This is a genomic window from Vibrio bivalvicida, from assembly GCF_001399455.2.
In the GTDB taxonomy this organism is placed as follows: Bacteria; Pseudomonadota; Gammaproteobacteria; order Enterobacterales; family Vibrionaceae; genus Vibrio; species Vibrio bivalvicida.
The window spans coordinates 518,727-634,069 of sequence record NZ_LLEI02000021.1; the positions used below are offsets into that span (position 1 = coordinate 518,727).

Below are 115,343 nucleotides of genomic sequence, written 5' to 3' on the forward strand. Positions count from 1 at the left end.
CATGGGCATTCTGACCATGTTGGGGGCGCTCAGTTACTTCAGAAGATGTATGGATCTTCTAAAGTTGTGATGACTAAAAGCGCTCATGAGCTATCCATACAGCAATCAAACAAAAGCAAAGGTGAGAATAAGTTTCTTCCACCAACCCTAGACATAGAGATAAAAAGCGATACCTCTATGGTTATTGGTGGTCATGAGTTTAAGTTCTATCTCACACCGGGTCACACCGAAGGTGATTTTTCCCTAGATTTTACAGTCAAAGATAAAGGCGCTGAACATCGTGCTTTTATCGTTGGTGGCCATAGCGTAAGTGGCAACGACCCAAAAATGATTGAACAGTTCTTAAGTAGTATGGAGAAAATTAGAAAGATTTCACTCCAGCCGCCTGTAGTGAGCGTTAACCTTTCGAACCATCCACATAAAAATTACCTATTTGAGAACAGGGAGAAGCTAGGTGCAAATGGGAACCCATTTATTAGTGAGACAAACTTCTTCATGTTCCTTAAGCAACAAGAAAATTTAGCTAAGAATAAAATAAAAGGGTTATAACAATTCTTCAGATAATGTGTAGCCTTCGCTGCTGGGTTAAAAGTTTAGCGGTACCCAAGATAATCCGTTAAATGCTAAATTAGCAAAGTCACTGAAAAGCTTCTGTCCAATTGTGAGCTACAGCAGGATACAAAATCTCCCGCAGGAAGTTGCTATCTGATGCCACTACTAGCTAAATACCGCGACACTTTGTCGACTGATCGCGATGAGTTCTCCTGAATTGTCCCAAATGTCCGCTTCTAAGTGAGCGTACCCGTTAGCCGCTTGGCGTGTCGTCGCTTTATACGCGAGAAACTCGTCAGGCCTCATGGGTTGATGAGGGTGAATGAACTCTAGATTCCACATCATGGTACTTGCTGGCGCAGGCTGACTCATCATCTGTAATACCGCTGGTGGCCACGCATCAATCAAGCAGATCAAGTGCGCGTCGGTGATTTCTTGGGGTGCATGTTTAAAGCGCATCCAACCTGATAGGTCTGAAACCATCTTACCGCTGTAGGGCATCTCACCTTGTGCTATGGCTAAGTCTATGTTGCCTATAAAGCTGGGAGTGACCCCCTGAATCACTGGTACTCTTGGCAGAGACAGTGGCGATGGCATTTCATGAATGTCGAGACTCGGTACTTCAATCTCAGAAAAGCGCTCGATACCAAAACAAGCTTGTTGAATAACCGCGACCTGATCGTTTTGAATGATACGTGCGGCTAACTGCGACGCACTTTTACCTTCACGGAGTAGCTCAATCTCAAATGTGAAAGGGGTCTCGGCAAGTAAAGGCCCAACAAAGTTCGTTGTTAATGATCGTAATGGTCTATTGCCTTCGACATGCTGTCTCATAGCGGCATAGAGTATAGCTGCAGACAATCCACCAAATGCAGTTCTACCTTGCCCCCAACTTTCTGGAAAGGTCATGGATTCTTGATTGATGATGCAATGCTTGGCTTGTTGTAACAATTGGTCAATATGCATGGTCTGGAATTTGTTGCTAAATTGTTATTTAAATCTATTCTGGTCAGACCTGTTTTGTCAATGATATGGCAAGAGTAGTGGCGATAAATGTCGGATAGGGTCGATTAAGGTGATTACTATGACACAAGACAATTTATGCAGTGGAGATGAGATAAATCGCAGTGTGAAAAGTGGTGTCGTGGTGTTGCTAAGGGAATCTTGTGAAGCTGCTATCAGATTTAGACGAAAGTCTGCGTATTGTGATAAATCTTAGCTGAGTATGTATGCACTTTTAACGCAAGACTAAGTCTTTAAATTAAATAATCTTCTAATTAAGCTGCACAAATTAGGATATTTAATCTCGTAATGACTAAATATCCTGATTGAGAGGGCTTTCTAGTGAAATTAGATCTTGATTGCCATCACAAATAGCCGTGAATATTTCACTTACTATCATGTCACTTTAATTCCAATAACGAAAACCTACCCAAGATAAATTATATCTAGCGTGAAATAGAAGGATAAAAATCGACATGAGTGGCGCAATTATTAAAGTTTCAAGAAACACCGAAAATGCACCCGTTTCAGAGCTTTCTACGCAAAGCGTAGCATTCTCTCACTACAACAATATTTCTGCGCAATTACCTCTAGACCCTACAACGGGTGAGATTGTCGTCGGTGATGTTAAAGACCAAGCGAAACAATGTTTAAGCAATATTAAGGCGATTGTTGAAAGTATTGACCACGTCATGGACGACGTTGTTCGCATCAATGTTCACCTGAAGAACATTTCAGATCTGGCAGCTGTGGATGAGGTATATTCGACCTTCTTCCCTAACTTGCTACCAACGCGCACGACCGTAGCTGTCAACGCACTACCACATGGCGACGCTCTGGTTCAAATGGACGCACTTATCTCAAACGGTGAAGGCACAGCACCTCAAGAGCCTTGCGCACTGATCAAGCTATCTACAGACAGCAAAAAAGCCCCATTCAGCCCTGTATCGACTCAGACCGTCGCATTTTCTCACTACAATAATATTTCTGCGCAACTACCTATCGATGCTGAAACAGGCAAGTTAGTCGAAGGTAGTGTGCAAGAGCAAACCGCGCAGTGTCTGAAAAACATCAAAGCGATTATGGAAAGCATTGATGTACCATTCGACGACATTGTTAAGGTTAATGTTTACCTTAAAGATCTCGCTGACATGGCAGCTGTTGATGAGGCATACAGCACTTTCTTCCCAGATTCGTCAATCGCGCGTACTTTAGGCTACGTACCAGCGCGCACCTTTGTTTCAGTGGCTGATCTACCAATGGGCGCTCGCGTTCAGATTGATGCGGTTGTTTCGCACGGTGACGGTACACCACCGCAAGAGGTTGAAGACAGACACGGTATTGTTATCAGAGCTCACAACACTGAAAACGCACCAATCAACCCGCTACACACTCAGACAGTCGCCTTCTCGCACTACAATCATATTGCAGCGCAGTTACCTATGAAAGCTAACGTGAGCCAACTTGTTTCCGGTGGTGCAAAAGATCAGGCTGCGCAATGTCTCAACAATATCAAAGCGATCGTTGAAAGTATTGATCATGTGATGGACGATATCGTCAAGGTCAACATCCAACTACGTGATATGGCAGATTTAGAAGCAGTGAATGAAGTGTATAAGACATACTTTGAGCGTGAGCTTCCTGCGCGTACTGTTGTCGGTGTATCAGAAATTGCTATGGGTGCACTAGTACAAATTGATGCAGTGGTGTCTAACGGTGAAGGCACACCGCCAAACGCATAAGAATAGATTCTAAATATAATTAAATAAGAGACTGGTTAATTATAATTGGTCTCTTTTTATTTATAATAACTGGATGTTTATCCGAAATATTGGATAGTGTTTGTTTTTTGTTATTATCGGTGAGAGTTTAAAGTTAGTTTTAGTTAAAATTAAGCCCGCATAAATGCAGGCTTATTATCTGTTTATTTTGATTAGTGGGGGCGTTTAGGTCCATTTCGAACCAAATCTTGGCCTGTCTGGAATACCTCTTCTGTTACCCAACGACCTAACACCAGTTGATGCTTATCGTCTAATACTGCTACAAATCGACGTCCGTCACTGTTATTGGTTGCTAATACTACGCCCGCAGCATTGCTTAGTCCTAGAACGCCACTTTCTACCGCAACGAGGAACGCTTCAAGTTCGGTTAGGTCAGCAATAATTCTATCGTCATTAATCATTGGATTTGTCTCTGTCTACTTCTGTTTTTACGACCACATTGAATCAACGGGTGGTTTAATCTTGCCGCTACTTTAACGATCATAGTGCTTAAATGCTACCGCCGCACCTTCATCAATGGCTTATACCTTAACCATTTAATCCTCTTTTCGACCATTCACTCCCGATTTTTTCCATTTGTCACATAGTGCTGCAGTCTTTTTGTTGTCTAGTTAGTCTTTCACTATCAAAACAGGCAAGGGAATAGGCAAATGAATTCAGCAAAATTAGCAGGTATCTTGGGTGTGGGCTTACTTATGGCGGCACATGTTATGGCTGCCCCAAGCGAAGAGTTGATCGCGCAATATAATCTCGCCGCAGAAGGCGATGAAGACAAAGTTGAACAGGTGTATCAGCAACTCGAACAACAGATTTCACAGCAAGGTGTTGATCCATTGAGCTTAGTTTATTTGGGCAGTACCCAAACCCTAATGGGGCGAGACGCGTTTATGCCTTGGAACAAGATGAAGTACACCGAGCAAGGGCTTGCGACCATCAGCAAAGGGTTGGACTTATTGCACGCTCAAGCCACACCTATTGAACAGCAAGACTATCGTCAGGGGTTACCTGAGTCGTTGCTTGCGAGATCGATAGCGGGCTCAACCTTTACTTCTTTACCCGATATGTTTAATCACTTTGAACGTGGTTATGACATCTTCCTTGATTTGTTAGCCGATAACTCATTCACCACGCAGCACTACGACGCGATCTCTTGGGTTTATATTTACGCCATTCAAGCAGCACTAAGAGCGGAAGATAAGCCTCAAGCTAAAAAATGGGTAGCGGAGATGCAAGCTCGTAACCCTAACCACCCGATGACATTACAAGCAACAGCCATTTTAGATTCGGCTGCTTAAGGAGGCGTTATGATTCGTTTCGAGCAACTCAGTAAGACATATCGAATAGGGCAACAGCAAGTTGAAGCCTTGAGCCAGGTCAGTGGTGAGATCAATAAAGGTGAGATGGTCGCCTTGTGTGGTCCTTCAGGTTCAGGAAAAAGTACTCTGTTAAATATACTAGGGCTACTGGATATGGACTATCAAGGCTCAATAGAGTTATCTGGTACAGCATACCCAAAAGATAACCTAAAAGCCGCTCAAATGCGTCGAAATCAACTGGGGTTTGTATTTCAGAAGTTCAATCTAATACCTGTGATGACGGCGTGGGAAAATGTTGCGTATCCACTGATGTTGAATGGTTACTCTCTTCAAGATCAGAAACGAAAATCCATCGAAATTTTGGACAAAGTTGGTTTGAAAGAATTTGCCAACCATCGCCCAGATAACCTCTCTGGTGGGCAACAACAGCGAGTTGCAATTGCCAGAGCATTGATACACAAGCCACAAATGGTGATCGCCGATGAACCAACCGCAAGTTTAGACAGCCACACCGCCTCGGTCGTTATTGATCTGATGAAAAGCCTTGGGCACGAGTTTGACACAACTTTCATTGTTGCCACACACGACCCACGTATGGCGGTGCAGTGTGACCGAAGCATCGACCTACTAGACGGTACGATTAATAAGGAGCCAATGAAATGGGCAAGCTAATTCCACAATCATTGCGTATTGCGTATCTTAACCTACAGCGAAATAAACGTCGTAGCGTTTTGTCGTTATTGATCATTGCGATCGCTATTTTTGCTTTAACATCGGCTGGTGGATTCGGGCTTTATACCTATGACTCTCTGCAAGAGTCGACGGCAAGAGATACTGGCCATTTAACTATCAGCCAGCCCGGATTTTTTGAGAAAGATGAAGAGATGCCACTCGCAAATGGTTTAGCTGACGGGACTCAACTTACTCAACGCATTTTAGCTAATAACAAAGTTCGTGGGGTTCAGCCGAGAATTGAGTTTACAGGGCTTGTGTCTAACGGCAGTAAATCAACCATTTTTGTTGGCACAGGAGTCAATGAGCGTGAATTTGATATGAAGGGGCCATTTTTGGATGTGCGCCAAGGCAAAACGTTGTCGAGCATTCAATCATCACGTTACGACCCAAGTGAGCCAGAAGTGATGCTAGGTGTGGATTTGGCTCGCAACTTAAGTGTTGAACCCGGAGACTGGGTGACGTTATTGGCAACAACAAGCGATGGTGCGCTCAACGCCTATGACTATAAGGTAAGAGGCATTTACTCAACGGGTGTTCCTGAACTCGACAAGCGTCAGCTTTATATTCACATTAAATCTGCCCAAGAGCTTTTGAGTAGCGACAGGGTAAGTACATTGTCGGTATTCTTGTTCGACACAGAGCAAACACTGCCAATGAAACAATGGGTAGAAGCGCAACTTGCAGCGATGGATCTTAAACAACCTGTAGAAATCACGCCTTGGCAAGATCGCGCGTTTTTCTATACCAAGGTGAAAGATCTTTATGACCGTATCTTTGGCATCATGGGCGCGGTAATGGCTTTGGTCGTGTTTGTTGCGTTGTTTAATACCATGACAATGTCGGTCACTGAACGCACAAGAGAGATTGGAACACTTTCGGCTCTAGGTACTTACCCAGGTGAGATTGTATCTGGGTTTGTTAGAGAATCTGCTCTGCTTGCCATGATTGGAGCCTCGATTGGTGGGGTGTTGAGTTTTGTCGTTAGCCTATTGCTTATGGTGGTTGATGTGCAAATGCCACCTCCTCCTGGTCGAAGCGAGGGTTATCCGCTTAATATCTATTTTTCACCAGAGCTACTTATCACAACGGCAATAGGTGTGTTGATCATTTGTGTTGTCGCAGCATGGTTATCGGCATCGAAAGGAGTTAAGAAACCAATCACGGAGGCACTGATTTATGTTTAGTTCGATTAAAAAGATAGCTATTGGTATGTTGCTTGCCGCAGCGGCATCAACGGTGATGGCCAAAGATGTGGTGACTATGGTTAAAAATGCTGACCAATATCGCCTTGATACCGATGCAGCGAAAGTAGTCTCGTTGGTCAGTTTGTTTGAAAATGGCGAGCTAGATAAAACGCGTGAATACAATGTTTACACTCGCCCTAACCGAGAGTCTTTAGTCTTGTTTAAGTCACAGGTTGAAGCGGGGCAAAAGATGTTGATGTTGGGAGACAACTACTGGCTAGTGATGCCGAAAAGCCGCCGCCCGATTCGAATTACACCGATGCAAAAGTTGCTGGGTGAAGCCTCTGTAGGAGATATTTCAACGCTAACCTGGAGTGAAGATTACCACGCTACTTTTGTAAAACCTGAGCAGTTGGATGTAGATGGTGAATCGTTGCAAGTGAATCACTTACGCCTAAGAGCAACAACTAAGGGCGCCAGTTATTCCAAAATCGAATTGTGGCTAGATGAAAGTAATGATTTTCCGATCAAAGCTGACCTTTACCTGCGTTCAGGAAAATTGGCCAAACGAGCTTGGTTTACCCCAGGAGAGCGTGACGGTCAGCAGCGTGTTGTCGCTATGATCTTACTCGACCAAATTCAGCCTGCGAAAAAGACGGTGATTGAGTATCAAGAAATCGTGCCTTTTGAGCTTGAAGACAAGTACTACAATCCTGCCTATCTTACTCGTAATGCAGTATCGGAGTTGTAGATGAAACTGTGCTTTGCGTTAATCAGTTCAATGGTGCTTGCCACATCGGTAATCGCTGATGAAATCCGCTTTGATTGGGACTATACGCTAAGTGCCAACACAGCTGAACATCGTGATTCGGCGTTGCTAGGTTCTCCGGACGAAAAAAGCACCCAAATCGTCGATGCGCTTCTAGATTTACAACTAGAAGGGTATGGTTTTACTGGCCTGATTGCTGCTAAAGCAAACCAAATCTATAGCTCGGATTCATCTCAATCTTATGATGGTGAGCTGATAATCCAAGAACTATTTTGGCAAGGTGGTGTGGATTTGTTTAACACCCCAATAGATTTGACCTTAGGCAAAGTACGACTCGATTGGGGGGTAGGTTACGGCTATCGCCCACTTGATGTCTTTAAACCTTATCGAAGAAACCCAGTTGGGATTCAGGTGGAAGAAGGCACCGGTGTTGCGATGGCTTCGTACTTTGACATGTCAGGGGAATGGAGCCTTGTATACAGCGACTCTTCATGGACGCAGCAAAAGGGCAGCGAGCTAGAAGACGCGTCGGAGCAACAAGGTTTAGGCTTCCGGCGTTATGCTCTTTGGGGTAATAGTGAGTGGCAAATGCTTGCTTACTATGATGATGTTAGACAAGGTTTGCTCGGTGGTTCATTTGTTACGGTGCTCAATGATGCCTGGTCTGTTCACAGCTCCGTACTCTATCAGCGTAAGTACCATAGTTATGCACAAGGTGAAAGTAATATCCCTGTCAATTTGGTTGAGGAAAAGGATGGCTTTCAAGCGTTAGTTGGACTCAACTGGGCAAACGCAGTGGGTAATAACATCATCTTAGAGTATTGGTATGACAGTCGAAGTTGGAGTAAAGGGGAGTGGAATAATGCGTATGATCGCGCTGCTTCACTTTCTAACCATAATGAACTTAAGCCGCTGGCATCTTCTTATGCTCAGGGTTTAAACAATGCTAACCTCGTACAACACAACGTGATGTTCCACTGGTCTCTAGATTCTACAAGCTGGAGTCAGTGGGTATGGACGAACGAGATTCTATGGCTTGATAACCTGACCCCAACCTTTGATCTTTTATATTCGCCACAGGATCAGGGTATGATTGCTACCCAATGGTTAAATTATCGAGTCTACGATTCTGGCTCTGCGTCATTTTCTGTGGAACTTGCAGCCCGTTTTATGACAGGTGACAGTGAGTCTCTATATGCAAATTTATCTGATAAGCGTATGATTTTTCTTAATCTAAGAGGGAAATTCTAATGACCCAATCGACGACTGACACAGTAGGTGCTTTAAAAAGTTTTGGTTACACGAGCATCTTCTGTGCAGTGATTGCTGTGGTTACGAAAACAATCTGGCCGAGCGCGTATCTTGAACACCTCGTGATCAGTTTAGGTTTTGGTTATAGCTCGGTGGTAAGTTCTTTAGTTGTATACAGGTTTTGGCCGCAGCTATCAAAGCTAATCGTTACGGGGATAGCGATTACTTGTGCAATGGTAATTGGTACAGCCAATGCGTATTGGTGGTTAAACGACTATGAGACTTTCTCTGATCTCAGTCAGATGAAATCTGTTGTGATTCTTGGCTTTATATTTTCCGCGATCTGCTTTTTCTATTTTTATAATCACGAGCAGAAACTGATTGCTCAAAAGGAGTTAGAGACCGCTAAGCGTATTCAATCTGAGCAAGAGAAGGCCTTGGTGATGAGCCAACTACGCCACTTGCAAAGTCAGATCGAACCACACTTTTTGTTCAATACACTCGCCAATGTTAGTGCCTTGATTAGCCAAGATCCCAAGGCCGCTCAGCATATGTTAGAAAAACTAACGGATTTGCTTAGAGGGACGTTACAAAACAGCCGTCAAGAGACATCGACCCTAGGCGCAGAATTAGAATTAGTCGACGCCTACTTAGCCATTCAGACGATACGCTTGGGTGAGCGTTTGAGCTACACCATAAATAACTCGGTCAATGAAGAGGTCACTTTTGCCCCTTTGTTACTCCAGCCTTTAGTCGAAAATGCCATTCAGCATGGAATCGAACCCAAAGTTGATGGAGGTGAGATCTCTGTCGAAGTCTCGCACAAAGAACAACTTATGGTGATTGAAGTGGAAGATTCTGGTGTAGGGTTTGCGAATGCACCGAACAGTACTGGTCATGGGATTGGATTAGAAAATACCAAAGAGCGACTGAAAGCACTTTATGGCCCTCAAGCTAGTCTTACCATTAAGCAGTCGACATCGGGTGGTGTTCAGGCGGTGATCCAAGTGCCATTTGCTAGAGTCAGTTCTTAACAGGAAGGTTTCATGACGAATAAGGGATACAGCGCAGTAATTGCAGATGACGAGCCGCTATTGAGACATCATCTAAACAAAATGCTCGCCGACGTTTGGCCGCAACTTGAGATTGTTGGTCAAGCGAAAAACGGTCAAGAAGCTTTAGAGATGATCGAGCAATCAAAGCCCGATGTTGTTTTTCTAGATATAAAAATGCCTCAATTAGATGGTATGTCTGCTGCGAAAGCGTTAGGTAAAATGGGCAGCCTCACTCAAGTTGTGTTTATCACTGCGTATGATGAGTATGCACTGCAAGCATTTGAGGCTAACGCACTTGACTATCTATTAAAGCCTTTATCCGAGCAGAGACTAGAGCAGTGTATATCAAAGATAAAGCAGCGCCTTGAGAGTGCATCTGCACCTCACCAGCCAGATATGGCGACATTGCTTACTCAAATTCAGCAACTTGGAGATCAATCGATACCGAGTTATTTGAGCTGGCTACGAGCCAGTAAAGGGGAGGATATCCATCTTATCTCTATCTCGGATGTGCTCTACTTTAAGGCGGAAGATAAGTATGTTTCAGTATTTACCAAAGAAGAAGATAAAACTGTTGAATACCTATTGAGAACGTCATTAAAAGAGTTATTGCAACAACTTGATCCAAACAATTTTTGGCAGATACACAGATCAACCATTATCAATGTTTCGGCCGTCGAGAAAGTTAAAAAAGTCATTACCGGCAAAATGGTGGTTGTAATTGGTAACGCCAAACTGCCTGTCAGTCGAGCGATGCAAAGCCAGTTTACAAACCTTTGGTGATCTTGCTGTAAATTTGCTCACTGGAATTTAGTGCAATTTGATGGCAAGCGATTATGCTTAAAGCTATCAACAACACTCCGGAGCAAAGTGGATGGCCGAAAATAAACTCTACTACATTTATGATCCTATGTGTTCTTGGTGCTGGGGTTATAAGCCTGTGTGGCAGCAGATTTGCCAAATTTTAGAGGGCAAGATCGAAATTCAGTACGTAGTGGGCGGTCTAGCCCCAGACTCTGATCTGCCAATGCCAGCTGAAATGCAGCGACAAATAGTCTCGCATTGGCGAAAAATTGAAGACTTCCTTGGAACTCAGTTTAACTATGAGTTTTGGAACACTAACCTTCCTAGGCGTTCCACTTACCCTGCATGTCGAGCGGTATTGGCTGCGCGCAAACAGGGTGCGGAGAAACAGATGCTCAGTGCCATTCAATCGGCATATTATCTAGAAGCGCGAAACCCAAGTGACAGTGATGTACTGATAGATCTTGCCGACAGCATAGGTTTGGATATCGAGCGGTTTGAATCCGATTTCGGCTCGGTCACCTTAAATGAAGAGTTTATGCGCGAGTTAGATTTCGCACGCAGCATAGGTGGTAATAGCTTCCCCTCGCTGTTTGTCCAAACGGCTGAAGGCATCGTAGAACTTCAAGTTAATTATCAGTCAGCACAAACCACTATTAGCCAGATCGAACAGTTAATCTAAGTGATAAAGCAAAACAGTAACACCGGCGTATTGCTAGGTGTCACTGCTTGTAGACTCTTCACTAGAGCATTACAGCGAAAGACTCATAGGGCATCAGGACTAAGTCATGGCCAAATGAAGAAATTGACTGCCCGTTGCTGATAAGTGTAATAACGGATCGGTCTGCTAAATGCTCGGGTAGATCGAAGCTTTGCGGCTCAGCGCTGAAATTGTTGATTACAACTAAGTGTTCAGTGTCATTCTTACGTTCGTAGGCAAAGACTTGCGGGTGTTGTTCGAGCAATGGAATAAAATCGCCATACACGATCACTGGGTGAACTTTGCGCAGCGTAATCAGTTTCTTGTAGTGATAGAAGATGGACTCTTTATCAGCAAGAGCGGCAGCAACGTTTATCTCTGGGTAGTTAGGGTTAACCTCTATCCATGGGGCGCTGTTAGTGAAACCAGCATGGTTGTCATTATTCCATTGCATTGGGGTACGCGCGTTGTCACGTCCATTTTCATGGATGGCTGTCATCATATGTTCATGACTGACACCGGATTCGGTTTTCACTTTGTAGAAGTTGAGTGTTTCAATATCTTTATATTGTTCAATGGTTTCAAATGCAACGTTGGTCATGCCAATCTCTTCACCTTGATAGATGTAGGGCGTCCCTTTCATAAAGTGTAGGGTTGTTGCGAGCATTTTGGCTGATCGGACGCGGTAGTGTTTATCACAGCCATATTTTGATACGACACGTGGCAAATCATGGTTGTTCCAAAATAGCGAGTTCCACCCTTGGTTTTTCAACTCAACTTGCCACTTGGTCAGCACTTGCTTAAACGTATTTAAGTCGAGTGGAATAGGTTGCCATTTGTCGCCGTTTTGCCATGTGAGGGTGATGTGTTCAAATTGGAACACCATGGACAATTCTTGCCTTTCTGGATCACTATACAGTTTGGCAATGTCTGGTGTCGCTCCCCAGGTTTCGCCAACGGTAAGTAAGTCTTTGTTACCAAAGGTTGCTTGATTCATTTGTTTCAGCAGTGGGTGTAAACGTTCGCCATTGCCGGTGATCCCTTTATCGATTTCTTTTCCGATTAGGTCGATTACATCTAAACGAAATCCCCCGATGCCTTGGTCAATCCACCAGTTCATCATCTCGAACACTTTATTGTGCAGATTGGGATTTTCCCAGTTAAGATCGGGTTGGCGTTTTGAAAATAAGTGGAAAAAGTACTGCTGATTTTCTTCGTCCCATTGCCAAGCGCTGCCACCAAAGATCGAGTCAATAGTACTTGGAGGTGTACCATCTTCATTGGCATCGCGCCAGATGTAGAAATCACGATACTCACTGTTTGGATTGCGTTTGGCTTCTATAAACCAAGGATGCTCGTCGGAGGTGTGGTTCACCACTAAATCCATGACAATACGGATACCGCGCAGTTTGGCTTGTTCAATAAGCTGTCGCATATCATCCATGGTGCCGAATTCAGGTGCGATGTCCTGATAGTCGGAGATGTCATAACCGTTATCATCCATTGGTGATTGATAAACCGGAGAGAGCCAAATGACGTCTATACCTAGATTCTTTAGATAGTCGAGCTTACAGATGATGCCTTGTAGGTCACCAATCCCATCGTTGTTTGAATCACAAAAGCTGCGTGGGTAAATCTGATATACCACACTGTCATGCCACCAACGCTTTTCCATCTTATACGCCCTAATTGAAATGGTTAACGATCCAAACTATAGCGAATGAACGTGAGTAATAATAATTGATTGTTTGAATTGGGCTATAGAAAAAATCAATATCACGCGTTACGCTTCTAGCTAACGAAAACTTCCGCGTAATATTATGGACAAGCAGTATCGCTATTTTTACGAAGTGGCTCGTCAGGGCAGCATTAAAGCCGCATCTGATAAGCTATTTATCAGCCAGCCATCGCTCACTACCGCAATAAAAAAGCTTGAAGAACAACTTGGTACTGACTTGTTTGTTCGAAAGTCGAAGGGTGTGGAGCTTACCGAATATGGCTGGGTTTACTTTCGCTATGTTCAAGAAGTGCAAGAAAAGCACACCCAGATGATACACCAGCTCTCTGATATGAAGCTTAGAAGTGGTGGCAAGGTCAAGTTGGGTATCGGTGAGGCGTGGTGGGAGTGCTTTGGGGCAGATGCCGTACAGCAATTCACCAGACAGTTTCCGAATAGTTCGATGCACATTGAGTTCGGCAATGGTTTATCAATGCTACATCATTTGATTCACGATGAAATAGATTTGTTTGTTGGCCATGAAGTGATAGGGATTAACTCACGTCACCGTGTGCGATTTATTCCGCTCTTTCAAGAAAGTGAAGCTTGGTATGTGAGACCACAGCACCCTCTAAGGGCAAAAGCCAACATTGTCGAAAAAGCCACCGACTATCCATTAGTCAAGGTGACACCGGATCACGCTCGTCATGGTGATGTGCTGACAGAAGAAGGTGCAGAATTGTTTACGGTGGCTGCGCAAAACACCCAAGTTACCTACGAATTAGACTCACTTTCGGCCAGTATTGATGTGGTTAAAATGAGCAATGCCATTATGCCTTATACATCAAAGCTGGAAGAGTACTTTGTAAACCAAGGTCTAGCCTTACTGTGGCTAAATGAAGAGCAACTTGGCCAGGTAGGAATTTACACCAAAGTTGGGGATTTTACTCAGCCGACTCAAGCTTTGATCGATTTAATTGTAAAAAAAGCCGAGAGTTAAACTCTCGGCAAAAGGACTGAACAAGTCAAAATTAAAAAGTAGGTTGTTAAGATTCGCTATTTGACGATTTGCTTCGCCGCCGTATCAAGCGCTTGTTTAACGGTTTGTTTGCCTTGCATCGCATTGTCAATCGCTGCGCCTTCAGCGAACCAGTAAGCAGTCATTTGTGGAATGTTTGGCATGATCTCGCCATTTTCTGCGTTGGTCATGGTTGCTTTTATTCGCTCATCACTTTCAAGGATCTTTTGGAAGCTTTTCAGCGTTACAGCGCCAAGCGGTTTATCATCGTTCATTACTTTTAGAGCCTCATCGACAAACAAGTAGTTTTCCAAGAACTCTATAGCCAAGTCTTCATTTGGGCTGGCGGCATTAATGCCTGCACTCAGTACACCAACGAATGGATTCCCTTTACCTCCATTCAGGGTTGGCAGCTTAGCGACACCATAGTTGAGCCCCATTTTATCGAGGTTTCCCCAAGACCAAGGGCCGTTAATGGTCATGGCGACTTCCCCTTTACTAAATGCAGCCTCAGATACCGAGTAATCCATGTCCGGATTCACGACACCCTGATTGACCATGTCAACCAGAAACTGAAGCCCTTTAACGCCAGCTTGGTTATTAACGCCGGTTTTTTGTCCGTTATAGCCGCCTTCAATTTTCTCAAATGCGTAGGCACCTCCGGCTGAAATCATTGGCCAGGTAAAGTAGGCATTTTTCACATCCCACATGATTGCTTGCTTGCCTTGCGCTGCCATTTGTTTGTGAATACCTGCTAGCTCTTCCCATGTTCTTGGTGGTTCTGGCAATAAATCTTTGTTGTAAATGAGTGACGGTGTTTCTACCGCCATGGGATAACCCATGATCTTGCCATTGACAGTGACGGCATCCCAACTAAAGTCGACAAGCTTATCTTTAAATTCTTGGCTTGGGTTGAGTTCTTTTAATAGCCCAGCCTCTGCATAGCCGCCGAATCGGTCGTGCGCCCAGAAGATAACGTCTGGCCCCATACCTTTTGCAGCGACTTTTTCGAAACGTTCTTCTAATGACTCTGGATGTTGAACAATGACTTTCACCCCAGTATCTTGTTCAAACTGTTTACCGATCTTCGCTAAGCCTTCATAGCTCTTATCACCGTTTATCCAAATCGTAATTTCGCCTTCGGTCATCGCTGCAACAGGGCTAGATGCGAGTATAGCCAGAGTTAGAATAGAAAGAGGTTTTAGGTACTTGTTCATCACTATCAATCCATGTCATTAACTTTAGTGCCAAGTTATCCCTATTCTATCCAACGGGAAAATAGATAATCGAGAGTGGGCTATAGAAAAAAGCTATATCACAGATTAAAGGTGTGCTTGTGGTCAAATAAAGCGGCCCATTGTTTCCAATGTGCCGCTTGTGTGATTGTTAATAGTGTGAACTTAACTGGCTACCTATCCGCTGTTAGCAGTAGGCTAGAGCGAGGTGGGATAGACAGGTCTAACAATCCATTTGCAGCGTATGTCCTTTCTCCGCATAGCTCACCATGAAACTCGCAAGTGTGAATATCTGCCCGCCAGACAGGAAGCTTACGATGGACAGTTTTGTCGCTCAGGTTGAAAGCGCACAATAGGATGTCTTGGTCAAATGTTCGCGCAAAGACAAAGCACTCATCATCATGATGAATGGGGATGTAGTCACCCTTTTGTAGTGCAGGGTGAGCCTTTCGAATTGCAATCAACTGTTGAAACCAATCGAAGTACTGTGAGCTTTCCACTTGTTCCCATGGCATAGTGCGTCGATTGTCTGGGTCATGGCTGCCCATCATGCCAAGTTCGGTACCGTAATAGATACAAGGCGTACCTACGTAGCTAAACAACAAAACACAGGCGAGCTTAAACAAGCGAGGATCGTGTTTCACCAGTTCAAGAAAGCGTGCAGTGTCGTGGCTGTCTAGTTGATTAAGTTGGGCCAACTGGTTTTGCCACGGCAGCTTGGCGCGTGCTTCCGCCTGCCAATCAATAAACTCGTTAATGCTGATATCGATAGGGTCAAAAGCAATATCGAGTTTGGCTAATAGTGCTCTTAGCGGATGAGCAAAACCGTAATAGTTCATCGCGCCATCTTCCTGATCACCTTGTAGCCACTGGGTAGCTTCAAAGAAGTGTTCACCTAACACATAGCAATCTGGGTTAACTTGCTTGGCCGAATCTCGAAACGCTTTTACATAATGGGCGTTGTTTGCTGCACCTTCACCTTCACCAAGCATATGGATCACATCAAAGCGCCAAGCATCAATTTGGTAGGGTGGTTTCAGCCAGTGCTTGATAACAGCATCGTTGGTGGCATATATATAATCTTTCACTTGTTGGTTTTCAAAGTTGAGTACGGGTAATGAACGTATTCCCTTCCAGCCGACGTACTCTTGGCTATCACCGTTGAAGAAATAGTAATCACGGTATGGAGATAGAGGGGATTGATAGGCACCAAGAGAATCTTGTCGCCCTTGCAAGTTAAACCACGGGTGTTCGGTTGAGGTGTGGTTGAACACTGCATCAAGCATGATCTTCATTTCTCGTTTATGCAGTTGTTGGCAAAGGTGAGCAAAGTGCTCATTGCTGCCTAAATGAGGGTCAACCTCTAGGTAATTGGAAGTGTCGTATTTGTGATTACTTGGCGCAGTAAAAATCGGGTTAAGGTACAGTGCCGTTACTCCCAACTGTTGCAGATAGTCTAGTTTACTTTCTACGCCATACAAATCTCCGCCATAGAATTCACAGCCGCCGTTACCACCGCTTGTATCTACAGGCTCTCCCCATTGTTTGGTAACGACAGGTTTTCTCCCACCAGATACCAAATACTCGCTATCTTTAACGCTGATTTCTGGTCGTCCATTACAGAAACGGTCAGGGAATATTTGGTAGAAAACTTGTTCTTGCACCCAACTTGGAGGTTGATGCTCGGCGTTGTATTTAAAGTGTGTTTCTTTAGGTGCAACTCGCTTTGAAATGCCTTTGGCATCAAGCCAATATTGTCCATTTTCAGTTAACAGTTTAAACACATAGTGAGTGACATCTCGATCTCTGTTGAGTTGAAAGCTAGCTTGCCAGTAGTTTAAATGGGCACTGCTTTTGCTTAACGTCAGCTCAACCAGATACTCTTCATTGTCCGGCTCATGTCGCAGCATAACTTTGGTAAAGTTAACCGCTTTCTCTGTTGCTAAGGTGACGGTAAGTTTTTTGTCTTCTAACGTTAGCCAATCAGAAGACTGTCCGTGATAGATAAATGGAAGTGACTTCATCTTAATCCCTCAACTGATTGAGATTATCTAAACATAGAAAATGGGTCGCGAGTGGGGCAAGGTCGATTTCAAGCAGTGACTGTTCATTACTCACCTTTAATGAGTAGGTTTGATCATTAAGTTTATCAACCAATGGGTAAACCCCTATTTTCAATTGCCACAAGTCCACTAATTCTGTAGGAATAACTAGCTCGACCTGTTTAGACTGTTGGTCGCTAAAGTTAGTCACAATGATGATAGCTTGGTCGTCATTGGAGCGGGCAAAGGCATATAGCTTATCTTGCATTTCAGCAAAGTTAGCGAAATTGGCGGCATACAAGTCATGATAGTCACCACATAACGCAGGGGTGTTCAACGTTAGGTTAAGCAGCTTGCTGTAGAAGGTTCTCAGCTCAAGTTCTGATCTTGAAAGTTGCCCACCGTCAAAAAGACCATTGTTCATCCAGCGCTGGTGGGCAGGGACACCAATATAATCAAAAATTGAGGTTCGCGAAGGTTGGCCAAATCCTGCCATTTCTGCCCCCTCTTCTCCGACTTCTTGGCCAAAATAAATCATAGTTGGTGAGCTTGATAAACAAGCAGAGACGAGCATGGCAGGCTTGCCTTTTTCGCCGCTTCCAGCAAATTCTGGAGAAGCAACACGCTGTTCATCGTGGTTGTCGAGAAAGTGCAGCATTTGGTGCTCAATATCGCGTAGCTGATGCTGAATTCGGCCAATCTCTTTGGTTGAGCCTTTATCTTGGATGATGTCTTTCAAAGCATCATAAAGGTCGACTTTATCGTATAAGTAATCCATCTTGCCCAATTGTATGTAATCACGATACAGGTGCGGTTGGTAAACCTCCGCCATAATAAAGGCCTCTGGGTTAACGTGTTTAATTGAGGCGTTCATAAAGCTCCAGAACTCAACGGGAACCATTTCTGCCATATCGTAGCGGAAACCATCGACGCCTTGTTCCAACCAATAAATAGCGATATCGCGGAACTTAACCCAAGAGTCTGGGACCTCTTTATCTAACCAGAACTGGTAGTGCTCATTGGCGGACTTAAATCGATAATTTTCAGGTAGCGCTGCAAAGTCTTTGCTGCCATCGGGTCTTACCCCATAGTTGACTTTAACGGTTTCATACCAATCATCGTGATTGGGTTTGGCAAGACGCGAACCATTGCCTGTCCATTTTGCTGGGTATTCATCAAATGGGTTGAGTAAGTTAGGGTGTCGCTCTCCACCTAGTGGTGGTTGTTCAATTAAAGTATCTGGAAGTTCAAACGCTTGGTCTGGGATATAGTAAAAGTTGTTATCTTTAGCGTAGGTAAGGCTAGTGTCATCATTTGCACCGAAGTCACTCACACCATCTGGATTGTTCAGCCCTGTGTAAACGCGCGCAACATGGTTGGGTACAATATCAATGATTACCTTCATACCCGCGTCATGTGTTCGGGCAATTAGGTCGGCAAACTCTTGGTTACGATGGCTAGGATCATCGGCCAGGTCAGGGTTGACCGAGTAGTAATCTTTTACGGCGTAAGGTGAACCAGCTCGACCTTTTACAACGCTAGGGTGATCATTGCTAATGCCAAAATCACTGTAGTCACCAATCACAGCATGGTGAGGAACGCCAGTATACCAAATATGGGTGATGCCGAGCTTTCGGATCTCTTGCAATGCCTTTTCGGTGAAGTCGCTGAATTTCCCCACGCCGTTTTGCTCTATGGTTCCCCAAGGAGCATTGGTTTGATTAGTGTTGCCAAACAGTCGGGTGAAGACTTGGTAGATGTTTTGTTTATTCATTATGTAGGGTAGCCAATTGTTGTTTTGTCAAAGGCTAAAACAAGCTAAGAGGAGCGAACTCATCCCTTGTTAAACTATAGGGGGCGTAGAAAAGGAAAGTGTGATTTTAGTTAAACAATTTCTCCTGACCTACAAGATATTCATATTGATATCATGCATTGCATTGGCTGCGTTTATTGTATTGGCACTCGCATATACGAGTGGTAAATAACTTTAATAACAAATAGTTAATTACAATGGGGCATTCGCACACATCGGGAGTCAGAATGATGGTTACATTCAAACGAAATCGGTTTCTCAAGGTATTATCAATAGCAACTGGCGCTGCTCTGCTTTCCTCAAATTCCAGTGCAGAGTTGCTTACGGCGCACCACGGAATGTATGAAGCAGAAAATGCTGACGCACAGAATATGTTCTTCTACGAGCAAGAGGGCAAGCAGTATCTGTATAGCTCATGGGGAGTTGTGCCGATTGAGGTCAATGAAAAGGGTGAGTTCAAAGCTGTCGACCCGAATATTCCGCTCACTGGCTCCTTTTATCACAAAGATGATCAGCAGTATCAGTCGGGGCGCTTTCAATACAGCCAGTTTACTAGTTCGTTTGGCCGAGCAGACAAGAGTAGCATTGAGCCTGACGTAGCTCTGCTGTTTGATGATTATTGGTGGAATTCGTTGGCCGACGTCAACAACTGCGACTACAAAGAGTGGCAAGCAGACACACATACTCGCTACAATCGTGAAGTTATTGAGTCACTAATTGCTACGAGCAAAGACCCGAATTCTAAGTATGCGAATACCGACAGTTTGTTGATCGCTAAAGACGGCAAATTGGTGATCGAAGAGTATTTCGGTGGCTGGCGGGCTGAGTTTCCCCATACTATTCAATCGATCAGTAAAAGCTTAACTTCTTTAGCAACAGGTACAGCTATCAAGCAAAAGTTTATTGGCGGTTACCAAGCGAAAATTGCCGATCTAATACCGTCCTACAGCAAGCTTCTTCAAAACGAAAAATCACAGTTAACTTTACATCACTTCCTATCGATGGGAGCAGGACTGAATTGGGATGAATGGTCGATACCTTACGAAAACCCAAATAATGTGAGAGCCATCGAAATGGCAAGTCTTGATCCAGTTGAGTTTATCCTTGATCGCGATGTTGCCGTACAACCTGGTACTCAGTTTCAGTACAACGGTGGTTTAGTTACTGTGGTGGGCGACATTATTGCGAAGAAGAGTAGTACAAAGAACTTAGCGGACTACTGGCAATCTAGCCCAATTAATGCGCTTTGTTTCCAAAATGCCTATATGTCGATGCAAGCAGGTGGTGTAAGCAATGCAGCAGGTGGGGCTTATATGCGCCCTAGAGATATGTTAAAAGTTGGCCAGTTTGTTGCTCAAGATGGTGTCTGGCAACAAGAACGGATATTACCTGAAGGATGGATCGAGCGATCGACTGAGAAGTATCTAGATACCAACGATACAGATGTAAGTTATGGATATTACTGGTGGCTAAGTGATGCAGAGGTCAATGGGAAAACATATAGTGTCACTTATGGTTTGGGATATGGCGGTCAGATCGTCGCTGTGGTGAATGAACTAAACTTGGTTGTTGCGCGAACTGCTTGGCAAATGGCGGGGCCAACACCTTACCAAGAAATGATGCAAGACTATATTATTCCCGCATTCACTTCAGTTAAATAAGTCAGTAATGGTGGTGTAAAGTTGGGAAAAGCTCACAAAAACGCGAATTTTGTGGGCTTTAGTTTTTCACAAACTATTCTCGCTTCGTCTTTAATATCAGGGTTTAACGTTTTCTTAAGTTGTATTTTTTGGTACGAAAGTTAACTTTGACACTTGAGCTGTGTTTCCTAAGCTTAACTTGAGTAAAACGTCACAGGAAAGGAGAACACAATGGCGAAGATTCAACAGGACATCCCTAATCGCGTCACCGTATATCATGATGATATCGACCAGGAAAAAGCATTAAAGAATGCGATGCTGCCCGAAAAACCAAGATACTTTAATGGCTCCCCGACTTATGAAGCTTCAAGTATCGACGAATTCAAAACCAAGCTGAGCCAAATCGGCATGTCACTAGACGTATAACGAAAATCAGCACAATCTAGGCAGCCTGTAGCTGGCTGTCTTTGGTGTTTTTGAGAAAGGCTAAACCAAACACAACTTTCCATCGTTATAACGTAATCCATTCTTGACATCTTGGCCGAGTAGAACTGGACCATCTAAGTCGACAATTTCAGCTCGAGTGGCGATCGGTAATGCCGCTTTCATAGCCAGTGATGTGCCTAACATGCATCCGACCATGATGCCAAAGCCTAAATCTCGAGCCTGGTCTTCTAGGGTGAAGGCTTGAGTGAGACCACCAGTTTTATCTAGTTTGATATTGACCATTTCATAGCAGCCTTTCAACATAGGCAGATCATCGATAGTGTGGCAACTCTCGTCGGCGCAAAGCGGGATTGGGTGTTCAATACCATGCAGTAATTCATCGCAGCCAGCAGGAACAGGCTGTTCGATCATAGCAATATTGTATTGCGCAAGGCGGTAAAACAGCGGCTCTAGATCCACATTTTGCCACGCTTCATTAGCGTCGAGAACGATTTTACAGTGAGGTGCTGCTTGTCTTACCGCCGCAACTCTTTTCTCTATGTCTATATCGTCGAGTTTGACTTTGAGTAAGGTGGCACCTTGCTGAGCATATTCCACTGCTTGCCTGCTCATAGCCTCTGCATTACCCACCGAAACTGTCATCGCAGTTTCTATCTCTGACTTAACGTCAAAGTAAGGTGCAGGGAATGTTTGATTTTCCATATCACTGATTAGCGCCCACAAGGCGCAATCTAGAGCATTACGTGCCGCACCTGCGGGGAAGAGCTGTAAGCGCTGCTTAGCTTGTATGGGGGTGAAGTTTTTAAGTGCGACTTGCCATATTTTAATTTGCTCTAGCACAGATGCTACGCTTTCGTGGTAGCGAGAATAAGGAGTGCATTCGCCTAGACCTTGCCATTGGCCCAAACGGATCGTCACTCTAACAACGTCGCAGTGAGTCCGAGTACCTCTTGAAATAATAAAGGGAGTCGCCAATTTTAGAGAATGGGGTTGCGCTTCAATGTGCATGTTTATCACCTCTAAAGCGCTGTAATATGTAATGCAATCGACTCTATACCAAAGCGTACTGGATCGGTCACAGGGACATTGTATTGTTCTTGCCAGTCAGCGCACAGTGCTTGTGCATCTTCTTCGCTAATTGCTGACGTATTTAAACTGATGCCAGCAAGTTGCACTTTTGGGTTGGTCAATTTGGCTGCTGATAAATTGGCGGACAGCGTGTCTTCGATTGAAGGAACTGGGCAATGAGGCAAGTGGCGAATATGTGGCCGTCCGATTTCATGACACAGTACAAGCGCATCTGCCTGAGCGCCGTGAAGCAACCCCAAACTGACTCCGGCAAAAGAGGGATTAAATAGCGACCCTTGGCCTTCAATAATGTCCCACTTATGGTCGGTAAACTCAGGGCTAATTTCTTCAACTGCTCCAGAGATAAAATCTGCAACTACCGCATCGACTGAAATGCCTGAGCCTTCAATAAAAATTCCGGTTTGCCCCGTAGCTTTAAAGCGAGCATCGACAGATTGTTTCTTGAGGGCGCTTTCAAGTGCGAGAGCAGTGAACATTTTGCCTACAGAGCAATCGGTACCGACGGTTAAGACGCGTTTGCCTTGGCGCTTTCTGCCATTACCAACGCTGAGTGTACCATCGAAGTGGCGTACATCGTGAAGTGTGCATATACCTTGCTTTTGAAATGAGTTTAGCTGTGGAATTTCGCTTAGTCGGCTGTGCATCCCTGACGCAATTTCAAACCCCATCTCTGCAGCTTGAATCAAAGTGGGCTTCCAATTTTCTGGAATAACTCCTCCAGCGTTTGCAGTACCAATGACTAAGGTTTTTACGCCATGCGCCTTTGCCTGCTTCAGTGTTAAGTTGGGTAATTCTAGTGAAACCGTGTCTTCTGTGAGCCTCAATTGTCCTTTGCATGTTTCTGGCCGCCACAAAGCAATGCCACGTGCTGTTTTGGCCGAAACCGGGTCTGTCACATCGCCGAGAAATAGCAGGTAAGGTTGAGCAATAGACATACGTATCCTTGTTATGAGTTATTTATAGTAACAAGAATCTACCTGCCGCTTATCTTGGGTGCGAATGCTTATCTGTTTAGGTGGTATAACGTTAAGTTATAGCTTTGAGTGAAGTTGTTCAACAAACCATTTAGCGGCAATGGAAAGTGGATAATGTTCCGCATGGAGTAAAGAGACAGAGACTTCGATTGAGGGGGCTAATCTCGCGCTTTGCACTCGATTTAAGTAGTGCTGCTGTGTCCAAGGGTCGACAATAGCGTAGCAGTTGCCTTGTGCAACAAGTTCCGCTGCGGCGCTGTAGCTCCTTACTGTTATCCTAGGATGATAGTTTGGTTCGACGGAGTGAATGGCCTGATGGAGCTGCAGACCGAGTGGGTCTCTTGGATCTAGGCCGATTAATGGCTGGTCGCCATTTAATAGTTCGCAAAGGCTATAGACCTCTTTGTCAGAAGAACCTTGTGGCGCTAAGACGGCCATTTCTTTGCTTAGCAATTTACTTTGTACAATCGTAGGTGGTGCTTCATCACCAAAACTTATAGCTAAGTCGAGTTCATTTTTGAGCAAGGCCTCGCACAACTCATTGCGATTACCCGTAGAAATCTCGACGGTGTAGTCTGTTTCTCTGCTGATTCTATCAATGATAGGGGCGAGCAGTATTGTCGCAAGAATTGGGGGGGCACCGATCGTGAGATGCTTCTCGCCCGCTTTGATTTTATTGGTCAAGTTTCTAAACTGACCGAGCTGCTGATAAACCTTTTCTGCTTCAGGAAGGAGTAAGTTAGCTTCGCGTGTAGGTCGTAATCGCCCCTTAATACGTTCAAATAATGCAAAGCCTAATTGTTGTTCGGTGTGAGCCAGTACTCGCGTCACGTTGGGTTGAGATACGTAAAGGTGTTTTGCCGCACCAGAGACGGTGCCTGTCTTCATTACAGCGTAAAATACTTCAAGTTGCCTTAAGTTCACCAATGAGGACCTCACGTTCAAACGATTCTCTAATCACTTTAAAATAAATTGCGGATTTAAAAAAGAATTCTTGTACGCTATTGACCTACCAACCTGTGTACGTTTTACTACGCGGCTCGCCAAATTTGGGCAAAAGATTTCGAAACAGTGAAAAGGTGCAGCCACTATGTCTATTGGATTTGATTACGGAACCGCGAACTGCTCAGTTGCCACGCTAGTTGATGGACAAGTAAAACTGATCCCCTTGGTGGAAGAAGACTTCTATATTCCTTCAACCCTGTGTGCTCCGACATCAGAGGTGGTGTCCGAATATCTGTATAGAAGTTTAGGTATCAAGCCATCGGACGTTGTGGGCGAAAACATGTTAAGGCGTGCGATTAAGCTCAACGCAGAAGAAGGGTTAGATGTACGCAGTGATGACGTAAAGTTTGGTCACGAGGCATTAAGTCTTTATCTAGAAGATCCGCAAGATGTCTACTACGTTAAATCGCCCAAGTCATTTCTTGGAGCGATGGGGCTGCGAGATATGCAGTTGTCGTTCTTTGAAGACCTTGTTTGTGCCATGATGGCAAATATTAGGCAACGTACAGAGCGAGCACTAGAACAAGATGTGACGCAAACTGTGATTGGTCGTCCGGTTAATTTTCTTGGTCGAGGCGGTGAAGAGTCCAACATTCAAGCCGAAGGGATATTACGCCGAGCAGCGAAACGTGCAGGATTTAAAGATGTTGAGTTTCAATTCGAACCCGTTGCTGCGGGGTTAGATTACGAAGCGTCTTTAGAAGAGGATAAAAATGTACTCGTAGTCGATATTGGTGGTGGTACGACGGACTGTTCATTTTTGCGAATGGGACCTACATGGGCGGGTAAGCAAGACCGTCGCGAATCCTTGTTGGCACACTCTGGGCAAATGGTCGGTGGCAACGATCTCGATATTTTTACCGCGTTTAAGCAGTTCATGACTCAATTTGGTATGGGTACCCAAAACCTATCCGGTTTAGAAGTTCCGACGACTCAGTTTTGGAATCCGATTGCGATTAATGATGTCCAAGCTCAGCGCAAATTTTATGGCCACGAAAATAGAAAGCAGCTTCAACTTTTGATGAAAGACGCCAAACAACCAGAAAAATTACGTCGATTGTTTGAAATATATCAGGGTACGCTTGGTTATGCGGTTATTAGAGAGGCGGAGCAGACTAAAATTGCTCTAGGAAAGGATGACAGCTATCAAGCGCAAATCCAACTGATAAGCGAGCGAGTCTCTATTCCGGTGTTAAAATCAGATATGGGAGAGGCAATTGCAGTTCCGACTGAAAAAATCAAAGCCTTGGTGAAAGAAGCAATAAACCAAAGTGGTATTGAGCCAGATGTTGTGTATATGACGGGAGGCTCTGCGCGTTCCCCAATATTAAGGGGGGTGGTGAGCTCTCTATTACCGAGCACAGCAATTGTCAGCGGTAATTTCTTTGGCTCCGTCACCGCGGGTCTAGCTCGTTGGTCAGACACGATTTATTCGTAAACTATCTATTCGCAATTTCCCCTGTCCCACTTTTGGGACGCTTTAAAGCTAAATCACATTTTACTGATTGATATCAATCACATTAATGATGCGTATATCATTAATGTGATTATTACCTTTCAAATCTGGATTTTTATCATATAACAGCCACAATTTAATTATAATTTTAATAATTGGTTAACGTTGGTGTGTTGTAAGTCGCCTTATAAATTATTGACAAAAAAAGGATTGTTTGTGATGAGGAATTTAGGGTTTAGAAAATTACTTCTTATCTCCATCATTGCTTTGGTTGTTTTTTCTGTCTCTGTTTCTAGCTATGTTGCCTACATTGAACAGAAAGAGACGTTGGTAGAATTGATCACCACTAGTAATCAAGAGTATGTAGAAGGCCAAGCAGAGCAGATTGCGAACAAACTCAATGAGAAGGTCGCCGGTCTAGATAAGCTTGGTAAACAGTTTGACAGTGAACCTATTACAGGTACGGAACAAGATTTTATTAAATTGACCCACCTGATCGCAGGAGGGATGAATCTGAATAGTTCGGTTGTTGGGTTTACCAATGGCGATGCCTATTGGAATCAAACCGCCAAGACTTGGCCAAATCATAAATATGATGGTGATGTTACAACGCGAAGTTGGTATCAGCTTGGTAGGCAAAGTTCGTCGGCGGGTATGACTGAACCATACTTAGACAGTGACGGTGACACCTATTGGGTATCTATTGTTCGTAAAACATATAGCGGCATGATTTCTGCCGATATGCAGCTCGGTTTCCTCAATGAAATAGTGAAGAACGCCAATGAGATACCTGGCGCAATTGCGATGATCATTAACCATGATAAAACTATTCTTGCCTCATCATTTGAGCAAGTAAAAGCAGGTGAGAAATCGGATAAGTATCCTTGGCTAAGTGATGTATCTAAGCAAGCGATGGGCAGCAAAGATATCGTGTTTGATGGAATGATGGGGGATAAAACTAAGCTGTATTTTTCTCATCAAATCACTATTGCTGGTAAGAACTGGTACTTCGTTGTTGGTTTAGAAAAAGACGTAGTATTTGCAGATTTAGCCTCAGCGAAACAAACCTCGATTGTGACCGCATTAGTAGCCACAGTGATAAGTGTTATTCTTGCGCTTGTTATTATGAACGTGCTGTATCGGCCGATTCTGGCTTTAAAAGAAACTATTGCTGGACTGAGTCAGGGGAATGGCGACTTAACCCAACGCATCGAAGTGACAACGAATGATGATTTAGGCCAAATCTCGCAAGGCGTGAACGACTTCATAGCAAGTCTACAAGCGATGCTGTTAGAGATACGAGAGGTTACAGACCACTTGAACGAAAATGTTGATCGAATGAAAGATCAGAGTCAGCGGAACAGTGAGATTCTACAAAACCATGTTCAAGAGACAGAACAAGTTGTAACGGCCATCGAAGAGATGAACTCAACGGCTGAATCTATGGCAACAGATGCGGCAAATACGGCTCAGCTAACCCACAAAGCGAATGAAGCAAGCTCAGAGTCGAAGAAGACCATTAGCCATGCGCAGAACAATGTTCAAGAGCTTGTCGATGACGTAAGTAGTGCTTCTGAGAATGTAAATAGCATGGCGTCGGCCACTGATGGTATCAATACAATCCTAGGTGTCATTGGCGATATTGCTGAACAAACCAACCTGTTGGCTTTGAATGCGGCGATTGAGGCGGCGCGCGCGGGAGAACAAGGGCGTGGTTTTGCCGTGGTTGCAGACGAAGTGCGTAACTTGGCAAGTCGAACCAAGACAAGTACAGAAGAAATTGAAGCAGCCCTTGCGAGCTTATTGCGTGGCAGCCAGTCCGTGGTTAGTTCAATGGACTCGACCAAGCAGAAATGTGCGCAGACAGCAGATGGTGCGGGAGAGGTTGCAGAAAGTTTGGATGTTATGACTCAATTTGTCACGGATATTAATGATCTGAGTACACAGATTGCGACTGCGGCTGAAGAGCAAAGTAGTGTGACACAAGAGCTCAGCCGTAATATGTCCGCTATCAACGAAATAGTAGGGGAGTTGGATACGAATGCGCAGCAAGCCCTTGAAGAAGCAGTAAATATCTCGGATATGAATCAATCGCTTACCGGAATTGTGGGGCGCTTTAAGCTGGATTAGTGAGAGAACAAAAAAGAGGCACAAAAAAGTGCCTCTTTTTATTTATCTGAAAGCGTTATTTAACGTCTTGCCCATACACCCCAGCGTACAATACCAATCACTTCGATTTCATCTTCATCAATGGTATTGATCGGGTTGCGATCTGTGTCTTCACCGTACCAAACATGGACTTTGTCGGCGATTTTCACCAAAGTGAAAAAATCTGGGGTTGGGTTTTTACCAATGCGAGCGAGAACAATATCATCATTAGCCCATTCTTTATCTTTGGTGATTAGTGCGTAGCAGCTCCACGTTCTTGAGACGGCCCCCGTTACTGGGTAAACCACACCAAAGCAATCTGCGTACTCTTTCTCTACAGGCATAGTATCGACGGGAACTGCATCACCTGATGTTAGGTGTTGATGCACGTCTGTACGCTTGTAGATATTAATGGTTGCAGCTTCTGAATCAGATAACAGATTAATGGTCTCTTTGTCCGTTGATTTATCGCCAATACCAAAGCACAACCAGTGTGGTTCTACGCCAAGGAAGCGAGCGATATCAGAAAGCTCTTCTAAGCTTGGGTAGGTCCGATTGCTTGATTTAGAGAGGTAACGGCCTATGGTTGCTTTACCTTTGCCGATACCTTGAGCCAGTGACGCGTTGTTTTCTCCACGCTCTTTCAGTAAAGCAATGATTCTGTCTTGATAATTATCTTGCATTGATGGAAACCTTAACGGGTAAGTGTTCTACTCAAATATGAAACTAAAAGAAAATATATGCTCTTTTTGAAAGCCACGCAAGTCGCAAGTTCTCAAAACTAATTGGGATGTTTCTGATTTGACTGAGAACTCATAAGTGTTCTGTATTTATTTCAAAAATGATTATCGGTGCAGCTAACATACTTTAGAGATGTTGATGCGAGCTTGGTCAAACGACATCGCATTGTATGGCTAGTGATGTCGAGGTTGCCTGCTTTTTCAATCGATTGCTTAGAGCCTTACACCACTTTACAATGTTCTCCCTAAATCTTGTCGATTGGCAGGGAAATATAGGAAAAGCGGATGAAAGATAAAATTGCGGTGACAGAAAAGCGTGCTTTAGTGTTGGGGATTATCGCTAACTTAATAATGGCATTTTCTGGTTGGGCGGCATATAACTTGTCTGGTTCTGAAGCCTTACTCCTTGACGGTAATATGTCGTTCATTCTGTTTATTACTGCGATTGTTGCGCTTAAGATCACCCAAATTAAATCACTACGCAATGAGACATACCCATTCGGTCTTTATGTCACCGAAGCTTTATATAGCTTCATGAAAGGTTTGTTACTCTTGGGGGTTGTGATATCTGCCATAGTCAGCAACGGTTCGAAGATTATTGGCTATATCAACGGGGCTACATTGCCAATCATTAAAACGGGTGTGATCGTTTACTATGCCATAGCTATGGTTACTATTTGTTGGGGACTATCCGCGTTTTATTATTTCCAAAACAAGAAGATCGCCAATAGCAGCTCTATGCTAAAAGTGGATCAAAAGTCGTCGTTGATAGACGGTGTACTTTCTGCTTCAACAGGCGCTGTTTTGGTTGTTATTGGCTATGTGGAGGCTGGCAGCAAATTTGATTTCCTGCTTTATATTGGTGATGCCTTATTAGTATTGACTCTTGCGCTGCTGATGATTGGTCAACCGATAGGCATTATACGCGAGGCCTTTGTAGAGCTAGCTGGAGGCAAACTGCAAAATGAACAACAGCATCAAGATATCTCTGATTTGGTTACGGAACACTTTGCTAAGCAGGAAATAGAAAGACTCAATATTAGTAAAACCGGATCGAGTTATTTGGTCGTAATTGGTGTGTCGTTGCAGCAGCTTCAACAACAAGACAAAGCTGTCTGGCATGAACAAAAAGCCCTACTGACCAAAGTGCTAGTCAGCAAATATCCCTTTGTCGATGTTGAGGTGGTCGTTGTTTAACGACCACTCGACCAAGGGAAAGCTTAAGAAGCCAGCAATGGCTTTAATTCGTTTCTTTGGCTTAGTCTAATCATCACGCCGACGGCGACAAACATAACGGCAGCAGCTAGCATAAACCCAAATTGAGTGGCGTTATTGTGAGCCAAGGCCGCGATGACAACATAGCTGATGCTTTGCACCGATGTTGAGAACATTGCCAGCCCTCCATCCACTCGACCACGTTGATTGACCTCAACGGTATGATGCATCCAATTGGTACGTGCGATGCGATTTAATGCGTTAAAGAAGCCAAAAAACAGAGTAAATAGTAATATATAGCTTGGGTGCTGAGAGAAACTCATTCCAATTAGGCTGAATGCTACCACCGCCATAGAGTACTGCATTGTTGTTTGGTGTGAGGTCAATGACAGCAATTTGCTAAGTAGCACGCCTGTGAGCAGTGAGCCTAAGCCAAAGGTGATGTTGTATCCTGCATACCAATCACCTGAAACCCCGTTCTCCGCAAACCAAATCGGAACCAACTTGCCTAAAAAGGTCAGTATCGGATAGGAAAGGCAAGAAAGCATAATGAAGGCGTAAAAGTGAGGTTCTCTTGCGAAAATGCTTTTGCTCTCTTTCATCTGTTCAATAAAGGGCACGTTGTGAGTACTACGTAACTTTCTTCGGTAGGGTGTCACCATATAGCTAAGCGCGGCGATGCCAGAGGCGCTAGCCGCAAAAGCAGCAAACTCCAACATTCCCCACTCTTGAAGTAATATGACTCCCAATGCGCCTGCACCGAGCGTCGTGCCTTGCATCACGATCTCTTGCTTGCCTGAGATAGAGGCGTATTCGTGCAGATCGTAGTTTTCTTGAGTAAACGCATTATTGGTTGTCCAAGCTAAATTGCTCGTTACCCAGAAGACAAGTTGTGCTGCGGCAAGTAACCAATGTGACCCATCATGCAACCAGTACGCAACGAAAACAGTTATAGCCGTAGTTGACTGAATTAATTGGACCAAAACCAAGAGTGACTTGCGCGAATGTCTGTCGATCAAAGTAGAGAAAAAAGGGGTTAAGACAAACGAGGTTGCGGTGCAGGCGAGTGCGATAAGGGCGACGAAGGTGCCCATGTTGTCCGACTCAAGCATGATCCAAGGCAGAGCCATCATAAACAAGCCTGACGAAATGCCATCAAAAAATCGCCCGGAAAGATAAGGCAAGGTTCTGCTATTTGCGAGTAGGTTCATTGAATTTTCCTTATGTATATTCACCAACTTGGGTTACTCTAAAACCTCAAGCTAACTTGAGGTAAAGAACTTTATTCAATTAATTTGGAGGCTTATATGGAAATGAGCGTAGGGGAAGTAGCAAAGCGTGCCGGAGTTAAAGTCTCGGCACTTCACTTCTATGAGCAAAAAGGTTTGATCCACAGTTGGCGAAATCAAGGCAATCAACGGCGTTATCACCGGAGTGTTCTGAGAAGAATTGCGGTGATTAAAGCTGCGCAGGAAGTTGGTTTAACGCTAGAGGAAATTGTCCAATCTCTTGATCAGTTGCCTAAGCATCAAGCGCCAAATAGGGAGCAATGGGATCGCATGGCTTCGGGGTGGAAAGAGATGCTTGAACACAGAATTTTGCAGTTAAAAGCACTTCAAGACGATCTCGGTGGCTGTATCGGTTGTGGCTGCCTTTCTATGGAATCTTGCGCCATCTACAATCCTCAAGACATTCGTGCTGAAACATTTAAAGGCAAAACCTTGCTGACCAACCCTGAAGCGTGGTCACAAGGAGAGAGCGAACCCGAGTAACAAGGGCAGAGTTAAAATACTAAAGAAATTGCCAAATAAAACCATTGAAGCCACCTTGGTGGGCTCTATATGAAAGCGCTCAGCGAACAAGTAGTTCATTACGGCAGGTGGCAGCATGGTGAAAAGTACCATCATTTGTAACTGCATCGTTGGTAGTGGAATAAAGAAGTAAATAACCGCGAAAGCAATCGCGCCAGTAAACAGTGATTGTAGTGTGCATAGAATACCAACTTTCAGACCACTGAGTCTCATATTGCACATTTGAGCCCCTAAGGAGAGCAGCATAACTGGAACAGCAGCTTGACCGAGTAATGAAGTTGCTTCATACAGTGGAGACCAAACTCCAATGCCAGCTAAGTTGAGGATCAGTGCTGCGCTTGCCGCAAGAAAGATCGGCATCTTGATGATCTGTTTGAACGGATTCCCTTCACTGAGTAAAGCCAAGCCAAGGCTAATGTGGATACAGGCTGAAACCACAAACAGTAATACAGCGGAAGCGAGAGCAGTGTCGCCAAAGGTGTAAGTAAAAAGTGGAATCGCCAAGTTACCGCTATTGCGAAACATATGCGGTGGAGCCCAAGCTTTATATTTAAGTTTAGACAATTTGCACACTGGAATCATCACCAACCCCGGGAGCAATACCGCGACGAGGGATGCCGTTAGCAAAGGCACTTGCTGTGTATCCAGCGGCATTGCAACTAGCGAAGAAAAGACTAGGGCAGGGGTAAATGCATCCATGTTAATGCGGTTGATCGGCTTGAAGTCGGGTTTTAACCAACGCCCCACCGAGTAACCCACAGCCACCAATGCAAAAACTGGAAAAAGTATGCCTACGACTTGCTGAAACATGTCCTGCCCTGAACTGTCTAAATTCTAGTCGTCAAAGTAACGGATTTTATTACAACAAAACAGAGCAAGAGAGGAAATAAGTGACCTGTCTACTTTGCGTTACTCTTGGCGGTACTTGTGCAGCAAACTGATTGGGATATGACAGTAGTCATTGGGAAAGCGCGTTAACCTATCTTGGTGTTCATCGTCACTTTGGACGTAGTTACTTAGTGATTTCACTTCGACGACGATTTTATCGCTATCTGAACGGTTTGATATATACCCACGTGCCGCAACTAAGTGTGCCTTATTCCGGCTGTACACACCCGTGCGATATTTGTCTCCAACATCTTGCCCTTGTTGATTGACACTGTATGGATCAATAATCTCAAACAAATAGTCCATCAGTTGCTCAACCGTGATTTTTTCGGGATCGAATTGGGTACGAACACACTCGGCATAGCCATCATAGTCGCTGGCGGTTGTATCGGTTGTACCATTGGCTCGCCCAGCTTCAGTCTTAATTACACCTGGTAGGTGCTTCATGAACTCTTGCACCCCCCAAAGGCAGCCCCCGGCGATAAAAATTTCTTCTAACACACTCACTTCCCGCTGTGGTATTGAGCTGCTATTAGAACAGATCGAGGTGCGAATAAACAGGCAGGAATGTGCAAATGCCAAAGTGCTCCACAGCTACGCGTAGGCGAGTAAAACTATTTTCTGGATAAGTGCATAAGAACAAAATGAAATGCATGCCTTAAACTGCCAATTTAACGCCTTAAATTGGCGATTTAGAGGGGTTTTAAGTTGATGATTTTTAAGGTTTTGTTTTTGTGGAAAAACAGCAGCTTACAGTGATAGTCTTGCGCCCAACAAGGAGACACTATGATTACAAGCGATGCGATTTTTGAATTTGAAGACTTCTCTCACCAAGACCTGCAAAACAGTGTTTTTGAACGTTGTCAGTTTATCAAATGTACTTTTGACCGAGCTGATTTAAGAGAAGCTAAGTTTGTCGACTGCCGTTTCATTGAACCCCAAGCTCTTGAAGCATGCAGCTTTCAACATGCCAACTTAAAAGATGCGAGTTTTTCCGACTGTATGCTCGCCATGTGCCAGTTCACGGGAGCGGATTGCTTTGGAATTGAACTACGTAAATGCGATCTGAAAGGCGCTAATTTTCAACGTGCTAACTTTGCGAACCATATTAGCCATAAAGCCTATTTCTGTTCTGCTTTCATTACTGGGTGTAATCTGATTTACGCCAATTTCGAAAGGGCTTTGCTAGAGAAATGTGAACTGTTTGAGAATCGTTGGAATGGTGCCAACCTATTTGGTGCCAGTTTCTTAGGATCAGATTTATCGAGTGGCGAGTTTAGCTCAGAGCAGTGGGGGACTTTCAACATGGAACAATGTGACTTAACCCATGTGGATCTAGAGGGGCTTAACTTACGCAGAGTTTCTATGACTGGGGTAAAAATCTGCGACTGGCAACAGGCACAACTGCTAGAACCATTCGGTTTGATATTGGTTTAATGGTTTCTCAAGCCGTTATGGCGTGAGCAACGGCTGGCTCCGATTGACCTGTCATTGGAGCCATTCGCTGATGTCATGTGTTCCTTGCTCAGCGGATAGCTGAAGTTTACGTGCCAGCACCACAGTTACACTCCGCTTAGCTCGATAAGTAGCTGTTCGAGTTCGGAAAGGCTCATTAATGAACCTAGATTTATGCGCTTATTGCCATTAACGACAATCGTTGGGGTCGCGTTGATGTAGTATTGCTTGGTCAGCTGATCGAAATTTTCGACATCTTCACGTACATCTTCACAGCCGCTGCGAAAGTCAGACGCATCACCGCCGCAGCGCTCTATAAGATCTACGAGATCTTCACGGTTTCTTGGCGCTTCGCTTGGGCGAACGTGAATACGCGAAATTAGCTCGTTGACATAGTCATGGCCGATCTCTTGGCGGTTGGCCGTTGCGATACTCGCCTGAATATCTTTACCTAGTGGGCCAAAATCGACCGGAACATCGACAAAGGTAATACCTGCACGCTCTGCCATTGTAAGCAAGGGTGTGTGAACAATCGCACATGGGCGACAGAATGGAGTGTAAAAGACCTTAACTTGCGGTTCTATGGTCGCTTCTTTATCAAGAGTGACATAATGAACATTCTCTTCAAAAGTATCGGCATAAGCTTTCGAGGAATGTTTCGCTACAACTGACATAACTAAAACGATACTAATTAGGTAAAAACAGGCGGTGTTTTTGACTTGCTTACTGAATTTCATAAATGACCTTTAAGGTAACAAAAAAGGCCCGCAGGCCAGAGTTTGATAATCAGTGCCATCCTTGACACCTTAGCTGCTGCTCATTTTTTGGTTCGATAGCTATGTAACTATCGAACCAGAGTGAGTTTAAGTAGTTGTGTCGCCGCGATTAGAAGCTGTACTGCACGCCGACTTTGAATACGTTGTCGTTCTTGAACTTATCGTCAAAAGAGATATGCTTGTTGTCATTTGACGCACCACTACCTTCGATATGTGTTTGACCTTTATAGGTGTACTGAGCGTAGGGTTTTAAGTCGCCAAACGAAGTAAGAACTGCTTTTAGTTCAATCTCTTGAGATTTAGCGGTTGCATCACCGTTTCCGTTTAAACCAGCACTTTTAACCGTCAAATTTCCGTCTATATCAGCGCGCTTAACGATGTAGTTTGCTGAAAGGTCGACGGTATCCATCACGTTGTAGCCTAAAGTTAGGTCGACACGGTGAAGCTTAGATTTGTGGTTGCCGTTACCATTTGCTTTGCCTGAGTTGTCGTAAGCAGAAAACTCACCTTTGCCATCAGAAATTTCGTAGCGGTAGCGAGCGGCTGTGTATAGGCCATTGTCGAATGTGTAGCCACCCTTTAAACCGAACTTAGCAACGTTGCTGTCTTTGTATGTTGCTTCACCGTTTACACCATCTATTTCTGGAGTAGCGGTGTACTTGTACTCTTTTGAGTAACCAGACGGTACGGTTAGGTCGAAAGAAGGCATGATAAACGCCTGACCCATCTCGATTTTGTAATCCAAAGAGAAGGTCGTCTCTTTGTGGCGCTTAAGGTTTTCTGCGCCAACAATCTCGATACCACCAGCTAGTCCGCCAATCACTTGATCGTGAAATTTGAGTGTCGTTTCTTTGTTGTTGCCGTGCGAAGCTTCAAGATCGAAAGCTGCGCTTGAGAAAGAAGTTAGTGTTGCTAGAACTGCTGTTGCGACTGCTAGTTTTTTCATGTTTATACCTATGTAAAATTGATAATGAAAAAACCTTCCCTGGATAAATCAATACTGGAATAAATCCACTTTCCTGTATTAGTTTTGATTTCGAAAAAAATAATACAGTGTTAGTGTTCGTTTGTGAGCCTGTTAATTGCATAAATGATCCTTTAGGGTTTTGCTTATAGCCACTTTTTACATTTTCATGACATTTCTCACTTTTTGGGTTTCATAAATGATTTTGCTGGGTGGGTAGTTGTTCGAAATCTGTCATTTGCCTGTTGTCGATAAAGAGGCTGTGCGTATCTTCATTGAGGTGGAGTTGGGCTTTGATTGTTAAATTCGAGTCTGGGTGCAAATTAGATGAGTACTAGTGAGCATAGCTAGATTAAGCTTTAGGTTGTTCTAGGTTCTCTTCTCCAACAACTACAACTTCGCCAGTTTCTTCATTTAGGTAAGCGCCAATTGGTTGTGGCTCAGTGATGGCAAAGTCGTAACAGATTTTCGCATCGACAATACCTGCAAGCTTATGTGATTCATCTGCTACTTAGCTAGGTAGGTTTTCTGCTAACCAGCCGCAGTGACACCACATTTAAGATTGTGACGTCTATCTGTTTCACGTTTAGATTGCGATATATGAATGTGATCTATCCCATGCTTTGATGGTATTTCGGGCAGATATTTAGACTAAGTTGAGCTGTCAGTGCCATTTTTCTAAATTATGGACTAAGTTTATATGTGCTAGGTTTCTTATGGGGCGGGTGTATCTAGAATGCCGGTTTTCAAAAGTAAAAAATTGGCGCTTGTTGTATCTGTGTTGCTGTTGTGCACAACGGTTGTGAGCGTGATTATTGGGACTAAGTCAAAAGCAAGGCCATCGTCCTCACAAATTAAGATTGGGGTGTCATTAACACCTCTTTCTTCACCTTTCCTAATTGCGGAACAACTTGGTCTATTTAAACACTTTGATCTCGATGTCACTCTTTACCCTTGCTCAAGTGGCGTCGCATGCACGCAGTTAATGCTTGATCGTAGTGTGGATTATGCAACCGCATCAGAATCTGTTGTTATGTTTCAAAGTTTCGCAAGAGATGATGTCTCTTTACTTGTCAGTTTTGTCGAGTCAGATAATGACCTAAAACTCCTTACTCTAAACCCAGTCAATATTCAGAATGTTTCTGATTTAGATGGCAAACGAGTTGGAATAGTAAAAGGGACCGCTAGCGAGTTTTATTTTGACTCGGTGTTAATTAGCAATAGTGCTCAGCAGATAGAAATCGAAAAGATTTACTTACAGCCTCATGAGCTAGTACCAGCGCTTTTATCTTATCGTGTCGAGGCGATATCTGCTTGGGAGCCCATGGGGTTTGAGGCGGACTTATTATCAGTGGCGGAAGTATCAAACTTGGGTAATAAGGGCGTTTATCAACTTTCATATAACCTAATTACCCGAGCTCCTTACTTAGAGTTTGTGGGGGATGAGCCAGTTCGATTACTACGTGCACTTGACATGGCAATCGAATGGATAAATAACAATCCTGATAGAGCACTGAGTATCATTGCACAAAGGTTAGATATTCCTCTTAGTCAAGTTGAATGGTCTTGGGATGATTACTTGTTTCGACTGTCTCTTGGTAATTCACTGCTTTCTAACCTTCAACTACAATCTCGCTGGGCGATAGAAAATGGACTTGTCGCCAACTCCCCCCCAGATTTTCGCGAGGTATTTTATACCTATCCGTATCAACAAGCCGTGTCATTAAGGGATTGAGTGATGTTGGATTCGCTATTTAAGAAGATGTTTGTCTTATCAACAACGACCATGATTTTGACGTTGTTTATTGTAGTCTCCTTTTTCAAGATAAATGAGCAACAAAAGGTGACTAAAATTGAGCTTGATCAGATCATTGATTTGCAATTATGTGTCGATTTACTACGGAGTCAGTTGTGGGTGTTTAAGCAGTTTGGTGATGCTTCGAGCCTTGATCAAGTGGAAGTCGCTCAAGCAGAATTATCGACAAAGCTGACTGTTTATAAGGCTAGCAATATTCAGCTCGATAATATTCAGCGCATGAATCACAGCTTGCACACGTTACTGATGCAGGAAAAAGAGTTTTTTCCTGTATCTCACAGCGAAATCAATAATGAAACGGTCTTCAGTCTCAATGGACAAAGCCTTCTTCATTCTCGTTATAACATGATTATACAAAATATGACCGAAGAACTGGCTTACGTGCATCAGCGAGTGCTCAATAGAAATGCTTCCTCATTAGAAAATGTTATGTCAACCACTGCAGCGTGGCTTATCCTGTGTTCGATTTTAGTTAGCGTGACGGCGTGGTTAATTCTGTTTCGTTTTAAATCTGGAGCAGAAGCAATGAAAGCCGCCATTCTCAACTTGGCGAAAGGTCAATTAGATACCAAAGTTGAGGCGGTACAAATGGACAGTGAGTTTCGAGTTATCGCCAGTTTTTTCAACCAAATGACCGTCTCTCTATGTCGCACTACGGTGACGAAACAAGAACTAGAAGAAGAGATAATCCGCCAGACTAAACAACTGAAACATAAGCAAGAGCAATTACTGTTTTTATCTGAACATGATCCTTTAACCAATTTAATGAACAGACGTGCATTCGACAAGCAGGTTGAGTTGTCGATTGTTAAGGCGAATCGAACTGGTCATAAATTTGCGATTTTGTTTATTGACCTCGACGATTTTAAAAACGTGAATGACAGGTACGGTCATGAGGCAGGGGATTACGTTTTAGTACAAATTGCTGAGCGATTATCTGATTGCGTCCGAGAATCAGACGTTGTTGGTAGGTTAGGTGGCGACGAGTTTGTGGTGTGCTTAGATTTACTTAAAGATTTAGAAGGGGTGCCAAGTAAAATCGAGCAGATTAGTCAGGTCATCAAATCTCCGATAAAGTTTGGTGGAAACACGCTGAGTGTTGGCTCCAGTATAGGCATTGCTTGTTTCCCTGAGCAAGGGACAACAAAAGATGAGCTAATTTGTATCGCCGACAAAGCGATGTATGTGCAGAAAGAGTGTAAAGACCAAGTTCTTGTCGATGGTGACAATAATCAAATCTCAGACCATTTGAAGAATGTGGTTGAATTGTTTGCACAAGGTGATAAGCAGTAGGATAGTGTAAAAATTGATTAACACTATTAAAGTATGTGATTTATCACTAGTTCTAGACTTCTTTGTCAATAATCGACATTTTATGCAGGTTTGATTCACCCTATTTGGTGAATCGCTAAGGGATAGGAAGTCTAAAATGGATAAAGAACATAGCTTGCGCGAAAATCTGCTTGCGCTCATTCTCGGTAGTGCCTTGGTATCTTTGGGTGTTATCTTTTTCAGTAAAGTGGGGCTTCTCACTGGAGGGACTGCGGGTTTAGCGATATTTCTGACCAAAGTGAGCGACTTTAGTTTTGGGCAGATTTTTTTCGCCCTCAATTTGCCGTTTTATGTTCTGTCGGTCACTCGTATGGGGTGGCGTTTTACTCTCAATACGTTTATTGCGGTCACACTCGTATCTTTTGCGGTGGACTATTTGCATCATGTGATTGAGATTGCGCGTATTGACCCTTTTTATGCCGCTCTGCTAGGAGGGGGAATGATTGGTATCGGGATGCTGGTTATTTTCCGTCATAAGATGAGTCTTGGTGGTTTTAATATTTTGGCACTATTTCTACAAGAGCGATTTGGTATTCGTGCCGGCAAGGTTCAAATGGTACTCGATTGCACCATTGTTGTTATGTCACTATTTATTGTTGATATTTCCTTGATTCTGCTTTCAGTAATGGGCGCGGTTGCTACTAACTTGATATTGGCGATGAACCACAAGCCAGGGCGTTATCAACCCCAAGCGAAGACCGCCTAGACGATAAGAATCTATTTAGGCTTAGCTGCTGCTAAGCCTTTTGTTTACACCAAGTTTAATGCTTTGTTAAACAGCACTAATTCATCTTGGTTAATGGCGTAGCCGTTGTTGCATGCAGCGTGTAAGTTTGCGGTATACTCGATGTTGAAATAGCGAAATAGACCCGTAAAAAAACTATCGAAGATTGGACAGATCTCAGATTTTCCAGAGCTGGTAATAACAAACCCGCGTTTAGATTCTAAGGCCCTCGCTTTGGGCTTTAATTCTGCTACATCTAAGAGTTCAGTCATTCGGTCGACCAAAGCTTTCATAGGAGCGGTAACCGAGTACCAATAGATAGGTGAGGCAAAAACAAGGTTGTCTGAAGCGAGCATTTTGTCAACTAAGGGGTAGAAGTCATCTGCTGGATAGTCGTTTTCGTAGCAATAAGGCGTGATGGCCAGTGAATCAATGTCAACCACTTCTACATTGTGATCGGCTTGTACATATTCGATAGTTTTCGCCGTATTGCCTTGCTTGTTCGCACTAGAGAATAATATTAATGTCTTCATTTAACAGTCCTTTTCGATAGATCATTGGGCTTGGAGAAAGGACTATAAAACCTCAACCTTACTTTAGGTAAAGGGCTTTTATTGTTCAATTGCTAACAATTGCGAAAGACGTTCAATACTAATGATATCTACAGGTAATGGTGATTGTTTTGGGTTGTAGTAAATGGCGTTCAATCCTGCTTCGAGCGCAGGAAAAATGTCTTTATCTAAGCTATCGCCAACCATAGTGATTTCAGAGGCTTTATCTCCCAATGAATCGAGTATTGCTCGATAAAACTCTGCACTGTTTTTCTCTAGACCTAAATTTGCCTTGCAGAAGTAGCCATTGATGTACGGATCAAGACCTACTCGTTCAAAGGCCTGCTGAATCTCAGCTTCAGTAGAGTCTTGGGCACTGGTGGCAACGTAAATCGTATGGTGTTGGCTTAACTGCTTCAGGGTTTGCTCAGCTTCAGCAACAGATTCGACATAAGGCCAGAGGTACATTTTTCCATTTTGTTCAGGGAAGTCAATCATGAGCGTATCGCCCCAGTCGAAGAGATATACGTGGCTCATCCTAAGCCTCCTGCCTTAATATCCGATGGTTAATTCTCATTCTATATCTACTATGGCAAATTTCACCAACTATTGCATATATTTACCATGTGAATGGGCTAGGTTGATTGTTGGATTTCATAACTAATTGTAATTAAAGGGAATTTTATTTGGCATCTGATTTGCTATTACATATAGCATTATAAAAGCGAATGCATTGCAAGTTTGAGATAATTTATTTATATAAATTTCATCGGGCAACTGGATAGTTTCGCTCAAATTGATGTCGAAGCATCATCTGTGTGTAATGATAACGATATTAGGGTCATCAGACCCTATAACAACAAGGAATTCTCATGACGACTAAGCCGTTACGTTGGTTGATACCTATTATTGTTTTGGGTGGTGCGTATGCTGGCTACTCAGCTATTGCATCTAGCGCCCCTGAACCTTTAGAGAACAAGCCCCCCAAAGCAGCACCAATTGTAAAAGTCTCTAAGGCGGTGTCTAGTGATCACAAAGTCGTGATTACGAGTCATGGGGAACTACAACCAGTTGAGGTGACGCAGCTCTCGGCGCAAGTATCTGGAGAGGTGGTGAGCTGGCACCCAAATTTTGTCGTTGGAGGGATTGTTAAAAGAGGAGAGGTGCTATTTCGCATTGAAAGTGATAACTATCAAGCCGCAGTCCTCCAAGCCGAGGCTCAATTAGCGAGTGCAGAAGCTGCTTTAATTGAAGAAAAAGCGAAAGCGGAAGTAGCAAAGCGACAGGCCAAGAATCTGCCACACAAACAGGTTACGGATCTTTACCTGCGCAAACCCCAGTTACTTAGCGTTCATGCACAGGTTAAATCAGCACTTGCCGCGCTCAAACGTGCTAAACGTGATTTAGCCAACTGCAAAGTGATCGCGCCTTACGACGCATTGGTGGTATCGAAAGAGATTGGGGTTGGTCAATTTATTTCAGCAGGTGCCCAAGTTGCGACGCTAAATAATGTTGAAGCGGGTGAGATTCATATTCCCATCGCTGGCTTTGACAGTGCCTTTCTTCCTCAAGACTATGCAGGGCTCCCTGCGAAAATCATTCAGCGAGGGATCGAGAATACTTTGCGAGTAGGGGTTATTGACCGGGATCTAGGTATTATCGACAGTAGTACTCGAATGATCAACATGGTGGTGCGAGTGGACAACCCTTATGCAATTGAGAGCGATAAAGCACCGATGAAGTTTGGATCTTATGTTGAGGTGCAGTTTGCTGGTAAAGAACTCAAGCATATCTATCGCCTGCCACAAGAGTTGGTCAACAACCGCCAGGTGTGGATTGTAAATGGTGAAAACCAACTAGAGCCACGTACGGTCAACGTCTTGCGCGCAGAGAAAGAGTTTATGCTGATCAATCAAGGGCTAAGCGACGAAGATAAGATTGTTTTAACTGTACCTGAGTATCCGCAAAAAGGGTTGCAGGTCGAAGTAGCACTTCAAGACAACCCATCAAGTATGTAGAGACAAATCATGGAAGAGACTAAACAGAAAGGGTTAATCGCCTATTTCGCTAACAACTCTGTTGCAGCTAATTTGCTGATGGCATTTATCTTGATTATCGGTACAGTCAGCTTCTTTTTTATCCAACGGCAGATGTTCCCCAATATTGAGGTGAACTACATCAATGTCAGCGCTCAGTATCCGGGGGCATCCCCCCAAGAGATTGAAGAAAGTATACTGATTAAATTGGAAGAATCGTTAAAAGATGTCACTGGCATCAAAAAATCGGTGTCAACAGCTTATCGAGGTAGCGGTAACATTGAGCTTGAAATCAATGTTGATGAGGATATTGATGCGGTGCTTGATAAGGTAAAGCAGAAGGTCGATTCAACGTCTAACTTTCCCGATGCTATGGAGCCAATTCAAGTCTATCAATATGAGTGGCGCCAAGATGTCATTGAAATGGCTTTGGTGGGGGACCGTTCTCTGCTTGAGCTTAAGCCCATTGCAAAACAGATAGAAGATGAACTGCTTCAACTTAATAACGTTGCATTGGTCGAACTGGGTGCTCCACAGTACGAAATTGCGGTAGAAATCGAACCGCGAGTGTTGCAAAAATACAGTTTGACCTTGAATGATGTCAGCAACGCGATTAAGCGTTACTCTGCGAACTACTCGGCCGGTGAAGTAAGAACGAATGCAGGGATGATCTCGGTTCGAATAGAGAACCAGTACTACAAAGGTGAAGAGTTCAGAGATATCCCGGTAAAAATTGGTGCTAATGGCGGTAAGGTACTGCTGCAAGATATTGCGACCATTAAAGATGGCTTCACTGAAGATGATCGCTACTTCCGTTACTCCGGGCAAAATGCGATGTATCTATCGGTGAAAGCCACCAAAGATCAAAACATGGTCACCGTTGCTGAATCGGTAAAAGCTTACATCGAACAAAAAAATCTAACTTTGCCTTCTGATCTTCAAATCAAGACCTTAGTTGATATGACGTACTACCTCAATGCACGTCTTGATATGATGCTCAAAAACTTGTTGCAAGGTGCGGTTCTGGTCGCTCTTATGCTCAGTCTGTTTTTGCGCGTTAAGCTTGCAATGTGGGTGATGATAGGGCTTCCGGTTTGCTTCTTGGGGGCGGTAATGTTGATGCCAGCGATTGGTGTGAGCATTAATATCATTTCGTTATTCGCCTTTATTATGGTGCTCGGTATCGTCGTTGATGATGCGATCGTCATTGGTGAAAGCGCTTATAGTGAAATCGAGAAAAATGGGGGTGGCGTTGAGAACGTGGTTCGCGGTGTAAAACGTGTCGCGACACCCGCAACATTTGGTGTCTTGACCACGATGGCGGTGTTTGCCCCATTCTTAATGTCAAAAGGTATCGAGCGTGCGTTTTTCTTCGGTATCGCTTCTATCGTGATTCTGTGTTTATTTTTTAGTTTAATTGAGTCCAAGCTGATTTTGCCTTCGCATCTAGCCCACTCGAATTTTAAACCAGTCAAAAAAGGCAGTTGGCGAGATCGATTCAACACCCGGTTCTTTGGCTTTATCAATGGTCCTTACAAAAGCTTCATCAAGTGGTGTACCTATTGGCGCTGGAGCGTATTTGCTGGGTTTGCTGCTGTGCTTGCGATCAGTGTAGCTATGGTGATGGCGAGCTATGTCAGGATTGTACCTTCGCCAAAAGTCCCGCATGACTTTCCGAGTATCAAGCTAGTCATGAATGACAATGTATCGAGTGAACAAACTATCGAGGCGTTAAAGCTTATAGAGGCGACTGTGCTGACGATTGACGCTGAGGTCGAGCAAGAAACAGGTCAGAAAATGGTGCGTGATATTCTCACTTTTAGTAAAGGGAGAAAAGAAGGGCGACTTGTCATACCGCTCGTTGATGAAGAACTCAGACCGTTTAATACATTTGAGTTAGCAAGGCGTTGGCGTGAACGTATTCCAAGTATCCCCGGCCTAAAAATGCTTAATGTCTCTGATAATGTCAACGATGATGAAAAAGGTGACGAGTTTGGGTTCTTACTATACGGCTCTGATATGGAGAAGCTAAATGCAGCTGGTCGCGAGTTGATCGCCAAATTACAGCAGCAGAAAGGTTTATTTGATATCTCGTCGTCGATTGACTCTGGTAGCCAAGAAGTGCTCTTGTCTTTAGCGCCAGTGGCCTATGACCTAGGCTTGGATCTGTTCGATATTGCGACACAAGTTGGCGGCAGTTTCTACGGTGGTGAAGCACAGCGCGTATTGCGTAACGGAGAAGAAATCAAAGTCATGGTGCGCTACCCGCAGCTAACACGAGAGGCATTCTCTTCACTGCGTTATGCCATTATCACTACTCGAGAAGGCAAGAAAGTCATGCTTGGAGATGTGGTTGAAATCAACCAAAAACCAGGTGTAAGTAGTATTCGTCGCGAAGGGGGTTATCGAAGTGTTTATGTTTATGGTTCTATTGATGAAGAGTTAGTTCAGCCAAACCAAGTCGTAGAGAAAATAAACAACGAGATCATCCCTGACATTCTAGCTGGTTACACTGGCGTTAAAAGCGAATTGGGCGGATCAATTGAAGAACAGCAAGCGCAGCAAGATGAGCAAATCATCTTCTTTATTGCAGGAATGATCATTGTGTACATCCTGCTTGCCGTTCCGCTAAAAAGTTACACTCAGCCATTAATCATCATGTCGGTGATTCCATTTAGCTTAACCGGGGCAATATGGGGCCACTATTGGTTTGGGTTAGACCTAAGCATGATGTCGACGTTTGGTCTTATTGCGGCGGCAGGTGTTGTGGTAAATGACTCCTTGGTAATGACAGATTATGTCAACCAAGTGAGAGCACAAGGCGTAGCAATCAAAGAAGCGGTCATTGAAGCTGGGTGCGCGCGATTTCGAGCGATTACGTTAACATCAATCACTACCTTTGTTGGTGTACTGCCGATTATGTTCGAAACAAGCCTACAAGCTAAATTTGTTATTCCGATGGCTGTTGCGCTTGGTTTTGCCGTACTGTTTGCCACATTACTAACACTGATACTGGTGCCGTGTTTGTATCTAATGTTAGAGGATATTAAAGGGATATTTATTAAGGTAAAGGGTTTCGCAGTGCGGAAGGGATCCGATTCAGAAATGTTAAGCTAACGAGAAAGCGGGTCGAATTGACCCGCTTTACTCGCTAAATTTCCTCGTGTTTATGTACTAATCCAAAATCTGCAAGCACTGCGTAAGCGGCGGGGATCATAAACAGCACTAGTAAGGTTGAGGCGAAGATACCAAATACAATTGAGATGACTAAAGGTTGAATAACTTGAGCCTGCAAGCTAGTTTCCGTCAATAGAGGGAGTAAGCCAGCAGCGGTAGTCATTGAGGTTAGGAAAACCGCTCTAAATCGTTCTCTGCTTGCTTTCACTACTGAGTCGTGGACGCTTTCGCCTTCGTCTACGTGGTGGCGAATGTACTGAACGAGCAAGATGGAATCGTTCACCACGATGCCAGCAAGCGATACAAAGCCCATCATACTAGGCATACTCAGTGAATGACCGAGCAGAATGTGTCCCCACACAACACCAATGAACGCTAGTGGAATGGCGAGCATGACAACAAATGGTTCAAGATAGCTACGGAATTGATAACTTAGTATCGCGAATACGCCAAATAGGCCAAGTAAGAAACCTTTCCCCATTGAGGCCCCCGTTTCTGCGGTATCTTTTGCCTCTCCTTCAAAATCAAAACGAAGTCCCGGGTATTTGGCCAATAACTTAGGTGCTTCATCGCGCTGAAATTGAGCGATAATCGCGGTTGAGTTGGCTTTAGTATTGTCGACATCTCCAAATACACTAATGGTTCTCAGGCCGTCAATACGTTGGATTCGTACGTAATTACGTTGAAAGTCTAATGTTGCTATAGTCGCAAGAGGAATCTGACTACCATCAGACATAATGATCGGGAAATTGGCCAACTGTTGTAGATCGCCAGCTTGTACTTTATCTAAACGTACTTCAATGGAGATGTTTTCTACACCGACTTGGATTTCATCAGCGGTCTGGCCAAAGAATGCGGCGCGAAGCTGATTGGCAATAAGCTGACCATTGATGCCATAAGTTTCGGCGCCAGGGCGAAGTTTGACCAGAACTTCTTCTTTGCCCATGCGCATGTCATCAAGCACACCGTGAACTCCGTCGAACTCGTTAAGGTACTGTTGAATATCAATCGAGGCTGATTTTAGTGCTGCAAGGTCGTCATGTTTGGCACGAATTTCAATTGCTCGTCCACCTGGCCCCATTGTTGGTTGTTTAAATACCAGCGAAATGGGATCGGCCAGTTCACCAATATCTGTTCGCCAGGCCGCAATAAAATCGTCGATAACAGTATTACGGCTCTCGGCACCAAGTAAGTCGAGTCTGACAGTTGCAATGTGAGGGCCAGATTCATTGGCATCAGCATTGGCATTAAACTGGCTGGTAATGTGCTGGACAAGAGGAACACCATTTTCGACACTTGCGGTCCACTCTTTATCGAGTTTTTGCGCCGACGCTACAATTTTATCGACCACCGCTTCCGTTTGAGACAAAGATGACCCAGGTGGCAAAATGATTCGAGCTTCGGCAATATCACCATCGAGATCGGGAAAAGGTTGAAACTTGAGTAGTCCACCTGCAATCGTTGCGACCGAGATAAGCAGCAGAGCTACAACACCCCCCAAGAAGGCATAACGAAACTCTACGACTTTCTCTACAGCTCTAATCAACGTTGTGTTTCTAAAGTTCTCGAAACGATCAAGCAGCTTCTTCTTGAACTTCGCGGGTGGTTTTTCCTTTTTCTCTTTATGCAGTGAGTGAGATAAGTGATTTGGCAGAATCAAGAAGGCTTCGACTAAGCTAAGCGTTAGAACCAAAATTAATACTTGAGGTACAGCTCTGAGCACAGCCCCCATCTCACCTTGTAAGAAGAGTAAACTACCAAAGATACAGATGGTGGTTAGGAAGGAAGAAATAACCCCGGGTAAGACTTTCTTAACGCCTTTGATTACTGCGTCATCGACGTTTTCTCCTCGATCTAGGTGAGCGGCGATTGACTCGGCGATGACGATGGCATCATCCATCATAATACCGATCGCCATAAGCAAACCAACCAGAGACATGATGTTAATCGAGAGCCCCAACTGCGCCATCAGGAACAGGCCGCCAAGAAATGCGACAGGCAAGCCCGCCGCAACCCAGAACGAGTATCGCAAACTAAAGAATAGCCACATGGTCGCAAATACAAGTACGATACCTTGCCAACCGTTGCTTACCATCATGGTTAAGCGATCCCACAAAACTGACGATAGGTCGTTGGTCAGTTCTAGTTTCACGCCGTCAGGTGCAATGGCTTGTTGCTCTTCGACAAATTGAGCCACACGTTCTTTAATACGTAGCGCATCATCTTCTTTGTTTTTGCTCACTTTAAGCAGAGCGGAAGGGTGCCCATCAAACAGTACTTTCTGTTCGTCAAGCTCAAAGCGATCGGTAATTGTCGCAATATCTTTGAGCCTGATCAGGGAGCCATTGGGGCCAGAACCAACAACAATACTTTCAAGCTGCTGTGGTGTTATCCGCCTTTCATCAAAGCGGATCAGAAAGTTCTTGTCTGGTGTCTCGACATTACCACTTGGCAGTTTAATATTCTGACGGCCTATCTGAGTCGCAATATCACCGACACTTAGTCCTAGCTGACGCAAGGCCCGAGAGTCCAATTCAACGCGAAACTGGTGATCGGAAAACCCCGCCACATCAACCAGTGAAACATCATAATCAAGTTTTAACGTTCGTTTAAGCTGCTCTGCATAGGCTTTTAGTTCTGGCCAAGTTGTATCGGCTGTAATGGCGACATCGACAACAGGTTCATTCCAGTCTAGTTCTTGAACAATGGGAGACTCTATCTCTTGCGGGAAGTCATTAATGGCGTTGATTTGAGTCTGGACATCGACCAGCATTCGGCTAATGTCTGCTTTCTCGTTGAGTTTGAGAATGAGTCTTGCAGAGCCTTCAATTGCTTCACATTGTGTTTCTTCGATATTAGCTAGTCCGTCGACCGAGTCTTCCATGCGAACACAAATGCTCTCTTCGACTTCTTGTGGTGAGGCGCCAGGGTATACGACACCCGCCATAATGTATGGAGGATCAAACTCCGGAAAGGTTTCTCGCTTGATATTTGGTAGCGATGTTATCCCTAATACCAGCAATCCAAGCATCAGCAGGTTGGCCGCGGTCGGGTGTTTGGCGAAGAATCGAATCATAGCGACGACTCCTCATCAGACCCATTTGCATGTTTCAATAGCATTCCATTAATTGCGGGTAACAGATCGTTAAGAATAAGCTTGTCACCTTGGTTTAATTCCCCATCAATAATGACTTGATTGTCGCGGCGATATAGCACTGAAACTGGCTTGATGACGAGCTTATTGGATTCATCCATTAAGTAAATTTTGTTGCCGTGAAGCGCCCGTTCAGGGATGACCCAGCTAGGGTTTGCTTGACCTTCGATAAATGCACGTACAAACATGCCATTAACGAGCGGAGGCACAGAGGTTGGGTTTAGATTTCGATAGTCTTGTTGGATCTCTAGGATAACCCCTGCGGTTGCTTGGTTTGGGTCGACGGTCTCGCTGATTCTACTCACTTTAGCAGGCCAACTTGCAGTCATATTACCGCTACTAAGCTCAATACTAGCGTTTATAAATGTCATATCCGGTTGTGGGATACCTGACTCATCGCGATTGAACTCTCCAATACTAGAGGCGAGGGTACGCATATCGTGAATTGATAGCTGTGCCTCTACCTCCATCACTTTCATTCCATGAGCCGTGACCATGGTTTGCTGCAAGTTAACCACCTGATTTTGTTCTATATCAACGGCAGCAATGCGTAAGTCGTAAGGGAGAACGACGATGGTTTTCTCGAGTGAGCGCTGTGCTTCTTCTACCTTGGAAGTGTTCACTTTGACCAAAGCTTCAGCAACGCGCTTTTCGTCCGGCATTAAGCCGATTTGGTTTTCTATATCGAGAACAAGCTTTCGCTGCGACAAGGTGCTTTGCTCTTGCTGATCAACATCAGACTGAGAGGTTAATCCTTTCTTACGCAGATTCTGTTTACGCTCAAGCTCTTTGTTGGCAATGGTCAGGCGATTATTTTCGATCTTTAGCGTTTGTTTTAGATTCTGTTCTTCTTGGTACAGCTTGGCTAGAGAGGTTTGGGCAGATTTGAGGTCAGCCTGAGCCTGTACCAACTTTAATTCATAGTCGAGTGGATCGATACGAAGTATTTCCGTTCCTGCTTGAAGGACTTGCCCTTTTTCCAACCGTGGGTGGCGATAAACGACTTTGCCGGTAACTTCCGCAATGGCTTTCCACTCGATTTTTGGTGCCACTTTACCAAAACCAATCGCTTGTGGAGCCATGGCTCTTAGCTCTAAAGGTATGGTTTCTACCAAGCGGGCACGGTCTCCTGCAGGTTTGATGGGAAGGTCTGGCTTCATTTTTATAGCGATCACCAATGCAACCACGCCAACCGCGAGCACTGGGAAAAATAATAGCGTTTTACTGATTTTCATGTCTATTGCTCCTGCGGTTCGTTGGTGGTTAGAAACCCATGTGTCATTAACTTGATGTTGTGCTCAATCAATTGATCCAAAAACTCTTCATTGAGTTGAATACCGTGTACGGCAAGAAGTGCTGGTGGAGCAATAAAAGGGAAGACCATTAAACTGATGTAAGAGACTTTGCAGAGTTTTGGGTTGGCATCTGGTCGTAATATATTGCCATCGTTCAACTTTTCGAACATGACCGTTTGCATCGGTTGGCTAATATCAAAGAAGACTTTTTCCAATAGTTTGCGTTGCGTATCTGACGGGTTCATATGCATGACTTGGGCGACCAAACGTGGGAAAAGTGGTACTTTGATCATTTCACGATAGTAGGTTCTCATAATATCGAGAAAGTTCTTTTGCGAACTATCTTTTAGCAAAATATCCATTTGCTTTTTCATTGGTGCAAGGGTTTCGCGCAGCATGGTTTCGAACAACCCTTCTTTGTTACCGAAGTAGTAACGAATCATGGCGACATTGACGCCAGCACGACTGGCCACAAGACGCGTTGACACTTTGTCGTAAGCCATAACAGTAAATAGTTCCCGAGCGTGTTGGATGAGCTTTTGACGAGCGTCGATGCTGTCATTGGGGCGACCCACTTTCCTTGATGTTACTGCCACGCATTTCACCTTTATAATTAAACATTTGATTAATTATAGGGTGGTTACCAACTGTTCGATATGACATAAATTAATCAATATTTAAACAAGTGATTAATTAAGGGTGAAAGCCCCCATGTTTCGGGAAAAAGAAGACCAAGAAAGAAAAATGCCCGCATAGTGGGCAACTATGCGGGCTAAAAAGGGCAACAATTTTTGTTGTTTATTTGGAGATTGTTGGTTCAATATCCATATCCAAGCTGTTATCAAGAATCTGTGGTCTTTATCAGTTCTTTATATCAGTGTAACCAATAGCGTTTAAAGTAACACTTTTGTCACGAACGGGTAATTAATAAAACTGCAAAGATAAATTTCAGATATGGAAGGGCCGGGCTACAGACTCTGCGCCTGATGTCACTTAAAAACGTGATATAGTGGCCGCTTCTATGCTGTAAGGGTGAATAAACATATGCCAGTTTTCAGAACGTTTTTTAAGCGTCGTGCGTTAAGAAAAATGATGACACTGATGGTTCCCGCTTTAGTGAAAGGTTATGGTTCACGAGAGTTTTATACAGTTGGTCAAGTGCATCAGGCTGCTATGCTTGTTGGAACATCGAAGCGCTACTTTCATTACAATCTTGCTTTGTTCTGCAATAAAATCGATTTAGAGCAAAGTGGTAAATTCGAGTTAAGCCAGAATAAGCTCAACGGTTTGCGTAACGAGTTAAGTGACAAAATCTTCTCCGGTGAGGATTATACAGCCTTAGACGTTATAAAATTGAATGCTCCCACAAAATGGAAAGGCGGAAGCATTCAAGATCATTTATCTAATCACCACGGTATGAACAGTCGATTCTAGGAATAGCCTTTAGTGACCTCGATAGTGGTTGTTTAGTGGTTGCCATGAGATGGGATCTGAATCTTTTAGCAGCGCCAATATCGATTGTTTAGCGATTTGGTGTTGCTTTGTTTTAAACGGCTTGCCAGAGAAGTTGGCGATGATTTTACTTCCGTCACTAAACTGTGTTTGCTGTACTTCTCCTTTGTCATCTAACCACTCGAAACTGACTAGTTGTTTGTCCCATAGTTGTTTATGAAGTGGTTTGTACCCCTGTTGATAATTTCGCAATTCGATTAAACGTGGGCTACTAGGTGACGTCACTTCATCTCGGCTTAAATGAACCATTGCTGGCACGTTATAGAGCATTGCCGTTAGGTCGCGCTCAATTTTTACATCGCTGAATTTTAGACTATCTGAATGCCAATGATGGCTGTTTATGACCTCGTCGTGAAATACGGCTTGATATAGAGGGATTCGATATTTAGGTGAAAACAGCAAAGTTTTATATGGCTCTTTTACCCGTGCTGGCTTAAAGAAGAATTCGGGTTTGTAGTCAGGGTACCAACGGCCAAGGAAATAGGGAGAGTTACGGTCTTTCTTCATTTCTTTGTCGCGCCAGCCAAATCCAACCGTTTCTAAGCCGTGCGCAAAGGCAATGCCAGATGTGGTCAGTGAGTTGCCATCTTCCGAGCCTAATACGACATCATTACCACTTACTATAGTTTGCATTCGAGTGTTGAAGCCTTCGAGCATGTTCGATTCACTAGTTGATAAATGATAGTCTTCTCTTACCATTGAAGTTGCATCAGCATCGATAAACAAGCTATCAAAGTGACCAAAGCGCAAGATATCAGCGATACGCTTTTTTACGTATTTCATTTCACAGCTTGGATTGAGGTAGTACCCGTTTCCACGAAACCCTTTCTTTTTACTGCCATCCGCTTGCTCTATCGCGCATTGGTTGCGCATTTGTTTTGGGAGTTGAGCGGTTAGCCAACCATTATTAAGTCCGCGTGGAATAGCGGTATTGTAGGAGTCATAGGTGCCAACCAGATAGCCAGCTTTTTTTGCCTGATTGACCACATTGGGTTGGTAGAATGCAGGCATCCAATTGTCAAAACCAAGCCACAGTCGGGTTAAACCAGCATCTTGCAACTGATTGACCATATCCGTTGAAATAGCTTGTCCCCATGTTGCTGGTACCGCTAAATACTGCCTAGCGTTTTTTGCGAGCCACTGCCTTTTGTTTTGTGCCGCTTTGAACTGATCTTCGATGGTATTGTTTGCCATGGTTGGTGCAGGGGCTTGAAACATTTCGTTCAGAGCTAGGTTGATAGAGTCGACCATTAACTGTTTATGGTAGCGACTAAGCCAATCTTTACCTTTAGCTAAATCTTTTAACTCTTTTCTTACAGACTTTTCGATACTAAGCTGAGATTGCTTAAATAGCCATGTGTGTAAGCCCCACCAATCGCTGACGTCTTGTACACTAATTCCATCAGAACCGAAAAGGTAAACTTGGCTCGCTCCAATGAGTTTTTCGATGTTTGGGTTTGCTTTCTTTTTTTCGGCTAAAGTTGACGTTAAGTCATTGTCTATGCGCCATTGTCGGTATTGTTTGGCGCCACTTAGCCAGTTATTTCCAATACTGACTGAAACAGTGAAGGGTTGGTTGAAGTTGAGAGTGGTAAACTGATGTGAGGCCGCCATATCTAGCTTGTTAGCCTGCTCAGAGAAGGACAGTTCGTTATTTGTCGCGGTTAAAAGGTGCCAACTGATGTAGCGTGTACCTTGTTTAGCAGTCCAAAACGGCATTTTTAGATCTTGGGTCGTATTAACACCATTCCAGCTTTCTGATAAGTATTTTATCCATGTGGAATCAGCCGTAGGAACACGCATCCCTTCACTAAAAGGCAGGTAGAGCTCATTTGTTTTGTCTTCTGGTAGGTTGAGCCAGTTCACTGTAACAGGTTGACCTCTTGTAATTGGCTGACTTTTATCATAAGTGAAAGACAAAGTAAGCGTATCAGTAAGTTTAGCGTCAACGACGATATTGCTCGGCTTTAAAACCCAACGGGAACGAGAACCTGATAAATGCTCTATTTGCTCTGCTCTCTGAGGTGACCCGTCAACAGCTAACCCGGATTGATTGACAAGCGTGTCGTTCCATTTAATAGCTAATGAGTTCGGGTTGATGGAGATCGCATCTTTGTGCTCTTTGAGGGTCACCGTATCAGCTCCCCCAATAGCGTTGGTAGAAAGAATACTACTCGTAAGCGCGGCTAACAAAGGGAAGGTTTTTGTTGGTTTGAAAAGCATATTTTACTCCTTGCTGGTTTCAATATGCTCATTAAACACCGTCGCCGTTGTTTATTTGTCACCTATTTGTCTCTATTGGGGAACGGCAAGGAAACTCGGTGAATATACTCGACCTTCACCCTAGGTTGGTATTCGTAGATTAAAACTGATGCACTGAGGTATTGAGCTTCGGGTGGAGGATTTAGTTGACCTAATTCTACTCGTTGATCTATTTCCTTAAGTGGTTTTTTTGACCCCACTTGATGATAGTTTGAATCAAACCACTGCAATCTGACAATGGGCAACGCACAGTTATTATTTAGCTTGGGAAGTTGTGTCTGTAATGCCACTGGGTTTTGGTTTTCCCGTTTAATCCAGTGGCTGCTGTCGTAAGTTGAGATAATAATAGGTGTTTCATTCTGATTGAACTTGAGAAAGTAAACACCAGCAACGGGTCGATTGATGAGTTCGCTTGTTTCCCATTCTTGGTATTGCTTGTCTGGCTCGACCGTATTCGATAAAACGGTGTTGCCTTGTGGAGACAACAACTCAAAAATGCCACTATGTCCGACTTGCTCCGTTGACAATTTGACTTGATAGCCGCTACTAGAGAAGTCAGAGCGACTGATAATCGATAGGGTAAACAGAGGACTTCCATTGTTCGGTTCAACGAAGAGGTTATGACCACACTTCGATTGGGCGAGAATCGCTTCTTTTACTGGTTGCCAATGCTTAGGTTGAATGGTGTTCTGGCTCAGCGAGAGTATCAGCTCTTGCCATGCTTGCTGTGGTTGACCATTCATTAGGGCATCTAGGGAATTCTGTATTGGTGTGTCTCGAAACCATGAAGCGTCATTTGCGCTACTACCTAAAGAAGACAACAGGACGAGAAGTAATGCGGACATGCGCAACCTAAGACACTTCATGAGTCTGCCACCAAACGATAGCCAATGCCGCGGTGAGTTTCTATCGCTAGGCACGGGATTGCATTGCGTAAGCGAAGAATGTGGTTGTCTACCGTACGAGTGGTTGGGAACGCTTGATACCCCCAAATTTTATTGAGCAACTCTTCGCGGTGGAACACGCGGCCTTGATTTTGTACCAAGAGTACCAGAAGTTGGAATTCTTTGGGTTTCAAATTAATTGGCGTCCCGTCATTGTGAATCACTCTTGTTGAAACATCTATTGATAGGGTTTTGTAATTGATGGCACTAGACCCTAGTGGCCGCAGATGAGTGACAATTCTTGCCAATAACTCCTCCTGAGCAAAAGGTTTGGTCATATAGTCTTTTGCACCGCTCATCAATCCTTCGACTCGCTGCTCTACCTCGACTTTAGCCGTTAAGACGATCACTGGTAGCGCTTTTGTTTGTAGCCAGTTAGGTAGGTGCCGAAGGCTATCACCATCTTGAAGTTGTCTGTCTAATACAACAAGATCGGCGCTAAACCAATGCTTGTTGGCTTCTTTTGCACTGGTGACCCAAGTGCATTGGTAACCATTTGATTGCAATAAGGTTTTAACTCCTTGCCCAAGGAGGTGATCGTCTTCAACTAGCAGAATCGAGTTCATAGAGGAAGCTCCAAAGTAATACGAGTTGGTCGTGTTTGCACAATGAGTTTTCCACCAATATGCGTCATCAGGTGACGGACTAAACCTAAACCAATGCCCATATTGCGTTCATTTTCTTTTTGTTTTGTTTTCCATTTATACCAACGAGGCGGAAACTGACCACAATCCGAGACGGTGACATTCAGCTTTCCATTGATTGAAACATCAACCTTTATCGGGGGGATTCCGTGTTGTTTGGCGTTAATGATTAGGTTGTTTAAACAGATACTGAGCCAATAAAAGGGCAGCTTGAGTGATTGGTCTCGGTCTAAGTTGAAGCCGACATTGTGCTCAGAGCAGATGTGTTCTAACCAGTCACTGACGTATGCTTCTTGATACATTATATCAGTATCCTTTTCAGAGCTAAGGTAGCCTTTGCTGGCTTGGGTCAGTTGAGTTAATCGCTGATAATCCTCTAGCAGTCTCCACATCGCTTGCTGAGCGTTGTCGTTGAGTTCATCAAACTCATGCTTAAACATATCAACCGTCATTCCAAGGCTAGTAATTGGTGTGCGGAGTTCATGTGTTAACAACTGCAATACAAAACGCTTATGACGATGTTGTTGACGTTTCAAGTAAAGGGTTCGAGCTAGGATCAAAGCCAGCAAGAGAGAGAGTGCAGAAGATGTAACAACCACTAGATTCGTGCTTGGTTTATATTTGGCAATGCAAAGATTGTTGTAGCGGAAATCACACTGCTGCGCATTGATTGTTAGATTTAGGTCTTGTGCTATCGGTTGCCAAATCTTGTTTGGAATCCGTTTCCATCCTAACTCTCCATTTAGCCACAAAGCGTCGGGCTCTAGCCACGCTCGATAGCCATTGAGCAAAGAGTCCCTGCCCGTATCAGACAACTGAGAAAATACCTTACGTAATGGGTGTGCAGGATTATCACCAGAAAGCAGAGTTGCTATATTGGTGTTGATTGGGTGGTCATCTGTTGGCTTAAAGTATCGGTCAGCGAAACTACCACCCGCTGGATGAAGCTTTTGGTTCTCTCCAAACCAAGCGTTTGGGATAACCTCGCTTTTGCAGAGAAGAAGTTCAAACTCAATAGCTGTTTCTAGTATCGGGCTATAATGCGTTGGTCGCTCGCACCTCTGTTTGGTTCGCGCAACTTTTTCAAGATCTTGCCAAGAGTATCGCTCGAAATTAGGGTACTGGGCGTCTGAAACAAGCAGTTCATGTGAATACTGAGCAAGTTGCTTTTGTGACAATGTCACGCTTAGCGTTGACCAACTGCGCTGGTAAAATTGCTGCCAGGCTTGCTGCGTGGAAGAGGCAAAGGTTTGGGTTGCAAACAAGCAAAGGATGAGAGCAGTAAAAGAGCGAAAGATCATCTAAAACGCATTTATGATTGAGTGAGTCACATTTCAATGGTAGCGACTTTTGAGCCAGAATTGTAACCTCAATGTCAACAAATGCGTTTCAAAGGTTCTTTAAGGGCAAGCGTGGCCTTGTATATCAAACAGAATAGGTGGTCTGTAAACATAACTGACCACCTTTAAGCGCTACAAAATACCCTGTTTACGCGCCATTTGATTGGCAATGTTTGGTGCATTCCATAAGCATGGCAGCAGGATGAATGAAACCGGGACTGCTGTAATTACAATAAATGACTGTAGAGCTGAGATACCACCTGAACCAATCGATATCAGCGTAATGGCGACGACGCCCATTGCCACCCCCCAGAAGACGCGCATAGTCGAATTTGGCTCAGTTGAACCAGTAATGACGACACTAATGGTATAAGTCATTGAATCACCAGTAGTGACGATAAAGGTAGTGGTTAGAATCAAAAATAGTAGTGAAATGATCAGTGGAAATGGCAACTGAGCAGTAATGGCAAGCAAAACAGCAGGCAGATTGAAACCTTCAAAAGCACCGGAAATAAGGCCAGGGCTGGCGAGTTCGAAAGCTAAACCACTGCCACCAACAATGCTGAACCAAAAACAGGTGATCAGTGGAGCGGCAATACTGATTGAAAGCACGAGTTGTCGAATTGTTCGACCACGAGATATTCTAGCAATGAAGATCGCCATCATTGGCCCGTAGCCAATAAACCAGCCCCAGAAGAACACAGTCCATCCACTCAGCCACTCCGTATCTTCGCGAAATAGTGCCATTGGAAAGAAGTTGTCGACCATCTTGCCGATGCCTTGCATATACCCATCAACGATAAAGCTTGTTGGACCAAAAATTAGCAGGTAACCAATAAGAGCAAGCGACAACAAAATATTGTAGCGACTAACAATTTGGATGCCTTTACTTACTCCACTCAGAGCCGATAGGGTGTAAGCGGCAATGGCGAATACGATGACAATTGTTTGAGTAGTAAAATTGTCTGGCACATCAAAAAGAACATTGAGAGCATAGCTGATCTGTAATCCAAGGAAGCCAATTGGCCCAATAGTTCCTGCTGCGACAGCAATTACGCTGGTAGCATCTGCAACGTGACCAATCCAGCCATTGATCGCTTTGTTACCAAAGATAGGGTAAAGCAAGGTACGCGGCTTTAATGGCAGGCCTTTATCGTAATGTAAATGCATCAGGACGATAGAAGACAAGCAACCTAAGATCGCCCAAGCAAGAAATCCCCAGTGCATAAAAGATTGGGACAAGGCGTTAATCGCCATTGAGTGAAGAGAGGTTTCACCATAGATTGGAGGTGGTGAAACGAAATGAGCAATAGGTTCAGCAGCAGCCCAGAAAACCCCTCCACCTGCAAGTAGAGTACATAAAACGATAGAAAGCCATTTGAATGTCTCGAGTTCTGGGCTAGCGACTCCACCAAGTCGGACACAGCCTGTTCTACCCAGTGCGATAACCAGACCAATGATAAAGTTGAGTAACAGCAGAACTTGCCAAAACGCTCCAAAATACTGGGTAGATGACGAAAACCCGATATTAACCCACTCAGACAGCAATGTGGTGTCGAATAGAGCGAGAGCAACAAAGAAAGCAAGAAAGCTTCCACTTAGTAGAAATACGGGGTTATTCAGTTCAAATTTATCAAAGGTGGAGGATAAGCGTGTGCGATGATTTGTAGCAGTTTCATTTGAACCTTGGCTTAAGGGACATGGGAGTGACTGCGTCAGGTTAGGCATTAATAAGTTCGCTATTTTGTCGCCAATAAGTTCAACTGGCTATTGCATTTCCCTCACTCCATTTCGCAAGAATTGTGAGGTGTGTCAAAAAGCGGCGTATGCTAACACAGTTATTTATAAAAAGCGCAACCTTTCTCCAGTGAGGGTGGCCATTACCATCACCTTTGCAGAAAGAACCAACTTGATAAGTTGGGTAAGGCAAATATAACTATGTTCCTTGATCGTTGCGCTTATTAAGAGAACCACTCAGCGCCACCTTATCTTTTAGCCAAGGCAACTGGTCATGTAGGGTGCTACTTATTTGCTCAGGTTGAACGGGCTTAGATAAAAAATCGTTCATGCCTGCTTCGTAGCACTGCTCTCTGTGCTCTTTCATAACGTTTGCGGTTATGGCGATAATCGGTACGGTTTTGGTCCAACCGTTGCGGTCTCGGAGAGTTTTTGTTGCCTCGTATCCGTCCATTATCGGCATATGGCAATCCATTAAAATGGCATCAAATGTTTGCTGTTCACATAGGTCGATTGCCTCTTTACCATTACTGGCAATCACGGCTTCAATACCGAGTAGGTTAAGCATTCCTTTAATTATTTGCTGGTTAACGCGAGTATCTTCGACAATAAGTACTGATACGCCTTGGCTTACTTTCTGATGTACAACTAATTCGGGGGTATTTGGTGGTTTGGGCTTGAAGTTGATTAGATTTTGCTGAACAGGTATAGGTTGAGTTTGAACTGATGTTGTCGTAGCACGACTGACATGGAGTGGTATAGCAAAATAAAAACTACTACCAAGACCCAGTTCACTGATTACTTTTAGCTCGCCACCCATCATTTCGACTATTTTTTGGCTAATAGCGAGGCCTAGCCCTGTTCCTCCATACTGGCGAGTAGTGCTGCCATCGGCTTGCTGAAATTTTTCGAAGATGGCTTCGAGTTTGTCTTTGTGGATCCCGATACCAGAGTCTTTGACTTCAATATATAACAGCTTGGCTTCTTCACTGATAGATGTGGTGACTTTTAACTCTACAAACCCTTGTTCGGTAAATTTTAGTGCGTTACCGACTAGGTTATTGAGTACTTGTTTAAGCCTTGCAGGATCCCCATCGACGCAATCTGGCAATCCAGAGTCTATGTTACATCGATATGTCAGCTCTTTTTGAGTTGCACGTAAATTGAACTCGTTGGAGAGTTGCTGAAGTAACTCGTTGATATTGTACTGGGTGTTATCAAGTTCAAAATGACCGGCTTCTATTTTAGAAAAATCGAGGACCTCGTTGATGATATCGAGCAAGGTATCCGAAGAAGATAAAAGAATATTAATATAGTTCTTTTGAGTCTCGTTTAATTCGGTACTCTTAAGCAAGGCTGCAATACCGACAATACCATTCATAGGAGTGCGAATTTCGTGGCTCATATTGGCGAGAAACTCGCTTTTTTTAACATTGGCAACTTCTGCTTTTTGTTTGGAATCTAAAAGCTGACTGTAATTGACTTCAAGCTGTTCGATACACTGATTATATTTGCTGCGTAGAGTGGTTAATTCATCATTAAACGGTCTCGTCGTATTTGCAATCTTAGGTGGTGTTGCGCCGTTTGAAAAATCTGACATGGTGCTAGAGATCTCTCTTATCGGTTTTATAATTAGTTTAATGACTAGCATAAGTAAACTGGTAACTATGACACTAGTTTGAAGCAGTGTGACCCCTAGTAAGAACATAAAATCTTTCCACAGCTTGGCATGAATTGGAGCTAAGTCTGTTTCTACTACGAGTGAACCAAGGTCAAACTGCTTTTCTCCGAGTGAATGGGTCAATGGCCATTGCCTAGAGAGCTTTTGTGAGCCTTCAATGTCGCCTAATGAGATCAAAGTAGAGGCGCTGTCCTCGATGATGACAGAGTCGATATGGGGAAGCTGAAAAATGCCTTGGGCTTGGGTCTCAAGCAAAGCGGTATCGACCACCCACAGGCTAGAATTGAGACTACTTAGGTAACTATGTTCAACTTCAGAGAACTTCTGCTCAAGAGATTTTAATTCGCCCTGGTAACCCAAATAAAAGTTAACGCTTGCAATCGCGACAGCAAGCACACTGCTGATCAGCAACGTAGCGACAACCAACTGTTTAGTAATGCTTAAGCTTCTAGAATGGCTCACATTTTTTCCTTTTATGTGCAAGGTTTCCTATAAATAGCCTAGTATTACAACAATGAATTTGCGTACGAATTTGTGAAAAATAATTAACGGAGGTAAGGATGCCCAAGTTTTACCATTTGCTATTGTGTGTGATTGGCGTTTTATTCACTAGTCAGTCTTACTCTGGGGAAAAAGTAAACTACTACGTTATTGCTAACCAAGCTCAGCCATTTCAGATTGAACGTAATGGAGAGCAACACTCCGGGATTGTGTCAGATATTGTGGCTGAAATTTTTACTGATAGTCGTTACGATTTGGTTTATCACACTTACCCATTTAATCGCATGATTTCTATCTTAGAAGCAGGAGGAACAGAAAACTGGATTACTTACGGTAGCCCGAAGTGGGGGAAAGTGCAGTCAGAGAACTTATCAGACTTGCCAATATATACGGTGCGTCATGCCTTAGTCACTAGCCAAATTACGCCTTTTATTTACCAAGATATTTCTTCATTGGGGAGTAAAGGGATGGTGCTACTGCTTGGGTTCGATTATCCGGAATTAATGCCGTATATAAAGCAAGGAAAGATGGAAGAGATACGCGTTAAAGATTATCAGGCAGCGTTCAGTATTTTAAAGCGTTTACCTGAAGATACGGTTTTTGTCGAAATGGAATCTCGTGTGAAATATCATCTTGGCCGTCTTGGTCTGCCTCGTTACGAATATAGGATTGATGGTTTTAGTGATGTGATCCCTGATTACCCGATCCATCTTGCATTTTCATCGTCTATAGATCCTGCTATACAGAAATTCATTAATCGCAGGCTAGCTGAAATAGCGGAAGATGGAACGTTGGAAGAAATAGTCAACCGCTACATATAATCGATTTTTAACCCATACTTTTACAGTCTGTGTAGTGAGGAATAAGCATTGTTAAAGCGAGGGTTATTTTGGCTGATAGTATTTTGCCCTACCTTATTCTGGCTAGGGCTTTCTTTCTATGAGTCTACATGGTGGATTGAAAACCTAGTTGCTTTTCCAGCGATTTTCTTGGTTACCTACTGGATTATGTTCGGCATATTGCTTAGTTGTAAGCAATGGGCGGCAGCGCTTGTCTGTCTGATCTCGTCTGGAGTGTTTTATTTGCTGACACCAAATTCGACTCGAATCCTAACCGCCAATTGTGTAAACCCCATTACAGTGACGCAATTCAATCTCTATTACGACAATGATAACGTAAACGGATTCATCAACTATTTGCTCGTCAATTCAAGTGATTTAGTAATTTTGCAGGAAGTTGCACCGGAAATAGGCGACAAACTTAGAATGCTTGATGACGTCTATCCCTTTTATTATGGTGGTCAAGAGGGGATTGGCTATCCATCAAGTCAGATGGTACTAAGTCGGTCTCCACTCAAAGAAATGTCTGTTTTCATGACACCTGATGAACAAGCGATTATTCGTGGAACATGGCACCCCAATAAGCATATTGATATCACTCTTATGGTTGCTCATCCGACTTCACCAAGGACGAAGGAACTGTGGTATCGACGTAATGCAATTATTCGCACTATTGAGTCGTTAAACCAGCTTTATCCTAGTGACGAGGTGCTGGTTGTTGGAGATTTTAACCTCTCATCTGTGAGTCTTCGATTTAGCAAGATGTTTCCTAGTTTTCAAACCGCCCCTGTAGCGAGCTGGCCAAACTGGGCGAATCAGTTTCAAACTCCTGATTTTACGATGATTGCAATTGACCATTTATGGTTAAAATCGAGTCAAAGTGGTAGAAGAATCTGTGAGCGTAGAAGTATAGAAAAACCAAATGGCTCCGATCACAAGATAGTTGTGACGAAAATTGGTTATTGATATCGATTCTCACTTGCAAACAGGGTATCCTTGCTCATCTAGTTGATTTTGCCGAGAGAAAGGAAGCTCACCATGAGTAATTTAGCTATCACAGAAATTAAATCGTTTGTTCCAAGTAAGGACTTCAACGAATCTCAACGATTTTATCAAGCACTGGGTTTTGAAGTAGCCTCTGTATTTGGTGATGTCGCTTACTTAAGGCGCGAAAGCCACGCGTTTTTACTGCAAAACTACTACAATGTTGAGCATGCAGAAAACACCATGATGCACATACTGGTTGAGGATGCGAACAGTTGGTTTAGCCATGTCAAAGCCTCGCAGATAGAGCAAAACTTTAGTTGTAAGGTGACTAACTTGATCGAACAGCCTTGGGGGATGCTAGAGTTCTGCGTGATTGATCCATCTGGCGTGTTGTGGAGAATTGCGCAAAATATTCGTTAAATCTATATCAGTTGAAGTCGAGTAGAGCTAGCTATAGAATTGCCGCTCCTTTCATATCTCATTTGTTTGAGGACTTATGAGCAGTGCACAAGTTGCGGCGTCATTCTCGCAAGCAGCCGTTTCACCTAAGCGTGAAGTGATGCTAAGAGAGTTTTTGGCGTTAGCAAAAATGGCATCGGCGATTGCCTTACCATTATTGCTGTTGTCTCTGGCTTGGATTTAGTCCAGAGCACACAACACAAGGATGTGTGCTTTCTGGTTTGACCTACCAAATACGTTATTCAGCGACACCGCCTTTAGTGAGCTTAGTTGGGTTCAACAAACGCTCTAGTGTTGCACGATCTAAATCAGTTTCACGTTCAGCAACATCAATAATCGCTTCACCTTCTTTGTAGGCCTTCTTCGCAATCTCCGCTGCTTTCAGGTAGCCAATCACTGGGTTTAATGCTGTCACCAGAATTGGATTTTTTGCCAGTGCTACTTCGAGGTTGTCTCCACGAACTTTAAATGTTGCGATTGCTTTATCTGCCAGTGCTGTTGCGCTGTTTGCTAGTAAATCAATACTTTCAAGTACGTTATGGGCAATAACTGGTAGCATAACATTTAATTGAAAATTACCTGATTGGCCAGCAACCGTGATTGTTGTGTCATTACCGATAACTTGTGCTGCTGCCATGGCTGCCGCCTCTGGAATTACAGGGTTCACTTTTCCCGGCATGATAGATGAACCAGGCTGAAGGCCTTGAAGTTCGATTTCCCCCAAACCTGCCAGTGGGCCAGAGTTCATCCAACGTAAATCGTTGGCTATCTTCATTGTGGCTACCGCAGCAGTTTTTAACTGACCTGAAAGCGCGACAATTGCATCTTGGCAGCTTAGGTTATAAAAGAAGTTCTCGCTCGAAGTAAAATCAATACGTGTTGCTTGCGCTAGATTGTCTGCAAACTTAGTCGCGAATCTAGGGTCTGCGTTAATACCCGTACCAACAGCCGTACCACCTTGCGCTAAGGCTTTGACTGCAATCAGAGATTGTTCAATGCCCGTTTTTGCTTGTTCGATTTGGAATTGCCAGCCACCTAGTTCTTGGTCGAAAGTAATTGGCATCGCATCCATCAAGTGTGTGCGGCCAGTTTTTACACTCTCGCCAACTTCAGCTCGTTTATCGCTTAGCACTTTAGATAGATGGTTTAACGCTGGGATAAGCTGCGTTTGTATGGCTAATACGGAGCTAATTTGTATCGCTGTTGGGACAACGTCATTACTGCTTTGACCCATGTTAACGTGGTCGTTAGGATTCACATCACCGCCAAGTAGCTGTGAGGCGAGGGTCGCGATCACTTCGTTTGCGTTCATGTTTGAGCTCGTGCCAGACCCTGTTTGATAGACATCAATTGGGAAATGTTCTAGATGCCGTCCGTCTATGATGGCTTGTGCGGCATCACCAATGGCCTGGGCGATATCACCTTCCAACAGCCCAAGCTGCGCATTGGTAAGGGCGGCAGTTTGTTTAATGTAGGCGAGAGCTTTAATAAAGCCTTCTGGCATTGCATGTTTGCTGAAATGAAAGTTATCAACCGCTCGTTGTGTTTGTGCTTGATAGAGAGCATTAAGAGGGACTTTTACCTCTCCCATACTGTCTTTCTCGGTACGAAATTCTTGTGCAGTAGGGCGTTGAGTCATTGTTAGGTCCTTTTGAATTAGTCTAATGGCGCTTGTATGCGCTGTAGTTGTTGTTTTAGGTGCAAAAACTGAACATCACCATCTTCCCATTGATAGTAGTAGCGCTTTAGGCACATCAATGGGGTATGGATAGAGTCTAGGCAGACTCGACGAAAAATTCGGCTGCGTAATGGATCTTGAATCGCATCAAGCAGGTGAAAATAGAGTTGGCGCAGGAAAAGCTCACACAGAAGTGGATTTTCGTTGTCGGCTCCAGACTCGTATTGAGACGCCAGCAACATGCCCCAATGTATGTAGTCGTGAATGACATCAGGTTCAAATCCACATTGAGTATAACGATCAAGAAATCGATCCTGAGATTTGTAGAATGCGTTATAAAGCAATTGTTGATTATCCATATGCACCTCAGTTTAATGTAATGATAATTATTATCAATTAAATTTTTCGAATCAACCCTTTGTTTTGTGGTGGATTTCGATTGTGAGGGGTTGGGCTCAATTCTTTGTGGTCAAAAAAATAAAAGCCCTGCTAAATGTTTAGCAGGGCTTTGAGAGATCTATTAGATAGGACTAAGCTTTTAATGCCATTACTTTATCGATATCTTCAGCACTGTGGCGCTCAGGAACTTGCTCCCAATCCTCACCCCAAGCTCGGTTAACAATACGACCGCGTTGCACAGCTTGTCGAGCTTCAATTTGCTCTGCCCAGCGTTTCAAGTTTTTGTAGCTATCAACATCTAGGAATTCTGCAGCATCATAGGTTTTACCTAGCACTAGGTTGCCATACCAAGGCCAGATAGCAATATCGGCGATACTGTACTCTTCACCCGCGATGAAAGTGTTGTTTGCCAGCTGTTTGTCGAGAACATCTAACTGGCGTTTTGTTTCCATTGCAAAGCGATTGATCGGGTATTCGAACTTCTCCGGCGCGTAGGCGTAGAAGTGACCAAATCCACCACCAAGGTAAGGGGCAGAACCCTGAAGCCAAAACAACCAGTTCATGACTTGAGTTTTTGCAGTAACTTCACTTGGCAGGAAGTGGCCGAATTTCTCTGCAAGGTAAAGCAGAATATTGCCTGACTCAAAAACATTAATCGGAGTATCGCCTGATTGGTCAACTAATGCAGGAATTTTTGAGTTTGGGTTTATCTCAACGAAGCCGGAACCAAACTGGTCGCCTTCGCCAATATTAATTAAGTATGCGTCGTACTCGGCTTCCTTCACGCCGAGTGCAAGCAATTCTTCGAGCATGATTGTGACTTTCTGACCATTTGGAGTACCCATTGAATGGAGCTGGAGAGGGTGCTGACCAACAGGTAACGTTTTTTCGTGACGGGCACCAGAATCAGGACGATTGATGCTTGCCCATTGGCCGCCATTCTCGTCGTCTATTTTCCAGACTTTGGGTGGTACGTATTGGTTTGTCATTGTTATTCCTTATTCAGATTGTTATCCGGCAATACTAAAGGTTGGGATATATCGAACGGATAAAAAGCCCACATGGAGCTTTTTATTAGAACAACTGGTTATTGAAGGTTGGCAAAGGATATAAGCAATGACTAAAATGCCAATTCTATTGAACCCAACAGCAATCAGCGATTTGCTTTCAAGTAGGTTAGCACATCCGATAAAGAGGGTAAGATTTGGTGTCCAAGTGCCTTTACTTCTTCGCACGGTTCGACAAGGTCTGGGATCTGGAAACTTGTCATGTGGGCGGCCACGGCACTGCGAATGCCGTTATTTGAGTCTTCAAATGCAAGACACTGATCTGCGTGGACATTCAGTCGCTGCGCAGCAAGCAAGTAAATTTCTGGATCAGGTTTACCGTGCGCAACTTCACAGCCACAGGTTAGGCAATCAAAGTATTTCGACAACCCAGCTAGTTCAAGTTTAACTGTTGCAACCTCGCGATGGGTAGAGGTTGCCACTGCGGTTGGGACTTTATTCTTTTTGAGCCAATCTAATAATTCGATCACTCCGTCTTTAACGGGAATTGCTTGGTGTTTCACAATTGCATCGTAGTCTTTTCGCCATTCTGCGTGAAGTCGGTCTAGGTCCTTACCGTAGGCTTGGCGAAGGATCGTGTCGATGCCAGCTGAGTTTCGACCAATGATCGATAGATACACGTCTTCATAGAAAGGGAGATTGACCTTTTCACATGCTTGTTTAAAAACACGCATACACACGCGCTCTGTGTCGAGTAGTAGGCCATCCATATCAAAGATGGCAGCTTGAAAGTTCATAGGTACGGCTTAATCCATAACAGTGTGGTCGAACATTCTGGCACACAAATAATTATAGTAAAAGCGATAGGTTAGGGGAGTAGCGAGAGTGAACTTGTTAGATAATGTGCAAAAGACCTAAGCACAATTAGGCCTTTTGCACGGCAGTTAAATTACAGCTTCCACATTCTCGCCGTACGGGCAGGTATAGTGAATTGATGGTAGCGCGAGTTCACAGTCGTTGTGTCTGAACTCAATGTATCTTTATAAGGCATGTTCCAGTTAAACTCATGTTGGTAGGTATCCACAGTAACGGATTTGCTTTCACCACATTTGTTAATGCCAACCACCCCTTCTTTGCCACGTTTAAACAGCAAAGTACATTGGTCGCTTTGCAGCATGGTCATTGGCTTACCTTGCATAGCGTTGTGGAACTTCAGCATGTTTACCATATTTGAGTCGTTCCAGACATTTGCCCAACGGCCATTATCTTTATCTTCACTGTCGGGTAGCTCATCGCTGTAAATAAGTGGTGTACCCCCGTCTTTACCGAGAATATAGGCGTAGGCGAGTTTCTCGTCTGTAGGGTCCATAATCTGATAGCGGAAACCATCATTGGTTGGAATATCATGAGTGATAGTGAAAGTAATCGCGCGTGCATCTTCCAACGCTTGTCCATACGCTTGTGGATCATGTAACTGATTTAGACCACCACCAAATGAGAACGCACCACGAATTGAAGCGAAAAGTGGGAAGTCGTATGCAGCATGGTTGGTATTGTTTAGGTAAGGCGCCAAAAATGCTTCGTAGCCAGAGTCACCTTTCCCTCCACTGGTAATTACTTCACCAAATACATGCATTCCTGACGTAACATCGGAAGAGAAGATTTGATCGATTTGATACTGGCTCATATGCTTAACAGCATCGATTCGAAAGCCTTTGATTCCCATGGCTTTAAGGGCTTTTAGGTAACTCTTTTGTTGGGCTACAACCCAGTTGTTTGGATCAAGATCAGGTAGACCTGTGTCACCATTTTCACCGCATAAGCGCCAGTACTGAACGTGACCTGGATCATTCCAATTCGTTATACAGCCTGCAGGGTGAAAATCTGATGAAGAGAATAGGTTTTGACTTAAGTCGCCAAACAATTTTTGGTTAACGTAGTAGCTCGCACGAGTAGAGTAATCGCTGAGTACTTCGGTACCTGGGTAGTTAAGATCACTGCGTTTCCATGACTCATTCGCCATGTGGTTGAGTACCACATCAGCATAAACGTCGACACCTTGAGCTCTTAATGCTGCAATCATGGCCTCTAGGTCCTGTTTATTACCTAACGGTGAGTCGATAACACGTAAATCTTGAGGTTGGTAGCGTGCCCACCATTGAGTTCCACTTGACTTCATAGCAGGTGAAATCAACACTTTCTTATACCCGTTGGCAGCGATTTGCTGGGCATTGCTAGTAACGTCTTGATACTTCCAGTTGAAAGCGTGGAGTATAGTATCGGCACTGGCAGCTTGTGAAACACTGAGTGCGGCTGTGACAGCGAATAATGATGTTATTTTTTTCATAGGGTTTTCTCGTTATTGGTATTCATAATGATGATATTTTTGTCGCTCACTATTTGTAGCGTTTAAATGTAAACCCGGAATTCTGCTCACGCTCTGTAGGGGTGAAATTTATAAAATACTTACTAAGGTATCATTTATGAGTAGGCGAAAAGTACCAATGCAATTTCAGTTTTCTATGCTAGTGATTGGCAAAACGAATGTTATATGTTTTCATGCAGCCTGCAATATTATGCAATTGAATTTACAAAACTTATTGGATAACCATTGAGCGACGCAAACTTACGTAGACTACAGCAGCTACTACTAAAATATGAACCGGAAAAGGTTTACCATTTGGCGATCGAAGAGTTAGAGGTAGCTTTCTCGACTTCGCGACGAAACACGTCAAATATTATTAAAAGCTTGTCTGATGAAGGCTGGATTTGCTGGGTACCTTCGAAAGGCAGAGGTAATCTGAGTCAGTTACAAATTAAGGTGACCCTATGTGGTGTGCTAGAGAAGCTATTCGTTGCAGAGCTTGAGCAGGGCCGTTTTTCCAATATTACTCGAATGATGGAGCTTTTCGGCGAAACCGCCGTTAAAGCGCTTACCTTAGCTACAGAAAAGCAAAACCAGCTTAATGAGGAGTGCGGAAACTTACTAATAACCCAATACCCCTGGGTTGATAGGCTTCAACCTGCCAGTACATATAGATTGGCGGAGCTACAAATACTGCGCAGTATATACAACACATTGCTAGAACAGGATCCAGAAGGGAAAGTTCAAGCTGGACTAGCTCACTGCTGGCAAGTTGAGGGACGGTTTATCCATCTTTGGCTAAGGCCTGAAGTTATATGTCACAATGGCAAGCGCTTGGAAGTGACGCAAGTTATGGATTGTTTAAATCAGTTGATGCTGATTGACGGGCCAGTTAAATACCTACTTGAACAAGTTTGCGACATCAAAGTGGTTAGTCGGAACCAACTTACAATTGAGCTCTATCAAGCGAATCCGTTTTTTCTATACATACTATGTCTTCCGCATACTTCGATATACGGGGAAGACAAGATAGAGTTTGCTAGTGGACTAAGCGTAAATGTTGGAACTGGGCCGTTTTTCGTTAAAGAGTGGGATAGCGAGCGCTTGGTTTTAAAAAGGCATAATAAGTATTACGGCCATAGTGCACTGCTTGATCAAATTACTCTGACTGAAGCTTCTGAGTTAAACGATTACAATTTGAGTTTTAATCATAAAGAAGGTGTGGTGGAAGAGAGTATGATCAATGCTCTTTCTTACTTAGCGATCAATTATCGAAATGACGCAGAAATTACGCAAGCTACCATTAAAAAGCTTCTTGATTATGTGCAGAGTCAACGAAAGAATTTTGACTCCGATTTAGTCGTTGATGATCTAAGTTTTTCGCAACATAAGCACAAGATAATGCAGGCTGTGCCTCCTTGCTTAGAAGGGCATCTAGTAATCACAAAGCCTAAACTAACGATTCCGTTGTTAAAGAAAACGGTCGCTTGGTTGAAAGATGTAATTGAGAAAACGGGCGTCACAGTGGATATAAAAACACTTGAAAACATCAGTGACCCTGGTGCGATGAGAGATCAAGCTGATATCTTGTTCATCGAGGAAATTATCGAGCAACCTCAAGAGTTTGGGCTATATGATTGGCTACTTGCCTCATCAGGTCTGCGGTTTATTTACGATGATGAAGCGATGCAAAAACACTGTGAAACCGTTCAACAGGCAGTAAGTCACCAAAACCCATACCAAGCTTTGAAAGAAATTGAGCAATCTTTATACCGCCACCAACAGTTATTGCCACTATTTCATGGTAAAGAAAAAGTTACCTGTAGTGTGGAAGTTCAAGGCGTTGAAATAAGCAAAGGTGGGTACAGCGACTTCTACAATCTTTGGATTAATAAAAATACTTGATAGAAAACATGCACTATCCCTCCTAATTCCTTTCATGTTTTTTCTTGTTGAAGGTAGTTAATATCAGACTCGCGTTCATTACTGCCATGACGCCACGCGCCATTCCCCCAATGGCGCGTTTTTTGTCTCTCATTGTAATTCAGGATTTTTGTCATGAATCTAAAACTTATTGCTGTAGTTTCACTCTCTGCCGGCGTTGTCGCGTGTGGGGGAGGTGGTGATGGTGGCTCATCAACCCCAACTACTGCGACGCAAACTCGCAGTATTAAGGGTGTCGCAATCGACGGTTACATTTCTGGTGCAACAGCATTTATCGATCTTAACTACAACGGAATACTGGATTCTGGAGAGCCTAGCGCAATCACGAATAAAGAGGGTAGTTATAGCCTCTCGTTGGCTGGTGCTAATTCTGATTGTATCGATTTTGCACCAATTGTGGTTAATGTGCCTGTAGGTGCGATTGATGCAGATAACCCGAACACACCGATTACAGAACCGTATAAACTGGTTTTTCCTCCTGCGATGACTCTGAGCAGTGAGCATGAAATTAAGTCGACGACTCCATTGACTACTGTGCTATGGAATCAAATTCAAGAAGACTTACATAAAGGCGGAATTACGAGCTGTACGCAATTGAAATCCGCAGTAAACACGCAAGACAAAGTTATTCAAAATGTGAAGCAGCTTGATCAACGTATTGCTCAGCGATACAACATTGCGGTGGATAAAATATACGGCGATTTCATTAAGGAAAAGGATGATACGGTTTATCAGCTTGCCCAAAAAATGATGCCAGCGATTAAGAAGTCGTATAGCGATACTAAATCAATTCAAGCCGTAAATGCTGGAGCGCATCAAGCTTATGTTGATTACTATTGGAAATACTGGGATGACGTGAAGAAGCAACAAGTAGACAAGTGGTACAAAGTTATAACTGTTATGACGGATACAAAACTTGTTCACAAAGAATATGAGGTTTCTGAAGATTTACAAACCGAACTTTTGCTGACTAGACAAACTGAACGAAATACCCAGCATAAAGATGGTTTAGATTATTCCAAGAATGCGACGATTTGGGTTCGTGACGATAAAACCTATACTTGTGATATTCAAGAGTCCCTTGATCAGGTTGTACGACCTGATGCATTAACGACATACAGTTTAACTAACAGCTCGTACACCCAAGAACCCGACTGGGCGAGTTGTGCGAGTAAAAGTGTTGGGGCCGGGTATGCTCAAACTCTGACCGCAAGGGTTGCTAACAACTATAGAGATGGTTTCACTGTTGCAGATTCTCATTTCAAGTATGAGAACGGCAAAGTACCTTATACAGACTTGGTTAACGTAGAAAACAAGGTTGTTGGATTTAATCGTAGTACCTTGGATCGTTTGAACCATCTGACTACAGACTTTAATGATAGCTCTACATTTGATTCAGACTCATGGTGGAGAGCTAAACACCAGCAGATAGCAGTAACACCATTTAAATACAATACTATAAGCATTACAAAATATTCGGATGGTCGGTGGACGAAGAATACACATTATCACAATGGCACATCATCAAACGAATGTTCAAAGGATCAGGGTTCGTCTTGGACGACAAACTGTAGTTAATCGCTTTACCTTCACGAAGCCCCAAGTTGGGGCTTTTTCTTTATCTGTCGATAATCTTTTCGGGTTTCTAGTGAACTATAGCAACAATGTTTAGTAGACTGTTCGCCTAATGATAAAAATCAAAAGGAGATAGGGATGAGTCAGCAAAAAGTAGCCTTTGTGGGTCTAGGTGTGATGGGCTATCCAATGGCTGGTTTTTTAAGTAAAGCAGGCTATGAAACTAAGGTATTCAATCGTACTAAAGCCAAAGCAGAGCAATGGGCTAATGATTACCAAGGCACTGCGTGTGAGACGCCAAAACAAGCCGCACAGGATTGTGACATTGTATTCGTCTGCGTGGGTAACGATGATGACGTGCGCAGTGTTATCTACGGCGAAGATGGGGTATTTGCAGGTCTAAAGCAAGGCGCAGTGTTAGTTGACCACACGACGACGTCCGCTGAATTAGCGGTAGAGCTCGCAAAAGCGGCTCAAACCAATGGCAACCACTTTATTGATGCACCAGTGTCTGGCGGCCAAGCAGGGGCTGAAAATGGGGTACTAACCATCATGTGTGGTGGTGAACAGGCTATATTTGATCAAGTTGCACCAGTCATGGATGTTTATGCTAAACAGATGACGTTACTCGGGGAAAATGGTCAAGGCCAGCGCTGTAAAATGGTTAACCAGATTTGTATCGGTGGCATCTTGCAAGGTTTAAGTGAAGCGCTGTTACTTGCGCAGAAGTCAGGTTTAGATATTGAGCAAGTCGTTGAAACATTAAAGCATGGTGCGGCAGGCTCGTGGCAGATGGAAAATCGCGCCGTGACAATGTCACAAGATAAGTTTGATTTTGGCTTTGCGATTGATTGGATGCGTAAAGACTTGGGCTTCTGTCTTAAAGAAGCAGAGCGCGTTGGAGTAGAGCTACCTTTAACTAAAAAGGTGGACGAACAATACGCCGAACTGCAGCAAGATGGCTTCGGGCGTATGGATACGTCGGTACTGATGAAAGCGGTAGCGAAACATCAGTAATAGATGAATAGTTCTTTGGTATCAAACAACTTAAAGAAATCGAAGCCTTTCATAACCAACTCTCCTCACTGGTAACACTTACTTTATAGATTATGAGGCGTTATATGCGCCTCATTTCTTAATTTTGGTTACATCATTAAAACTAGTGCAACTTGGGCGATTTTTCCAAGCGATTAACCGCTTTCAACAATCCGTTTATGCCTCCACTGCTCCTTGGAGAGAGTGGAGGCGCGTCAGTTACTGTTTTAAATCAAAGCGATCTGCATTCATGACCTTAGTCCATACTTTGACAAAGTCTTGAACAAACTTCTCTTTGCTATCGTCTTGTGCGTAAACCTCAGCGTAAGCTCGCAGGATTGAGTTAGAACCAAAGACTAAGTCAACGCGAGTTGCAGTCCATTTTTGTTCGCCGTTTGTACGTTCGATGATTGAGTACGAATTACGACCTGTTGGCTTCCACGTATAACGCATATCCGTCAAGTTGACGAAGAAGTCGTTAGTGAGTGCGCCAATATTATCCGTGAATACACCATGTTGAGTGCCTGAATGGTTTGTGCCGAGTACTCGCATACCACCGATTAGTACCGTCATTTCAGGTGCGGTTAGGCCTAGCAATTGAGCATGGTCTAGCATCAGTTCTTCTGGGCTGACGGCGTAGTGTTTCTTCTGCCAGTTTCGGAAGCCGTCAGCCACAGGCTCAAGTACCTCAAATGTTTCGATATCGATTTGTTCTGCTGTTGCGTCACCACGTCCTGGAGCAAAAGGAACCGACACTTCAGTACCCGCAGCTTTCGCCGCTTGCTCAATACCAACATTACCCGCTAAAACAATGGTATCTGCGACGCTAATACCGAATTCGTTCGCAATGCCTTCTACTATCGGCAACACTTTAGCCAACTTCTCGGGCTCGTTGCCTTGCCATTGGCTTAGAGGTGCAAGGCGAATACGTGCGCCGTTAGCACCGCCACGTTTATCGGAATTGCGGAAAGTGCGTGCGCTATCCCATGCAGTAGAGACCATCTCACTGATGCTTAAGCCACTTTGAGCGATTTTGGCTTTCACTGCCGCAACGTCATAGTCACTTTTTCCTACTGGAACAGGGTCTTGCCAGATTAACTCTTCAGCTGGAACGTCTGGGCCAAAGTAGCGAGATTTTGGTCCCATATCGCGGTGAGTCAACTTGAACCATGCACGGGCAAAGGCTTGTGAGAAGTACTCAGGGTCATTATAGAAACGCTCGGAGATTTTACGATAGTCAGGATCAAATCGTAGCGCCATATCCGCGTCAGTCATGATCGGGTTATGACGAATACTTGGATCTTCTACATCGACTGGCTTATCGTGCTCTTCAATATGGGTTGGCTCCCATTGCCAAGCGCCCGCAGGGCTCTTTTGTAGCCACCAATCGTAATTCAGCAGCAAGTGGAAGTAGCCATTGTCCCATTGTGTAGGATTGGTTGTCCAAGCGCCCTCGATACCACTTGTCACTGTGTCGCGACCGACACCGCGAGAGGTATGGTTGTTCCATCCTAAGCCTTGCTCTTCTAATTCTGCGCGCTCAGGCTCCGCGCCTAGTTTTGACGCATCGCCGTTACCGTGTGCTTTTCCGACTGTATGTCCACCCGCTGTAAGGGCAACGGTTTCTTCATCATTCATTCCCATACGTGCAAAAGTAACGCGCATGTCTTGGGCTGTTTTAAGTGGATCTGGGTTGCCGTCGACACCTTCAGGGTTGACGTAGATAAGCCCCATCATCACTGCTGCTAGCGGGTTCTCTAGATCGCGCTCACCAGAATAACGACTGTTATCTGAATCGCTGGTGGCTAGCCACTCTTGCTCCGCTCCCCAGTAGATGTCCTTCTCCGGATGCCAGATGTCCTCACGACCGAAGGCAAAACCGAATGTCTCTAATCCCATTGACTCATAGGCCATATTGCCCGCTAGAATCATAAGGTCGGCCCAGCTGATTTTGTTGCCATATTTTTGTTTGATTGGCCAAAGTAGGCGGCGAGCTTTATCAAGGTTACCGTTATCTGGCCAAGAGTTAAGAGGAGCAAAACGCTGATTGCCTGTATCCGCGCCGCCGCGACCATCACCAATACGATACGTACCTGCAGAGTGCCATGCCATACGAATCATCAAGCCGCCGTAGTGTCCCCAGTCCGCGGGCCACCAATCTTGGCTGTCCGTCATCAAGGCTTTTAGATCGTTTTTAAGCGCGTCTACATCCAGCTTTTTTAGTTGCTCTCGATAGTTAAAATCAGCGCCCAATGGATTAGTTTTTTGGTCGTGTTGATGAAGGATGTCGAGGTTAAGCGCATTTGGCCACCAAGCGACATTGGATGAATTTGAAGAGGTTGCGCCGCCGTGCATTACTGGGCATTGACCACCATTGTTGCTATTTTTGTGTTCCATGATTTTGCTCCTTAGTGTCGCGTACTTTCAACTGTCTGGTTGATTCTTGTTTTGTCGGTGACAGTCGAATTGTTCATGTTTAACAAGTCTTGCAGGACTGTTTATCTACGACAGAGAATAGTTGGCAGGGGCTTAGATATAAAACTGATTGTAGCTATGTTATCGATAGATAATTTCTATCTTGAGGGATGCTAAGAGGAAAAATAGAACATAAAAGGCCGGGTAATAGGCTGCCAAACTGAGTTTGGCAGCTTGAAAGCGAACAGGTTATGAGAACTTGAGTTCTAGCTGCTGCGCTTTTTGCCATGTTTCATGGCTAGCAAGTTGCTCTGCATAGTTCGTGATATTGGGATAGCGCTCTAGCAAACCAAAGTTGGTGAGAATATCGACGATGAAAGACATCATAATGTCGGCACCAGTGAGCTTGTCAGCAACCAGATAGCGCTTGCCTTCAAGTCGTTGATCAACATAACTCATCACTTTATCCAGCTCGATTGCCGCGTAATCAGGTAAAAAGTTCATCGAAGCGCCATCTTTCTCAACGAAAACTTTTAGTAATAGCGGCAGAGCAGCGGAGCTTTCCGCAAAGTGAAGCCACTGCAAATAATCTAAGTGATCGTCGGTCCCCCTTGCAGGAGCCAGTGTATCCGCCGCGTATTTGTCAATCAGATACTCTGTGATAGCACCAGACTCAGTGATCACTCTCCCCGTTTCTTCAATAACCGGAGATTTCCCTAGTGGGTGAATGGACTTGAGCTCAGGTGGTGCTAGAAATGTCACACTATCACGACGATAAGGAACGATTTCATAGTCTACGCCTAGCTCTTCAAGCAACCAGATAATACGCTTGGAACGAGATTGATTTAAATGGTGTAACTTAATCATGTTAGTTCCTTATAGTGCGTCGTTGGTCTTGATAACCAGTTTGCCAAAATTCTTACCTTCTAATAGGCCGATAAATGCTTCAGGAGCCTTATCAAAGCCTTCTACGAGGTGCTCACGGTAATGAATTTTTCCTTCGGCAAGCCATTGGCCCATATCTGCTGCAAACTCTCCGTAGCGGTGCCCATAGTCGTCAAAAATAATGAAACCCTGCATTTTGATTCGTTTGATCAAAAGCTGAGCCATCAGCATCGACATTCTGTCTGGACCTTCAGGCAAAGAAGTAGCATTGTACTGAGAGATAAGGCCACACAGAGGAACACGAGCACCTGTGTTGAGTAGCGGCATAACAGCGTCGAACACCTTGCCACCCACGTTCTCAAAATAGATATCGATGCCTTGATCACACGCCGCTGCTAATTGCTGTTCAAAGTCATCTGCTTTGTGATCGAGACAAAGATCAAAACCCAATTTTTCGACTGCGTAGCGGCACTTTTCTTCACCACCAGCCACACCGATAACGCGGCAGCCTTTTAGTTTACCAATTTGACCAACCATAGAGCCCACAGCCCCCGTGGCCGCAGCGACAACAAGAGTGTCACCTGCTTTAGGCTGGCCAATATCAAGCAGTCCCATGTAAGCGGTAAAACCAGGCATCCCCATTACGCCAAGCGCATAAGATGGGTGAGCAGGATTTTTGCCCATTTTAATCAGCCCTTCACCGTCTGAGATACCGTAGTCTTGCCAACCAGTAAAGGCTAATACCCATTCACCAACTTCGTAATCTGGATGATTTGAAGCTTCAACTTGGCAAACGGTCCCTCCCACCATCACTTCATCTAGGGCAACAGGATCAGCGTAGGATTTAGCATCGCTCATACGACCACGCATATAGGGATCCAGAGATAGATAGACGCTACGAAGTAACATTTCGCCTTGCTGTGGTACTGGCTTCTCTGACTCTTCTAGGCGGAAGTTTTCAGCTACAGGGGCACCTGTAGGGCGAGAGGCGAGTACAATACGTCGGTTTACGTTATTAGTCATTGAGTGATTTTCCTATTATTAGACCAGTCGTCTAGTTATTATTTCAAAAAATTCCCGTAGGACATTTCAACTACGGGAATTGTGCAATTAAGAGTTTAGTAGCGCTTTGGTTGTTTCTAGGCTGTGCTCAAGATGGGTATGATCTTGAACCAGCTTGTTAAGTAAACTTGCGCCAAGCCACTGTTGATATAGCTGTGTCGCTGTCGCGTGAGGATTTACCGCTGATATCGAGCCATCTTTAATACCGGCTTGAATGCATTGAGCGATCGATTCAATGATTCGCTCTGCGCCAGCTGCTAAAGCGACGCGCATAGTCTCAGACAAATCTGAAACCTCAGCACTGAGCTTTACGACTAAACAGCGGTTGGCATTACATACGCCGTTTTCCACTTCAAGCCAGCGTGAGAAATAACCCATTAATCGTTCGTTAGCATTACCTTCTTCAGAGTTAAAAAATGCATTCAGTCGCACAAGATAGGTTCTGAAGTAATCTTCGATTAAGGCTTCGCCAAATTGCTCCTTAGACTTGAAGTAGTGATAAAAAGAGCCTTTGGGTACATCCGCGGCTTTTAATAGTTGCGACAAACCAACAGCCGTAAAGCCTTTGGTCACCACTAATTCATAGCCCACATTGAGTATATGCTGGCGAGTATCGTTCGTCTTTTCGTTCATGGTCTGAACTATAAATGAAATTAGACCAGTCGTCTAGTGGTGCGTATTGAGGATATCTGAGAAAAAGCGCTCAACTTGAGGGAGTGAGCGCTTGTATTTGAAGCGTACGTGCTTGTTTTAGTATGGGCCCATCCACATGTCTAACATCACGCGAAGTACATTCATTGGTAGCCAATCATCATATCCATGCCAGTGCGAGTATTTTTCTAACTGTATTTTGCTTGGAATTTCTTCAAAAGGTGTCCCTTTTTGGAATTCAGCGATAATGGCTGCTTCTAGATCTTCGATATATTCGCGCTCAAGGGTCACATCTTGCTTAGTCCCAAGAGGAGAATTTGAGTGAGAATGAGAGAAAATCGCAGTGTCGAAATCCATTTTTTCAATCTCTGTTAGCGCTTTTTTCCAGCCTTGGATGTGGAAATCAGGAACAACAGTAAACATAACTCGCTCGGGGGTAACCAAGTCAGCGATGAAAGCCACTTTCTCTTTTGGGAGCAGTGTTACCGTCATACCCAATCCGTGGCTAGGTCCCATGTATTTCAGTACAATTGTTTTGTCTCCAACGATTAACTCTTTAGTCTCGCCAGACCACAGTTCAGTGGGTAACGTAAGGTCTGGATGAGGGTTTGCTTTCATCCATTGATAGGCTTCTTGGTGGGCAAGAACGGTAGCGCCTTCATCACGGAAAACCTTTCCGCCACCAGAATGGTCCCAGTGGTTATGGCTTTGAATCACGTAGCGAATTGGCTGGTCCGTAACTTCACGAATTGCGTTTAGCATTGCTTGGGAGTGTTGACTGTTTGCCGGGTCAAAAACAATGACGCCATCGCTACTTACGACAAACATCGAGTTGAATCCATACCCTTGCGTGTATTGATAAACGCCTTTAGCTGCTTGGGTGACTTGAGTTGTTGCCCAAGCACTGGGGGCTAATACCAGACTCGTAAAAACTAGAGTCATTAAAATTCTGCTTTTCATAGTTACATCCTCATGTGTCGCTTTGTATTGATGAAGCTAATTTTGTATGGTTCTCGATTAGTTTACTAGATGGATAAATTGAATTACTCTGTTCTCAATAAGTGAACGGATGGGCAAGGTATGGAAGAATTAAAGCGGATAGGAGTTTTTACTAAGGTTGTTCAAGCAAAAAGCTTTTCTGAAGCTGCTCGAAGGTTAGGTATCGCTAAGTCGGCGGTAAGTAAACATATCCGGTTATTGGAGCAAGAAGTCGGAGTTAGATTGATCAACCGATCAACACGTAAATTGAGCCTCACTGAGGTGGGAGAAGTTTACTATCGTCATTGCCAGCAAATCGTTGATAGGGCTGAAATCGCGCTGAATGAGCTTCGCCAGTATCAAGACCAGCCTACAGGAACACTGAGGATTTCTAGCCCAGTCGCTTTCGGACGTGCCATGCTGATTCCGGTGATTAAAGAACTGCGTTCACTTTATCCTAGTTTAAATATTGACTTAGAGTTGAATGATGAAGTCGTCAATATGGTAGAAGAGGGGATCGATCTTGCTGTTAGAGTTGGGCAATTGAAAGACTCATCTTTAGTTGCCCGCAAACTATGTGACATTCCAATAGTCACGTTTGCTTCACCCGAATATCTTGCTGTTAACGGTACTCCGCAGCGGCCATTGGACTTGATTGAGCATCAATGGCTAGCATTGTCTTTTTTGCCAACACCTATCGTAGGTCAGTTCAAAGATAAACGAACGGGAGAGTTTGTTGAACATCGAATAAATAGCGGTCTAAAGAGTAACTCTATTGATGCAATTATTGATGCTGCTGCCCAAGGGTTGGGCATTTCAGCTTTAGTGAAAGCAACGGTAGAAGAACATCTCAAAGCAGGCCGTTTAGTTTCAGTGTTAAATGACTACGAGCTAGAGCCAAGAAGCGTTTACGCAGTTTATCCGCATCGAGAACACCTACCTCCTAAAGTGAGGGTGTTTATGGAGTTCCTAAAAAAACATTGCGAAAATGCTTCATGGGTATTAGATAATAAACCTTAAACTAGCTCATAGCTAATTTCGAACAAGGTGTCCGTGTTAGGATAGATTTCACGAATTAACTTTTTCAGCTTGGCTAGTTCAATGTACTCTTGCTGCGCATGAAACTCGTTAATGTCATCAAAGTGAAGCGGTTTCACAGACAAGATTTTAACCTCACACACTTTTTCATCAGTTTCTAGGGTGAAAACCTCAACCTTGGTGCCTGGTACGTAGTGAGACTCTGATTCATCGCGAATCGTTATGGTCTTCTTACCTGAGGCGACTAATGGAGTCAGAAACTCGAAGAAGGTGATTTTTGTTGGGGCAGTCATTTAATCTTCCTTTTGCTGACGCTTGTGTTTAGGTACATAATTCAAAATTGAAATGGGTACAGGTTTTCGTGGGGCGAATCCTTCAACTTCACGGCGCTCTATGAGATGGCCCAAGCGTGATTCGATCATGCAAAGGTTTTTGAAGTTGTCTTTGGATACGAAAGAAATCGCTTCACCTTGAGTATCAGCGCGACCAGTACGTCCGATACGGTGCACATACTCATCGGCAGGGAACGGCAAATCATAGTTAATCACACGCGTTAAACTTTCTATGTCGATACCGCGAGCGCCAACTCCAGTTGCGATCATGTACTTAATCTTACCTGCTTTGAAGTCTTCCAGAAGCTGTGAGCGAACCGCTTGACTACGACCACTGTGAAAAGCTTCAGCAATAATGCCGCGCTTTTCGAGCTGAGTGGCGAGCTTGGCTGCGCCGTGTTTTGTTTCGATAAATATCAGCGCTTGGTCCCATTCATTTTCATTGATTAGGTGGCTCAGTAGGGCAGATTTCTTGTCTTTATCGACGGTAATCAGCCATTGCTCAATGTTCTTCTTCGAGGCTTGATTGGCTGCAATGGAGATCTCGTAAGGGTCGTGTACCGCTGTTTTTGCTAGGTCTCGTACCTTGTTTGAAAGCGTGGCAGAAAACAGAAGATTCTGAATATCTGTTGGTAAGCGATCAAGGATTTTGTTGATATCATCAATAAAGCCCATATCCAACATGCGGTCTGCTTCATCTAGCACCAAGACTTCGACTTCTTCAAAATGTACCGCGCGTTTGCCGTACATATCAATCAGGCGGCCCGGTGTTGCAACGAGAATATCAACACCTTCGATCAATGCTTGTTTTTGAGATTGTTCGTCGACGCCACCGTACATGGCGAGAGAGGTCAGAGATAGGTGCTGACTGTAATCTTGAATCTTCTGTTCAACCTGAACGGCTAGTTCGCGAGTCGGAGTCAGAATTAGAGCCCGGATGCGCTTTTTACGTTGTGTTTCGCCTTGGCTAAGTTTCTCTAGAATAGGTAATACGAAGCTTGCGGTTTTACCTGTACCGGTTTGTGCCGCAGCAATCAGGTCTTCACCACGGAGAATGACTGGGATCGCTTTGGTTTGAATTTCGGTTGGCTTTTTATAACCAAGTTGAGAAATTGCGTCAGTGATGGGTTGGCTTAAGCCGAGTTTCGAGAAAGACATGCTTACACTCTGAATCTAGATTAAATCAGGGGGAGAGCCCCATAGTTGCAGCAGAGTGTAGCATGAAGAGGGTGACGACAATTAGCTTTGTTTTTCCAGATACCAACTGCCTTTGCAGATGCCGTTTTTTAAATGCCATTTACGTCGACTCTACGACCTATCCATGGCCCATCAAATTCGTGTGTAACAGCAAAATCTGGCAGCGAAGGTAATTTGGGGAAGGTATCAAGATTGCTTGAGCCGAATAGTTTAGATTGCTGACCGACAATAACAAAAATGCTGAAGCTAACAAAGAACGCGATAAGATGTAGCATCTTCATCAGTACTCCATCTGGATAACTTCAGTGGTAATTTCTGTTTTTACTGAGTTTGCAATAAAACAGTGCAGGTGAGCTAAATGATGCAGCTTTTTAAGCTGGTCGAGGCTAGGCTGTTTGTCACCAGTAAAGATGATTTTTGGACGCAGTATGACTTTACTGACGGAGCTTCTTCCTGATTGTTCCTCCTCGAGAAAACCGACCGCTTCATCAATATAACTGTCTATGACGTAGCGCTGTTTGGCGGCAATACCAAGAAAAGTCAGCATATGGCAGCTAGAAATAGAGGCGATAAAGGCTTCTTCTGGATCAACGTTCTCTTCTACTGAGAGCGGTAAAGGGACAACATCAGGGGAAGAGGAGGCGGGAACAACCACGCCGCCGTCGAAGTGCCACGTATGACCACGGCTATATTTATTGTCGTTGAAGGCTTCGCACGTGCCTCGTTGCCATTTTACTGCGGCGCTAAATTTAGACATATCGACCAATCCTTTGCGGGAATGTATTCGTGATAACTTTGGTCTAACATGAAGTAGTGCTAGTCTAGAAGGCTAATAATGTAAAACTACAGTGCGTCTCACAAGATTGATTAGAAAGCTCTACTCAAATGGTAGAGCTTCTCTTTAGCGGCTTAAGCGCTCGCTACTGTTTATATTTACCTTCAATCGAAGCTTGTCTGTATTCGTCAAGTTTACCTGCTGATTCCAGTTTGGCTAAACCGCGATTAAATGCTTCTAACAGTTCTTGGCTGCGTGGAGATTTTTTAGAAATGATCACGAAGTAATCTCGCTCCGTAAGCATCTTGCTATTAGGTTCAATCGCACCAGTGAGGCCAAGTTTGGTGATGGTTTCCATGCCGACGTCCATATCTTCCAAAACCACATCTAACCGACCTGCTTTGAGCTTTTTGTAGTTGTTCTCAGCGCTAGCGATACGTTGGATCTTCACCGTTCCGGCTTTTTCTAAATCTTCAATACCATAGGCGTAGCCAGTGACCCCCCCGACTTTCAATGCAGATAGGTCTTCGCGGCTGCTCCATGTTACAGGTTTGCTTTTTTGCTGAAATAGAGCGGTACTTAAAGTAATTACTGGATCGGAATAGAGGAAGTGTTGTTCGCGATCGGGGTTTTTACTCCAGATCAATGAACCGTCATAGTTACCCGATTTGGCTTCTTCAAATCCCCGCTTCCAGGGCATATAGTCAAATTCTACGCTGTAGCCTTCTGCCTCAAAGGCTTCTCGTACAATTTGTGTCATGAAGCCGCCCTCTTTGAGAGACTTAGATTGATATGGAGCCCACTCTCCATTGGCGAGCTTAACGGTGTTTGCATATGAGAAATTAGGCAGGGAAAGGGCAAAGATTAAAGCGACTAACTTGAAGCTTTGGTTGAACATGGCGTTATCCTCTAGAAAATGTCAGTACCTAAAGGATAGTTGCTGATATTCACATCACCAACGTAAGGTTGATGATATGAATAAGCGAAAGTTTAAAAGCTCTCTGATGCTTCGAAGGTCATTGGTTGTTTAGAATAGGGGTGTTCAAGCTTTAGGCGCTCGGCATGCAAGTGTAATCGGTCAGATTTTTCACCATACAAGGTGTCACCAACCATAGGCAAGTTAAGCCCTAAATGGTGAGCGCAATGAACTCGTAACTGATGAGTACGACCCGTTTTCGGGTACATATAGAGTTTGCTTCTACCATCGATAGTAGATATCTCTTCCCAAGAGGTTTGCGCCGGCTTACCGTGTTCAAAGCAAACCAATTGACGAGGGCGATCAACCGGGTCACCGCGCATTGGAAGATTGATTTCTCCACTGGGCTGTAATACTGCACCTTCAAGCAATGCTACGTAACGCTTTTGCACACTGCGAGAAATAAACTGTTTTTGCAGACTTTTATTGGCGCGCTTAGTTAAGGCAAACACCAATAAACCAGATGTCGCCATATCGAGTCTGTGGATGACAAAAGGCCCTTCGACATCAGGGTAACGCTCTTGAAGTCGGGTGTAGGCGGAGTCCGTGATGGTTTTTCCCGGCACAGATAACAACCCCGAAGGTTTATTTACAACGACCATGGCGTCATCTTCAAATAAGATCTCTAGTTCTTTATCTTCCGCCCAGTTTTCTTCGAGTGGATTGTCGTCAACCAACATTCCTTCAAGCATATGACCAAGGATCGGTTGGCATTTACTGTTACACGAAGGATAGAACTTGGTGTGCTGACGAATTTCAGACTTGGGTGAAACTCCCCACCAAAATTCTGCTAGAGCGAGCGGCTTAAAGCCATGCTTAAAGGCATAGTGGAGCAGTTTAGGCGCTGCACATTCACCTGCTCCTGCTGGTGGAATAGGAGAGGCAGTGGGCGCAAATATTGATTTTAGAGAGCGCTCTTCGCCGCGAATGTTTAAAAAGCAGTATTGTTCAAAAAGCTTGTTCTGCAAAGCATTAGAGAGCTGTTTACGTTTCTCTTTTAAATCATTCAGTGATGCCGTCAGTTTATCGAGTTTTGAGCTGACGCCAGCAATTTTCTCTTCCCACTCTAACTTTAAGTACTTAAGAACGTTTTTCTCAGCCACGCTTTGTTTACTCAATTCAATGAGTAGTGCATCAAGTTGGCTAGAGTTGAGGTTGGCTTCGCCTTGTTTTCTCTGTTCTTTTCGCTTAGCGCGCCCTTTAATAATCGCGTCACGTTGCTTTTGCTCCGCCTCGGCATAACCTTGTTTTAACTGATTTAATGCTTGTTTAAGCTGTATCAGTTCTGGATTTGATTGTTCTGTTTTAACCGCATGATTGAGCTGAGTGATCTCAGCGAGATCGGTTTGAAAGAAGCTCTCTTCCGCTAACATATCAAACACGGGTGGAACAAAACCGGGCAACAAGTTTTGATCGGCGATTTTGCCAGAGAACGCAGAGAAATAGCCTATTTCACCTTCAGGAGACTGAACGAGAAGCACGCCGAACATCTTACCTGTACCTTCTGGATTACCATCGATACCAAAATCATGACACCAAGCTTGCTGTACTGTGAGGTGGCGTTGCAACTGCTGCGCGGCTAGGACACACAGTGGGTGAGGCTGGTAGTAAAAAGGAAAGGTAAACTTCTCGGGTAGTGGATACGATTGGATATCACTATCGAAATGAGTGAAAAGCTGGTTTGGGTGGTGCATTAAAGTATTCACTACAGGTAAAATCAATTGAGCGTGATTCTACCTGTTTGTGAGCATATTTCTAGTTTAGAAAACTAGGTCAACAGACCCTAGCGAACGTAATTGATTTGCGCCGAAATAAACCAGTGCTGAACGGTGCCATCGGCCCTTTCAACCCAAAGGTCATTGTCTAACTGCTTCACACGACCATTAATCGTGATTGATAGTTTATTCTCATCCGTTTGGCTTACTTTGATGAAAGGGTCTGAAGTGATAAGAAACGGGGTCGCATCTTTTACCGAACTGTTTTCATCGATTAGAAAGAAGTGATTCAGTTTACCATCTTCGGGCTTGGTCGAGATTGCCTTGTGACCGATGAGCTTGAACCCTTCACCAACGGGTTGATTAAGAATTTCGCTACTGAGTCTGACATGGGTAGGGATAAAAACCCAAGCGAGAACAAGGGCAACAGTGACCAAGGCAGCGCCTAGAGAGATTTTGAGTTTCGACATGCTGTGTTATTGAGATGTTTGGAACAGAGGCATATTTTAGCACAGTTCTTTACTGCAATTCGCGCTAGGCATGGCGATTTGCTAAGTGGTATTACTGTTACAATTTTGCAATAATGACTGAAGTTTAACAAGACAATATTACAGAAATCACTATGGCAAATTGGGAAGGAGTGAGCGAGTTTGTCGCGGTTGCAGAAACTCAATCTTTCACCTCTGCAGCAAAGAAGCTCGATACATCGGTCGCGCAAATAAGCCGTAAAGTCGCTCTGTTAGAAGAAAGACTGGCCGTTAAGTTGTTCAATCGCACCACACGTAGAGTCTCGGTAACGGAAGCTGGGCAACTCTATTATCAGCAGTGTAAGCATCTCGTCGAAGGACTAGAACTGGCTGAACTGGCAGTTACTCAAATGCAGTCGACACCTAAAGGTCTGCTAAAAGTGACCGCACCAGTCACTTTCGGTGAACAAAACCTCGCGCCGTTATTACACCAATTTTTAGAACTCTATCCGCAAGTCGACTTGGAGCTAATGTTGACCAATCAAAAGCTTGATCTGATAGAGGTAGGCGTTGATGTCGCGATTCGTTTGGGGAAATTGCAGGATTCGAGCTTAATTGCCAAGCGTTTGTCGAGTCGGCAGTTGTATGTGTGTGCTAGTCCTAGCTATCTAGAAAGGTATGGCGAGCCGCATACTTTATCCGAACTCAACCATCATCAGTGTCTTGTTGGGTCGGTCGATTACTGGCGTTTTCGTGACTCTAAAAGTGAAAAATCGATACGGGTTTCGGGAAGAATACACTGTAACTCGGGCTATGCGTTGCTTGATGCAGCAAAACGCGGATTGGGATTAGTACAGCTTCCCGATCACTACGTGAAAGAAGCGTTAGAGGCAGGTGAATTAGTCGAGGTACTTTCGGAGTATCGTGATGAGCGAGAGGGGATCTGGGCACTTTACCCGCAAAACCGGAATCTCTCGCCAAAAGTCCGCTTGTTGATTGACTTCTTGGCGGAGAGTTTTAATTAATACCTATTGGGATAAATAGGTGAACAGGTGTATGTTCCGGTTGGTATAAAACCAAGAGAAGGCGCCTCTTGGTTTCGTCGAACAATAAACCCTTGTATTAAGCTTCTTGCTCTTCAGCGTCTTGGCGCTTAATCACCTTGTGGCCGTCCTCTGAAACACCTTGTTTCCAGTAGCTACTAATGTAGATGTTTTCGCGCTCGACTTCTTTCTCGTTGCGGAAGTACTGACGCAGCGCGCGCATTGAGTCGAACTCACAAGCACACCAAACGGACGCTTTACCAGCCAACCAAGGCAGATCGCTAACCACTTGTGCCAAGTCATCGTTATCAAATATCCATTGGACTTCAAAATTTTCTGGAGTTTCGATGGGTTGAATATCTTGCTCAGAGATAACTTTGATTACAGCGTAGCCCTGTGCATCAGCCGGGAGACGTCGAATCTTAGCCGATAGGGCAGGTAGGGCTGTCATATCTGCGGTCATAAAGAACCAATCCGCGTCTGTACTCATGTCTTGAATCGTGCCAGGGCCGGCAATATGAATGGAATCACCAACCTGAGCTTTCATCGCCCAGCGCGCAGCAAAACCGCATTTAAGATCGTGAGTGATGTGTTTAACAAAGTCGACCTCGATGGTTCCTGCTTGCTCGTCAAACTTACGAATGGTGTAAGTACGCATTACTGGACGCTCATCGCCTGATAACTGCGCCAGATCGGTTTCACCTGAGGGGCTAAACAGTAGCTTGATATAGCTACCCTCACAGTTATTTGGAAACTCTTTTAGCGCATCACCTTGAAAGGTAATGCGCTGCATGTTTTGAGTGACAGACGTTGTTGAAGATATGGTAACGTGCTTTGGCGATGGCTTTTTCATGTGCTAACCCGAGAAGTATTCTTGTTCTCATCTAGGTTAACAGCACACCACTTACTTAGATAGCATCTTTAACTAAATTTACATTCCTGACATCTATATCATAGGTAATGTAGAGCCGACCAATAACCCGGCCATCAGAATATTAAAACTGCGGACACGCAAAGCACTGGTTAGCCAACGCTGAAGTTCTCGGCCTGCCAAAATCCAAAATGAACCAGATGGGAAGTTGACCAACAAAAAGGTCGCGGAAATGATCAGTAATTCCATCCACCCGCCACCATTGCTATATAGAGTGACTGAACTTAGCGCCATAGACCAACCTTTTGGGTTTACCCACTGAAAACTGGCTGCCCCTAGGAATGTCATAGGGCGAAAATTATCGACGTCTTTTGCGCGTCCACTTAACGCGATTTTAACCGCCAAATAAGCAAGATAAGCCAAACTAACATACTTCAACACAAGGTGAGCGATTGGGTAAGCTTCAAACACCGCTGACAAGCCAAGCCCGACAAGCAAGACCATAAACGCAAAACCAAATGCGATTCCGCACATGTGAGGTAACGTACGCATATAGCCAACATTTGCACCTGAAGTCATTAGCATTAAGTTATTTGGCCCTGGAGTAAAGGTCGAGACAAAGGCAAATATCACAAGGGCAGTGAGTTGTTCGAATTCCATCAGATTTCCTATTTGTATAGTGAAAGCAATAATATTGCGTAGTAACGCTTGTCTTGACCGGTCAACCATTATATTAGGTGGAATTGTGCGCAATTATGTGTTTATCTTCGAACGATTAGGACTAATTGCGCAATAAAGGTGAGAAATGGATAAGTTCGACGAAAGAATATTGCAAGAACTCAAAAGAGACGGAAGAATCTCCAATGTGGAGCTAGCAGAGCGTATTGGTTTATCAGCTTCAGCCACTCTCAGGCGAGTCCAAGATCTTGAAAAACGCGAGGTGATTAAAGGCTATCGAGTCATGCTTGATAATAGCCAACTTGGTGTCGGCTTTGTCGCTTATGTCTCTATCGGCCTTGCCAGTCATCGAAAACAAGCCCAGCTAGAGTTCGAAGAACACGTCAGATTCGTTGATGAAGTCGTTGAGTGCCACAACATCACAGGCGCTAACGAGTATTTGCTTCGAGTCGAGACCAAGGATTTGCCAAGTTACAAGAAGTTTCACGCGGACGTGTTGGGTGAGTGCGCTCAAGTACAGTCAATCACAACTATGGTGGTTATGGATTCGCCCAAAGATGAGCGCTAGGTTTTTATAATCATGATTGTATTGCGTTTGTATTAAGTTTAACTGATTGATTTTATTTATTTTATTGTAATCAATTATCAATATAATCGACATTTAATCGTAATTGATTAGCAATCAAAACGTCATTCTGCCCATCTAATTTATCTCGCATCAACAGTTCGAGCACAGAAGCTCATTCTAAATGTAAAGGGTAAATAAGATGAAAAAAACAGTGGCAGCGTCTGCAGTATTTGCAGCACTAGTATCGGGTTCTTCACTTGCAGCAACAGTGTACAAAGCTGATGGTACTGATCTTAAAGTTGGTGGTCGCGTAGAGTTTCGTGGTGACTTTATTGGTACAAGTAAAGGTGCGGAGATTAAAGGCACGATGGATGACAGCACTCGTGCACGTCTAAATCTGAAAGGTAAATCTGAGATTACTGAGGGTATGTCGGCTTTTGGTGTATATGAAGCAGAGCAAGATACGGGTAAAGATGAGTTTGAAAACCGTTACATGTACGCAGGTCTAGATTTTGATGGTCATGCACTGTCGTTTGGTCGCCAAGACATGGCGGCTGTTATCGTTTCAGACTTGACAGATATCACGGAGTTCTCTGGTGTTCAGCAGGTTATCAACTCCGCTAGCGATAAAGAAGACAGCGTAATCGCTTACCGCGGCGCGTTTGATGCGTTCCAACTAGAAGCTACTTACCAAGCAAAAAGTGATGAAGACACTGATGGGTATGGCATCTCAGGCCTTTATTCTGCGCCTTTTGGTCTGGATTTTGGCTTGGCTTTCTCTGGTGCTGATTTAGGTAAAGGCTTGGGCAGTCAATCACAGATTCTAGGCGGGCTAGGTTACACACTAGAATCACTATATCTAGGTGCAACCTACTCAGTGGGTGACCTTGACGACAAGGCAACTGGTACAACCGACAAAGAGTTCAAAGCACTGGAAGTTGCGGCACAATATAAGTTTACTAAACAGTTTTCAGCCGCAGTACTTTATACAAACCAAGAAAATGAAGCAGCAGATGGCACCAAAGCGGACAAAACTGATGGTGTTGAAGTCGTAGGTTACTACAAATTCAATGGTAACTTCCGTACTTATGTTTCCTACTTTTCAAACGGCATTAAGTCGACAGATGCAGACGCAGATGGTTTTAAAGACACGGGTGAAGATACACTTCGCTTAGGTGTTCGTTACGACTTCTAAACACAGAGTTGCCTGAAATTCTGTCTCGTTGGCCAAGCACTCGCTTGGACTTTTTGTTGTTTAAGCTGTCATCACTAAATTGAGTAGCGAAAGTAGCTTATTAAGACTGCTTCTTGGTGTTTTTGATAAATTTCTTGGAATACATGGCGATGAAAAAGCAATAAAATGTGACCTTGGATTTGAATAAGAGGATGCAAAAACGCAGTTTGCTCAGATATTAGTCAGTATTGTAACGAAAAGGATTGCGCAAACGGTTAGCAGGCTTTGAGTTAAGTAGTTGTTTTTAAGGAAGAAGAGCTAAAATTTGCTGAGAAAGGAGTAACTTAGGTATGCAACTTAGCCGAACTGTATCACAAAAAAATTAGAAATATCAGTCTTGCGGGAAATAAATCACGACCTATAATGCTGAAAACCGGAGCGTCTGCCAACGCTCCGGTTTTTTTGTGTCCGAAACTCAGTAAAGCGTCTGCCAACGTTTACCGAAAACGCACGACACGTAAATTTGCTTATAGGAAAATTTATCATGCGTATCGAACAAGAACTTAAGTTAGGCTTTAAAGATGTACTATTCCGCCCGAAGCGTTCTACTCTTAAAAGTCGTTCTCAAGTTGAATTAACCCGCAATTTTACATTCAAGCATAGTGGTCGTCAATGGTCTGGCACACCAGTAATTGCAGCAAACATGGATTCAGTCGGCAGCTTCGAAATGGCGAAGGCTCTAGCTGAACATGGCGTGATGACAGCAATTCACAAGCATTACACCGTAGATCAATGGGCTGACTTCGTAAAATCAGCTGATCAAAACACACTGAACAACGTGTTTGTGTCTACTGGTACTTCAGATGTTGATTTCGAAAAAACAAAAGAAATCATGGCGCTATCTGAAGATCTTATCTTCATCTGTATCGATATCGCGAACGGTTACTCAGAGCATTTAGTTGAGTACGTAGAGCGCGTTCGTGCTGCATTCCCAAATAAAGTGATCTCTGCGGGTAACGTTGTAACAGGCGACATGTGTGAAGAGCTAATTCTAGCAGGTGCAGACATCGTTAAAGTGGGTATTGGCCCAGGCTCTGTGTGTACCACTCGCGTTAAGACAGGTGTTGGTTATCCTCAGCTTTCTGCAATCATCGAATGTGGTGATGCTGCGCATGGCTTAGGCGGTATGATCATTGGTGACGGTGGTTGTTCATGTGCGGGAGATGTTTCAAAAGCCTTCGGCGGCGGCGCTGACTTCGTTATGCTAGGCGGTATGCTTGCAGGCCATGAAGAGTCAGGCGGTGAAGTGATTGAGCAAGACGGTAAGATGCTCATGAAGTTCTACGGCATGTCTTCTCAGTCTGCGATGGACAAGCACTCAGGTGGTGTGGCTAAGTACCGCGCAGCCGAAGGAAAAACCGTACTATTGCCATACCGCGGCAGCGTTCACGGCACTATCTCTGACATCCTTGGTGGTGTTCGTTCAACTTGTACATACGTAGGCGCAGCAAAGCTTAAAGAGCTAACTAAGCGTACGACTTTCATCCGTGTACAAGAGCAAGAGAACAACGTTTTCGGTAAAGAGTAATTCGATAACTCTTCGGAAAATACGAACTATCAAGAGCCGCTTTTAGCGGCTCTTTTTTTGCCTGAAAATCGTAAAGTGGCGACAAAGTGGCGACAGTCAGCGAAAAAATTTTTGTGGCGACGACTACAAGTTAGCGAGTGGGTTGTGAGTGATAGCTTCTGATAGGTGATCTGGGGCGAAGTGAGCATAGCGCATTGTCATACTGATATCTGCATGACCAAGGATATCTCGCAATACCAAAATGTTGCCACCATTCATCATAAAGTGGCTGGCGAATGAATGGCGTAGAACGTGCGAAGCTTGGCCAGAGGGTAGGGTAATGCCGAGTTTATTCTTAAGGATGTAGCAAAAGGGCGTGTAGCACTCTTCGAACAACTTACCTGAGGTTGGCTTATAGATCTCACGATAAAGCTCTTCAGTGATAGGTACAGAGCGATTCTTCTTAGTTTTAGTGTTGGTATAGGTGACTTTGTATTGAGTGAGCTGAGAGCCGTTAAGTTGCGCTGCCTCGTTCCAACGTGCACCGGTGGCAAGGCAAAGCTTAACTATCTTTATCATATCCTCTCTAGTGTGCAGAGCGACTAATTCCAATAGCAGGGCGATTTGCTCTTTATGTAAGAAAGCCATGCTACGCTCGTGATCTTTAAAGGGCTTAACATCCTCAATAGGGTTGGGGAGTTTCCATTCTCCCAGTTCCTTCAGCTTACTGAAAACAGCTTTAAACCTAGCGAGCTCTGAGTTCAGCGTAGCGATACTCGGCGCGCCTTTTTGCCAACGGTCATCAACAAAGCTGATTTGCCCATGCATTCGCTGACTGCGAAACTCTGAATACAACCTAGCGTTGAGAAGGGTAGCTAGTGGGTTATCCATAGCATCACACATCTTTTGCAGTTTGCTATAAATTACAGCTCCGTTAGCGAGCGTTGCACCATAGCGCGTAAACCAAATGTCGATAAGCTCTGTTAACCTTCTATGATCAGGCTTATCGCCTTCCCAAGGCTTGTCCTCAACTTCACGCATGACAAACCGCTCGTAGGCAGCTGCTTCACCTTTGGTGGCGAATCGCTTTCTTAATCGCTTACCAGAACGACCATTTGGGTAGCATTCACATAACCAAGGTTTTTTAGAACCATCTTTTAAGTTGCGGATAGACATAGCAAGATCTAAAGTAACTGTATGTATAAACAGTATAAATCGAGCTAATACGTAGCACAATGTTTAAAAACGGTTGAAGGGCACATGTTTTTCACTGCATAAGTTACGCTATTTCAATGAGTTCGAGTAAGCATCCACTGGACTTAAAGATGTACAAATCAATTCATGTAAGTGCTGGAAACAGCATCTTCAAAATCAACGCTGATGGACCTGCCTCGTTTAACAAAAGGAACAGTGGAAAGGTAACTGCTCTCCTGAGGCGAGGTAACCAGTTTTCTGCTCCGTTTGGTGGTTTTATAGAAGCAGGGAACATAATTGGTCTTCAGCGCGTAAAATTGATTAATGTAAAGCATTTGTGTACAGACGCTGATGCGGAGGTAGTTGAGTACGTAATTCACAAAAACCATTATGTGGTCGGAACCTACCGAAATCAGAGGCTTTACATTCTATTGTTTGAAGGTCAACCCAAGCATTACAAAGTGAAAGATATAGTCGAAGATGGGAAAAACAATGTAATTGACTTGTTTTGAAGCAAAATTGCGCTGCTTTTGATATGTAGCTCTTCATCATGTCTACAATAATTTGATGATCATTATTACTATTTATTGTTTCATCTCACCCTTGTATCCAATTGACTTAATTTGTTTATTATTGTTAATGCTGTTAATAAAAACAGCATGTTTGTATATACAGCTTTCGTGTAGTATAACGTTAGACAATGCTTACAACTGTAATGAGAGTGTATCTTATGAAATCAGAAAAACCTCGGAATCCTATACAGTTTATTCGCCCAAACCGAGACTATCACGCGCCCCCTGCTAACTTGACTGTATTTCATGCGCTTCAAAAGGTGAGAAGTAAGAAATTGGTCCAAGTGCTGCTGGATAATTGTTCGATTCAACGGATGGAAAGGATCTATGAGTATGCTGATAGTAAAAAGAGAGAAGCTACAAAAGAAGATGTAAAACTCTTTGGGTTAGCTCCATTATTAGAGTTACTTGAAAATGCCCCAATTGTAATAAGTGCTAGTGGGCTATGTGAGATGCCAGGAGGAAAGGTAGGTAAGGCACATCGTGCGTATGAAAGATTTTGTGCACAGTTTTGGCCTACCCACAGCGATGATAAAGCTGCTACTCACCATGCTGTACAAAAAGAGTCAATTGAGAAAAAAGTTAACTTTAATGAGCTCGATAATGATGCGCGAAGAGGTTATGGTCTGGCTTATCTAGCGTTCATGCATTATCAACAAATTTATCGTTGTTTTGGAAAACTCTCTCCAGAAAAGAAGTTTGAAGCTTATCTTTATGGAATGATTGAATATATTGATGTCCTTAGTGCGTTTGAGTTAGAAGTCGTTAAGTATTTGTTTTGGGATCCATCGCCTAAGGTTCTGGAAGGCTTGCCAATGAGCACAAGAAAGCGAAAGCAATTGATAAAACGAAACTTCGGAGGAGCTGGAACTAGAATCGAAAAGTGCCGCGAATTGGCGTTTGATCGAGCTATGGATGTGAATTGGTTGATAATGGGGAACATATCTGAAGACAACGGAAATGATATAGACGTATTTGGAGAGAGATTTGGTATTGAATGTTGGATAGGGACAACGGATGAAAAACTATTCGATATTTGTAAAGATATTCACTCTACCCCTGGACCAGATTCTTCCATGAATACTCTAGTCGTGGATCGAGAAGAAGAAATGAGCGAACTACCGTACTGGAGATATGTGGATGGGTTAGCTAAAGATGTTCTTTTTCAGCGAAACAGTGGTGAAAAAACGAGAGCCAGAACATTTGATTATTTACCTCGAATTGATGCTGCATTATCAGACATTGAGCGAAATCTTATTCGGAAGTTTGATACAATCCATTGTAGTATCTAGTAAAAAGGCCCCAACACTATGGGGCTTTTTTACTAAAAACCGTATGTATTTCTGTGCTTTGCTAGGTAGAAGATGTGTTCTTCAGTAAGCCCAGCAATCTTCGTATCTTCGCGAATGCCTAGGGCATTGAGGGTTGCTACTGATAGATGTTCACTTATTAAAAGTGAACCGTCATCTGCAAAGGAAATGAGCCCTTTATCAAACAGTTTGTCGACGTTGGGTACGAAAGGAAAACCGTTGTAACCATCGACCTTTTCATCATCATCGCTTAGTACCCAAGAAACGATGTGAGAAGCTATCAGCAGTTCAGGGAGTGCGACTTTCGTCACGGGACAAGTATTGTTCCAGATATCGAGCACTTCATCTCTAAATGCTCCTTGCCCAATACGCGCGTTGGAGCGAGCGCTACGAACACCGCCTTTGATTGCTTTGCGTTTCTTTCTGCGTTTCGTGCCGCTTGAAAACTTAGAAGGTTGCTTGAGTTGACCCAAGTGAGTACAGTCAATGCTCGACAGTACAATGCTCGCGACACTATTAGGTATGGCAACCATATAATTCTGTGCCGCATTTCCATCCACCGTGAAAAGCTTTGGTTCACATTTATCGTTAAAACGTTCGATACTGTGATGTTTAAACTCATCGGTTGAAACAGGGCGCTCCAATACAATAAGGTTAACGTCGACCTTGTTGCCTTCTTTCTTCCACTCATCGTAGGTTCTGCTTTCTGGCCTAGGAGCTGGATAAGCGTCGGCTAATGCCTGGGCAACGTATATGATTCGCTTGTTTTCATGACAAATAATGACATCGTTTTTCTTGATACTGGGTACGTGCCCCCAACCAGCCTTAACCGTCTTTTCTCCAGAAGCTGTATAAGTATGAGAAGGCGCCCATAGAAATTTGAAGTCTCGCACCTCTTTGTATGAAACCCCAAGATTGACCCAGTAATAAGCCACTACAAACCTTGAAAAATGTATGTAAGTAATTGAGTTATAGATCTTATTGCATAAATACTGTTTGTAGTAAACTGCTTGTGCGAAATGAGGAGCTATTAGTTTGAATAAATCAGATGAAGAATGTTTGAAAGAGGTCCAAGAGCAGTTCAATTCAGATATTGAAATGTTTGAAGACTTGTTAACAGAGTATGAAGTTGAAAATGATGAGCACAAACGAATGGTATTAGCTCGCGAAATTGCATTGATAGAACATTTGCAGCAAAACTTTAACTACAAAGGTGTTATTGGTGGAGATGGACAGCGTCAGTATATCCAGCAAAAAATACTGGACGAATTGTTCATGATGACAATACCAAAGAATGATGATGATATTCGAATTGGCTATGGTGGCGGTAAACCTAGGAATAGAATCCGCAAAAATAAGAAGGCAATGATATTACTAGGGCTTCCAGCTTCAGGAAAATCAACAGTTGCTCAGGTCATGTCTGATATGCAAGGCGCTTACATTGTTGATTCTGATTTTGCAAAACGAAAATTTCCCGAATTAGCTTTCCCGAATGGTGCGGGGTGGACTCATGATGAATCGGATGACCTAGTCCATGGTGGTGATGGTAGTTATGACTGTGTTCTTGTGCGTTGTTTAATAGATGACGTAAATATGGTTATTCCGAAGGTAGGAGCGAATGCAGATTCAATACGAGAGGTCTATCAAATACTAAAAAGCTATGGTTATGACATTTCTTTAGGCCTAGTTTGGCTTGAGCCTAAAGAAGCTTTAAAAAGAGCTATCAAACGCTATCAGAAGTCTAAACGATACGTGCCGATATCAAAGATTATCCAAGACGAAAATGAGACATCTCCAAAAGAAGTTTTCGAGTTACTTGTTAATGAACTGGATCTAGAAAGCCATGTGTATCTGTGTAGTGAAGTTGATTATGGTGAGCCATGCGACATAATTGAGATGACCGATGATTGCATTTGGTGGTAATTAGGACCTATACTAATGCGTATATTGGAGGACAACTTATGACAAGAGCAGAGCGAGTTGCAGCAGCGAAGGAACGCTTGTTTAGCCGATATCCTGATCGCGATGAACAAGAAGTTAAGCGCATGGAGTCTTTTAAGGGTTTGACAAAAGAAGAACTTAAGGAACGTTTCCAAAAAGCAGCTGAAGAACGTGGAGTTAGAGTTGCTCAAGAGCGCGAAGAGCAAGAAGCTGAAGCTCATTAGTTTATTTGTATTAGTTCCGACTAGATCTGACACTTCAATTTGAAAAGAAGAGAGTTACCCACTTTGATTAAAGGTGCTGAATCCGTAATCAAAGACAATAAGAGGTAACTCTCATGCTTCATACTAGCAACCCAATCATCAAACACAAAGCTGGCCTACTCAATCTTGCGGAAGAACTCGGCAATGTATCAAAAGCCTGCAAGGTCATGGGTGTATCAAGAGACACTTTCTATCGTTATCAAGAGTTAGTTGAAACTGGTGGTATCGATGCTCTGATTAATCAAAGCCGTAGAACACCAAATCTGAAGAATCGTGTCGATAGTGAAACTGAACAAGCAGTTCTCAAGTACGCCATCGACTTCCCTGCACATGGTCAAGTCAGAACAAGCAATGAACTGCGTAAACTTGGTGTATTTATCTCGCCTAGTGGCGTTCGTTCAATCTGGCTTCGTAATGACTTAGAAAACTTCAAAAAACGCCTTATTGCCTTAGAAAGACAGGTCGCTGAAAACGGTATCATTCTAACGGACGAGCAAGTTGCAGCCCTTGAGCGCAAGAAACATGATGACGAGGCTTGTGGTGAGATAGAAACCGCGCACCCAGGCTATCTCGGCTCTCAAGACACGTTTTATGTTGGTAACCTTAAAGGTGTTGGACGCATCTATCAGCAGACGTTCGTTGATACCTACAGCAAAGTCGCCTTCGCTAAGCTCTACACGACAAAAACACCAATCACCGCAGCGGACATGTTGAATGACAAGGTTCTACCGTTCTTCGAGGCTCATGAGCTGCCAATGCTGCGAATCCTGACTGACCGTGGTACAGAATACTGTGGCCGTGTTGAACAGCACGATTACCAACTCTATCTTGCCATCAATGATATCGACCACACGAAAACTAAAGCGATGTCGCCACAGACAAATGGTATCTGCGAACGCTTCCACAAGACCATATTAAATGAGTTCTACCAAGTGACATTCAGAAAGAAACTGTATGGTTCAATGGAAGAGTTACAGAAAGATCTGGACGAATGGATGGACTACTACAACAATCATCGTACTCATCAAGGAAAAATGTGCTGCGGGCGAACGCCAATAGAGACATTAGAGGATGGGAAATCAATCTGGGCTGAAAAGAATCTAGCCCAGATATAATCTGACAGGCACCGAGTCGAAAAGTGGGTAACTGTCAGATCAGGTCTGAATTAGTACAGTTTATTAAATTGCAAAAAAAAGCACCTCAGGGTGCTTTTTTTTATTTCTTTGGTCCGTAGTGCTGATTTAGGCCACCATCAAAATAGTATTTGCGTTTTACCCAAACAAAACCATCTCCTTTAGAAATAACCGCCACATCAATGGGGCCGCCGACGGTGTCACTGTCATTAGATACTTTACGTTTAAAGGCTGTTAGGTTTATGAGAGATTCCGCCATGTATGCCATTTCATTTTTCGGAAGGTGCTTGATCATATCTACAACTTTCATTACGTAGTTGTCTTTTACGAAGCTTACTGTGCTTTCAGCTATATCTGAATAGGTGTTAGTAATCTTATTATGATAATTAGCCTTATGTTCTGCTTGTTCGGCTTCAGGGTAGGCTTGTTCAATCAGTTCATCAACTACGTCTAAAGAGCCTTGGTATAGTTCGAGAGCTTTTTTGTTAAAATGCTCCCTTATACGACGACTCGCACCTTGCATGAAAGTATCAACTTCCTCACGTTGTGCAAATGCTTGTAAACCAGCTGTAGCTTTCGCTGATATGCCATCTGGCTTTTTATCGTAGTATTTCAGTTTACCCTCATAAACGCCATAAACATCAAAATTGTACATTTGAGGCAAGTACTCGTCTTCGCCATAACCTGCGAATACTAACCCTGTTGTATCGTCATAAAACATATCAAGCTTAGTAATCCGAAGTGCACATAGCTCAATGAAGCTTTTCAAAGGCTCTTGGTCGGCGGTTTCGTCTAGATTGAAGAATTTATTGAAAAGGGCAACTGCAAGATCTTTACAGTCATTCTGGGCTGGTACTAAATCATCTCCATCGAATCCATCATAGAAATCTGAAGTGGAGTTAAAATTATGAGTTAGCTCATCTACTGCTTCATGAAAGTTGTGAATCTCGTCTGCGGTTACTGCCTCATCCGGTCGAGATAAACCTGCAAAATCAATGATTTTGTCGAAAGTATCTCCGATAATGAATTCTAGGTAGTCGTTATACTCACCTTCTATAGCTTCGAAAGGTAGCTTCTTGAAAAACTCCTCAGTAAAGGTGAAGAATGACTCAGCATATTTTTTTAATGTTGGGAAGGGAGTTTCACCTAACTTAACTCGATGCTGTTTGACGATTAATTCCCAAGGAATTCCTAAAATATCGCTTGAACCATAGATCATAAGCCCCACAGGGTGATGCTTAGTAATAGCAAACAGCTTTTCAGCGTTATTGTATATTTTGTGCGGTGCTTGACCTCTGCTGATTGATACAGCAGAGTCAGCGGCTAGAGTGATAGCTGAACGATTATAAATAGCAACTTCTGCTGTCATTATTTCTTCTCCATGGCCAACGCTACACGCCCAACAACCTTAACCTCATCTTCTTCAACAGTAAGAGTTGAGCCATTGAAGCTGATCGCCAGTTTCTTACCTGGTAAACGTTGAATCTCGTTTAGAGAGAGTAGGCCGTCCATATCAACTAGGTATGTGCCGCTTACTGCCTGACTAGACTCTTTGTTTACGAGGTAGGTAACAGATTCGCCTTTTAATGCCAGTACGTTTACAACACCAAGTTCCTCGAGCACCGCCTTATCCAAAGCAAGTGTGCCTTGCTTAACTAGTTTCCCTTCCTCTATTCGAAAACAGTCGGCATCAAAAATTATCTTAGCTTCGTTTTTCTTTGAAATATGAGTGTGCTCATTTGGGCTTTCATATGGTTCGCCCTCACCGAGTGTTAGCCATCTTATGGAGATGCCTGTTTCCAAATGCAATCGAATTACAATTTCGTAAGGGACTAAGTTTCTATGTCGCCATGTGCCAACGGTTGATTTAGGCAAACCAAAGGCATCAGCTAACGCTTGGTTGGAACTGGTGTTTGTGGCCTGCATCAATCTTTCGATAACTTCTTTCCCACCAACATATTCCGGCGGTCGAACTGGGAATTGACAAGATTCCATATGCGATCATTCATTCCAAATGAAATCGGGTGCGAGCTGCAACTCAATCACCCGAAATTAAACAATCAATAACTTACAAGGATACCACCATGCTTTCATATCAAGTAGTCCTAAATACGCCTTTCATGACCTATGACCAATACTCGCAGTTCTCTGGTATGCCTAAGCGCACCATTATGGACTGGGTTTCTGACGGTCGCTTACCTATCAAAGCCAAGTCTAAACCTAAAGAAACGCCGTTCATTAACATGGTTGCTTTGTTAGAAATGGCAACACGTGAAGCAATGCAAAACCTCGGTTAAGCAGCAGTTTCTGAACCTTGGTTGTTTTTTCATTTTCATCTCCTTGGTATGCAAATGAGTATTGGCTATGAACGAAAGTGACTCAATGTGCGAATTTATTGGCGCGAAACAATTGGCATTTAACGAAGCGTGTTGTGCATTTGCGAAGTCAGAAAACATGACCAAGCTGGCAGAAGGCATAGGTATGAGCCCAACAATGCTTCGCAATAAGCTAAATCCAGAGCAACCTCATGTCTTAACGTGTGTAGAGCTAATAGCGATTACTAAAGCCAGTGGCAATCACACCATGGTAAACAGTCTACTTCTTGGGTTGGGTGTTGTTACTGCCCATATACCGCTTGATGCAACTGAAGAAACCTTTATCAAACGTGCATTAGAGAACTCGATTCACTCGGGTGACCTGTCTCAAATGGCGTTAGACCAAGCCGGAAACGTACGCTTAAGCCGCTCAACTAAACACAACATTATTCAGAAAGCCCAAGCCAGCATTGGCAATCTTGTGCTTTTGATTAGTGATCTCGAAGAACGCACTAAAGGCGTGTCTCCCTTTTTAGCTATGGGAGTGGATTTTGTTGCCAACGGTGCGCCAGTCCCCGGACTGAGTTAACTGAAGAAAACAGAAAGGAAGTTTCAACATGATTACGATTGAACTCAACACTCTGGAAGAATGTATTATCACCGTCAATACCAATACAAGAGCCAAGTGATAGAGAACGAGATGATTATCTTAGTACATTGTCAGACTATTTAGCTGGACGACTATCGTTAAAGGAGTTTCAAAGGTGCAGCTATGGCGAGATCTTAATGAGTTGAAAGCGAAGCTACCAAGTTGGCAAAGGGTAGTCTCGTACAATGAGGCTACCCATACCGCTAAGCTGTATAAGCAATGACGGTTTCTAACATTTGAGCAATCTGATTGTTTTGCTCTTCGCCGGCTAATAGTTCAACTAAAGAAAGCGCAGCTATAGTAAGTAACTTAAAGGCAATTTTGTCCAAAATCTGCTCGAAAAGTTTGTTACAGAAGTTGCCTAACCAACTGGCTATGGTGCTTTTGAAGTTTTTCATATCTCATTGTCCTTATGAGTTTCACAAACATCTAGTTGAATGCTGCGCACTTTAGGAATTAAATATGACAGTTGTGTTTCACTTCGTTGAACCCTATATGACAGGTATTCAAAATACATGCAGGAGGCTGTATAAACATACAGTATAATTTCAATGTCATTGGTAAGGATATTGATATGTCTAATAAAAAACAGCTTTTCCAGCAAGCACTGGAGCTAATTCTCGACGGGGTCGCATTGAGTACTAACGGTGGAAACCGAGCCCAAGCAGGTGCTTACTTAATGGGATTAGTTGTTGCTGACAATCAAGGTGAACTTGATAACGAGAAAGTGGAAGCCATCAAGGCCATTATCGAAATGGCTGACGAAGTCGAAAGCCCGTATTGCTACGTCCAGAGCGATGAGTAAAGAAACTCGTGAAGCATATCGCTAGTGCCTCAACCTAAACTGTGGCACAGTCTTTGTCATTTACACATCCGTTCACCGCATTATCGAACCTAGCGGAGATAAACCTGATCCAAATCTCCAACCTGAGTTATGTAAAGGAGATTTGAACCAGATGGAGATGTTTTTAGCAGATACGAAAGGGTGATTACTTATACATCCGAATAAGTATCCCTTTATTTGATAAACCCTAGTTGGCGGCCTAAATTTCTTAAGTTGAGTGATTGAGGCTGGATTCTTACCAAACTCTCAATCTCGTCCTTATCTATACCAGAAATTAAGGATTCATCTGGTGGATCGAAAGCCCCAATACCTCGGTAGTAGTTGAGTTGTTTTTCGGCGTTGAGTTCAACGAGGTTGGACTCAAAGTTAATAGTTTTCTCATTATGGCACGTGTAAAAGTTGCGTTGATAAACGTACAGCGCAACAGCTTTCTTTTCTTCCAAAGATAGGCTGTTAAACCAGTTATTTGTGACAAATTCGTCTTGGCTAGCGTGCTCTAATTCAATACACTGGTTATAGTTTTCTTCCCAATCAGCGCTCAGTTGCTCTGCATTTTCTGTTGGTGATGTGCATCCCAACAAAGAAGCCATGAGTGCTACGTTACAAAGCTGCTTCACTTACGCATCCCCAAAATTTTTGTTCATTACCAGATGTATACCAAGTCATCGGCTCTGCAGTCTTTCTAATTCTGTCTCGAACGACTTTGGGGGCAGCTCCCATACTATTGGCGTACTGTTCCCAGTCATATTCTCTGATGTTGATTCCGGTTTCAAAAGCGCTTTTCGTCACCCCAGGGCTAAAAAAGATCTGATAAACAGGAATAGACGCAAGTGCAGTCGAGAACCAGCTACCACTTTCCATAATACCGCGAATTTCTGCAATGGCACTTTTGCTTTTCTGTGTAAGCTTGGTGGTGCCGATGTAACAATTACCTAAAGTTGCCATATAACTAACGTCTTCATTATTGAAAGAAGGGCGCGATTATAAAATCAATTGCTTAATGTTGTAGTAGTCTATGGGGCAAACTGGGAGTGCGATCACGTATGGTTGTTATTGATCACTCTCGAGGCGTAATATTGAATTCCCTATCTAGACGCAGATTATGAGAAACCTCAAGTTGATGGTATTTGTGGCAAGGCTATAACTCGTGAAGCATTCGGTTTTTGAGGAGAGTAGGTGGCGGCTTAGCTGGTAGTAGCACCTTGGCAACTGCGTCTTCCGCTGTTGTTAGTGGCGCTGCGGGTAAATATGTCGGTGATACGTTATACGAAATGGGTAGCGAGGTGAAAGAGTCGATAGAGGAAGTATTTTAATGGATCTGTTAGCGATCGTATCGCTTTTACTGAAAGGCATTTTTGTAGTTTATATGATGGCTTGGGTCGTTTTAGCTACTAGTGCACTAATTGCAGTTTCTTTCGGAAATTGTAAGCACATAATTTTTATTGATAAGCACTTAGCTAAAAATATAAGTAAATACTACGACGATATGGGTTACATGCGTCCACAATATCAACTGTTTAATGCTGTAGGTAGCCGTTTTATGCGATATTGTTTTTGCTATCCGTGGATAAGGCGCCGATCAACTTCCCAGTCCTTAACGTTCAAAACCTTTATGTGGTTTAATTCGCTAGGATACTGGGGCTTTATATCGGTCTTACTTTTTGGAGCCCTCCAGAAAGCACTACTGCTTTAATGAAAAGCGCACAAAAATGATCTCCGACGATCGCTAAATCCCCAATCTAAAACAGCTCTCGGTGTAGATACATCGGGGGCTGTGCTTTACTAACCCTATCGAAACACGATCACTTTAAAAACCGCAAAATTACAGTGCGGAATTTTAGCGCGGGGAGGGTTACACAGTCTTTGTCACCTACACATCCGTTCACCGGATAATCGAACCTAGTGGCGATCAATCTGATCCAAAACTCCAACCTGAACTGTGTAAAGGAGACTTGGACCAGTTGGAGATGTTTATTAAACCAAACGATTAGTTACATGATTCAAACCAAGTGAAACATCGCTGGATTCGCATTAATTGGATTCCTGATAAAATAAGCGAAGTAAATGTTATCGAAAGGAAAACTGTACGTAAGCAAGTTAAAGCTATTTTGCTTTAGTAAAGGTGTAGACCATAACCTTGAATTGTTTTGAAGGAGAGACTTCCGATAATGGCCGTTTAAGTCGTATTCAAACGTACCATACTTGAAGGCGTAATCTATCACACGGTAACGTCTAATATTATGTTCTAATAGTTCAATAGTTTTTTCTACGCTGAAGCCGCAGGCGCTAGACGCGAAATCTATGCAATTTCCCAAATAAGTTCTGTCGCTTAGCTCAAGTGCAACTGAGTTTGGTTTGCCATTGTATTTTTTATATAGTTCAAACAAAGCGAGTGGAGTACGTAATTTTACGTTTAGATATGCTCTCACGCTTCCGGAAACGACTTTACCAGGCAGGGTCTCGTGTTTGCTTTCTAAAAGTGTATGTGGAATAACCGATGAATAAACCACGATCCTAGATAACAAATCTAATTTGCTACACGTTTTTAAAAACTTGGGGTCATTAAAAAAAGGCTGAAAAGTACTTATTTCTTTTAACGGGAGGTTTTTTGTTTTGCTTGCCCCGCCAATTGCTGTCCCTATATCTAACATGTAAGGGCTAATTTGCCCGATTTGGTTGTTATTACCAAATTGGATACTGTGACTGTGCTTGCTAAGATCGTAGTTAAATGGTTTTCGCGCAATTTTCATATAAGGTTGACTGATTTCTGTTACGACTAGCATTTGTTTATCTACTTTGTTTTTTTGACTTTGTAGTATTTCTTTTATCTTTAATGAAAAATCATAGATTTGTTTTATAAAGCCAGTTGGCTGTTGGGGATATGGAGTAGCAAAGCTTGGAGCTAAACCAATTCCATTCATTAGCGCCTTCTCTTTATTCGTATTGTAAAGATTACACATTTTATCCTCCTTGAATGATTAGTTTAAATGATACTAGTGTGTTCCTAATTGTTTCTGTGATGATGATTCGTGCAAAATAGCACCGTAAAAAATAAAACTAACAACTAGTGTCACGGTAGACAAAGCCAAGAGTGAGAAAGGGACTGAGCTTAACTTGTTGATGATTTGATGGCGCTAAGCCGAAACCACAACTCTTTGATGAGTCAGGTGATGTGAGGTTAGCCCCATAGTACTATCAAAGTATCAGGCGAGTGGCCAGTTCTAAAGAAAAACGCCGATCTTAGACTCTGCGATGTTTAAGGCTACTTAAGTTGTTTTTTACGAACTAGAGCAGAAGGTGTTGCTCTATCACAATTAAGGTGAGTTCCGGGTAACCTTAGTGTCATTGAATTACTACTATGTGGTTCGACAGTGATATGAATCATTTCTTCTAGAGTGCTTTCATTCTCTAGCAGCCTCGTAAGTTTCTTTCTGAAGGCTTCTTTATTTGTCTCAACCTCAAATTTGTGGTGGAACTCTGTTAAATCTGTAATGAAAGGGTCTCGCATCCAAACACCTTCGCTTTTAGCCGATACCGTGAGGGGAGAGTCTAGGTGTTCATTTGGCATGGTTAACTCAGCCGTTACTTGTAGCACTCCATTTTCTTGGTAGTTTCGATGAATCTGTATATCGGTGAAAAGTGCGAAGTCGTCTTTGTATTTCGGAGCACAGTTCCACTCCCCAATGAAATAATTTCTGTCGAGTTCTACATTTTTGTTATTTTCTTCATAGTGTGTAGTACTGCAACCAAAGAGCGACGCTAGTAGAAGTACGGATAGGACTTTTTTCATAGTTTAATTAGACCTTAATTATATTCATGTTATTCATAATACCAACTTGAGAAACTTCTGCTTTTGCTACGAACCATAATTACTATGGTGCCTGTCCTGTTAACTGGTGAAGGGAGCGTGGTTTAAACTATCGGGTTAAGAGCTGGAACAAATTGTCAGTCTGTGCGTCGTTCTAACTAAAGAAAAACGCCGAGTTTAGGCTCGGCGATGTTTAAGCGTTTATGGTGTATCGATGAAAATATGGCGAATATCTTCAGATTCGTCATTTAAAGAACAAGAGCCTGTACCACCAATAACGACTGTGCTTTTAGAAACCTGAGCTGAAATAAGAATAGAGAGTAGGTTTTTTCCTTCAATTGTCGAACCATCGAAGACGTAAGTCCATTCAGTGGTGGCGCATGTGCTTCCTTGAATAGATCTATTTAGTCTAACCTGACAGAGTGAAGTAATGTTTTTAGAGTGACAAACTACATTTCTTACAGTGCCGACGTACTGCGAGGCCCATACTACATTTGAATTCACTATAAGCATTAACACACATAGTGTTTTTAGTTTGGATATCATTTTTATTAAACCTTGTTTGCTATTTTTGGTTCTTGTATCTGGCGTTTTTGAGAACGGTAGTTTTCTCATATGTACCTACATTTGGATTGAAGCGAATAGGAGGCTACAACGACCAGGAAACGCGTTGTAAGCGGGGTTATCTGTAACACCAAGAATCACGGGTTTTCTTGCTGCGTGTGCTGCTAATAGCACGGAAATCATGTTGTTAAAACCAACCCCGTCATTTGAAGTCGTAATGTACAGAGGATCGCAATTTAAACCTTGTAAATCCGCGATACCATTGAAAACTTTTATTTCAAGGTTACCTGCCTTATGCCCTAAAGATGGCACATTAATAACACTAACGCTTTCGAGTATAACTGAGCTTAATATTACGTCTTTTGCGTAAATTTTAGTGGCAGAAAAGAAAACTAGAAGTATAGTCAACCAAGTCAGATTTCTCATCGAAGTACCTACTGTCAACAATTTTAATTAAGAGTTGAATACGTTATTTTCTGTAGCAGGTCAGCTTTTCGTTGTCACCACTTTCTAAGATAAGTTTATTGTTGTCGAGTGAAAGCACTTTAGACTTACCTCTTTGACCTTTTTTCGGCATCAAAGAGGACATAAAACCTTTGATTGAGGCTGTATATTCATTGGTAGGTTTAAAATTGATTTCTTCGTAAACCTCATACAAGTTATCTTTGTTCAATTCCCAACTCGCAGTTCCTGAGATATCAAAGGACAAAACATCGTCAGTCCCTTCCACCTTCATGTACATGGATGTATCAACAGAAACTTGTCCATCTTTACTGTAGACAAGAACTGTATCTTCCTTGAAATACTCATCTATAGATCCACACTTCCAACTCCCTAGTAGTAGGTTATTGAATTCGGATGTATCGACAGTCTCTTGAATAGGCGAGGTACATGCCGCTAAGAAAAAGGCACTAGATGCGAATAAGCATTTTTTAAAGTTCATTTAACACACCAACAGTTTATAACGTTGTGATTGAGAGCTGTAACTAGATGATTTCTTGGTTATAGCGCACAGATTAAAAGTAAGATTTGCTGAGGCGAGATTCTAACTTATTGATATGTTGCATGGGAAGTCTGGTATATATTATCCATTGCATTAATGCTGATTAGTATCACAGGTATTGATAGATAGGTGGGGCTGATCGGCTAGATAATGGCGGCACTCATTAAAAAATAGCGTAAAATAGAGTGCTAAATCGCTACGTTTTCTGTACATGTGAAAATCAATAGATAACTGATTTATTTGAAATGTGGTGTTGCCAAGTACTTCGCAGTCGAAGGAAACAATGTAATTGCAATTCCTTGGTTCTATTTTGAAGTTTTCTTACATCAATAAACCACCTAGTGAAAGCTGATATTGTGTCACACAACCAAATCCTCCTCCATTGACCTAGCTCAAGTACCAACCTGAACTGTTATGAAATAAGTCACATTAAAGTGGGGTTATTTCGTGCATGCTAAAATTATCTTCAATGAAAACTGAAGTTGGCCTTTATGCATAGAGTGATTCGTAAAATGACATGGAAGTCGAGCAGGCGGTAAGCCCGCCACTCCATTGCTATATACGTATGTTCCGTCACTCATCTTGCAAGGAGGCTCTATGCCTATCAATCAAATTCGAAATATTGCGTTTGTTGGTCAAACGGGTAGTGGTAAAACCACACTTATAGAAAATCTTCTCTATACCTGCCAAGCCACCAAGAGCTTAGGTAGGGTGGATAAAGGTGACACCATTACTGATTTTGATGCTCAGTCAATTCAGTATCAGCACAGTATTGAAGCCACCCCTGTAACCATGCGTTATGAAAATCACCGCTTGAACATTATTGATACTCCGGGGCAAAATGAACTGCTTGGTCGGGCGTTAAGCGTCTTCCCCGCAGTAGAAACTTCAGCACTAATCATCGATCCTCAACAGCCCATCACTCAAACCTCTAAACATTTATTCGCCTTTGCTCAAGAGCAGAAGAAATGCCAAATGATCATCATTAATAAGCTTGATGTTGCGGCAAGTAAGCTCACTCAGATACTAGATGAGATCACCGAGAAATTTGGTGACTACTGCTTGCCAATTAACTTACCTGCAAGCGATGGAAAGACAGTAGTCGATTGTTTTTTTGAGCCAAATATGAGCGCAAAGACTCTTATCAATGATGTCGAAGCAACTCATGAAACGCTGATAGATCAAGTGATTGAGGTTGATGAAGAGTTGATGGAACTCTATTTAGAGCAAGGTTCGGAGCTTACGCCGCAGCAACTGCATGATCCATTTGAAGAGGCACTAAGAACGGGACATATCATCCCAATTTGTTTTGTATCAGCCGAGACAGGCGCAGGGGTAGAACTACTACTAAAAACGCTGTCTGAAATTATGCCGATGCCAAATGAAGGCAATCCGCCTTTGCTAGAGAAAAATGGTCAAAAGATCAAAGTGAACTGCGAAACATTAGAGCACACTGTCGCGCACGTTTATAAGGTAAGTGTTGACCCTTATCTGGGTAAACTTGCTTATGTTCGTGTTTTCCAAGGTGAAATCAATGCAGGTAGTCAGTTGTACGTGGGTGAGAGCAATAAGTCGTTCAAAGTAGGCCACCTATATCAACTGCAAGGAAAAGAACGTAAAGAGATCCATCAAGCACTGGCTGGGGACTTTTGTGTTTTGGCTAAAATTGATGAGTTAGAGTTTGATTCAATTTTACACGATTCCCACGATGAAGATGGCGTCGAGCTTAAAACCCTCAACTTCCCCCAGCCTATGTATTCATTATGCTTAAAACCAATAAAACGTGGAGACGAGCAAAAACTAAGCGATGTACTAAGTAAGATCGCTTCTGAAGATCCATCTTTGCGGATAGAACATAGATCGCGGAGTAATGAAACCATCATTAGTGGACAAGGTGAGTTTCACCTTAAAGTTGCGTTAGAGAAGATGCAATCTGTTTACAAGCTAGAGGTTGAAACGACACAACCAAGCGTCGAGTATTTTGAAACGATCACTAGACCCGCAGAAGCTCAATATCGTCATAAGAAACAAAGTGGCGGCGCTGGGCAATTTGGTGAGGTTCATCTAAAAGTATCGCCACTTGAGAGAGGTGCAGGCTTTAAGTTTGTAAACAAAGTTGTCGGAGGCGCGATTCCAACTGCGCTAGTTCCAGCGGTACAAAAGGGAATTAAGCAGGCGTTAGAAGAAGGCGCGATTTCAGGTAACCCGATTAAAGACATCGAAGTGACGGTCTTCGATGGTAAACATCACTCTGTAGATTCGAAAGAGATCGCGTTTATTATCGCGGGTAAGAAAGCCTTTTTGAATGCAGTTTTAGACGCTGAACCTATTGTGCTTGAGCCTATCGTGCATATGGAGCTGACGATTCCAACTCAATATGTTGGTGATGTTTCGGGTGATTTGTCTGGCAATCGCGGTTTAATTGAGGGTACAGAGCAGATTGATGCGAACTATACTTTGCTGCAAGCCAAGTCACCAATCAATGAACTACAAGATTACGCAAGGCGATTACGCTCAATAACTGGTGGTGAAGGTAGTTTCAACATGAGCCTAAGCCACTACGAGTCTGCGCCACCTAACGTACAAAAACAGGTTTGTGCGGAAACATAGCAAGTTTACGTCAATATCTTTAGCCAACAGAGATTAAAAGCCGTATTCGCGGCTTTTTTTGTTGCTTGATTAGGATCAAGCAACCCGATTTGAATGCCTCCGGAGTCGAGCCCGATAGTTCAACTAAAACCTAACTAATGGGTGCCCACGAGGAGTCTCGTAGTGAATTACTGCTAACGGTGGTGTATCAAGTCTAGAGCAGCCTAGCATATGTAGCTCGTGAGCTACTCACATCCAAAAAATGTCAGTGCCCTTTATGTGTTTTGTTGAATATTTTACTGGTCAAGCGTACTCTCTCACTACCTAGAGAGTGTCATCAGATGGGTACAGCCGGAGGATAAATGTCTATCTCAGTTATTTCTTGGAACATGCAAGGTGGTGTAGCGAATAATGCCGACAAGGAGCTGACGTTAAAAACGATGTGTGCACTGTATGACGTTGTTATGGTCCAAGAGTGCGGGACTATCGCGACGCTAAACCAATTTGCAGGAAAGAGTGTTATCGGATCACTCCAAGCTGGAGCATTGAACAATCGGTGTTCTGTGGCGATCATTACGAATAAACATTCTAAGTACGATATAGCGTACCTTTCTACCTCGGGTCGCCCGATAATTAGCGTTTTGGTTGGCGATGTTTGGTTATCGACGATACACGCAACGTCGGGAGGTATCGGTGGTACGGATCTTACAGCTACTTTGGCGTACGCTACAAAAACCTTGGTTGGGGCAGATGGTAAGTATTTGTTGGGAGGAGATTTCAACATTCTTTTCAATGGTGAAGAGAACTGCATCAATGTTGGATCCAGTTATCGTCCGGATAACTATAGCCTTCATACGTTTAAAAGGAGAACGCACAGTAGTGGCGCTAGCCTTGATGCGTTCGCATCTAGAGCTCTAGAAATAAAAAGTGGGCCGAGCGTTGTCGTAGAAAAACTATCGGACCATTATCCAATAACAACCAGCATAGCATAGTGAAACGCTCGTTGAGTATAGTCCGGTCATACCACGGCAACGCATAAGAGGTAGTTTTCGCACGATTTATAATGACACACAAGTGGTGAGAAGGCTTTTCTTTTTAGTAGGCTAGGTGATGGAGAAAACACTAGGTGATCGGTTTTTACATCCACTAACTCAACCACATCGAAATTGAGCACTTCCTTCACTTGTGGATAAATCGCTTTATACAGTGCTTCTTTTGCAGAAAACATCAACGTCACTTTCTGTTCAATCGATAACCTTGTCGGTTGCAGTTTTTCTAGCTCTAGCTCGCTGCAAACTATGGTTATGACATCTCTTGCTTCTACAGCAGATAACCAGTGTTGAATATCGACCCCAACGTTTCTATCTGGAATCAGATCACGGGGTATCACAGCCGAAACCGCTAGATTTTTGCTATGAGAAATGGAACCTGAGAAGTGGCTCGGAAACTGAGGTGAGCGATCTTGGTTTACACCTATATTGTGTACTTCATGATACTTGTCCATTGAATACTGAGCGGCCACTCTACCTGCAATGAACTCTGCCTTGCGCTTTTTGTTGGCGTTTTTTAGTGAAGGTGGCAAATAGAGTGCAGTATTAATCGTTTTCGGATACAGCTCCACGTCGTACTCTACGGTGCTAAGATGTACCAGATTATTATCGACATTTATCGAAATGTCAGGAAGCCGTGTTAGCCAGTATAATGAATAGCTTCGATTTGCTGTGACTAGATTCATTGTGTACTTAATTAAGGCTTCATCTGTTCCCATTTAATACCCCTAACTATCGCATAACTAAATGCAAATGAAAATGGTTTGCATTTATATATTTACTGTTATATAAATTCCACCTTGTTAATCAATCGTGTTCTATTGATTAACCCTATGTAAAAAGAGAGTTTAAGGGAAAAGATATGCTCGAAGCTAGAAAGCTAGCATTTAGCGTTGGTGACAGAGAGCTGTTGTCAGATTTTGATATGAATTTTGAACCTGGCAAGATATATGCGCTTGTCGGCCATAATGGCTCAGGTAAATCGACGTTACTTAAACTCCTTGCTCAACAACAAAAATCAACCGATGGGGATGTCGTGTTGCAGGGCAAATCCGTCTCTCAGTGGTCTGATAAAAAATTCGCTCAGCAAATTGCCTATCTTCCTCAGCATTTGCCACCTACCGATAGCCTTTCAGGAAAAGACCTAGTGAGTTTTGGTCGCTACCCGTGGCACGGCTTACTTGGACGTTTAACTAGCCAAGACAAGCAGTTCATAGAACAAGCCATGCAAATGACCGATACCACAAAGTATGCAGACCGTCTTGTGGATACGTTGTCGGGCGGTGAACGGCAGCGAGTTTGGTTAGCCATGCTATTGGCGCAAAGAACACAATATCTACTACTTGATGAACCTTTGTCAGCGCTTGATATTGCTCATCAAGTTGAAATGCTCGAACTCATCAAAAAGCTCGCGACTGAGCTTGAGTTGGGCGTGTTAATCGTGATTCATGATATTAATATGGCGGCGCGCTTCTGCGATCATATTGTCGCGCTGCATAGCGGTAAGATGATTGCGCAAGGTTCGGTATCGGAAGTTTTCACTGAACCTCAATTGCACGATATCTACGGAATCAAAATGCAGATAACGGATCATGCGGCAGGTTATCCGGTGGCAATGCCATGCTAGGTTTTAAAGCAATCACTGCTATTTGCCTGCTAGCGTTCTCCACGGCGACGCCAGTACTGGCGGAAAATAAGCCTTCAGATGGTCCATTGCGAGTTATGTCGATTGACTGGTCTCAAACAGAAACTATGATTGCGCTAGGCATCACGCCAATCGCGTCTGCACAGCAATCTGATTACAACGATTGGGTTAGAAGCCCTAAGATTCCTGCTGAAACTGTCGATGTAGGTCTGAGAACTCAGCCTAATCTAGAAAGGCTTTCAGAATTAGAACTCGACACTATTTTCCTTTCTCCGAGATTCTCTTCGCTCGAAACTCAGCTTTCTCGCATTGCGCCAGTAAAAATTCTTGGCTTATACAAGGTCGGAGAGGTGAACTGGGAGGCCGTAACGGATTTTACTCGTCGTATGGCAAAAGAAGTGAAGGCGGAAAGCCAAGCCGAACAGCTAATCGCTGATAGTGAGCAAAAGTTAAATACACTTAAGGGTAAACTACCCGCTGAGCTTGCTCCGGTGTTACTTGTTCAGTTTATGGATACCAAACATGTACGCGTGTTTGGAGAAAATAGCATTTATAAAGTGGCGTTGAATCAACTTGGCATTCAAAACGCTTGGAACAAAGAAACCAATGCGTGGGGCTTCAATTTAACGGGCATTGATAAGTTACAGGGTATCGAAGGGCAGATTGTAGTGATTGAGCCGCTGCCTGCAGGAGTTAAAGAGCATCTAGCACAAGATCAATACTGGCAATATTTAGTTAAGCAAACAGGTCACCCTTCATTATTGGTTGAGCCGACTTGGAGCTTTGGCGGTCTGCCTTCCGCGCTGCGTTTTGCCAATCTGATCACGGCTGCATTGACTGAAGAGGTAACACAATGAGAATTCTATCTCTGAGTCTTGTTGCGATACTTGCGGCATTTACTCTGGCAATCGTTGGATTCCAATTAATCGCATCAGGTAATTTTTCTGCGGGTGTTGGCAGTTTGTTTCAAGCGGATTGGATGTCTCCAGAATCTGTTAAGCTTCACCTAACTTGGTGGCCTAGATTTTTTACTACGCTAATTGCTGGTGCTGCATTAGCCGCTGCCGGGGTTTTGATGCAACAGGTTCTGCGTAACCCACTGGCTTCTCCTTCTACTTTGGGCGTTGCTAGTGGCGCAAGTTTTGCGTTGATGCTGGCAACCTTGTATGCCCCTTGGTTACTGACGTTTTCTAAATCACTGGTTACTTTGCTTGGTGGCGTGGGAACAATGGCACTGGTATTTGCACTGTCATGGCGTCGTGCACTTTCACCGACAGTTGTGGTGGTTTCGGGTCTGGTCATTAACCTCTACTTCGGCGCCGTTAGCACTGTCCTGTTGATGATGAATCAGGATAAGCTGTCTGGCTTAATGATTTGGGGAGCTGGCTCACTCGTCCAAACCGGATGGTCAGATATTGCTTATCTCGCGCCAAGACTCGGGTTAGCGATTGGTATTTCATTCCTATTTGTTAAGCCGCTAACCTTGTTGGAATTATCTGAAGAAGGCGCGAAAAGCCTTGGCGTATCTCTGGCAAAGCTGCGCGTCATATGTCTTGGCCTTGCAGTGTTACTGACATCTTGGGTGGTTGCTAAAGTTGGCGTGATTGGCTTCGTAGGCCTCGCAGCCCCAGCGATTGCTCGCGCAACTGGTGTGCATCGTCTTGTGCCTAAGTTAATCGTCTCCATGCTGTTAGGTGGTTTACTACTAACGCTTACGGATCTGCTTATCCAGCAGCTCCCAGGTATTGCCGCTATGATTGTGCCAACTGGTGCCGCTACTGCTGCATTAGGTGCTCCTCTATTATTGTGGTTACTGCCAAGGTTGTCGATGCGTAGTCAAACCCAGACGCAAACAGTGATGACGCGCCATAGTGAGCAAGTGAAATCGCTTAATCGAAATGCGATCGCCTTGGTTGCTATTTTACTGCCCATTGTTTTGTTTGTTTTTAGTACCACTTCGATTCAGAGCTCAGGCTGGCAATGGTTGGTCACCTCTGGTGAGTGGAACTTGTTGGAATGGCGTTGGCCCCGACTTGTTGCCGCTGCTCTGGCTGGTGTGATGTTGGCTACAGCAGGTACTGTGATCCAGCGTTTAAGTGGTAACCCGATGGCGAGCCCTGAAGTGATAGGTATCAGTTCTGGCACGGCCTTGGGGTTAGTCATCGCGATGTTCTCTGGTATTGGCGTTAGTTTAGTTGGCCTGTACTTAGGTGGTTTGTTAGGCGCTTTGGCCTCGCTGTCTGTTATTGTTTTGCTCAACCGCAAGTCTGGCTTCCAGCCCGAGCGTGTTTTGCTAACAGGTGTGGCTATCACAGCTTTGATGAACGCGGTACAAAGCTTCGTATTGGCTGGAGGAGACCCACGCAGTTATCAAGTATTAGCGTGGCTTTCTGGCTCAACCTATTACGTTACTGAAGCAACACTTATTCCATTGGCTGTCGCCGCTATCGTGTTGGTCGGACTGAGTTTTGTGACCGTTCGATGGTTAGATATTCTACCATTGGGAGACGCCAGTTCTCGCGCACTTGGAGTGAAAGTAGGGCAAGCGAGAGGCTTATTATTGCTACTTGTTGCCTTGTTGACAGTGAGCGCGACGTTGGTTGTTGGCCCGCTTAGTTTCATTGGCCTGATGGCTCCCCATTTAGCACGTTTGTTCTGGTTTAGTCGCGCTCGTGAACATCTTATTTGTTCAGCACTTGTCGGTATGGGCTTAATGCTACTGGCAGATTGGCTAGGTCGTCAGATGTTGTACCCACAAGAAATCCCAGCTGGTTTGGTGGCGTCTTTGATTGGCGGTATGTACCTGATGTGGGGACTTCGCAGACTCTAAATTTTAGTCATGAGGGAGGCAATGATCAGCTTTCCTCAATGCTGTTTTAAAAAATTGTTGATAATGATAATCACAATAATAATTAATACATGGATTTGAGATGAAATTACTTTTTCAGTTGGCCCATAAACAACATAAAGCGCTCGCTTTGGTTATTTTGTTGAGTGTGGCAAGTGCCTTTCTCAGTATTGGCGTGATTGCTTTTATTCAATATGAACTGTTGAGTCAGACAACAAGTGTTCATAGCGCTATCTGGCAATTTGCTGGATTGCTGCTCCTGCTATTGATCACGGCGACCGTTGCGCAGGTGTCACTGCACAAGTTAGGCCACCAATTTGTCTATTCAAAGCGCTGTCAATTGGTTAAGCAACTGATCAACACTGATATCGAACAAATAGAAAATGTCGGTAGTGCTGGGGTGCTGGCCTCACTGAACACCGACATTCGTAATATTACTATTGCCTTCGTTACCTTGCCGGAAATGATTTACGGTATGGTACTTACCGTAGTGGCATTATCCTATCTCGCGTTCCTCTCACTCCCTCTATTTGGTGTAAGCCTGCTGATGTTAGGTGTGACTGGTGTTATTGGCTATTGGCTGGTGACTCGTATCACTTTCCACGTCCGTCAGGTTCGTGAGTTGGAAGACAAGCTTTACCACGACTA

At 43.6% G+C, this 115,343-nt stretch carries 109 protein-coding genes and 1 pseudogene (2 of these 110 cut by a window edge); 52 read left to right on the top strand and 58 right to left on the bottom strand.

Annotated features, from left to right (window positions below):
• Positions 1 to 549, top strand: partial view of an MBL fold metallo-hydrolase gene (locus APB76_RS07590; RefSeq protein ID WP_193395076.1) — the 3' portion only. The gene continues 282 nt to the left of window position 1, outside the view; the window shows 549 of its 831 coding nt (coding positions 283-831); its start codon lies beyond the left edge, outside the window; it ends in the stop codon at positions 547 to 549.
• 168 nt (positions 550 to 717) lie between these two features.
• Here the strand turns inward: APB76_RS07590 and APB76_RS07595 are convergent, their stop codons facing one another.
• Positions 718 to 1,518: an acyl-CoA thioesterase gene (locus APB76_RS07595; RefSeq protein ID WP_054962111.1), complete on the bottom strand. Its 801-nt coding sequence runs from the start codon at positions 1,516 to 1,518 to the stop codon at positions 718 to 720.
• Between the two features lie 512 nt (positions 1,519 to 2,030).
• On the opposite strand from APB76_RS07595, the gene APB76_RS07600 reads away from it, so the two are divergent.
• Entirely contained in the window at positions 2,031 to 3,296 is a 1,266-nt protein-coding gene (locus APB76_RS07600; protein ID WP_054962112.1) for a RidA family protein, read from the top strand.
• 191 nt (positions 3,297 to 3,487) lie between these two features.
• Here the strand turns inward: APB76_RS07600 and APB76_RS07605 are convergent, their stop codons facing one another.
• Entirely contained in the window at positions 3,488 to 3,736 is a 249-nt protein-coding gene (locus tag APB76_RS07605; RefSeq protein WP_004746029.1) for a hypothetical protein, read from the bottom strand.
• A 249-nt stretch (positions 3,737 to 3,985) separates the two neighbouring features.
• Between APB76_RS07605 and APB76_RS07610 the strand changes: the two genes are divergently transcribed.
• The 8 genes from APB76_RS07610 to APB76_RS07645 all read left to right on the top strand — a co-directional run bounded on the left by APB76_RS07610 (position 3,986) and on the right by APB76_RS07645 (position 11,131).
• On the top strand, positions 3,986 to 4,630 hold the full coding sequence (locus APB76_RS07610; RefSeq protein WP_054962113.1) for a hypothetical protein: 645 nt from the start codon (positions 3,986 to 3,988) through the stop codon (positions 4,628 to 4,630).
• Between the two features lie 9 nt (positions 4,631 to 4,639).
• Complete coding sequence (locus APB76_RS07615) at positions 4,640 to 5,323, top strand: ABC transporter ATP-binding protein (RefSeq protein ID WP_054962114.1); 684 nt, start codon at positions 4,640 to 4,642, stop codon at positions 5,321 to 5,323.
• The gene (locus APB76_RS07620; protein WP_054962115.1) at positions 5,311 to 6,570 is read left to right on the top strand and encodes an ABC transporter permease; all 1,260 of its coding nucleotides are present in this window, start codon (positions 5,311 to 5,313) and stop codon (positions 6,568 to 6,570) included. Before APB76_RS07615 ends, APB76_RS07620 begins: the two co-directional genes overlap by 13 nt.
• 25 nt (positions 6,571 to 6,595) lie before the next feature.
• Positions 6,596 to 7,321 carry an outer membrane lipoprotein-sorting protein gene (locus APB76_RS07625; protein ID WP_408058671.1) on the top strand — a complete coding sequence of 242 codons (726 nt, stop codon included), beginning with the start codon at positions 6,596 to 6,598 and terminating at the stop codon, positions 7,319 to 7,321.
• Positions 7,322 to 8,590 (top strand): hypothetical protein, encoded by a 1,269-nt coding sequence (locus APB76_RS07630; RefSeq protein WP_054962117.1) that lies wholly within the window; start codon positions 7,322 to 7,324, stop codon positions 8,588 to 8,590.
• Positions 8,590 to 9,624: a sensor histidine kinase gene (locus tag APB76_RS07635; RefSeq protein WP_054962118.1), complete on the top strand. Its 1,035-nt coding sequence runs from the start codon at positions 8,590 to 8,592 to the stop codon at positions 9,622 to 9,624. The genes APB76_RS07630 and APB76_RS07635 overlap by 1 nt, the downstream gene beginning before the upstream one ends.
• 12 nt (positions 9,625 to 9,636) lie before the next feature.
• A complete protein-coding gene (locus APB76_RS07640; protein ID WP_054962119.1) occupies positions 9,637 to 10,428 on the top strand; it encodes a LytR/AlgR family response regulator transcription factor in 792 nt (263 codons plus the stop codon).
• 91 nt (positions 10,429 to 10,519) lie between these two features.
• The gene (locus APB76_RS07645) at positions 10,520 to 11,131 is read left to right on the top strand and encodes a DsbA family protein (RefSeq protein WP_054962120.1); all 612 of its coding nucleotides are present in this window, start codon (positions 10,520 to 10,522) and stop codon (positions 11,129 to 11,131) included.
• 61 nt (positions 11,132 to 11,192) lie between these two features.
• Here the strand turns inward: APB76_RS07645 and APB76_RS07650 are convergent, their stop codons facing one another.
• Positions 11,193 to 12,824 carry a glycoside hydrolase family 13 protein gene (locus APB76_RS07650; protein WP_054962121.1) on the bottom strand — a complete coding sequence of 544 codons (1,632 nt, stop codon included), beginning with the start codon at positions 12,822 to 12,824 and terminating at the stop codon, positions 11,193 to 11,195.
• A 145-nt stretch (positions 12,825 to 12,969) separates the two neighbouring features.
• On the opposite strand from APB76_RS07650, the gene APB76_RS07655 reads away from it, so the two are divergent.
• Positions 12,970 to 13,866 carry a LysR family transcriptional regulator gene (locus tag APB76_RS07655; protein ID WP_054962122.1) on the top strand — a complete coding sequence of 299 codons (897 nt, stop codon included), beginning with the start codon at positions 12,970 to 12,972 and terminating at the stop codon, positions 13,864 to 13,866.
• Between the two features lie 56 nt (positions 13,867 to 13,922).
• On the opposite strand, the gene malE is transcribed toward APB76_RS07655, so the two are convergent.
• The 3 genes from malE to APB76_RS07670 form a co-directional block, all read right to left on the bottom strand.
• The gene (gene malE / locus APB76_RS07660; protein ID WP_049845966.1) at positions 13,923 to 15,101 is read right to left on the bottom strand and encodes a maltose/maltodextrin ABC transporter substrate-binding protein MalE; all 1,179 of its coding nucleotides are present in this window, start codon (positions 15,099 to 15,101) and stop codon (positions 13,923 to 13,925) included.
• A 191-nt stretch (positions 15,102 to 15,292) separates the two neighbouring features.
• Positions 15,293 to 17,143, bottom strand: coding sequence for a maltodextrin glucosidase (malZ, locus tag APB76_RS07665; protein ID WP_054962123.1), 1,851 nt, complete (start codon positions 17,141 to 17,143; stop codon positions 15,293 to 15,295).
• A gap of 1 nt (position 17,144) precedes the next feature.
• Positions 17,145 to 18,935, bottom strand: a complete 1,791-nt coding sequence (locus APB76_RS07670) for an alpha-amylase family glycosyl hydrolase (protein WP_054962124.1) — start codon at positions 18,933 to 18,935, stop codon at positions 17,145 to 17,147.
• A 266-nt stretch (positions 18,936 to 19,201) separates the two neighbouring features.
• Between APB76_RS07670 and APB76_RS07675 the strand changes: the two genes are divergently transcribed.
• Both APB76_RS07675 and APB76_RS07680 read left to right on the top strand, forming a co-directional pair.
• Complete coding sequence (locus APB76_RS07675) at positions 19,202 to 20,635, top strand: serine hydrolase domain-containing protein (protein WP_054962125.1); 1,434 nt, start codon at positions 19,202 to 19,204, stop codon at positions 20,633 to 20,635.
• A gap of 210 nt (positions 20,636 to 20,845) precedes the next feature.
• Positions 20,846 to 21,040, top strand: coding sequence for a hypothetical protein (locus APB76_RS07680; RefSeq protein WP_049845970.1), 195 nt, complete (start codon positions 20,846 to 20,848; stop codon positions 21,038 to 21,040).
• Positions 21,041 to 21,100: 60 nt separating this feature from the next.
• Here APB76_RS07680 and APB76_RS07685 read toward each other — a convergent pair whose 3' ends face one another.
• The 3 genes from APB76_RS07685 to APB76_RS07695 all read right to left on the bottom strand — a co-directional run bounded on the left by APB76_RS07685 (position 21,101) and on the right by APB76_RS07695 (position 24,048).
• Positions 21,101 to 22,069, bottom strand: coding sequence for an enolase C-terminal domain-like protein (locus APB76_RS07685; protein ID WP_054962126.1), 969 nt, complete (start codon positions 22,067 to 22,069; stop codon positions 21,101 to 21,103).
• An 11-nt stretch (positions 22,070 to 22,080) separates the two neighbouring features.
• A complete protein-coding gene (dgcN, locus tag APB76_RS07690) occupies positions 22,081 to 23,085 on the bottom strand; it encodes an N-acetyltransferase DgcN (protein WP_054962127.1) in 1,005 nt (334 codons plus the stop codon).
• A gap of 96 nt (positions 23,086 to 23,181) precedes the next feature.
• Positions 23,182 to 24,048 carry a LysR family transcriptional regulator gene (locus tag APB76_RS07695; protein WP_054962128.1) on the bottom strand — a complete coding sequence of 289 codons (867 nt, stop codon included), beginning with the start codon at positions 24,046 to 24,048 and terminating at the stop codon, positions 23,182 to 23,184.
• A 166-nt stretch (positions 24,049 to 24,214) separates the two neighbouring features.
• Between APB76_RS07695 and yegD the strand changes: the two genes are divergently transcribed.
• Together yegD and APB76_RS07705 are read left to right on the top strand one after the other, a co-directional pair.
• The gene (gene yegD, locus APB76_RS07700) at positions 24,215 to 25,567 is read left to right on the top strand and encodes a molecular chaperone (RefSeq protein ID WP_054962129.1); all 1,353 of its coding nucleotides are present in this window, start codon (positions 24,215 to 24,217) and stop codon (positions 25,565 to 25,567) included.
• 237 nt (positions 25,568 to 25,804) lie between these two features.
• Positions 25,805 to 27,715 (top strand): methyl-accepting chemotaxis protein, encoded by a 1,911-nt coding sequence (locus APB76_RS07705; protein ID WP_054962130.1) that lies wholly within the window; start codon positions 25,805 to 25,807, stop codon positions 27,713 to 27,715.
• Positions 27,716 to 27,774: 59 nt separating this feature from the next.
• Here the strand turns inward: APB76_RS07705 and APB76_RS07710 are convergent, their stop codons facing one another.
• Positions 27,775 to 28,416 (bottom strand): helix-turn-helix domain-containing protein, encoded by a 642-nt coding sequence (locus APB76_RS07710; protein ID WP_049845976.1) that lies wholly within the window; start codon positions 28,414 to 28,416, stop codon positions 27,775 to 27,777.
• Between the two features lie 342 nt (positions 28,417 to 28,758).
• Here APB76_RS07710 and APB76_RS07715 point away from each other — a divergent pair, with 342 nt between their 5' ends.
• Complete coding sequence (locus APB76_RS07715; RefSeq protein WP_049845977.1) at positions 28,759 to 29,670, top strand: cation transporter; 912 nt, start codon at positions 28,759 to 28,761, stop codon at positions 29,668 to 29,670.
• Between the two features lie 23 nt (positions 29,671 to 29,693).
• On the opposite strand, the gene APB76_RS07720 is transcribed toward APB76_RS07715, so the two are convergent.
• The gene (locus APB76_RS07720; protein WP_049845978.1) at positions 29,694 to 30,899 is read right to left on the bottom strand and encodes an MFS transporter; all 1,206 of its coding nucleotides are present in this window, start codon (positions 30,897 to 30,899) and stop codon (positions 29,694 to 29,696) included.
• Between the two features lie 96 nt (positions 30,900 to 30,995).
• Here APB76_RS07720 and soxR point away from each other — a divergent pair, with 96 nt between their 5' ends.
• Entirely contained in the window at positions 30,996 to 31,460 is a 465-nt protein-coding gene (gene soxR, locus APB76_RS07725; RefSeq protein WP_049845979.1) for a redox-sensitive transcriptional activator SoxR, read from the top strand.
• Here the strand turns inward: soxR and APB76_RS07730 are convergent.
• Positions 31,434 to 32,309 (bottom strand): AEC family transporter, encoded by an 876-nt coding sequence (locus tag APB76_RS07730; protein WP_049845980.1) that lies wholly within the window; start codon positions 32,307 to 32,309, stop codon positions 31,434 to 31,436. The genes soxR and APB76_RS07730 overlap by 27 nt on opposite strands.
• 99 nt (positions 32,310 to 32,408) lie before the next feature.
• Positions 32,409 to 32,888: a peptide-methionine (S)-S-oxide reductase gene (locus tag APB76_RS07735; RefSeq protein ID WP_193395077.1), complete on the bottom strand. Its 480-nt coding sequence runs from the start codon at positions 32,886 to 32,888 to the stop codon at positions 32,409 to 32,411.
• Positions 32,889 to 33,173: 285 nt separating this feature from the next.
• Here APB76_RS07735 and APB76_RS07740 point away from each other — a divergent pair, with 285 nt between their 5' ends.
• A complete protein-coding gene (locus APB76_RS07740) occupies positions 33,174 to 33,824 on the top strand; it encodes a Qnr family pentapeptide repeat protein (RefSeq protein WP_049845982.1) in 651 nt (216 codons plus the stop codon).
• A 125-nt stretch (positions 33,825 to 33,949) separates the two neighbouring features.
• Here APB76_RS07740 and APB76_RS07745 read toward each other — a convergent pair whose 3' ends face one another.
• Together APB76_RS07745 and APB76_RS07750 are read right to left on the bottom strand one after the other, a co-directional pair.
• Entirely contained in the window at positions 33,950 to 34,579 is a 630-nt protein-coding gene (locus tag APB76_RS07745; RefSeq protein ID WP_054962132.1) for a thioredoxin domain-containing protein, read from the bottom strand.
• A 148-nt stretch (positions 34,580 to 34,727) separates the two neighbouring features.
• Positions 34,728 to 35,564: a hypothetical protein gene (locus APB76_RS07750; protein WP_054962133.1), complete on the bottom strand. Its 837-nt coding sequence runs from the start codon at positions 35,562 to 35,564 to the stop codon at positions 34,728 to 34,730.
• A gap of 754 nt (positions 35,565 to 36,318) precedes the next feature.
• On the opposite strand from APB76_RS07750, the gene APB76_RS07755 reads away from it, so the two are divergent.
• The 3 genes from APB76_RS07755 to APB76_RS07765 all read left to right on the top strand — a co-directional run bounded on the left by APB76_RS07755 (position 36,319) and on the right by APB76_RS07765 (position 39,436).
• Positions 36,319 to 37,317: an ABC transporter substrate-binding protein gene (locus APB76_RS07755; RefSeq protein WP_049845985.1), complete on the top strand. Its 999-nt coding sequence runs from the start codon at positions 36,319 to 36,321 to the stop codon at positions 37,315 to 37,317.
• A 3-nt stretch (positions 37,318 to 37,320) separates the two neighbouring features.
• Positions 37,321 to 38,691: a diguanylate cyclase domain-containing protein gene (locus tag APB76_RS07760; RefSeq protein ID WP_049845986.1), complete on the top strand. Its 1,371-nt coding sequence runs from the start codon at positions 37,321 to 37,323 to the stop codon at positions 38,689 to 38,691.
• A gap of 136 nt (positions 38,692 to 38,827) precedes the next feature.
• Positions 38,828 to 39,436: a YitT family protein gene (locus APB76_RS07765; RefSeq protein WP_054962134.1), complete on the top strand. Its 609-nt coding sequence runs from the start codon at positions 38,828 to 38,830 to the stop codon at positions 39,434 to 39,436.
• Positions 39,437 to 39,480: 44 nt separating this feature from the next.
• Here APB76_RS07765 and APB76_RS07770 read toward each other — a convergent pair whose 3' ends face one another.
• Positions 39,481 to 39,987: a flavodoxin family protein gene (locus tag APB76_RS07770; protein WP_054962135.1), complete on the bottom strand. Its 507-nt coding sequence runs from the start codon at positions 39,985 to 39,987 to the stop codon at positions 39,481 to 39,483.
• A 78-nt stretch (positions 39,988 to 40,065) separates the two neighbouring features.
• Positions 40,066 to 40,542, bottom strand: a complete 477-nt coding sequence (locus APB76_RS07775) for an HAD family hydrolase (RefSeq protein ID WP_049845989.1) — start codon at positions 40,540 to 40,542, stop codon at positions 40,066 to 40,068.
• Positions 40,543 to 40,877: 335 nt separating this feature from the next.
• On the opposite strand from APB76_RS07775, the gene APB76_RS07780 reads away from it, so the two are divergent.
• Both APB76_RS07780 and APB76_RS07785 read left to right on the top strand, forming a co-directional pair.
• On the top strand, positions 40,878 to 42,023 hold the full coding sequence (locus APB76_RS07780) for an efflux RND transporter periplasmic adaptor subunit (protein WP_054962136.1): 1,146 nt from the start codon (positions 40,878 to 40,880) through the stop codon (positions 42,021 to 42,023).
• 9 nt (positions 42,024 to 42,032) lie between these two features.
• The gene (locus APB76_RS07785; RefSeq protein ID WP_054962137.1) at positions 42,033 to 45,158 is read left to right on the top strand and encodes an efflux RND transporter permease subunit; all 3,126 of its coding nucleotides are present in this window, start codon (positions 42,033 to 42,035) and stop codon (positions 45,156 to 45,158) included.
• Between the two features lie 34 nt (positions 45,159 to 45,192).
• On the opposite strand, the gene APB76_RS07790 is transcribed toward APB76_RS07785, so the two are convergent.
• Genes APB76_RS07790 through APB76_RS07800 form a run of 3 tightly spaced genes read right to left on the bottom strand, consistent with a single transcriptional unit; the run spans position 45,193 to position 50,263 of the window.
• On the bottom strand, positions 45,193 to 48,294 hold the full coding sequence (locus APB76_RS07790) for an efflux RND transporter permease subunit (RefSeq protein WP_054962138.1): 3,102 nt from the start codon (positions 48,292 to 48,294) through the stop codon (positions 45,193 to 45,195).
• Positions 48,291 to 49,607: an efflux RND transporter periplasmic adaptor subunit gene (locus APB76_RS07795; protein ID WP_054962139.1), complete on the bottom strand. Its 1,317-nt coding sequence runs from the start codon at positions 49,605 to 49,607 to the stop codon at positions 48,291 to 48,293. Before APB76_RS07795 ends, APB76_RS07790 begins: the two co-directional genes overlap by 4 nt.
• Before the next feature lie 2 nt (positions 49,608 to 49,609).
• Positions 49,610 to 50,263 (bottom strand): TetR/AcrR family transcriptional regulator, encoded by a 654-nt coding sequence (locus APB76_RS07800; RefSeq protein WP_049845994.1) that lies wholly within the window; start codon positions 50,261 to 50,263, stop codon positions 49,610 to 49,612.
• A gap of 448 nt (positions 50,264 to 50,711) precedes the next feature.
• Between APB76_RS07800 and APB76_RS07805 the strand changes: the two genes are divergently transcribed.
• Entirely contained in the window at positions 50,712 to 51,101 is a 390-nt protein-coding gene (locus APB76_RS07805; RefSeq protein WP_054962140.1) for a DUF6559 family protein, read from the top strand.
• A gap of 9 nt (positions 51,102 to 51,110) precedes the next feature.
• On the opposite strand, the gene APB76_RS07810 is transcribed toward APB76_RS07805, so the two are convergent.
• The 6 genes from APB76_RS07810 to APB76_RS07835 all read right to left on the bottom strand — a co-directional run bounded on the left by APB76_RS07810 (position 51,111) and on the right by APB76_RS07835 (position 60,249).
• The gene (locus APB76_RS07810; protein WP_054962141.1) at positions 51,111 to 53,402 is read right to left on the bottom strand and encodes a glycoside hydrolase; all 2,292 of its coding nucleotides are present in this window, start codon (positions 53,400 to 53,402) and stop codon (positions 51,111 to 51,113) included.
• Positions 53,403 to 53,464: 62 nt separating this feature from the next.
• Positions 53,465 to 54,286, bottom strand: a complete 822-nt coding sequence (locus APB76_RS07815; protein WP_237767889.1) for a DUF2861 family protein — start codon at positions 54,284 to 54,286, stop codon at positions 53,465 to 53,467.
• A 17-nt stretch (positions 54,287 to 54,303) separates the two neighbouring features.
• Positions 54,304 to 54,951 (bottom strand): response regulator transcription factor, encoded by a 648-nt coding sequence (locus tag APB76_RS07820; protein ID WP_054962143.1) that lies wholly within the window; start codon positions 54,949 to 54,951, stop codon positions 54,304 to 54,306.
• Positions 54,948 to 56,330, bottom strand: a complete 1,383-nt coding sequence (locus APB76_RS07825) for an ATP-binding protein (RefSeq protein WP_054962144.1) — start codon at positions 56,328 to 56,330, stop codon at positions 54,948 to 54,950. The genes APB76_RS07820 and APB76_RS07825 overlap by 4 nt, the downstream gene beginning before the upstream one ends.
• A gap of 171 nt (positions 56,331 to 56,501) precedes the next feature.
• Entirely contained in the window at positions 56,502 to 58,097 is a 1,596-nt protein-coding gene (locus APB76_RS07830; RefSeq protein WP_054962145.1) for a BCCT family transporter, read from the bottom strand.
• A 208-nt stretch (positions 58,098 to 58,305) separates the two neighbouring features.
• Entirely contained in the window at positions 58,306 to 60,249 is a 1,944-nt protein-coding gene (locus APB76_RS07835) for a hybrid sensor histidine kinase/response regulator (RefSeq protein WP_064429692.1), read from the bottom strand.
• A gap of 98 nt (positions 60,250 to 60,347) precedes the next feature.
• Here APB76_RS07835 and APB76_RS07840 point away from each other — a divergent pair, with 98 nt between their 5' ends.
• From APB76_RS07840 to APB76_RS23090, 4 genes are all read left to right on the top strand, one after another.
• A complete protein-coding gene (locus APB76_RS07840; RefSeq protein WP_054962146.1) occupies positions 60,348 to 61,109 on the top strand; it encodes a substrate-binding periplasmic protein in 762 nt (253 codons plus the stop codon).
• Positions 61,110 to 61,157: 48 nt separating this feature from the next.
• Positions 61,158 to 62,093 carry an endonuclease/exonuclease/phosphatase family protein gene (locus APB76_RS07845; protein ID WP_054962147.1) on the top strand — a complete coding sequence of 312 codons (936 nt, stop codon included), beginning with the start codon at positions 61,158 to 61,160 and terminating at the stop codon, positions 62,091 to 62,093.
• 72 nt (positions 62,094 to 62,165) lie between these two features.
• Complete coding sequence (locus tag APB76_RS07850) at positions 62,166 to 62,534, top strand: VOC family protein (protein WP_049846003.1); 369 nt, start codon at positions 62,166 to 62,168, stop codon at positions 62,532 to 62,534.
• A 76-nt stretch (positions 62,535 to 62,610) separates the two neighbouring features.
• Positions 62,611 to 62,757 (top strand): hypothetical protein, encoded by a 147-nt coding sequence (locus APB76_RS23090; RefSeq protein WP_054962148.1) that lies wholly within the window; start codon positions 62,611 to 62,613, stop codon positions 62,755 to 62,757.
• A gap of 54 nt (positions 62,758 to 62,811) precedes the next feature.
• Here APB76_RS23090 and APB76_RS07855 read toward each other — a convergent pair whose 3' ends face one another.
• From APB76_RS07855 to APB76_RS07875, 5 genes are all read right to left on the bottom strand, one after another.
• Positions 62,812 to 64,212: a class II fumarate hydratase gene (locus APB76_RS07855; protein WP_054962149.1), complete on the bottom strand. Its 1,401-nt coding sequence runs from the start codon at positions 64,210 to 64,212 to the stop codon at positions 62,812 to 62,814.
• A 17-nt stretch (positions 64,213 to 64,229) separates the two neighbouring features.
• A complete protein-coding gene (locus APB76_RS07860; protein ID WP_054962150.1) occupies positions 64,230 to 64,610 on the bottom strand; it encodes a hypothetical protein in 381 nt (126 codons plus the stop codon).
• Positions 64,611 to 64,781: 171 nt separating this feature from the next.
• Positions 64,782 to 65,639 carry a glutathione-dependent disulfide-bond oxidoreductase gene (yghU, locus tag APB76_RS07865; RefSeq protein WP_054962151.1) on the bottom strand — a complete coding sequence of 286 codons (858 nt, stop codon included), beginning with the start codon at positions 65,637 to 65,639 and terminating at the stop codon, positions 64,782 to 64,784.
• Positions 65,640 to 65,803: 164 nt separating this feature from the next.
• Positions 65,804 to 66,454, bottom strand: coding sequence for an HAD family hydrolase (locus APB76_RS07870; protein ID WP_049846008.1), 651 nt, complete (start codon positions 66,452 to 66,454; stop codon positions 65,804 to 65,806).
• 152 nt (positions 66,455 to 66,606) lie between these two features.
• On the bottom strand, positions 66,607 to 68,004 hold the full coding sequence (locus APB76_RS07875) for an alpha-amylase family protein (protein ID WP_054962152.1): 1,398 nt from the start codon (positions 68,002 to 68,004) through the stop codon (positions 66,607 to 66,609).
• Positions 68,005 to 68,268: 264 nt separating this feature from the next.
• On the opposite strand from APB76_RS07875, the gene APB76_RS07880 reads away from it, so the two are divergent.
• The 3 genes from APB76_RS07880 (at position 68,269) to APB76_RS07890 (ending at position 72,558) form a co-directional block, all read left to right on the top strand.
• Positions 68,269 to 69,927, top strand: a complete 1,659-nt coding sequence (locus APB76_RS07880) for an ABC transporter substrate-binding protein (protein ID WP_054962153.1) — start codon at positions 68,269 to 68,271, stop codon at positions 69,925 to 69,927.
• 153 nt (positions 69,928 to 70,080) lie between these two features.
• Positions 70,081 to 71,544 (top strand): hypothetical protein, encoded by a 1,464-nt coding sequence (locus tag APB76_RS07885; RefSeq protein WP_054962154.1) that lies wholly within the window; start codon positions 70,081 to 70,083, stop codon positions 71,542 to 71,544.
• A gap of 129 nt (positions 71,545 to 71,673) precedes the next feature.
• Positions 71,674 to 72,558 (top strand): NAD(P)-dependent oxidoreductase, encoded by an 885-nt coding sequence (locus tag APB76_RS07890; RefSeq protein WP_330220427.1) that lies wholly within the window; start codon positions 71,674 to 71,676, stop codon positions 72,556 to 72,558.
• 237 nt (positions 72,559 to 72,795) lie between these two features.
• Here APB76_RS07890 and katG read toward each other — a convergent pair whose 3' ends face one another.
• From katG to APB76_RS07915, 5 genes are all read right to left on the bottom strand, one after another.
• Positions 72,796 to 74,973, bottom strand: a complete 2,178-nt coding sequence (gene katG, locus APB76_RS07895; RefSeq protein WP_054962156.1) for a catalase/peroxidase HPI — start codon at positions 74,971 to 74,973, stop codon at positions 72,796 to 72,798.
• 267 nt (positions 74,974 to 75,240) lie between these two features.
• Positions 75,241 to 75,858: a glutathione S-transferase family protein gene (locus APB76_RS07900; protein ID WP_054962157.1), complete on the bottom strand. Its 618-nt coding sequence runs from the start codon at positions 75,856 to 75,858 to the stop codon at positions 75,241 to 75,243.
• A 9-nt stretch (positions 75,859 to 75,867) separates the two neighbouring features.
• On the bottom strand, positions 75,868 to 76,899 hold the full coding sequence (locus tag APB76_RS07905) for an NADP-dependent oxidoreductase (protein ID WP_054962158.1): 1,032 nt from the start codon (positions 76,897 to 76,899) through the stop codon (positions 75,868 to 75,870).
• Between the two features lie 87 nt (positions 76,900 to 76,986).
• Positions 76,987 to 77,571 (bottom strand): TetR/AcrR family transcriptional regulator, encoded by a 585-nt coding sequence (locus APB76_RS07910; protein ID WP_054962159.1) that lies wholly within the window; start codon positions 77,569 to 77,571, stop codon positions 76,987 to 76,989.
• A 117-nt stretch (positions 77,572 to 77,688) separates the two neighbouring features.
• Entirely contained in the window at positions 77,689 to 78,549 is an 861-nt protein-coding gene (locus APB76_RS07915) for an MBL fold metallo-hydrolase (RefSeq protein WP_054962160.1), read from the bottom strand.
• 120 nt (positions 78,550 to 78,669) lie between these two features.
• Here APB76_RS07915 and APB76_RS07920 point away from each other — a divergent pair, with 120 nt between their 5' ends.
• Positions 78,670 to 79,587 (top strand): LysR family transcriptional regulator, encoded by a 918-nt coding sequence (locus APB76_RS07920; RefSeq protein ID WP_049846018.1) that lies wholly within the window; start codon positions 78,670 to 78,672, stop codon positions 79,585 to 79,587.
• Here APB76_RS07920 and yqfB read toward each other — a convergent pair.
• The 7 genes from yqfB to APB76_RS07955 all read right to left on the bottom strand — a co-directional run bounded on the left by yqfB (position 79,584) and on the right by APB76_RS07955 (position 85,070).
• Complete coding sequence (gene yqfB, locus APB76_RS07925; RefSeq protein WP_049846019.1) at positions 79,584 to 79,898, bottom strand: N(4)-acetylcytidine aminohydrolase; 315 nt, start codon at positions 79,896 to 79,898, stop codon at positions 79,584 to 79,586. The genes APB76_RS07920 and yqfB overlap by 4 nt on opposite strands.
• Positions 79,899 to 81,095, bottom strand: coding sequence for a DEAD/DEAH box helicase (locus tag APB76_RS07930; protein ID WP_054962161.1), 1,197 nt, complete (start codon positions 81,093 to 81,095; stop codon positions 79,899 to 79,901).
• A gap of 128 nt (positions 81,096 to 81,223) precedes the next feature.
• Complete coding sequence (locus APB76_RS07935; RefSeq protein WP_237767890.1) at positions 81,224 to 81,415, bottom strand: hypothetical protein; 192 nt, start codon at positions 81,413 to 81,415, stop codon at positions 81,224 to 81,226.
• Positions 81,415 to 81,891: an OsmC family protein gene (locus tag APB76_RS07940; RefSeq protein ID WP_054962162.1), complete on the bottom strand. Its 477-nt coding sequence runs from the start codon at positions 81,889 to 81,891 to the stop codon at positions 81,415 to 81,417. The genes APB76_RS07935 and APB76_RS07940 overlap by 1 nt, the downstream gene beginning before the upstream one ends.
• Before the next feature lie 163 nt (positions 81,892 to 82,054).
• A complete protein-coding gene (locus APB76_RS07945) occupies positions 82,055 to 82,807 on the bottom strand; it encodes a substrate-binding periplasmic protein (protein ID WP_054962163.1) in 753 nt (250 codons plus the stop codon).
• Positions 82,808 to 82,899: 92 nt separating this feature from the next.
• Entirely contained in the window at positions 82,900 to 84,579 is a 1,680-nt protein-coding gene (locus APB76_RS07950) for an RluA family pseudouridine synthase (protein ID WP_054962164.1), read from the bottom strand.
• An 89-nt stretch (positions 84,580 to 84,668) separates the two neighbouring features.
• The gene (locus APB76_RS07955; RefSeq protein WP_049846024.1) at positions 84,669 to 85,070 is read right to left on the bottom strand and encodes a hypothetical protein; all 402 of its coding nucleotides are present in this window, start codon (positions 85,068 to 85,070) and stop codon (positions 84,669 to 84,671) included.
• Positions 85,071 to 85,222: 152 nt separating this feature from the next.
• Between APB76_RS07955 and APB76_RS07960 the strand changes: the two genes are divergently transcribed.
• Positions 85,223 to 86,092, top strand: a complete 870-nt coding sequence (locus APB76_RS07960; protein WP_049846025.1) for a LysR family transcriptional regulator — start codon at positions 85,223 to 85,225, stop codon at positions 86,090 to 86,092.
• A gap of 97 nt (positions 86,093 to 86,189) precedes the next feature.
• Here the strand turns inward: APB76_RS07960 and APB76_RS07965 are convergent, their stop codons facing one another.
• Positions 86,190 to 86,963, bottom strand: coding sequence for a siderophore-interacting protein (locus tag APB76_RS07965; RefSeq protein WP_054962165.1), 774 nt, complete (start codon positions 86,961 to 86,963; stop codon positions 86,190 to 86,192).
• Between the two features lie 93 nt (positions 86,964 to 87,056).
• Positions 87,057 to 87,641, bottom strand: coding sequence for a LysE family translocator (locus APB76_RS07970; RefSeq protein WP_049846027.1), 585 nt, complete (start codon positions 87,639 to 87,641; stop codon positions 87,057 to 87,059).
• A 145-nt stretch (positions 87,642 to 87,786) separates the two neighbouring features.
• On the opposite strand from APB76_RS07970, the gene APB76_RS07975 reads away from it, so the two are divergent.
• The 3 genes from APB76_RS07975 to APB76_RS07985 all read left to right on the top strand — a co-directional run bounded on the left by APB76_RS07975 (position 87,787) and on the right by APB76_RS07985 (position 90,989).
• Positions 87,787 to 88,227: an Lrp/AsnC family transcriptional regulator gene (locus tag APB76_RS07975; RefSeq protein ID WP_004746945.1), complete on the top strand. Its 441-nt coding sequence runs from the start codon at positions 87,787 to 87,789 to the stop codon at positions 88,225 to 88,227.
• Between the two features lie 199 nt (positions 88,228 to 88,426).
• Positions 88,427 to 89,422, top strand: a complete 996-nt coding sequence (locus APB76_RS07980; protein WP_054962166.1) for a porin — start codon at positions 88,427 to 88,429, stop codon at positions 89,420 to 89,422.
• A 523-nt stretch (positions 89,423 to 89,945) separates the two neighbouring features.
• The gene (locus APB76_RS07985; protein WP_054962167.1) at positions 89,946 to 90,989 is read left to right on the top strand and encodes a GMP reductase; all 1,044 of its coding nucleotides are present in this window, start codon (positions 89,946 to 89,948) and stop codon (positions 90,987 to 90,989) included.
• A gap of 123 nt (positions 90,990 to 91,112) precedes the next feature.
• Here APB76_RS07985 and APB76_RS07990 read toward each other — a convergent pair whose 3' ends face one another.
• Positions 91,113 to 92,144, bottom strand: a complete 1,032-nt coding sequence (locus tag APB76_RS07990; RefSeq protein ID WP_054962168.1) for a phage integrase — start codon at positions 92,142 to 92,144, stop codon at positions 91,113 to 91,115.
• A gap of 149 nt (positions 92,145 to 92,293) precedes the next feature.
• On the opposite strand from APB76_RS07990, the gene APB76_RS07995 reads away from it, so the two are divergent.
• Complete coding sequence (locus APB76_RS07995) at positions 92,294 to 92,674, top strand: hypothetical protein (protein ID WP_054962169.1); 381 nt, start codon at positions 92,294 to 92,296, stop codon at positions 92,672 to 92,674.
• Between the two features lie 218 nt (positions 92,675 to 92,892).
• A complete protein-coding gene (locus tag APB76_RS08000) occupies positions 92,893 to 94,026 on the top strand; it encodes a hypothetical protein (protein WP_054962170.1) in 1,134 nt (377 codons plus the stop codon).
• A gap of 32 nt (positions 94,027 to 94,058) precedes the next feature.
• Here the strand turns inward: APB76_RS08000 and APB76_RS08005 are convergent, their stop codons facing one another.
• Complete coding sequence (locus APB76_RS08005; RefSeq protein ID WP_054962171.1) at positions 94,059 to 94,979, bottom strand: HNH endonuclease; 921 nt, start codon at positions 94,977 to 94,979, stop codon at positions 94,059 to 94,061.
• Positions 94,980 to 95,079: 100 nt separating this feature from the next.
• Between APB76_RS08005 and APB76_RS08010 the strand changes: the two genes are divergently transcribed.
• The 3 genes from APB76_RS08010 to APB76_RS08020 all read left to right on the top strand — a co-directional run bounded on the left by APB76_RS08010 (position 95,080) and on the right by APB76_RS08020 (position 97,363).
• Positions 95,080 to 95,967 (top strand): zeta toxin family protein, encoded by an 888-nt coding sequence (locus APB76_RS08010; RefSeq protein WP_054962172.1) that lies wholly within the window; start codon positions 95,080 to 95,082, stop codon positions 95,965 to 95,967.
• Positions 95,968 to 96,005: 38 nt separating this feature from the next.
• On the top strand, positions 96,006 to 96,209 hold the full coding sequence (locus tag APB76_RS08015) for a hypothetical protein (protein ID WP_054962173.1): 204 nt from the start codon (positions 96,006 to 96,008) through the stop codon (positions 96,207 to 96,209).
• A 113-nt stretch (positions 96,210 to 96,322) separates the two neighbouring features.
• Positions 96,323 to 97,363 (top strand): IS481 family transposase, encoded by a 1,041-nt coding sequence (locus tag APB76_RS08020; protein WP_054962174.1) that lies wholly within the window; start codon positions 96,323 to 96,325, stop codon positions 97,361 to 97,363.
• Positions 97,364 to 97,463: 100 nt separating this feature from the next.
• Here the strand turns inward: APB76_RS08020 and APB76_RS08025 are convergent, their stop codons facing one another.
• Both APB76_RS08025 and APB76_RS08030 read right to left on the bottom strand, forming a co-directional pair.
• Positions 97,464 to 98,750: a hypothetical protein gene (locus APB76_RS08025; protein WP_054962175.1), complete on the bottom strand. Its 1,287-nt coding sequence runs from the start codon at positions 98,748 to 98,750 to the stop codon at positions 97,464 to 97,466.
• Entirely contained in the window at positions 98,750 to 99,376 is a 627-nt protein-coding gene (locus APB76_RS08030) for a phage repressor protein CI (RefSeq protein WP_054962176.1), read from the bottom strand. Before APB76_RS08030 ends, APB76_RS08025 begins: the two co-directional genes overlap by 1 nt.
• An 89-nt stretch (positions 99,377 to 99,465) precedes the next feature.
• Between APB76_RS08030 and APB76_RS08035 the strand changes: the two genes are divergently transcribed.
• Together APB76_RS08035 and APB76_RS08040 are read left to right on the top strand one after the other, a co-directional pair.
• Positions 99,466 to 99,678, top strand: coding sequence for a hypothetical protein (locus tag APB76_RS08035; protein WP_054962177.1), 213 nt, complete (start codon positions 99,466 to 99,468; stop codon positions 99,676 to 99,678).
• 67 nt (positions 99,679 to 99,745) lie between these two features.
• Positions 99,746 to 100,285 (top strand): phage regulatory CII family protein, encoded by a 540-nt coding sequence (locus APB76_RS08040; RefSeq protein ID WP_054962178.1) that lies wholly within the window; start codon positions 99,746 to 99,748, stop codon positions 100,283 to 100,285.
• Positions 100,286 to 100,548: 263 nt separating this feature from the next.
• On the opposite strand, the gene APB76_RS08045 is transcribed toward APB76_RS08040, so the two are convergent.
• Positions 100,549 to 100,743: a hypothetical protein gene (locus tag APB76_RS08045; protein ID WP_054962179.1), complete on the bottom strand. Its 195-nt coding sequence runs from the start codon at positions 100,741 to 100,743 to the stop codon at positions 100,549 to 100,551.
• 176 nt (positions 100,744 to 100,919) lie between these two features.
• On the opposite strand from APB76_RS08045, the gene APB76_RS08050 reads away from it, so the two are divergent.
• A complete protein-coding gene (locus APB76_RS08050) occupies positions 100,920 to 101,150 on the top strand; it encodes a hypothetical protein (RefSeq protein WP_054962180.1) in 231 nt (76 codons plus the stop codon).
• A pseudogene (locus APB76_RS23260) lies at positions 101,143 to 101,334 on the top strand (ogr/Delta-like zinc finger family protein). Before APB76_RS08050 ends, APB76_RS23260 begins: the two are co-directional and overlap by 8 nt.
• A gap of 28 nt (positions 101,335 to 101,362) precedes the next feature.
• Here the strand turns inward: APB76_RS23260 and APB76_RS08055 are convergent.
• Positions 101,363 to 101,806 (bottom strand): hypothetical protein, encoded by a 444-nt coding sequence (locus APB76_RS08055; protein ID WP_054962181.1) that lies wholly within the window; start codon positions 101,804 to 101,806, stop codon positions 101,363 to 101,365.
• Positions 101,790 to 102,134, bottom strand: a complete 345-nt coding sequence (locus APB76_RS08060) for a hypothetical protein (protein WP_054962182.1) — start codon at positions 102,132 to 102,134, stop codon at positions 101,790 to 101,792. Before APB76_RS08060 ends, APB76_RS08055 begins: the two co-directional genes overlap by 17 nt.
• 218 nt (positions 102,135 to 102,352) lie before the next feature.
• On the opposite strand from APB76_RS08060, the gene APB76_RS22930 reads away from it, so the two are divergent.
• Positions 102,353 to 102,502 carry a hypothetical protein gene (locus tag APB76_RS22930; protein ID WP_157633190.1) on the top strand — a complete coding sequence of 50 codons (150 nt, stop codon included), beginning with the start codon at positions 102,353 to 102,355 and terminating at the stop codon, positions 102,500 to 102,502.
• 687 nt (positions 102,503 to 103,189) lie between these two features.
• Here the strand turns inward: APB76_RS22930 and APB76_RS08070 are convergent.
• The 5 genes from APB76_RS08070 to APB76_RS08085 all read right to left on the bottom strand — a co-directional run bounded on the left by APB76_RS08070 (position 103,190) and on the right by APB76_RS08085 (position 106,504).
• Complete coding sequence (locus tag APB76_RS08070) at positions 103,190 to 104,149, bottom strand: hypothetical protein (RefSeq protein WP_054962183.1); 960 nt, start codon at positions 104,147 to 104,149, stop codon at positions 103,190 to 103,192.
• A 302-nt stretch (positions 104,150 to 104,451) separates the two neighbouring features.
• Positions 104,452 to 104,979: a hypothetical protein gene (locus APB76_RS08075; RefSeq protein ID WP_054962184.1), complete on the bottom strand. Its 528-nt coding sequence runs from the start codon at positions 104,977 to 104,979 to the stop codon at positions 104,452 to 104,454.
• A gap of 219 nt (positions 104,980 to 105,198) precedes the next feature.
• A complete protein-coding gene (locus APB76_RS22935) occupies positions 105,199 to 105,543 on the bottom strand; it encodes a hypothetical protein (RefSeq protein WP_157633191.1) in 345 nt (114 codons plus the stop codon).
• A 75-nt stretch (positions 105,544 to 105,618) separates the two neighbouring features.
• The gene (locus APB76_RS08080) at positions 105,619 to 105,987 is read right to left on the bottom strand and encodes a hypothetical protein (protein ID WP_054962185.1); all 369 of its coding nucleotides are present in this window, start codon (positions 105,985 to 105,987) and stop codon (positions 105,619 to 105,621) included.
• A gap of 43 nt (positions 105,988 to 106,030) precedes the next feature.
• The gene (locus APB76_RS08085; RefSeq protein WP_054962186.1) at positions 106,031 to 106,504 is read right to left on the bottom strand and encodes a hypothetical protein; all 474 of its coding nucleotides are present in this window, start codon (positions 106,502 to 106,504) and stop codon (positions 106,031 to 106,033) included.
• A gap of 657 nt (positions 106,505 to 107,161) precedes the next feature.
• Here APB76_RS08085 and fusA point away from each other — a divergent pair.
• Positions 107,162 to 109,174, top strand: coding sequence for an elongation factor G (gene fusA / locus APB76_RS08090; protein ID WP_054962187.1), 2,013 nt, complete (start codon positions 107,162 to 107,164; stop codon positions 109,172 to 109,174).
• A 341-nt stretch (positions 109,175 to 109,515) separates the two neighbouring features.
• Complete coding sequence (locus APB76_RS08095; RefSeq protein WP_054962188.1) at positions 109,516 to 110,145, top strand: exonuclease/endonuclease/phosphatase family protein; 630 nt, start codon at positions 109,516 to 109,518, stop codon at positions 110,143 to 110,145.
• Between the two features lie 26 nt (positions 110,146 to 110,171).
• On the opposite strand, the gene APB76_RS08100 is transcribed toward APB76_RS08095, so the two are convergent.
• Positions 110,172 to 110,921 (bottom strand): 4'-phosphopantetheinyl transferase family protein, encoded by a 750-nt coding sequence (locus tag APB76_RS08100; RefSeq protein ID WP_054962189.1) that lies wholly within the window; start codon positions 110,919 to 110,921, stop codon positions 110,172 to 110,174.
• A gap of 143 nt (positions 110,922 to 111,064) precedes the next feature.
• Here APB76_RS08100 and APB76_RS08105 point away from each other — a divergent pair, with 143 nt between their 5' ends.
• From APB76_RS08105 to APB76_RS08120, 4 genes are all read left to right on the top strand, one after another.
• Positions 111,065 to 111,829, top strand: a complete 765-nt coding sequence (locus APB76_RS08105; RefSeq protein WP_054962190.1) for an ABC transporter ATP-binding protein — start codon at positions 111,065 to 111,067, stop codon at positions 111,827 to 111,829.
• Entirely contained in the window at positions 111,823 to 112,704 is an 882-nt protein-coding gene (locus APB76_RS08110; RefSeq protein WP_054962191.1) for an iron-siderophore ABC transporter substrate-binding protein, read from the top strand. The genes APB76_RS08105 and APB76_RS08110 overlap by 7 nt, the downstream gene beginning before the upstream one ends.
• On the top strand, positions 112,701 to 114,677 hold the full coding sequence (fhuB, locus tag APB76_RS08115; protein ID WP_054962192.1) for a Fe(3+)-hydroxamate ABC transporter permease FhuB: 1,977 nt from the start codon (positions 112,701 to 112,703) through the stop codon (positions 114,675 to 114,677). Before APB76_RS08110 ends, fhuB begins: the two co-directional genes overlap by 4 nt.
• Positions 114,678 to 114,777: 100 nt before the next feature.
• On the top strand, positions 114,778 to 115,343 hold the 5' portion of the coding sequence (locus APB76_RS08120) for a multidrug ABC transporter permease/ATP-binding protein (protein WP_054962193.1). It continues 1,090 nt past the right edge of the window; the window shows 566 of its 1,656 coding nt (coding positions 1-566); its start codon is at positions 114,778 to 114,780; the stop codon falls past the right edge of the window.

Excerpts from the sequence above, each read along its gene's own strand:
- APB76_RS07870 (WP_049846008.1), bottom strand. The coding sequence starts at position 66,454 with ATGAACTTTCAAGCTGCCATCTTTGATATGGATGGCCTACTACTCGAC.
- APB76_RS07610 (WP_054962113.1), top strand. The coding sequence starts at position 3,986 with ATGAATTCAGCAAAATTAGCAGGTATCTTGGGTGTGGGCTTACTTATG.
- APB76_RS08070 (WP_054962183.1), bottom strand. The coding sequence starts at position 104,149 with ATGTGTAATCTTTACAATACGAATAAAGAGAAGGCGCTAATGAATGGA.
- katG (WP_054962156.1), bottom strand. The coding sequence starts at position 74,973 with ATGGAACACAAAAATAGCAACAATGGTGGTCAATGCCCAGTAATGCAC.
- APB76_RS08030 (WP_054962176.1), bottom strand. The coding sequence starts at position 99,376 with ATGGAATCTTGTCAATTCCCAGTTCGACCGCCGGAATATGTTGGTGGG.
- APB76_RS07765 (WP_054962134.1), top strand. The coding sequence starts at position 38,828 with ATGGATAAAGAACATAGCTTGCGCGAAAATCTGCTTGCGCTCATTCTC.
- APB76_RS08080 (WP_054962185.1), bottom strand. The coding sequence starts at position 105,987 with ATGAGAAATCTGACTTGGTTGACTATACTTCTAGTTTTCTTTTCTGCC.
- APB76_RS23090 (WP_054962148.1), top strand. The coding sequence starts at position 62,611 with ATGAGCAGTGCACAAGTTGCGGCGTCATTCTCGCAAGCAGCCGTTTCA.
- APB76_RS08020 (WP_054962174.1), top strand. The coding sequence starts at position 96,323 with ATGCTTCATACTAGCAACCCAATCATCAAACACAAAGCTGGCCTACTC.
- APB76_RS07875 (WP_054962152.1), bottom strand. The coding sequence starts at position 68,004 with ATGAAAAAAATAACATCATTATTCGCTGTCACAGCCGCACTCAGTGTT.
- APB76_RS07985 (WP_054962167.1), top strand. The coding sequence starts at position 89,946 with ATGCGTATCGAACAAGAACTTAAGTTAGGCTTTAAAGATGTACTATTC.
- APB76_RS08075 (WP_054962184.1), bottom strand. The coding sequence starts at position 104,979 with ATGAAAAAAGTCCTATCCGTACTTCTACTAGCGTCGCTCTTTGGTTGC.
- APB76_RS07945 (WP_054962163.1), bottom strand. The coding sequence starts at position 82,807 with ATGTTCAACCAAAGCTTCAAGTTAGTCGCTTTAATCTTTGCCCTTTCC.
- APB76_RS07780 (WP_054962136.1), top strand. The coding sequence starts at position 40,878 with ATGACGACTAAGCCGTTACGTTGGTTGATACCTATTATTGTTTTGGGT.
- APB76_RS08035 (WP_054962177.1), top strand. The coding sequence starts at position 99,466 with ATGCTTTCATATCAAGTAGTCCTAAATACGCCTTTCATGACCTATGAC.
- APB76_RS07905 (WP_054962158.1), bottom strand. The coding sequence starts at position 76,899 with ATGACTAATAACGTAAACCGACGTATTGTACTCGCCTCTCGCCCTACA.
- APB76_RS07820 (WP_054962143.1), bottom strand. The coding sequence starts at position 54,951 with ATGAACTCGATTCTGCTAGTTGAAGACGATCACCTCCTTGGGCAAGGA.
- APB76_RS07930 (WP_054962161.1), bottom strand. The coding sequence starts at position 81,095 with ATGTCTTTCTCGAAACTCGGCTTAAGCCAACCCATCACTGACGCAATT.
- APB76_RS07645 (WP_054962120.1), top strand. The coding sequence starts at position 10,520 with ATGGCCGAAAATAAACTCTACTACATTTATGATCCTATGTGTTCTTGG.
- APB76_RS07900 (WP_054962157.1), bottom strand. The coding sequence starts at position 75,858 with ATGATTAAGTTACACCATTTAAATCAATCTCGTTCCAAGCGTATTATC.
- soxR (WP_049845979.1), top strand. The coding sequence starts at position 30,996 with ATGGAAATGAGCGTAGGGGAAGTAGCAAAGCGTGCCGGAGTTAAAGTC.
- APB76_RS07750 (WP_054962133.1), bottom strand. The coding sequence starts at position 35,564 with ATGAAAAAACTAGCAGTCGCAACAGCAGTTCTAGCAACACTAACTTCT.
- malE (WP_049845966.1), bottom strand. The coding sequence starts at position 15,101 with ATGAACAAGTACCTAAAACCTCTTTCTATTCTAACTCTGGCTATACTC.
- APB76_RS07995 (WP_054962169.1), top strand. The coding sequence starts at position 92,294 with ATGTACAAATCAATTCATGTAAGTGCTGGAAACAGCATCTTCAAAATC.
- APB76_RS08060 (WP_054962182.1), bottom strand. The coding sequence starts at position 102,134 with ATGGCAACTTTAGGTAATTGTTACATCGGCACCACCAAGCTTACACAG.
- APB76_RS07760 (WP_049845986.1), top strand. The coding sequence starts at position 37,321 with ATGTTGGATTCGCTATTTAAGAAGATGTTTGTCTTATCAACAACGACC.
- APB76_RS07955 (WP_049846024.1), bottom strand. The coding sequence starts at position 85,070 with ATGTCGAAACTCAAAATCTCTCTAGGCGCTGCCTTGGTCACTGTTGCC.
- fusA (WP_054962187.1), top strand. The coding sequence starts at position 107,162 with ATGCCTATCAATCAAATTCGAAATATTGCGTTTGTTGGTCAAACGGGT.
- APB76_RS07755 (WP_049845985.1), top strand. The coding sequence starts at position 36,319 with ATGCCGGTTTTCAAAAGTAAAAAATTGGCGCTTGTTGTATCTGTGTTG.
- APB76_RS07650 (WP_054962121.1), bottom strand. The coding sequence starts at position 12,824 with ATGGAAAAGCGTTGGTGGCATGACAGTGTGGTATATCAGATTTACCCA.
- APB76_RS07770 (WP_054962135.1), bottom strand. The coding sequence starts at position 39,987 with ATGAAGACATTAATATTATTCTCTAGTGCGAACAAGCAAGGCAATACG.
- APB76_RS08045 (WP_054962179.1), bottom strand. The coding sequence starts at position 100,743 with ATGAAAAACTTCAAAAGCACCATAGCCAGTTGGTTAGGCAACTTCTGT.
- APB76_RS07885 (WP_054962154.1), top strand. The coding sequence starts at position 70,081 with ATGAATCTAAAACTTATTGCTGTAGTTTCACTCTCTGCCGGCGTTGTC.
- APB76_RS07655 (WP_054962122.1), top strand. The coding sequence starts at position 12,970 with ATGGACAAGCAGTATCGCTATTTTTACGAAGTGGCTCGTCAGGGCAGC.
- APB76_RS07670 (WP_054962124.1), bottom strand. The coding sequence starts at position 18,935 with ATGAATAAACAAAACATCTACCAAGTCTTCACCCGACTGTTTGGCAAC.
- yegD (WP_054962129.1), top strand. The coding sequence starts at position 24,215 with ATGTCTATTGGATTTGATTACGGAACCGCGAACTGCTCAGTTGCCACG.
- APB76_RS07790 (WP_054962138.1), bottom strand. The coding sequence starts at position 48,294 with ATGATTCGATTCTTCGCCAAACACCCGACCGCGGCCAACCTGCTGATG.
- APB76_RS07740 (WP_049845982.1), top strand. The coding sequence starts at position 33,174 with ATGATTACAAGCGATGCGATTTTTGAATTTGAAGACTTCTCTCACCAA.
- APB76_RS07640 (WP_054962119.1), top strand. The coding sequence starts at position 9,637 with ATGACGAATAAGGGATACAGCGCAGTAATTGCAGATGACGAGCCGCTA.
- APB76_RS07815 (WP_237767889.1), bottom strand. The coding sequence starts at position 54,286 with ATGTCCGCATTACTTCTCGTCCTGTTGTCTTCTTTAGGTAGTAGCGCA.
- APB76_RS07605 (WP_004746029.1), bottom strand. The coding sequence starts at position 3,736 with ATGATTAATGACGATAGAATTATTGCTGACCTAACCGAACTTGAAGCG.
- APB76_RS07710 (WP_049845976.1), bottom strand. The coding sequence starts at position 28,416 with ATGCAAGATAATTATCAAGACAGAATCATTGCTTTACTGAAAGAGCGT.
- APB76_RS07730 (WP_049845980.1), bottom strand. The coding sequence starts at position 32,309 with ATGTTTCAGCAAGTCGTAGGCATACTTTTTCCAGTTTTTGCATTGGTG.
- dgcN (WP_054962127.1), bottom strand. The coding sequence starts at position 23,085 with ATGTCTATTGCTCAACCTTACCTGCTATTTCTCGGCGATGTGACAGAC.
- APB76_RS08025 (WP_054962175.1), bottom strand. The coding sequence starts at position 98,750 with ATGACAGCAGAAGTTGCTATTTATAATCGTTCAGCTATCACTCTAGCC.
- APB76_RS08015 (WP_054962173.1), top strand. The coding sequence starts at position 96,006 with ATGACAAGAGCAGAGCGAGTTGCAGCAGCGAAGGAACGCTTGTTTAGC.
- APB76_RS07720 (WP_049845978.1), bottom strand. The coding sequence starts at position 30,899 with ATGAACCTACTCGCAAATAGCAGAACCTTGCCTTATCTTTCCGGGCGA.
- APB76_RS07785 (WP_054962137.1), top strand. The coding sequence starts at position 42,033 with ATGGAAGAGACTAAACAGAAAGGGTTAATCGCCTATTTCGCTAACAAC.
- yghU (WP_054962151.1), bottom strand. The coding sequence starts at position 65,639 with ATGACAAACCAATACGTACCACCCAAAGTCTGGAAAATAGACGACGAG.
- yqfB (WP_049846019.1), bottom strand. The coding sequence starts at position 79,898 with ATGACTGCCCCAACAAAAATCACCTTCTTCGAGTTTCTGACTCCATTA.
- APB76_RS07715 (WP_049845977.1), top strand. The coding sequence starts at position 28,759 with ATGAAAGATAAAATTGCGGTGACAGAAAAGCGTGCTTTAGTGTTGGGG.
- APB76_RS07840 (WP_054962146.1), top strand. The coding sequence starts at position 60,348 with ATGCCCAAGTTTTACCATTTGCTATTGTGTGTGATTGGCGTTTTATTC.
- APB76_RS07920 (WP_049846018.1), top strand. The coding sequence starts at position 78,670 with ATGGAAGAATTAAAGCGGATAGGAGTTTTTACTAAGGTTGTTCAAGCA.
- APB76_RS07680 (WP_049845970.1), top strand. The coding sequence starts at position 20,846 with ATGGCGAAGATTCAACAGGACATCCCTAATCGCGTCACCGTATATCAT.
- APB76_RS07675 (WP_054962125.1), top strand. The coding sequence starts at position 19,202 with ATGATGGTTACATTCAAACGAAATCGGTTTCTCAAGGTATTATCAATA.
- APB76_RS08000 (WP_054962170.1), top strand. The coding sequence starts at position 92,893 with ATGAAATCAGAAAAACCTCGGAATCCTATACAGTTTATTCGCCCAAAC.
- APB76_RS07625 (WP_408058671.1), top strand. The coding sequence starts at position 6,596 with ATGTTGCTTGCCGCAGCGGCATCAACGGTGATGGCCAAAGATGTGGTG.
- APB76_RS07620 (WP_054962115.1), top strand. The coding sequence starts at position 5,311 with ATGGGCAAGCTAATTCCACAATCATTGCGTATTGCGTATCTTAACCTA.
- APB76_RS07960 (WP_049846025.1), top strand. The coding sequence starts at position 85,223 with ATGGCAAATTGGGAAGGAGTGAGCGAGTTTGTCGCGGTTGCAGAAACT.
- APB76_RS08095 (WP_054962188.1), top strand. The coding sequence starts at position 109,516 with ATGTCTATCTCAGTTATTTCTTGGAACATGCAAGGTGGTGTAGCGAAT.
- APB76_RS22935 (WP_157633191.1), bottom strand. The coding sequence starts at position 105,543 with ATGATATCCAAACTAAAAACACTATGTGTGTTAATGCTTATAGTGAAT.
- malZ (WP_054962123.1), bottom strand. The coding sequence starts at position 17,143 with ATGAAGTCACTTCCATTTATCTATCACGGACAGTCTTCTGATTGGCTA.
- APB76_RS08105 (WP_054962190.1), top strand. The coding sequence starts at position 111,065 with ATGCTCGAAGCTAGAAAGCTAGCATTTAGCGTTGGTGACAGAGAGCTG.
- APB76_RS07830 (WP_054962145.1), bottom strand. The coding sequence starts at position 58,097 with ATGCCTAACCTGACGCAGTCACTCCCATGTCCCTTAAGCCAAGGTTCA.
- APB76_RS07705 (WP_054962130.1), top strand. The coding sequence starts at position 25,805 with ATGAGGAATTTAGGGTTTAGAAAATTACTTCTTATCTCCATCATTGCT.
- APB76_RS07595 (WP_054962111.1), bottom strand. The coding sequence starts at position 1,518 with ATGCATATTGACCAATTGTTACAACAAGCCAAGCATTGCATCATCAAT.
- APB76_RS07850 (WP_049846003.1), top strand. The coding sequence starts at position 62,166 with ATGAGTAATTTAGCTATCACAGAAATTAAATCGTTTGTTCCAAGTAAG.
- APB76_RS07935 (WP_237767890.1), bottom strand. The coding sequence starts at position 81,415 with ATGAAGATGCTACATCTTATCGCGTTCTTTGTTAGCTTCAGCATTTTT.
- APB76_RS07615 (WP_054962114.1), top strand. The coding sequence starts at position 4,640 with ATGATTCGTTTCGAGCAACTCAGTAAGACATATCGAATAGGGCAACAG.
- APB76_RS07990 (WP_054962168.1), bottom strand. The coding sequence starts at position 92,144 with ATGTCTATCCGCAACTTAAAAGATGGTTCTAAAAAACCTTGGTTATGT.
- APB76_RS07855 (WP_054962149.1), bottom strand. The coding sequence starts at position 64,212 with ATGACTCAACGCCCTACTGCACAAGAATTTCGTACCGAGAAAGACAGT.
- APB76_RS07825 (WP_054962144.1), bottom strand. The coding sequence starts at position 56,330 with ATGATCTTTCGCTCTTTTACTGCTCTCATCCTTTGCTTGTTTGCAACC.
- APB76_RS07795 (WP_054962139.1), bottom strand. The coding sequence starts at position 49,607 with ATGAAAATCAGTAAAACGCTATTATTTTTCCCAGTGCTCGCGGTTGGC.
- APB76_RS07685 (WP_054962126.1), bottom strand. The coding sequence starts at position 22,069 with ATGCACATTGAAGCGCAACCCCATTCTCTAAAATTGGCGACTCCCTTT.
- APB76_RS08040 (WP_054962178.1), top strand. The coding sequence starts at position 99,746 with ATGAACGAAAGTGACTCAATGTGCGAATTTATTGGCGCGAAACAATTG.
- APB76_RS07805 (WP_054962140.1), top strand. The coding sequence starts at position 50,712 with ATGCCAGTTTTCAGAACGTTTTTTAAGCGTCGTGCGTTAAGAAAAATG.
- APB76_RS07860 (WP_054962150.1), bottom strand. The coding sequence starts at position 64,610 with ATGGATAATCAACAATTGCTTTATAACGCATTCTACAAATCTCAGGAT.
- APB76_RS07915 (WP_054962160.1), bottom strand. The coding sequence starts at position 78,549 with ATGAAAAGCAGAATTTTAATGACTCTAGTTTTTACGAGTCTGGTATTA.
- APB76_RS07950 (WP_054962164.1), bottom strand. The coding sequence starts at position 84,579 with ATGCACCACCCAAACCAGCTTTTCACTCATTTCGATAGTGATATCCAA.
- APB76_RS08050 (WP_054962180.1), top strand. The coding sequence starts at position 100,920 with ATGTCTAATAAAAAACAGCTTTTCCAGCAAGCACTGGAGCTAATTCTC.
- APB76_RS07980 (WP_054962166.1), top strand. The coding sequence starts at position 88,427 with ATGAAAAAAACAGTGGCAGCGTCTGCAGTATTTGCAGCACTAGTATCG.
- fhuB (WP_054962192.1), top strand. The coding sequence starts at position 112,701 with ATGAGAATTCTATCTCTGAGTCTTGTTGCGATACTTGCGGCATTTACT.
- APB76_RS07775 (WP_049845989.1), bottom strand. The coding sequence starts at position 40,542 with ATGAGCCACGTATATCTCTTCGACTGGGGCGATACGCTCATGATTGAC.
- APB76_RS07635 (WP_054962118.1), top strand. The coding sequence starts at position 8,590 with ATGACCCAATCGACGACTGACACAGTAGGTGCTTTAAAAAGTTTTGGT.
- APB76_RS07910 (WP_054962159.1), bottom strand. The coding sequence starts at position 77,571 with ATGAACGAAAAGACGAACGATACTCGCCAGCATATACTCAATGTGGGC.
- APB76_RS07630 (WP_054962117.1), top strand. The coding sequence starts at position 7,322 with ATGAAACTGTGCTTTGCGTTAATCAGTTCAATGGTGCTTGCCACATCG.
- APB76_RS07975 (WP_004746945.1), top strand. The coding sequence starts at position 87,787 with ATGGATAAGTTCGACGAAAGAATATTGCAAGAACTCAAAAGAGACGGA.
- APB76_RS08085 (WP_054962186.1), bottom strand. The coding sequence starts at position 106,504 with ATGAACTTTAAAAAATGCTTATTCGCATCTAGTGCCTTTTTCTTAGCG.
- APB76_RS07965 (WP_054962165.1), bottom strand. The coding sequence starts at position 86,963 with ATGAAAAAGCCATCGCCAAAGCACGTTACCATATCTTCAACAACGTCT.
- APB76_RS07600 (WP_054962112.1), top strand. The coding sequence starts at position 2,031 with ATGAGTGGCGCAATTATTAAAGTTTCAAGAAACACCGAAAATGCACCC.
- APB76_RS07970 (WP_049846027.1), bottom strand. The coding sequence starts at position 87,641 with ATGGAATTCGAACAACTCACTGCCCTTGTGATATTTGCCTTTGTCTCG.
- APB76_RS07810 (WP_054962141.1), bottom strand. The coding sequence starts at position 53,402 with ATGCTTTTCAAACCAACAAAAACCTTCCCTTTGTTAGCCGCGCTTACG.
- APB76_RS07745 (WP_054962132.1), bottom strand. The coding sequence starts at position 34,579 with ATGAAATTCAGTAAGCAAGTCAAAAACACCGCCTGTTTTTACCTAATT.
- APB76_RS08100 (WP_054962189.1), bottom strand. The coding sequence starts at position 110,921 with ATGGGAACAGATGAAGCCTTAATTAAGTACACAATGAATCTAGTCACA.
- APB76_RS08110 (WP_054962191.1), top strand. The coding sequence starts at position 111,823 with ATGCTAGGTTTTAAAGCAATCACTGCTATTTGCCTGCTAGCGTTCTCC.
- APB76_RS07940 (WP_054962162.1), bottom strand. The coding sequence starts at position 81,891 with ATGTCTAAATTTAGCGCCGCAGTAAAATGGCAACGAGGCACGTGCGAA.